Source organism: Iodidimonas nitroreducens, assembly GCA_000710935.1.
GTDB lineage: Bacteria > Pseudomonadota > Alphaproteobacteria > Sphingomonadales > Rhodothalassiaceae > Iodidimonas > Iodidimonas nitroreducens.
This window is the reverse complement of sequence record BAYV01000008.1, coordinates 1-102,496: the sequence shown is the minus strand read 5'-3', so window position 1 is coordinate 102,496 and position 102,496 is coordinate 1. Positions and strand designations below refer to the sequence as shown.

Genomic DNA, 102,496 nt, shown 5'->3' with positions numbered 1-102,496 from the left:
TGAAGACCCCCCATTAAAAATGGGGGGATTACCCGGGAGGTTCTGATCACAACTGAAGGGGAAAATGGTGCCGGCTGAGGGACTCGAACCCCCGACCTTCGGTTTACAAAACCACTGCTCTACCAACTGAGCTAAGCCGGCCAAAACATGATCAGCACATAATAGATCAGGCTGATCGCCCATAATGCGGCGGACCGTATGCGCGCTTGCCAACAGAATCAATTGAAAAACACAGCGCCAAAAAAATTTCGACGCAAATTTCAGCAAAAAATTTCAGCGAGTGGGATGATGCGTCTTGACATATGCGTATAGGTGTTTTACTAAGCTAGTACACCAAGGCGATATGGCACGAATCAATCGCCACGAACGACAGCAAAACGATGACAGCGCGGCTATCACCGGCGAAGCGACCCCGAAAAAGAGGAGAGGCCCGATGGTCATAACAGCGAGGAGCAACATCATGCAAAAACCCTTAGCCCTTCAATCACCCCTTTTGCCAATATCCCCCTTCGGAGCAGCCATGGGCCAGCGAACTTTGCCTTATGGCGGATCGGGGGGTGGGCGCATCCATCATCAAATGCAGCCCCCGGCGATCCGCTTTGGGAGCCTTGATCGATTGGGTAAGCGGTGCAGGGCCTGAGTGGGCACCCCCCTCATGGTTTGTTTGACGCTTTTGGTTTTGCCCGGGAAAGGACATTCATGATCACGTCGGATTGGACGGACGATCAGCCTATCTATCGGCAGCTCAGGGATAAGGTTGTGAACGCCATCATCGAGGGAGACCTCAAGGAAGGCGAAGCGCTGCCATCGGTCCGGGCTATTGCCGTGGATTTGCAAATCAATCCCATTACGGCATCCAAAGCCTATCAGGAACTGGTCGCAGAGGGGCTGGTGGAAAAACGCAGGGGTCTTGGCATGTTCATCATCGATGGGGCGCGCCATAGGGTTCTGGAAGATGAACGCAGACGATTTCTGCAAGAAGAATGGCCGCGCATCGTGGAGCGGGTCCTGTCACTGGGGCTTGATCGCGAACGACTGCTGGCGATTTTCGATGAACAGGAAGGAACGAAATGATGTCGCAAACTGATGCGGCGACCCTGCGGCCCGCCATTATCGAGGCGCAGGGCCTGCGTAAATCCTATGGCCGTTTCACGGCCTTGCAGCCCTGCTCCTTCACCATCCCCCTTGGCCGGGTTTATGGGGTGATCGGCGCCAATGGCGCAGGCAAAACCACATTATTGAATGCGGTTTTAGGGCTGATAAGGGCCGAGGGCGAGGTGCGGGTGCTGGGCCTTGATCCGGCGAAAAAGCGCGATGCCCTGATGCAGGATATCTGCTTCATCGCCGATGTGGCGACCTTGCCGCGTTTCATGAAGGTGCAGCAGCTTTTATCCTATGTGGAAGGCGTGCATCCGAAATTTTCCCGCGCCAAAACTCTTTCTTATCTGGAGCGCACGAAAATTCCCATGAACAAGCCGATCAAGGCTTTGTCGAAGGGCATGGTCACCCAGCTTCATCTGGCGATCGTGATGGGGATCGATGCCCGCCTTCTGGTTCTGGACGAGCCGACCCTGGGCCTTGATATTCTTTTTCGTAAAGCGTTTTACCGTGATCTTTTAGAAGATTATTTCGATGAAGAACGGACCATCATCATCACCACCCATCAGGTGGAAGAGATCGAAAATATCCTCACCGATGTGATCTTTATCAAAGACGGGGCGATCACCCTCGATGCCTCGATGGAATATCTCGAAAGTCGCTTTGCCGAGGTGACGACGGGCCCTGAAAAGCTGGCCGAAGCGCGCGCCCTTCACCCGCTTTATGAGCGCACGGCTTTGGGCCGTACCTCATTCTGCTTTGATGGGGCGGATCGCGCGGCCTTGAAAGCTCTGGGTCCGGTGAAGCGCATGTCGCTTGCCGATATCTTCATCGCCAAAATGTCGGGAGATGCCCAATGAGCAAGATCAAAGCCCTGCTTTGGCGGGAAACCATCGAACATAAATCCGGCATGATCATCGCCCCCATCATCATTCTGGCCCTGATGACCGCGATGACCGTGGGCACCTTTCTATTCGGCTTGGGGGATATCGATTTCCTCAATCGAGACCATGGTTCAAATTTCGGCGGCTTATTGAATAGTCTGGCGGAAATGGATGCGCCTTTGCGCGCCGGAGCCGTGATTTTGTTTCTGAGCACGATGACCATGCCTGCCCTGATGGCGCTGCCGATCATCATCTTTTTCATCCTTTTGGGGGCGCTTTATGAAGAGCGCCGGGATCGCAGCTTTCTGTTCTGGAAATCGATGCCGGTGTCCGATACCGCCGAAGTGATGACCAAACTGGCCGGGGCGCTGCTTTTGGCACCCGCCCTCTTCATTGCTATCAGCATTGTGTTTCAGCTTCTGCTTTTGCTGCTGGTCAGCCTGATCGGGGCGGTGGAAGGCGGCCCGGTGAGGGCGATCTGGCCGCTGGGGGCGATTGTGCTGAATTGGCTCTACACGCCCTTTTACATGCTGTTCTGGGCATTGTGGGCCTTGCCGATTTATGCCTGGGTGCTGCTTGCCGGCTCTTTTGCCCCGCGTGCGCCTTTCATGTTTGCGCTGGTGCCCCCGGTTGTTCTGGGGGTGATCGAAAAGGTTTTGTTCGATAGCTATTATCTGGCGCGATGGGTGGGCCAGCATTTCGCCGCATCGCCAATGATGGAGGCAATTGTGGGCAGTTCCTTTGCCAAAAAGGCAGGGGCGATGACCGATTCCGATATGCCCGCGTTCGTCCGTTTCCTGTCCGCCCCCGATTTTGCACCGCTTTTCAATAGCCTTGCGCAGGCCGATCTGTGGCTGGGGCTGGTGATTTCGGCGGCCTTCATTTACGGCGCCATCTGGTTCCGGCGCTATAGCATCTAAGCCAAAAAGCGGCGGGTGCGTGGCCCTGCGCTGCCGCCCGCCGCACCATAAAAATAAATATCAAGCAACAACAGCGAGAAGAAGGATATGTTCGATGATTGATCCCCGCATTCTGGCCCAAACCCTGACTGCAACCGATCTGCCACTGGCGTTGATCCGCCATGCCAATCGCCCTCATCAACAGCGGGCAGGTGCGCGAAAAGCGCTGAAAGACTGAACCCGACCATCAGATCGATCCGGCCCCTTCTTTCAGGGCTGGCTTTGGCTAAGGGCATAAAGGGCCACGGCTGCCGCATTGGATACATTAAGGCTGTCGATCAGGCCCCGGCTGGGGGCCAGCGCAATTTTGGCCAGAATATCGCAATGGCTGCGGGTCAGGGGGCGCAGGCCGCGCCCCTCAGCCCCCAGCACCAGCACCAGAGCCGGGCCTAAATCCACCTGTGCCAGATCGGTGTCGCCTTCACCGGCAAGGCCAATGCGCCAATAACCCATCTCTGCCAATTGATCGAGGGCGGCGGAAATATTGGTCACCCGCACCCAGGGCACGATATCCAGCGCGCCCGATGCCGCCTTGGCCAGAACCCCTGATTCGGGCGGCGCATGGCGATCTTGTGTGATCAGACACTGCGCCCCAAAAACCGCTGCACTGCGCAGGATCGCCCCCACATTATGGGGATCTTCCACCTGATCGAGCATGATGATCAGGGACCGGCCTTCCTTTTGGGGCGGAAAATCATGGAGGCTGCGCGGCGGCAAAGGATGGGCTTCCAGAACAAGGCCCTGGGTTGGGGTTTCGGCGGGCACCATGGCAGCCAGACTGCGCGGATCGGTCAGCCGGACGGCCAGACTTTGGGGGATGTCGATTTCGGCCCCCAAGGCTTTGTGGGCGGCTTCTGTGGCATGGAGGCGGATGGTGTGGCGGGCGGGATTGGCCAAAGCCGCGATCACCGCATGGCGGCCATGGATCAATAATCCGCCGGGCGGGGATGGCCGATGATAAGCCTTGGGTTTATGATCAGCCCCGGTTTTGTGATTGCCCCCGGTTTTTTGGTTGGGATCGGGCCTTGCCATGCGCTTTTGTCCGGGCGCAGATTTTGGCCGAGAGGGGTGATTTTTGCGCGGTTTTCCAGTCTGTGTCATGGCTGTGCTATAGGCAGTCGGGAAAAAAGGTGCAAGTCCCACGCAGTTTTCCATGACAGGAATGTTGACAACCCGTTCAATTTGCGGATAGTCCGGCCCCACGCGGATGGATGTTCGATCATCGCCGCATGGATATGGAGGGGTGGCCGAGTGGTTAAAGGCAGCAGACTGTAAATCTGCCGGGTTTCCCTACGCAGGTTCGAATCCTGCCCCCTCCACCATCCAGACTTGGCCACCATCCAGACTTGGCCACCATCCGAACTTGGCTACCATCCGAATTTGGCTACCATCCAAGTTCGGCCACCATCCGGGATCGGCCCGATGACAAGGCAAGGCCAGATCTGCGCGGGCGTTGTGTAATGGTAAGACCCTAGCCTTCCAAGCTAGAGATACGGGTTCGATTCCCGTCGCCCGCTCCACTGGTGTTTTCCACAGAAAAGCCTGAAAATGAAAAGCCTGCGCCCTTGGTGCAGACAATCCCTTGACCCGAAGAAAATCGGTGATTATGAGGACGCCCTGTAGGCTGTCGCGCGCGGGTTGATGCCCCGGCTCAGCCAGCCCGCCTCGTGTAGGCGCGCATAGATTTGACAGTCGAGCAAAGGACCAGGAAATGGCGAAGGCGAAATTTGAGCGGAACAAGCCGCATGTGAACATTGGGACGATTGGCCATGTTGACCATGGCAAGACGACCCTGACGGCGGCGATTACGAAGGTTTTGGCGCTGACGGGCGGCGCGACGTTCACGGATTATGCGAATATTGATAAGGCGCCAGAGGAGCGGGAGCGTGGGATCACGATTTCGACCTCGCATGTGGAATATGAGACGGAAAACCGTCACTATGCGCATGTGGATTGCCCGGGCCATGCGGATTATGTGAAGAACATGATCACGGGTGCGGCGCAGATGGATGGAGCGATTCTGGTTGTTTCGGCTGCGGATGGCCCGATGCCGCAAACGCGCGAGCATATTCTGCTGGCGCGTCAGGTTGGTGTTCCTTCGCTCGTTGTTTTCTTGAACAAGGTTGATCAGGTTGACGATGAAGAGCTTTTGGAGCTTGTTGAGCTTGAGATTCGTGAGCTTTTGAGCGCCTATGAATTTCCTGGTGATGATATTCCGATTGTTTCGGGCTCGGCGCTTGCGGCTTTGGAAGACAAGACGCCTGAGATTGGTGCGACGAAGATTCTGGAATTGATGGCGGAAGTTGATCGCTATATTCCGACGCCTGAGCGTCCGATTGACAAGCCGTTTTTGATGCCGATTGAAGATGTGTTTTCGATTTCGGGCCGTGGGACGGTTGTGACGGGCCGTGTTGAGACGGGCATTGTGAAGGTTGGCGAAGAAGTTGAGATTGTTGGGATCACGACGACCCGGAAGACGACGGTGACGGGTGTTGAGATGTTCCGCAAGCTGCTTGATCAGGGTCAGGCTGGTGACAATATCGGCGCGTTGCTGCGCGGGATTGGCCGGGATGATGTTGAGCGGGGTCAGGTTCTGGCGAAGCCGGGTTCGATCACGCCGCACACGAAGTTCAATGCGGAGACCTATATTCTGACGAAGGAAGAAGGGGGCCGCCACACGCCGTTTTTTGCCAATTATCGTCCGCAATTTTACTTCCGGACGACGGATGTGACGGGGACGGTGACCTTGCCTGAGGGCACGGAAATGGTGATGCCGGGTGATAATGTGACGATTGGTGTTGAATTGATTGCGCCGATTGCCATGGATGAAGGCCTGCGATTCGCGATCCGCGAAGGTGGTCGCACGGTGGGTGCCGGCGTTGTTGCGTCGATCGTTGCCTGATTGATCATCGCCTGAATTGAAGATAGATCCGCAGCAAATGCGGTTGGATAAGACAAAATAATGGAAAAAGCGGGCGTCCTGCCGTGGGTTTACGGTTGGAGATGCCCGCTTTCTCATCCCTCAGACGGATGCTTCCCCTTGATGGCTGGGCCGCTTGTGGCGCATGGATCACGGGAATTTCCGTCTCATTTGCCGTTTGATCAAGAATTAGGTTGAACGGTTGAGCCTGTCGCGCTAAGTCCCCTCCGTTGCGTCTTCTTCCAGAAGGGGTGACGGCGTGGAGGAGTGTAGCTCAATTGGTAGAGCACCGGTCTCCAAAACCGGGGGTTGTGAGTTCGAGTCTCGCCACTCCTGCCAGCGCCGAGAGGATATGTGCTGTAATGTGATCGATGGTCGCATTATGTATTCTGTAGCCACGGATAACGAAACGGACGAAGACATGGCCAAGACAAGCCCTGCACAATTTGTGCGGCAGGTGCGCCAAGAGCTCGATAAAGTGACGTGGCCCTCACGCCGCGAAACGTCGATCACGACTGTCATGGTGGGCATCATGGTGGCCTTGACCGCGATTTTCTTTGTCGTGGTTGATATGGGTCTGTCATGGGGTGTGTCGACGATTCTCGGTTTCGGAGGGTAAAAGAGTGGCAGATCCGCGCTGGTATATTATTCACGCTTATTCCGGTTTCGAGAAGAAGGTGGCCGATTCGATCAAGGAGCAGGCTGAATTGCAGGGCCTCGATCCATTGATCGAAGACGTGATCGTGCCCACTGAGGAAGTGGTTGAGATCAGAAAAGGCCAGAAACGCACGGCCGAACGAAAGTTTTTCCCCGGCTATCTGCTGGCAAAGATGGTGATGAACGAACAGACCTATCATCTGGTGAAAAACACCGGTAAAGTGACTGGCTTTCTGGGCCCGCAGGGCAAGCCGGTGCCGATCAGCGAGGCCGAAGCGGACCGCATTTTGCATCAGGTGAAGGAAGGCGTGGAGCGTCCGCGTCCGACCATTCAATTTGAAGTGGGTGAAGAAGTGCGAGTGAAAGATGGCCCCTTTGCCTCGTTCAATGGCATGGTCGAAGAAGTAGACGAAGAACGCTCGCGGCTCAAGGTTTCGGTTTCGATTTTTGGCCGGGCCACGCCTGTGGAGCTTGAATTCGCTCAGGTCGAAAAGTCCTGATTGAAATAAGGCCGGCGCGGATGCCTTAGGTGTCTGCGTGCGGCTTTCATCGCGCGGGAGGCCAGCCAGGGCCGTTACCGCGCCCCTTTCGAACTGGTGCCCGGCCGATCCGGGCAGAGAGGAACTGACATGGCAAAAAAGATTACCGGCTATATCAAGCTGCAAGTGCCAGCCGGTGCTGCCAATCCGTCGCCCCCCATCGGGCCGGCGCTTGGACAGCGCGGCGTAAATATTATGGAATTCTGCAAGGCGTTTAATGCGGCCACAGAAAAGCTGGAAAAAGGCATGCCGATTCCCACCGTCATCACGGTGTATCAGGATCGCTCCTTTACCTTTGTGACCAAAACCCCGCCTGCCAGCTATTATCTGAAGCGCGCCGCCAATATCAAAAAGGGCGGCGTGACGCCGGGTAAGGCATCGGTCGGCACGGTGACCGCGGATCAGATCCGCGAAATCGCCGAAGCCAAAATGCCGGATCTGAACGCCCATGATCTGGATCAGGCAATGAGCATCATTGCGGGTTCGGCGCGCTCGATCGGCCTGACCGTGGAGGGCATGTGAGATGGCACATCTGAGCAAAAGAATGAAGGCGCTGGCGGGCCAGGTGGATCGCGAAAAGGAATATACGATTCCCGAAGCCATCGGCATCCTGCAATCGGTGAAAGCCACGAAATTCGATGAAACCGTTGAAATCGCCATGAATCTGGGAGTTGATCCCCGCCATGCCGATCAGATGGTGCGGGGCGTTGTCTCGCTTCCCCATGGCACCGGTAAAACCATGCGCGTTGCGGTTTTTGCCAAAGGCCCGAAGGCGGATGAAGCTTTGGCCGCCGGAGCCGACAAGGTGGGCGCTGAAGATCTGGCCGAAGAATTTGCCAATGGCAATATCGATTTCGACCGGATCATCGCTACCCCCGATATGATGGCGGTGGTGGGCAAGCTGGGCCGGGTTCTGGGCCCCAAGGGTTTGATGCCCAATCCCAAGCTGGGCACCGTGACCATGGATGTGAAAAAAGCCGTGACGGATGCCAAAGCCGGTCAGGTGCAATATCGGGTTGAAAAAGCCGGTATCGTTCATGCGGGTATTGGCAAGCTGAGCTTTGATGCCGGGCAGATCGAGGCCAATGTGCAGGCCTTCATTGCCGCCATCATCAAGGCAAAGCCCGCAGGGGCCAAGGGTAACTATCTGAAAAAGGTGGCGATCACCTCATCAATGGGCCCGGGTTTGAAAATTTCGGTTGCCAGCTTCAGCTGAGGCGGCGATCTGAAAAGAGCGGTTTTGCCGGATGTTTTTGGCGAAACCGATCGGGGATCGGCCGTATATCGGCCGGTTCTTCTGTCCGAGATTGCAGGTGCCGGGCGTTTTCCGTGCGATTATTTGGCTTTGCCAGATAATGGAAAACAAGCGGCTTAATCGATCACAGATCGGGGCCTGCATGAGACGGGGTGACGATGGCCGGTTTGGCTTTGCAGGGGTTTTTGTGCTTTTGTGAAGCGGCTGGTTGAAACCGAGTTCCGATGGTTGGTCACAAGGCCGCCTTTCGGTGCCGGAATGCCCCCGGACAGTGCGTGGCGTGCCGTTTTCGACGGCACGTCTGGTGCAACCTGGAGAGACAATGATCGATTGTCTGTCCCAACAGGAGGCGAGAAGTGGATCGAGCCCAAAAGAAGGAGCTGGTCGCGTCCATGCAGGACGTCTTCTCCGCTGCCCCCGTTGTGGTGGTCACACACTATAAGGGGCTTTCGGTAGCGGAAATGTCTGATTTGCGCGTTCAAATGCGTGCAGTCGGGGCCGACTTCAAAGTGACGAAGAACCGGCTCACCAAAATCGCGCTTCAAGGCACCTCATCGGAATCGATTGCGGACCTGTTCACGGGTCCAACGGCAATCGGCTATTCCGATGATCCGGTGGCGGCACCCAAAGTGCTGGCCAGATTTGCCAAAAAGAATGACAAGCTGGTCATTCTGGGCGGCGTTCTGGATGGACAGGCGCTTGATGCGGATCGCGTCAAGGCCCTGGCCGAACTGCCTTCGCTCGACGAATTGCGTGGTACGCTGGTGGGTCTGTTGCAGGCCCCCGCAAGCCGCATCGCCAGAGTGTTGCAGGCCCCCGGTGGACAGGTCGCTCGTGTCCTGGCCGCTTATGCCGAGAAGCAAGACGCTGCGTGAGCTTGATACCCAATCATTGGAATGAGACCCGCTTGAGGGTCATATGGAGTTAAAAATGGCTGATCTTGAAAAGATTGTTGAAGACCTGTCGAACCTGACCGTTCTGGAAGCTGCTGAGCTGTCCAAACTGTTGGAAGAAAAATGGGGCGTTTCCGCCGCGGCTCCGGTTGCCGTTGCTGCGGCCGGTGCGGCCGGTGCTGGCGAAGCCGTTGAAGAAAAGACCGAATTTGACGTGATCCTGACCGCCGCCGGCGAGAAGAAAATCAATGTCATTAAGGAAGTGCGGGCCATTACCGGTCTTGGCCTCAAAGAAGCCAAAGATCTGGTTGAAGGTGCGCCCAAGCCGGTCAAGGAAGGTGTCAATAAAGAAGACGCCGCCAAATTGAAGGCTCAGCTTGAAGCCGCTGGTGCGTCTGTCGAGCTGAAATAACGTCACGCTTTAACGCGCGATGGTCGGGCTGGGGGCAAATCTGCGCCCCCGGCCCGCAGGTGTCTTTCCCGGTAAGGCTTATGTCTGCGGGGATTGGGCCGAGGCTCCCTGAAACGGGAGCAACAAGGGGTCCGGGCCGGGTTGGCTTGGGGCCTGATGGAATTTATGATGTCGGGGAGAGCGCATTGTCAGATGTCGCATCCCGGATGGCAGGCGGATGACACAGGGTCATTCGTTTATGAGCGCAAGCGAAGCGAGGGCGTAGCATGGCGACTTCTTTCACCGGTCGTAAGCGGGTTCGCAAGACCTTTGGCCGCATCCCCGAAGTAACGGAGATGCCGAATCTGATCGCGGTGCAGCGGGCATCCTATGATCAATTCTTCAAGGCTGGGGCGACCGAGGAGGAGCGGAAAGCCTCTGGTCTGGAGAGCGTTCTGCAATCGGTTTTTCCGATCACGGATTTTTCCAATACGGCATCCTTGGAATATGTCCGTTATGAACTGGAAGATCCAAAATATGATTTCGATGAATGTCGCGCTCGCGGGATGACGCTGGCCGCGCCCTTGCGCGTGACCTTGCGGCTGATCGTTTTCGAGGTTGATCCCGATACCGATGCGCGGTCTGTTCTCGATATCAAGGAACAAGACGTTTATATGGGCGATATGCCCCTGATGACCAAGAACGGGACCTTTGTGGTGAACGGCACCGAGCGGGTGATTGTTTCCCAGATGCACCGTAGTCCCGGCGTCTTTTTTGATCATGATAAGGGCAAAACCCATAGCTCGGGCAAGTTCCTGTTTGCAGCGCGGGTCATTCCTTATCGCGGCTCATGGCTTGATTTTGAATTTGACGGCAAGGACATTGTGAATGTGCGGATTGACCGCCGTCGCAAGCTCCCGGCCACCGTTCTGCTCTATGCCCTTGGCATGACATCCGAAGAGATCTTGCATTATTTCTACAAAACCATCAGCTATGAGCGCACCGAACAGGGCTGGAAAGTGCCGTTCCTTGCCGATAAATGGCGCGGCGCCAAGCCCGATTATGATGTGGTGGATGCGGCATCCGGCGAAGTGGTGATCGAGGCGGGCAAGAAAGTCACCCCGCGTCTTGCCAAAAAGCTCGAAAAGGATGGAATCCAGGCGCTTTTGGTTCCGGCGGAAGAAATCGTTGGCCGCTATGCTGCCGAGGATCTGGTTGATGATCAAACCGGGGCGATTTATATCGAAGCCGGTGAGGAAATCACCGATGCGCATCTGGAAAGCCTTTATGAAGCGGGCTTTGTGGAACTGCGCGTTCTCGATATCGATAATATGTCGATCGGCCCCTGGATCCGCAATACGCTTCAGGTGGATAAGGTCGAGGGCTATGAGCAGGCCCTGGCCGAGATTTACAAGGTGATGCGCCCCGGCGAGCCACCAACCAAGGAAACCGCCGAAGCCTTGTTCGATGGACTGTTTTTTGATCCCGAACGCTATGATCTTTCGGCAGTTGGCCGGGTGAAGATGAATATGCGGCTGGGTCTTGATGCCGAAGATACCGTGGGGGTTCTGCGTCAGGAAGATATTCTTTCGGTGCTGCGCCATCTTGTGGATCTGAAGGATGGCCGGGGCGAGGTGGATGATATCGATCATCTGGGCAATCGTCGTTTGCGTTCGGTTGGCGAATTGCTGGAAAATCAGTATCGCGTGGGCCTTTTGCGGATGGAACGAGCCATTCGTGAGCGGATGTCCTCGGTGGATATCGATACCGTGATGCCCCATGATCTGATCAATGCGAAGCCTGCAGTGGCTGCCGTGCGCGAATTCTTTGGCAGTTCGCAGCTTTCGCAATTCATGGATCAAACCAATCCACTGGGCGAAATCACCCACAAGCGTCGCGTGTCGGCGCTTGGACCGGGGGGTCTCACCCGTGAGCGGGCGGGCTTTGAGGTGCGCGATGTGCATCCCACTCATTATGGCCGCATCTGCCCCATCGAAACCCCTGAAGGCCCGAATATCGGCCTGATCAATTCCCTGGCCACTTATGCCCGGGTGAATAAATATGGCTTCATCGAAACCCCTTATCGCAAGGTGGTGGATGGTGTGGTCACCCGCGATGTCGTTTATCTTTCAGCCATGGAAGAAAGCCGCCATACCATCGCGCAGGCGAATGCCGAACTGGATGAAAACAACCGCTTCGTGGCGGATCTGGTCTCCACACGCTGTGCCAGCGAATTCATGCTGGCTCCGCCCGAACAGATCACCTTGATGGATGTCAGCCCCAAACAGCTTGTGTCCGTTGCGGCGGCGCTCATTCCGTTCCTTGAAAATGATGATGCCAATCGCGCTCTCATGGGCTCGAACATGCAGCGTCAGGCGGTGCCCTTGGTGAAGGCGGAAGCGCCGTTCGTGGGCACCGGCATGGAAAAGGTGGTGGCACAGGATTCCGGCGCATCCATCGCAGCCCGGCGTACGGGTGTGGTGGATCAGGTGGATGCCATGCGCATCGTGGTGCGAGCCACCGAAGATGTAGGCCCGGGGGATCCCGGCGTGGATATCTATCGCCTGTCGAAATTCCAGCGCTCCAACCAGAATACCGCCATCAATCAGCGGCCTTTGGTGCGCAAGGGTGATATCGTCTCGAAAGCCGATATCATCGCCGATGGACCCTCGACCGATCTGGGGGAACTGGCGCTGGGGCGGAATGTGCTGGTCGCCTTCATGCCTTGGAATGGCTATAATTTCGAGGATTCGATCCTTCTGTCTGAACGCATCGTGAAAGAAGATGTGTTCACCTCGATCCATATCGAGGAATTCGAGGTGATGGCCCGGGATACCAAGCTGGGGCCGGAAGAAATCACCCGCGATATTCCCAATGTGGGCGAAGAAGGTCTGCGCAATCTGGATGAGGCCGGCATCGTTTATATCGGCGCCGAAGTGCATCCGGGTGATATTCTGGTGGGCAAGATCACCCCCAAGGGCGAAAGCCCGATGACCCCGGAAGAAAAGCTTCTGCGCGCGATTTTCGGGGAAAAGGCATCGGATGTGCGCGATACATCCATGCGTTTGCCGCCGGGCGTTGCGGGCACCATCGTCGAAGTGCGGGTGTTTAATCGCCATGGTGTGGAAAAAGACGAACGGGCCCTGTCGATCGAGCGTCAGGAAATCGAACGTCTGCAAAAAGACCGTGATGACGAACGCGCCATTCTGGAACGTAATATCTTTGCCCGCCTGAATGATCTGATCCTTGGCCATGTGGTCAGCGCCGGGATCAAGGAAATGAAAAAGGGCACCGTGGTCACGGCCGAGGCTTTCGAGGCTCTGTCGCACAAGGATCGCTGGAATATCGCGGTTGATGATGATGCCGTGATGGCGGAAATCGAAGCCCTGAAAAAGCAGTATGATGAATCCCGCGCCAATCTGCAGCGCCGCTTTGAAGAAAAAGTGGATAAGCTGCAACGCGGGGATGAAATGCCGCCGGGCGTTTTGAAAATGGTCAAGGTTTTCGTGGCCGTGAAGCGCAAGATGCAGCCCGGCGACAAGATGGCCGGTCGGCATGGCAATAAGGGGGTCATCTCGCGGATTTTGCCGGACGAAGACATGCCCTTCCTTGAGGATGGATCGCCGGTGGATATCGTGCTCAATCCTTTGGGCGTGCCATCGCGGATGAATGTGGGCCAGATTCTTGAAACCCATCTGGGTTGGGCCAGCCGTGGTCTTGGTCGGCAGATCAATCGCATGGTCGAAGCCTGGCATGATAATGTCGAGGAAAAATCGGCGGTGCTTGGCGATATTCGAGGGCGCTTGTCATCGATCTATGGCAAGGAGCAATATGATGCCGATATTGCCACTTTAAATGATGGTGAGCTGATCGAGCTTGCCAGCAATATGTCTTATGGTGTGCCTTTCGCGACGCCGGTTTTTGATGGCGCGGTGGAAGCCGATATCTGTGAGATGCTCAAAAGCGCCGGGCTCGATGAATCCGGTCAGGTTGATCTTTATGATGGCCGCACCGGAGAACAATTCGACCGGAAGGTGACAGTCGGCTATATTTACATGCTGAAGCTGCACCATCTGGTGGATGACAAGATCCACGGACGGTCGATCGGCCCCTATAGCCTCGTGACCCAGCAGCCGCTGGGCGGTAAGGCGCAATTCGGTGGTCAGCGCTTCGGTGAAATGGAGGTCTGGGCCTTGCAGGCTTATGGTGCCGCTTATACCTTGCAGGAAATGCTGACGGTGAAATCGGATGATGTGGCCGGGCGCACCAAGGTCTATGAGGCTATTGTCAAGGGTGATGACACCTTTGAAGCGGGCATCCCCGAATCCTTCAATGTGCTCGTGAAGGAAATGCGGAGCCTTGGTCTCAATGTCGAGCTTTTGTCGAGCGAAACAGAGCAGAGCTAATCATCCCGGACGGCGATTGCGCCGTCCGTGGATCAACCCAATGTCGGGCAGCCTCAAGCTGGGAAGCGTTCTGAGATGAATCAGGAACTGATGAATTTCTTCAACCCGGGCCAAAAGCCGGAGAGCTTTGATCGTATCAAGATCTCGCTCGCCAGCCCCGAACGGATCCGGTCATGGTCTTTCGGTGAAATCAAAAAGCCCGAAACGATCAACTATCGTACCTTCAAGCCGGAACGGGATGGCCTGTTCTGTGCGCGCATCTTTGGTCCGATCAAGGACTATGAATGCCTGTGTGGCAAATACAAACGCATGAAATATCGCGGGATCATCTGCGAGAAATGCGGTGTTGAAGTCACCCTTTCAAAAGTGCGGCGTGAACGCATGGGCCATATCGAATTGGCGGCCCCGGTCGCGCATATCTGGTTCCTGAAATCGCTGCCATCGCGGATTGGTCTGCTCCTTGATATGATGCTCAAGGATCTTGAGCGGGTGCTTTATTTTGAAAGCTTCATCGTCACCGAGCCGGGGCTGACCCCACTGAAGAAATATCAGCTTCTCTCAGAAGAAGATTTCTATCGGGCGCAGGATGAATATGGCGAAGACAGCTTCACCGCCGGGATCGGTGCTGAAGCCATCCGCCATATGATGGAAACCCTTGATCTGGAAGCCGAGCGCGAAACCCTGCTGAAAGATCTGGCGGAAACCAAATCGGAACTGAAGCCCAAAAAGATCGTCAAGCGGCTGAAGGTGGTGGAAAGCTTCATCGAATCCGGCAATCGCCCGGAATGGATGATCATGACCATCATCCCGGTGATCCCGCCCGAATTGCGCCCGCTGGTGCCGCTCGATGGCGGTCGGTTCGCAACTTCCGATCTCAATGATCTCTATCGCCGGGTGATCAACCGCAATAACCGCCTGAAGCGGCTGATCGAATTGCGGGCGCCTGATATCATCATCCGAAATGAAAAGCGGATGCTGCAGGAAGCGGTGGATGCGCTGTTCGATAATGGTCGGCGGGGCCGCACCATTACCGGCAATAACAAACGCCCGCTGAAATCGCTGAGCGATATGCTGAAAGGCAAGCAGGGCCGTTTCCGCCAGAATCTGCTGGGCAAGCGCGTCGATTATTCCGGTCGTTCGGTGATCGTTGTGGGGCCGGAACTGAAGCTCCATCAATGTGGCCTGCCCAAGAAGATGGCGCTGGAACTGTTCAAGCCCTTCATCTATTCGCGGCTCGATAAAAAGGGCATCGCCACCACCATCAAGCAGGCGAAAAAGCTGGTTGAAAAAGAGCGGCGCGAGGTGTGGGACATTCTCGATGAGGTGATCCGCGAACATCCCGTGATGCTCAATCGCGCGCCAACGCTTCACCGTTTGGGCATTCAGGCGTTCGAGCCGGTGCTCATCGAAGGCAAGGCGATCCAGCTTCATCCGCTGGTGTGCGCCGCCTTCAATGCCGATTTCGATGGCGACCAGATGGCCGTGCATGTGCCCTTGTCTTTGGAAGCGCAGCTTGAAGCGCGGGTGCTGATGATGTCCACGAATAACATCCTCAGCCCGGCCAATGGTAAGCCGATCATCGTGCCCAGCCAGGATATCGTTCTGGGGCTTTATTATATTACGCTGGAGCGTGAAAACGAGCCGGGCGAAGGTATGATCTTTGGCTCGCTCGATGAAATCCAATATGCCCTCGATAATCATGTGGTGACCCTGCACAGCAAGATCATCGCGCGGGTTCATACGGTGGATGAAAATGGCGATCCCGTGACCCGGCGGGAAAATACGACGCCGGGCCGCATGTTGCTGTCGCAGCATTTCCCGAAAAATAAGAATATCCCCTTTTCCACCATCAATAAGTTGATGACCAAGCGGGAAATTTCCGAAGTCATCGATATCGTCTATCGCCATTGCGGTCAGAAGCAGACCGTGCTGTTTGCCGATGGCATCATGGCTTTGGGCTTTGCCCATGCCTGCCGCGCGGGCATTTCCTTTGGCAAGGATGACATGGTGATTCCTGATACCAAGGTGCGTTTGGTCGATGAAACCAAATCTTTGGTGAAGGAATATGAAGAACAATATCAGGATGGTTTCATCACGCAGGGTGAAAAATACAACAAGGTTGTTGATGCCTGGGCCCAATGCACCGACAAGGTGGCCGATGAAATGATGCAGGAAATCTCGGCGCGCCGCATGGATAAGGTGACGGGCCGGGAGATGGAGATCAATTCCATCTATATGATGTCCCATTCCGGGGCGCGTGGTTCACCCGCGCAGATGAAGCAGCTGGCCGGGATGCGGGGCTTGATGGCCAAGCCTTCGGGTGAAATCATCGAAACCCCGATCATCTCGAACTTTAAGGAAGGCCTGTCGGTTCTTGAATATTTCAATTCAAGCCATGGGGCCCGGAAGGGTCTGGCCGATACGGCTCTGAAAACCGCCAATTCCGGCTATCTCACCCGTCGTCTGGTGGATGTGAGCCAGGATTGCGTGATCGTCGAGCATGATTGTGGCACCGAAAAAGGCCTTGATCTCACTGAAGTCGTCGAATCCGGGGAAACCGTGGTCAGCTTGTCAGAGCGGATTCTGGGCCGCACGGCTGCCATTGATATCATGGACCCCGTTTCGGGTGATCTGTTGGTTGCGGCGGGCACGCCCCTCAATGAGATCGAGGCGGAAAGAGTGGAGCAGGCCGGAGTCACGTCGGTGCGTATTCGGTCGGTGCTTACCTGCGAAACCCGCGCGGGCACCTGCGCCCTTTGTTATGGGCGGGATCTGGCGCGCGGAACGCCGGTGAATATGGGCGAAGCCGTGGGTGTCATTGCAGCCCAGTCGATTGGCGAGCCGGGCACCCAGCTCACCATGCGCACCTTCCATATCGGCGGTACGGCGACAGTGTCTGAGCAATCGTCGCTGGAAGCCGGCTATGATGCCACCGTGCAATATGAACAGGCCCATGCGGTTCCTGATTCCAAGGGACGGCAGATCGTCATGAGCCGCAATCTGGAAATCGCCCTGATCGATGGCGAAGGTCGGGCCCGTTCAACCCATCGTGTGCCTTTCGGGGCGCGGCTGATGGTGAGCAATGGCCAGGAAGTGAAAAAAGGTGCAAAGCTCTGTGATTGGGATCCCTACACCATCCCGATCATCACCGAAAAATCCGGTATCGTGCGCATGATCGATCTGATCGATGGCGTATCGGTCAAGGACGTGGTCGATGAAACCACGGGCATCACCTCGAAGGTGGTGATGGATTGGCGGTCGTCTCCCAAAGGTGGCGAGTTGCGCCCGCGCCTGACCTTGCGCGATAAGAATGACGAAGTGGTTGAATTGGCCAATGGCACCGAAGCCCGCTATTTCATGTCGGTGGATGCCATTTTGTCGGTCGAGGATGGCCAGCGTGTCAGCGCTGGTGATGTGATCGCGCGTATTCCCCGGGAAGCTGCAAAAACCCGCGATATCACCGGGGGTCTGCCGCGCGTGGCGGAATTGTTTGAAGCCCGCCGTCCCAAGGAACACGCGATCATCGCCGAAAAAGATGGGACCGTGGAATTTGGCCGCGATTTTAAAAACAAGCGCCGCATCATCATTCGTCCGGATACCGATGGCGATGAGCCGGTCGAATATCTGGTCCCCAAAGGTAAGCATATCTCGGTGCGGGAAGGGGATCATATCCTGAAGGGGGAATATCTCCTCGATGGTAACCCAGCGCCCCATGATATTCTTGAAGTGATGGGCACGGCGGCTCTCGCTTCTTATCTCGTGCAGGAAGTGCAGGATGTCTATCGCTTGCAGGGCGTGAAGATCAACGACAAGCATATTGAAGTGATCGTTCGCCAGATGCTGCAAAAAGTAGAGATCACCCATCCCGGCGAATCGACCTTCCTGCTGGCCGAGCAAGTGGATCGCGAAGAGATGGAGATCGAAAACGAAAAGCTGGAAAAAGCCGGACGGATGCCTGCGCAAGGCAAGCCGGTGCTTTTGGGGATCACCAAGGCCAGTCTGCAAACGCGGTCGTTCATCTCTGCCGCATCCTTCCAGGAAACCACGCGCGTGCTCACCGAAGCCTCGGTTGCGGGCAAGGTGGATAATCTTGTGGGGCTGAAGGAAAATGTGATCGTGGGTCGCCTCATCCCGGCTGGGACGGGGGCGGTGATGCGCCGCTTGAAAGATGAAGCGGGCCGCCGGGATCAGGAATTCCAACTGCGCCAGCAGGCCGAAGCCGAAGCCTCGAAACTGGCGGCACAAGCGGCGGCAACACAGGCGGCCTCTGAGGCAGCCTCTGAAGCCGCGGCGCAGGATGCCGGGTCTGAAGGCTCATCAGAAGGCTGAGGTCATAAAAGGCCGAGGATCGGTATCAGCTTCCGGTTTTAGGCGACAGGCCTGAGTCTTGAATATCTTAAAAACGGGTGCCAGCTTCGGCTTGGTGCCCGTTTTGCTTGTATGGATAGCCAAGAGGCTCGACCGTTACTGATTTCTGGCACAAAAATCATTGTGCATCTGTCGGAAAAGCATTCGAGAACAGAAGAAAATTAGTCTGGTTATTTCGGTTGACGCCCATGAAGGCCGTGCATATAGTGCGCACCTCGCTCGGGCCCGGGTGGTGGCAGTTTTTCCTGCCAGACACCGGTGTCGTACGAGCTAAAACGGAATGACTTTACTGGATCACCTGGTTGCCGAACATCTCTGGCGGCAAAGTGCCGGAGACGATGCGGCTGCATTTTTATGCGGTACATGTTCGACAGTCAGGGCCATTCCAGCAGCCAAGTGGAAGAAGAGGACGCATGCCGACTATCAATCAGCTCGTGCGCAGGCCGCGCAAGGCGCCCGTAAAACGCAATAAGGTTCCTGCCCTTGATGCGTGCCCGCAAAAGCGTGGCGTTTGTACGCGCGTATATACGACCACTCCAAAGAAGCCGAATTCGGCCCTGCGTAAGGTGGCTCGTGTCCGTTTGACCAATTCGATCGAAGTGACCAGCTATATCCCCGGTGAGGGGCATAATCTGCAGGAACATTCGGTCGTTCTCATTCGTGGCGGTCGTGTAAAGGATCTGCCCGGTGTCCGTTACCACATTCTGCGTGGTGTTCTGGATACGCAGGGTGTGTCCAGCCGTCGTCAGTCCCGTTCGAAATATGGCGCCAAGCGTCCGAAATAAGAGGATAGAGCGATGTCACGTCGCCATCGTGCGGAAAAACGAGAAATCCTTCCTGATCCAAAATTCGGGGATGTTGTTCTCACTAAATTCGTCAATAGCCTGATGTATGACGGCAAAAAGTCGATTGCAGAAACAATCGTCTATGGTGCCTTCGATCAGGTTGAAGCACGTGCGAAAACCGATCCGCTGCCGGTTTTCCATGAAGCCCTTGATCATGTGAAGCCTGCCATCGAAGTGCGCTCGCGCCGGGTTGGTGGGGCCACTTATCAGGTCCCTGTGGAAGTGCGGTCTGATCGCGCCCAGGCTTTGGCGATTCGCTGGCTGATCGATGCGGCCAGAAAGCGCAGTGAAAAAACCATGGGTGAGCGTTTGGCAAATGAATTGCTGGATGCCTCCAATAATCGTGGTGCCGCCGTGAAGAAGCGTGAAGATACGCATCGCATGGCAGATGCCAATAAAGCCTTTTCGCATTATCGCTGGTAATTCAGCCGCCCCACCAGACAGAGAGCTTGTCAAGTCATGTCACGTCAGACGCCCCTTCTTCGGTATCGCAATATCGGCATCATGGCCCACATCGATGCCGGCAAGACCACGACGACCGAACGCATCCTTTATTACACGGGCCGTTCCCACAAGATCGGCGAAGTGCATGAAGGTTCGGCGACCATGGATTGGATGGAGCAGGAACAAGAGCGTGGCATCACGATCACCTCTGCTGCCACCACCTGTTTTTGGAAAGATCACCGGATCAATATCATCGACACCCCGGGCCACGTGGATTTCACCATTGAAGTCGAGCGGTCCTTGCGGGTTCTGGATGGTGCGGTTGCGGTGTTCGATTCGGTTGCCGGTGTTGAGCCACAGTCGGAAACCGTGTGGCGGCAGGCTGATAAATACAAAGTCCCGCGGATGTGTTTCGTCAATAAGATGGACCGCATGGGGGCGAATTTCTCGCGCTGCGTTGATATGATGAAAACCCGTTTGGGCGCCGTGCCTCTGGTCATTCACATGCCCATCGGTGCCGAATCGGAATTTGTCGGCCTCGTCGATCTTCTGACCATGAAAGCCTTTATCTGGCACGATGAATCTTTGGGTGCAGAATGGGATGTCGCCGATATTCCAGCTGACATGAAAGACGATTGCGAACTGGCGCGTCAGGAAATGATCGAAACCGCCGTTGAGGTTGATGAAGCCTTGATGGAAAAATACCTGGAAGGCGAAGAGCCCAGCGAAGCCGAATTGAAAGCGGCCATTCGCAAAGGCACCATCGGTCTCAATTTCGTTCCGGTTCTGTGTGGCTCGGCTTTCAAGAACAAGGGCGTGCAGGCGCTTTTGGATGCGGTGGTCGATTATCTTCCGGCTCCCACCGAAGTCCCCGCGATCAAGGGCGTTTCGGTTGATGATGCCGAAAAGCACATGGAGCGGAAATCCAGCGACGAAGAGCCCTTCTCGGCCCTTGCTTTCAAGATCATGAACGATCCTTTCGTGGGCACCCTCACCTTTGCCCGGATTTATTCCGGTAAGCTGAGCCGCGCTGATCAGGTCACCAATACGGTGAAGGGTAAGAAGGAAAAAATCGGCCGGATGCTGTTGATGCATGCCAATTCCCGTGAGGAACTGGAAGATGCCTATGCGGGCGATATCGTGGCTTTGGCTGGTTTGAAAGATACCACCACCGGCGATACGCTCTGTGCGGCCAATGCCCCGATCATTCTCGAGCGTATGGAATTCCCCGATCCGGTGATTTCCGTGGCCGTGGAGCCGAAATCAAAAGCCGATCAGGAAAAGATGGGGATCGCTCTCCATCGTCTGGCTGCCGAAGATCCCAGCTTCCGCGTTCGCTCCGATGAGGAATCGGGCCAGACCGTGATTGCGGGCATGGGCGAATTGCATCTCGATATTCTGGTCGATCGCATGAAGCGGGAATTCAAGGTTGAAGCCAATGTGGGCGCGCCCCAGGTGGCTTATCGTGAAACCTTTGCCCGTGAAATCGAGATTGACTATACGCACAAGAAGCAATCGGGTGGCTCGGGTCAGTTTGCCCGGATCAAGATTGTTGTTTCTCCCGGTGAGCGGGGCGATGGTCTTGAATTCTCTGATGAAATCAAGGGCGGCAATGTGCCTCGGGAATATATTCCCGGTGTTGAAAAAGGCATCAAGGATGTTGCCGAATCCGGGGCGCTGATCGGCTTCCCGATCATCGATTTCAAGGTGCGGCTCATTGATGGGGCATACCATGATGTCGATTCCAGCGTTCTCGCCTTTGAAATCGCCGGTCGTGCTGCTTTGCGCGAAGCGGCAGCGAAAGCCGGGATCAAGCTGCTTGAACCCATGATGAAGGTCGAGGTCGTTACGCCTGAAGAATATATGGGCGACGTGATCGGCGATCTGAATTCCCGTCGCGGTCAAATTCAGGGAACTGAAGCCCGTGGCGTGGCCCAGGTTGTGACAGCGGTTGTGCCGCTGGCCAATATGTTCGGCTATGTGAACCAGCTCCGCTCGTTCAGTCAGGGCCGGGCTCAATACACCATGCAGTTCAGCCATTATGATGATGTGCCGAATGCAGTGGCCGAAGAAGTGAAAGCCAAGCTTGCTGGCTGATTAGCAAGAAGACCTGTTCATGCGCCGGGGATTTGCTCCGGTGCCTCTGGCAAAATATAAAGGACCAGGAAATGGCGAAGGCGAAATTTGAGCGGAACAAGCCGCATGTGAACATTGGGACGATTGGCCATGTTGACCATGGCAAGACGACCCTGACGGCGGCGATTACGAAGGTTTTGGCGCTGACGGGCGGCGCGACGTTCACGGATTATGCGAATATTGATAAGGCGCCAGAGGAGCGGGAGCGTGGGATCACGATTTCGACCTCGCATGTGGAATATGAGACGGAAAACCGTCACTATGCGCATGTGGATTGCCCGGGCCATGCGGATTATGTGAAGAACATGATCACGGGTGCGGCGCAGATGGATGGAGCGATTCTGGTTGTTTCGGCTGCGGATGGCCCGATGCCGCAAACGCGCGAGCATATTCTGCTGGCGCGTCAGGTTGGTGTTCCTTCGCTCGTTGTTTTCTTGAACAAGGTTGATCAGGTTGACGATGAAGAGCTTTTGGAGCTTGTTGAGCTTGAGATTCGTGAGCTTTTGAGCGCCTATGAATTTCCTGGTGATGATATTCCGATTGTTTCGGGCTCGGCGCTTGCGGCTTTGGAAGACAAGACGCCTGAGATTGGTGCGACGAAGATTCTGGAATTGATGGCGGAAGTTGATCGCTATATTCCGACGCCTGAGCGTCCGATTGACAAGCCGTTTTTGATGCCGATTGAAGATGTGTTTTCGATTTCGGGCCGTGGGACGGTTGTGACGGGCCGTGTTGAGACGGGCATTGTGAAGGTTGGCGAAGAAGTTGAGATTGTTGGGATCACGACGACCCGGAAGACGACGGTGACGGGTGTTGAGATGTTCCGCAAGCTGCTTGATCAGGGTCAGGCTGGTGACAATATCGGCGCGTTGCTGCGCGGGATTGGCCGGGATGATGTTGAGCGGGGTCAGGTTCTGGCGAAGCCGGGTTCGATCACGCCGCACACGAAGTTCAATGCGGAGACCTATATTCTGACGAAGGAAGAAGGGGGCCGCCACACGCCGTTTTTTGCCAATTATCGTCCGCAGTTTTACTTCCGGACGACGGATGTGACGGGGACGGTGACCTTGCCTGAGGGCACGGAAATGGTGATGCCGGGTGATAATGTGACGATTGGTGTTGAATTGATTGCGCCGATTGCCATGGATGAAGGCCTGCGATTCGCGATCCGCGAAGGTGGTCGCACGGTGGGTGCCGGCGTTGTTGCGTCGATCGTTGCCTGATTGATCATCGCCTGAATTGAAGATAGATCCGCAGCAAATGCGGTTGAGAAAGACAAAATAATGGAAGCGCAAAATATACGCATCCGATTGAAGGCGTTCGATCACCGAATCCTGGATCAGGCTTCGGGGGAAATCGCGAACACCGCCAAGCGGACAGGCGCATTGGTTTTGGGGCCGATCCCCATGCCGACGCGAATCGAGAAGTTTACCGTTCTGCGCTCGCCGCACATCGATAAGAAGTCGCGCGAGCAGTTCGAGGTGCGGACCCACAAACGCCTCCTCGATATTATCGATCCCACGCCGCAGACGGTGGACGCACTCATGAAGCTGGATCTTTCGGCGGGTGTGGACGTCGAGATCAAGCTGCAGGGGTAAGCAGCAATGCGCACCGGATTGATAGCAAAAAAAATGGGCATGACCCGCATTTTCGATGACGCCGGACGGCACGTCCCCGTGACGGTTCTGCAGATCGAAGATTGCCAGGTTGTCTCGCAGCGCACCACCGATCGGGATGGCTACACAGCCGTTCAGCTTGGTGCGGGCAAAGCAAAAGTAAAGAATGTGTCTGCGCCGATGCGCGGGCACTTCGCCAAAGCCGAAGTCGAGCCTAAGATGCGTCTCGTCGAATTCCGCGTATCGGATGATAATCTGATCGATGTGGGAGCCACTCTTTCTGTTGAGCATTTTGTGCCCGGCCAGAAAGTGGATGTGAGCGGGAACAGCAAGGGCAAGGGATTTGCCGGTGCCATGAAACGGCACAATTTCGGCGGTCTTCGCGCTTCGCATGGTGTGTCTATCTCGCATCGTAGTCATGGCTCGATTGGCCAGTGCCAGGACCCTGGAAAGGTTTTCAAGGGTAAGAAGATGGCCGGTCATATGGGCGATGAGCGGGTGACCACGCAAAATCTCGAAGTGGTGGATGTGCGCGCCGAAGAGGGCCTGATCCTCGTTCGCGGTGCCGTACCGGGTGCCAAGGGCTCGTGGATTCTCGTTTCGGATGCGGAAAAATTCCCGCTGCCCGAGAATGCGCCGCGCCCTGCCGCCATCAAGGCCGTTGCCAATGCACAGGCCGCTCCAGCCACCGATGCGGCGCCGACGGTTGAGGCCGAACCGGTGTCTGCTGATCACGAGACGAAGGAATAGTGCAATGAAAGCCGACGTCTTGACTTTGGATGCCGAAAAGGCGGGCTCGATCGAGCTTGATGATGCGATTTTCGCATTGGAAGCCCGTGCCGACATCCTTCACCGTATCGTCAATTGGCAGCTTGCCAAGCGCCGGGCCGGCACCCATGCGGTTCAGTTCCGCTCGGATGTGACGGCCACCGGCAAGAAGGCCTATAATCAGAAAGGCTCCGGCAATGCCCGCCATGGCAATCGCCGCGCCAATCTGTTCCGTGGGGGTGGTCGCGCTTTCGGGCCGATTCCCCGGGATCACGGCTTTTCTTTGCCCAAAAAAGTGCGCAAGCTGGGTTTGAAAACCGCGCTCAGCGCCAAGCAGGCCGAGGGTCGTCTGGTGATCCTTGACACGCTGGCACTGGACGAGGCAAAGACCAAGAGCTTTCTGGAAAAGCTCAGCAAGCTTGGCCTTGCCAATGCGCTCTTCATTGACGGTTCCGAAATTGATGCGAATGTGCGGCGCGCTGCTGCCAACATTCCCAACATCGATGTGCTGCCCAGCCAGGGTGCCAATGTGTACGACATTCTTCGTCGCGACACGCTGGTCCTGACCAAAGCCGCCCTCGAAAAACTTGGCGAGAGGCTGAAATGACCGGCCACAAGCATTATGACGTGATCTTGCGTCCCGTGATCACCGAAAAGGCGACATTGGGTGCAGAATATAATCAGGTGACATTCATTGTTGCCCCCAGCGCCACCAAGCCCGAGATCAAGGCGGCCGTGGAAGCGCTGTTCGATGTCAAGGTGAAGAAGGTCAATACACTGGTTGCAAAGGGTAAAACCAAGCGCTTCCGGGGTATTCCCGGGCGTCGCCCTGATGTGAGAAAAGCGATGGTGACCCTTGTTGAGGGCCATAGCATCGATGTGACGACGGGGATCTGAACAAATGGCATTGAAACAATATAAGCCGGTGACCCCCAGCCAGCGCGGCCTCGTTCTGGTTGATCGCTCGCAGCTTCATAAAGGCGCGCCGGTCAAGAAATTGACCGAAGGTCTGAGCAAAAAGGGTGGCCGGAACAATAATGGCCGAATCACCGCGCGGCGTCGGGGTGGTGGTCATAAGCGGACCTATCGCATCATCGATTTCAAGCGTCGGAAATGGGATATGGAAGCCACTGTTGAGCGGTTGGAATATGATCCCAATCGGTCGGCTTTCATTGCCCTCATCACCTATGAGGATGGTGAACAGGCCTATATCATTGCGCCTCAGCGTTTGGCTGCGGGTGACAAGATCGTGGCCGGCAGCAAAACCGATGTAAAGCCCGGCAATGCCATGCCCTTGTCATCGGTTCCGGTTGGTACCATCGTTCATAATGTCGAGCTGAAAGCCGGTGCGGGTGGCAAGATCGCCCGAGCTGCCGGGACTTATGTGCAGCTCGTCGGTCGTGATCAGGGCTATGCCATTCTGCGCCTGACATCCGGTGAGCAGCGCAAGGTGCGGGCCGAATGCATGGCAACAGTGGGCGCGGTTTCCAATCCCGACAAGCAGAATGAGACCCTGGCGAAAGCCGGTCGCAATCGCTGGCTTGGCAAGCGTCCGTCCGTGCGTGGTGTTGTGATGAACCCGGTGGATCATCCTCATGGTGGTGGTGAAGGCCGCACATCGGGAGGCCGTCATCCGGTCACCCCGTGGGGCAAGCCGACCAAGGGTGCGAAAACACGGTCGAACAAGGCCACTGATAAGTACATCGTGCGGTCACGACATGACCGTAAGAAGAAACGGTAAGGGGGCCGATTGAAATGGCACGTTCTGTTTGGAAAGGCCCGTTTGTGGAACTTTCTCTGCTCAAAAAGGCAGAGGAAATGCAGGATGCCGGCAAGAAGCAGGTGATTAAAACCTGGTCGCGCCGGTCCACCATCATGCCGCAATTCGTTGGCCTCACCTTTAATGTTTATAACGGTCAGAAGTTCGTACCGGTTTACGTTACGGAAGAGATGGTTGGTCATAAGCTTGGTGAATTTGCGCCGACGCGGACCTATTATGGTCATGCGGCGGACAAGAAGGCGAAGAGGAAGTAATCGTGGGTAAGCAAGTCAATCCGCGCCGCGTTTCCGATAATGAGGCGCTGGCCGTGGGCAATATGCTCCGCGGTTCACCACAAAAGCTCAATCTGGTGGCGGAAACCATCCGAGGCTTACCGGTTGAAAAGGCGCTGGCATCCCTGCGCTTTAACCGCCGGGGTGCCGCCGAGCAGGTGCGCAAGGTTCTCGAATCGGCTGTGGCCAATGCCGAGAACAATCACAATCTCGATGTCGATCAGCTTGTGGTCGCCGAGGCAAGCGTGGGCAAATCGCTGGTCATGAAAAGATTTCGCGCCCGTGCCCGCGGTCGTGTCGGCAAGATTTTGAAGCCCTTCAGCCGGCTTCGGATCGTTGTCCGCGAAGTTGAGGAGAAATAAGGATGGGTCACAAGGTCAATCCGATCGGTCTGCGCCTTGGCGTCAACCGGACATGGGATTCGCGCTGGTATGCGGATCGCGGTGAATATGGCAAATTGCTGCATGAAGATCTGAAGATCCGTGAGTATATCAAGGATCGTCTGGCCCAGGCCGGGGTCAGCCGGGTGATTATCGAACGCCCTGCCAAAAAGCCCCGGGTCACGGTGTATTCCGCGCGTCCGGGTGTGATCATCGGCAAAAAGGGTGCAGATATCGATAAGCTCCGTCTTGAGCTTTGTGCGCTGACGGGTCAGGAAACGACGCTGAACATCGTTGAAATCCGTAAGCCGGAAATCGATGCCACCCTGATTGCTGAAGGCATAGCCCAACAGCTTGAACGGCGGGTGGCATTCCGTCGCGCCATGAAGCGGGCGGTGCAATCGGCGATGCGTTTGGGCGCTTTGGGTATTCGCGTTAATGCGGGCGGTCGTTTGGGCGGTGCTGAAATCGCGCGGACCGAATGGTATCGTGAAGGGCGCGTGCCGCTTCACACCTTGCGGGCCGATATCGATTATGGCACAGCCCGGGCCAAGACGGCCTATGGCATCTGCGGGATCAAGGTCTGGGTGTTTAAGGGAGAAATCATGGAACATGATCCCTATGCTCAGGAAAAGCGCCATCAGGACACACAGACAGCGAATGCCGGTGGGCGTCGCTGATAACGACCAAGAGTTTGAGGGTAAAGCATCATGCTGCAGCCGAAGAGAACAAAATTCCGCAAAGCGCATAAGGGCCGTATCAAAGGCCTGGCAAAAGGCGGATCAAATCTGGATTTCGGCTCTTATGGGTTGAAAGCGACGCAGCCGGGGCGTATTACAGCGCGTCAGATCGAAGCTGCACGTCGGGCGATGACCCGGCATATCAAGCGTGCAGGTAAGGTTTGGATTCGCGTTTTCCCGGATGTGCCGGTTTCCAAGAAGCCGACCGAAGTGCGTATGGGTAAAGGGAAGGGGGCTCCTGAATTCTGGGCCGCCCGGATCAAGCCCGGCCGTATCATGTTCGAGCTTGAAGGGGTGCCAGAAGATCTGGCCCGCGGCGCGTTTGAACGGGCGGCTTCCAAGCTGCCGATCGGCACTAAATTCGTTATGCGTCAGCTTTAAGCCGACCATTGAGGAGACGTGAGCTATGAAAGCTGCGGACTATAGAGCAAAAACGGCTGACGAACTCACCTCTGAGCTCGGCACGCTGAAGAAAGAACAGTTTAATCTGCGTTTCCAGGCGGCCGCGGGCCAGATGGAAAATACAGCGCGGATGCGCCAGGTGCGTCGCGATATCGCCAGAATCAAAACGATTCTCGGCGAAAGCAGCGCAGCCTGAGCCATTTAGGTAGGTTGAGAAGGATCGGTCATGCCGAAACGCATATTGCTGGGCACTGTTGTTAGCGACCTGACAAACAAAACCGTTGTGGTTTCTGTCGAAAGGCGCTTTAAGCATGCCCTCTTGGGTAAGATCGTGCGCCGCACGAAAAAATATCAGGCGCATGATGAAAAGAACGAATGGAAATCGGGTGACCGGGTACGCATTGAAGAATGCCGCCCGATCTCCAAAAACAAATGCTGGCGCGTCATTGGCGGCGAGCATGTTGAAACGGTCTGATCGCTTTGGGCGTGATGACATCACTTTTGAAGGTTTGAATCCATGATCCAGATGCAAACGAACCTCGATGTTGCCGATAATTCCGGCGCCAAGAGGGTGCAGTGCATCAAAGTGCTGGGCGGTTCCAAGAAAAAGACCGCCGGCGTTGGTGACGTGATTGTGGTTTCCATTAAGGAAGCCATTCCACGGGGGCGTGTGAAGAAGGGTGACGTGCATCGTGCCGTCGTCGTTCGCACTGCCAAGGAAGTCCGTCGCGCCGACGGCTCCGCCATCCGCTTTGATCGCAATGCCGCCGTCCTGATCAACAAGCAGGGCGAACCGATCGGGACCCGTATTTTCGGCCCGGTCGTGCGCGAGCTGCGTGCCAGCAAGCATATGAAAATCATATCGCTTGCTCCGGAGGTGTTGTGATGGCTGCGAAATTGAGAAAAGGCGACAAGGTCGTCGTTCTTGCCGGGCGCGATAAAGGCAAACGGGGCGAGATCACGCAAGTGATCCCCACGGAAGGCCGTGCGGTTGTCCAGGGCGTCAATATGGTCACCAAACATAAGAAACCCACCCAAACCGGGCCGGGCGGTATCGAGCAGATGGAAGCGCCGATTGCGCTTTCGAATCTGGCCATTGAAGATCCCAAGGATGGCAGCCCGACACGGGTTGGTTTCAAAATTCTCGACGGCGGCCGCAAGGTTCGTGTGGCGAAAAAGTCCGGGGAGACAATCGATGGCTGAGGCACAATCCTATACGCCACGCATGCGCGGTCGTTATGACGAGGTGCGCAAGCAGCTTCAGGAAAAATTCGGCTATAAAAATCCGCTTGAAGTTCCCCGGCTCGATAAGATCGTGATCAATGTGGGTGTTGGCGATGCGGTGGGTGATTCCAAGCGCATCAATAAGGTGGTTCAGGAAATCACCGCGATTTCCGGGCAAAAGCCGGTTGTCACCCACGCCAAGAAATCGATCGCCGGTTTCAAGCTGCGTGAAGGCATGCCGATTGGTGTGAAGGTGACTTTGCGTGCGCAACGCATGTATGAGTTTCTGGATCGTCTGGTAACAGTTGCCCTTCCGCGGGTGCGAGATTTCCGTGGGGTCAATCCCAAGAGCTTTGACGGCCGGGGCAATTTTGCCATGGGCCTGAAAGAGCAAATCGTGTTTCCCGAGATCAGCTATGACCAGGTTGATCACGTACGGGGAATGGACATTATCATCTGCACGACGGCCAAGACCGATGATGAAGCGCGTGAGCTTCTTCGTGGTTTTGACATGCCGTTCACGCAGATCTGAGCCGGGTGGGTAGAGCACATGGCTAAGAAGAGCGCCATTGAAAAGAACGAGCATCGCAAGACGCTTGTAAAGAAGTACGCTGCAAAGCGTGCACGGCTGAAGGCGATCTCCGAAGACCGGTCGCTGCCTGAGGAAGAGCGCTTTATCGCGCGTCTCCAACTGGCTGAGCTGCCGCGGAATTCGGCCCCAACGCGGGTGCGTAACCGCTGTGAGGTGACGGGTCGTCCCCGCGCCTATTATCGCAAGTTCAGAATTTCCCGCATCGCGCTTCGTGATCTGGCCTCAACCGGTCAGCTTCCCGGTGTCGTGAAGTCGAGTTGGTAAGGAGGGCACCCCATGTCTATGACAGATCCATTGGGTGATATGCTTACCCGCATCCGAAATGGGCTTCAGGCCCGCAAGGATGAGATTTTGGCCCCCGCTTCAAAGCAGCGTCAGCGCGTGCTGGATGTGCTGCAGCGCGAGGGCTTCATTCTCGGCTATGAACGGGCCGATCTGGACAATAACAAAGCCGAGTTGCGGATTCGCCTCAAATATCATGAAGGTGACCCGGTGATCCGGTCGATCCAGCGTGTGTCAAAGCCCGGGCGTCGGATTTATTCCGGTGTTACAGAGCTTCCCCGCGTTGCGAATGGCCTGGGCATCTCGATCGTCTCCACACCGAAGGGTGTTTTGTCTGATGCCGAAGCACGGGATCAGAATGTGGGCGGCGAAGTGATTTGCACGGTCTTCTAGGGCTGGCTCGAGGATAGGAAAGAAACATGTCGCGTATCGGAAAAAGACCGATCGAAGTTCCTTCCGGTGTCACGGTATCGCTTCAGGAAAGCGCCGTCTCCGTGAAGGGCCCGAAAGGTGAGCTGGCCGCCCCCCTCGTTTCCGAGGTGAGCGTCACGCTGGAAGACAATATGGTTTCAGTGAAGCCGAAGGATGACAGCAAGCGGGCTCGCTCCATGTGGGGGATGCAGCGCACTCTGGTCTCGAACCTGATTGAAGGGGTGAGCAAGGGCTTTGAGAAAAAGCTTGAAATCACCGGCGTGGGTTATCGTGCCCAGGTCAAGGGATCGGCGCTCAATCTTCAGCTTGGTTACAGCCATGATATCGATTTTCCCATCCCCGAGGGTGTGAATATCGTAACGCCGGATCAGACGACTGTCGTCATTTCCGGCACCGACAAGCAAAAGGTCGGTCAGGTGGCTGCTGTCATTCGTTCTTATCGCAAGCCGGAACCCTATAAGGGCAAGGGTGTGCGGTATTCGGGCGAGTATATCTTCCGCAAGGAAGGCAAGAAGAAGTAACAGGTGCTCAAGATGGCTCAGAACAAAGATTTGTTTAAGCGGCGGGGATTGCGGACACGCGCTCAGCTGCGTAAGAAAAGCGGTGGCCGTCCGCGCCTGTCGGTGCATCGGTCGTCAAAGAATATTTATGCCCAGATCATCGATGATGCGAAGGGTGAAACGCTTGCTGCGGCCTCCACATTGGATGCCAGCCTGAAAAGCACATCCGGGGGAAACCGGGATGCCGCTGAAAAGGTGGGCAAGCTGATTGCGGAACGGGCCGTGAAGGCTGGTGTGACGCAGGTTGTTTTCGATCGTGGTGGCTTTATTTATCATGGGCGTGTCAAAGCCCTTGCTGATGCGGCCCGCGAAGGCGGTTTGGATTTCTGATCCGCCGCTTTGATACTGGATTTGAGAGGAATAGGCGATGGCACGCCCTGATCGGTTTGAGCGCGAAGACAGCGAGTTCGTTGAGAAACTCGTTCATATCAACCGTGTCGCCAAGGTGGTGAAAGGCGGCCGACGTTTCGGTTTCGCAGCCCTGGTGGTGGTTGGTGACGGCAAAGGCCGCGTTGGCTTTGGCCAAGGCAAGGCCCGGGAAGTCCCGGAAGCGATCCGTAAAGCGACGGAATCCGCAAAGAAATCGATGGTCCGCGTTCCCCTGCGGGAAGGCCGGACCCTGCATCATGACAGCTTCGGTCATCATGGGGCGGGCAAGGTGCTGATCAGATCAGCAACCCAGGGGACCGGCATCATTGCCGGCGGCCCGATGCGCGCTGTTTTTGAAAGCTTAGGGGTTCAGGATATTGTGGCCAAATCTACGGGCACGTCCAATCCCTATAATATGGTGCGAGCCACCTTCGATGCCCTGAAAGAGCAGGTCAGCCCCCGGCAGATTGCGGCCAAGCGCGGCAAAAAGGTGGGTGAGATCGTCTCGCGGCGTGCGACTGTCGAACATAGCGGCGGGGGTGAGGTTTCGCTTTCTGCCGGTAGCGCGGAGTAAGAGCAGATGGCAAAGGCCAAAACGGTCACGGTCACCCAGACCGGCAGCCCCATTCGCCGTAAAGAAGATCAGCGCGCAACGCTGGTCGGCCTGGGGTTGAACAAGCTGAATCGCACCCGTGAGCTGGAAGATACACCAGCGGTACGGGGAATGATTGCAAAAGTGTCGCATCTGGTTCGTGTCGAGAATCAGTGAGGCTGTCACGAAAGCCGGGACAATACCGGTGATAAGGGTACGTCATGCGTTTGAATGATTTGAGAGATAATACCGGTGCCCGCAAGGAACGGATGCGGGTCGGCCGGGGTATTGGATCGGGCAAGGGTAAAACCGCCGGTCGGGGTGTGAAGGGTGCGAAATCGCGCTCGGGCTATTCCGTGAAGGGCTTTGAAGGCGGCCAGATGCCGATCCATATGCGCCTGCCAAAGCGTGGGTTTACCATGCTGTTTGGCAAGGAATATGGCGTGGTCAATCTGGGTCGTTTGCAAAAAGCCATCGATGCCGGCAAGCTCGACCCCAAAGGCGCGCTTGATGAGGATGCCCTGGTTGCCGCCGGTGTTGCCCGCAAGGAAAAAGACGGCCTGCGCCTGCTCGCCAAGGGCACACTGACCGCCAAGCTTACCCTCACGGTCGCCGGCGCTTCAAAAGCGGCGGTGGAAGCGGTGGAAAAAGCGGGCGGAACGGTGACCTTGACCGGACCTGCCAGCAAAGCCAGCGCTTAAGTCTGATCATGCCGACGCCTCTTGAAGGGGCGTCCGCTTTTTTTGAGTAGTCGGAGATCCTGATGGCATCGGCCGCTGAGCAACTTGCTGCCAATCTGAATTTCAAATCCTTTGCGAAGGCCGAGGAACTGAAAAAGCGCCTGTGGTTTACCTTGGGCGCGCTGATTGTTTATCGGCTTTTGACCTATGTGCCCCTGCCGGGGATCGATCCGATTTCGCTGTCGCAGTTCTTCCAGCGCACCCAGGGCGGCATGCTTGATATGTTCAACATGTTCTCCGGCGGTGCCTTGCAAAGAATGTCGATCGTTGCCCTGAATATCATGCCTTATATCTCGGCATCGATCATCATGCAGCTTCTGACCTCGATGTCGCCCTCGATGGCTGCCTTGAAAAAAGAAGGCGAAACCGGGCGCAAGAAGATCAATCAATATACCCGCTATGGAACCGTGGTCCTCACGGCGGTTCAGGGCTATGGCCTTGCCATGGCGCTGGAGGCCCAGAATGTGGTACTTGATCCCGGGATGTTTTTCCGCATCGCCACGGTGATCACGCTGGTGGGCGGCACCATGTTCCTGATGTGGCTCGGTGAGCAGATCACTGCGCGCGGTGTTGGTAACGGGATTTCCCTGATCATCTTTGCCGGGATTGTGGCTGAATTGCCCCGGGCGCTGGGTCAGGCTTTGTCCCTTGGGGAACAAGGGCTGTTGTCTCCCGCCGCCATCGTTTTGCTGCTTTTGGGGGTTGTGGGGCTGATTTATGGCATTGTTTTCATGGAACGCGCCCAACGCCGGGTGACGGTACAATATCCCAAGCGCCAGATGGGCAACCGGATGTTTCAGGGCGATACCTCGCATCTGCCGATGAAGCTCAATACGGCGGGCGTTATTCCGCCGATTTTTGCCAGTTCGCTGCTGCTTTTGCCGATGACCATCGCGGGCTTTTCAGCCGAAGGCGGGCCGGAATGGATGACCATGGTGACATCCCTTCTCGGCCATGGGCAGCCGCTTTATATCGCGCTTTATACGGCGGGGATCATTTTCTTTGCCTTCTTCTATACCGCGATCGTGTTCAATCCTGAGGAAACTGCGGATAATCTGAAAAAGCATGGCGGCTTTGTGCCCGGGATCCGGCCCGGCCAACGCACGGCGGAATATCTCGATCATGTCCTCACCCGTTTGACCGTGATCGGTTCGATCTATCTCGCCATCGTGTGTGTGATTCCGGAAATTCTGATATCGCAATATTCGATTCCCTTTTATCTGGGTGGAACCAGCCTTTTGATCGTGGTCAGCGTGACCATGGATACCGTGGGGCAGATTCATTCGCATCTGATGGCGCACCAGTATGAAGGTCTGATCAAGAAGTCGAGATTGAAGGGGGGGCGTCGATGATCGTCATTCTTCTTGGACCGCCGGGGGCGGGCAAGGGTACCCAGGCCCAGCGTTTGCAGGCGGATCATGGTTTAAAACAGCTCAGCACCGGCGATATGTTGCGGGCTGCGGTGAAAAATGAAACCAGAGTCGGGCGTTTGGCGAAAGAAGCCATGGATGCCGGCAAATTGGTGAGTGACGATCTCGTTGTGCAGATCATTGCTGATCGCATTCAGGAAGATGATTGCGCCACAGGCTTTTTGCTCGATGGGTTTCCTCGGACGGTGGCACAGGCCGAAGCTTTGGATGTGATGCTTTCAGACATCGGCCGTAAGCTTGATGCCGTGATCGAGGTGACAGTCCCGGATTCAATCCTTGTAGAGCGGGTCGCCGGGCGCTATGCCTGTGCGAAATGCGGTGCAGGCTATCATGATCGCTTTAAGAAACCGGCACAAGCTGGCGTGTGCGATCAATGCGGCTCCACCGATTTCATCCGCAGGGATGACGATAATGCTGAAACCGTGCGCACACGGCTCGATGCCTATAAGAAGCAAACGGAACCTCTTCTCCCTTATTATCAGGAGAAAGGCGTTCTTTTGCAGGTCGATGGCGAACAATCGATCGATGCGGTTGCGCGGACAATAGACGAGGCTTTGGGGGTTTGAGGCTTTAGGCCTTTGCCAATTTGGCAAGGGAAAAAAGCCATCCACCGGAGTTTGTGGCTTTCACAGAATCGGAATGGTTGACTATGGCCATTCGATTCATATAATCGCGCGCTTCGGCGGGCGGATGATTCGAGACAACAGACCGTTTGAAAACGGTGACGAGGAGTTAGGTCGTGGCGCGTATTGCAGGCGTTAACATTCCAACGAACAAGCGGGTCGAGATTGCCTTGACCTATATTCACGGCATTGGTCGGACCAAGGCGCGTGATATTTGTGGCAAGCTTGGCTTTCCAATAGAACGCCGGGTTCATCAGCTGACGGACGCGGAAGTCATTCAGATTCGTGAACTGATCGATAGTGAATTCGTCGTCGAAGGCGATCTGCGTCGTGAAGTGGCCATGAATATCAAGCGGTTGATGGATCTTGCCACCTATCGTGGCCTGCGTCATCGCCGTGGCTTGCCGGTGCGTGGTCAGCGGACCCACACCAATGCGCGGACGCGCAAGGGCAAAGCCAAGCCGATTGCTGGCAAGAAGAAATAATACGGTTCCTGATCTGGCATATCTGCCGGTCTTCAGGGGCTGCCCCGTATCGCTGAAGGACGAATTGAGACAATGGCGAAAGAACCAACACGGATTAAGCGTCGTGAGCGCAAGAACATCACCAGCGGTGTTGTTCATGTGAATGCGTCATTCAATAATACCATGATCAGCATCACGGATGCGCAGGGGAATGTTATTTCCTGGTCCAGTGCGGGCATGATGGGCTTTAAAGGGTCGCGGAAATCCACGCCCTATGCTGCCCAGGTTGCCGCTGAAGATGCCGGCAAGAAAGCCGCCGAGCATGGCATGAACATTGTTGAAGTGGAAGTGAAAGGCCCCGGTTCGGGTCGTGAATCGGCCCTGCGCGCCTTGCAGTCGATTGGTTTCACCATCACTGCGATCCGGGATGTAACCCCCATCCCACATAATGGATGCCGGCCACCGAAGCGTCGCCGCGTCTGAAGACTGATCATGCGGTTCGGCCTTGCCCTTCAGGGCGGATAAAGGGTGGAACCGCGACCGGCGCTTGGCGCCTTGTTATGGCCTTTTTGCAAGGGCGAGGATGTTAGCGTGATTCAGAAGAACTGGCATGAACTGATCAAGCCGAGTGCGCTCGAGATCACCCCCAGTGCGGACCCCAAACGCCGCGCCAAGGTTGTGGCCGAGCCGCTGGAACGTGGCTTTGGGATGACTTTGGGCAATGCCCTGCGCCGGGTGTTGCTGTCGTCCTTGCAGGGCGGCGCTGTTACCAGCATTCAGGTTGAGGGGATTTTGCACGAATTCTCATCGATCCCGGGTGTGCGTGAGGATGTCACCGACATTGTCCTGAACGTCAAGCAGATGGCCATTCGCATGCAGGCCGAACAGCCCAAGCGGCTGCATCTGACCGCCACCGGTCCCGGCGAAGTGCGCGCTGGCCAGATTTCCGAAGTGGCAGGCGTTGATATTCTCGACAAGGATCTGGTGATCTGCACCCTTGATGAAGGGGCGACGCTGAACATGGAATTCACGGTTGAATCCGGCAAAGGCTATGTGCCCGCCGATCGCAACCGCCCTGAAGATGCGCCCATTGGTCTTATCCCCATCGATGCCTTGTTCTCGCCGATCAAGCGCGTGGCTTATAAGGTTGAGAATACCCGTGAAGGGCAAATTCTTGATTATGATAAGCTGATCATGGAAATCGAAACCGATGGCACGGTCAGCCCCGAAGATGCGGTGGCCTTTGCCGCCCGCATCCTGCAAGATCAGTTGCAGCTTTTCATCAATTTTGAAGAGCCGCGTCAGGTTGAAGAGCGTCGTGAAGAAGAAGAGCCGCTGTTCAATCGCAATTATCTGCGCAAGGTGGATGAGCTTGAATTGTCGGTCCGGTCGGCGAATTGCCTGAAGAACGACAATATCGTCTATATCGGCGATCTGGTTCAGAAAACCGAAGCAGAAATGCTGAGAACCCCGAATTTTGGTCGCAAGTCCTTGAATGAAATCAAGGAAGTGTTGACACAGATGGGCCTGAAACTGGGCATGGAATTGCCCGGCTGGCCACCCGAAAATATTGAAGATCTGGCAAAAAAGCTGGAAAACGAATACTGATCTTGCCGCCATCGCGCCCGTGAGGGTCCGCCTGGCTGGTGTTCAAGGAGAGAGACAATGCGGCATCGTAACGCCGGACGTAAGCTTGGTCGGACCTCGTCCCACCGCCGTTCCCTGTTCATGAATATGTCACAAGCCCTTGTGAAGCATGAGCAGATCATCACCACCCTGCCCAAGGCGAAAGAGCTTCGCCCGGTGCTGGAAAAGCTGATCACCCTGGGTAAAAAGGGTGGCCTCGCCAATCGCCGTCGCGCCATTGCGCAATTGCAAAGCGAAGGTCTGGTCGAGAAAATCTTTTCCGAACTGGCCACCCGCTATGCGGATCGCCCCGGCGGTTATGTGCGCGTGCTGAAAGCAGGCTTCAGAAAAGGCGATAATGCCCCTTTGGCGATCATCGAATTGGTGGATCGCAATGAAGAGGCCAAGGGCAAGGACTCCGGGCCCGTTCATCTCGATGATGACATGGAAGATGCCGCCTGAGGGTGGCTGTCTCCCCGTCTTTTGATCGCGCTTTTGGTTGACGCCCTTTCCCGCATGGGAAGGGGCTTTTTCCTTTTTGCCGCCATGGTGATTGCTGCTAAAACCAATTGAGCCACATCCGCGAAGAAAGGCGTATTCATGATCGCACTCTCTCAACGCTTTGGGCGTAAACGCTTTTTGATAGCCGCTTGCGTTTTTGTGCTGGCTGCTTTGGCGGGGCAGAGCAGCCGGGCACAAATGCCTGATGGGCCTGATCGTCGGGTGCCTTCGGGGCAAGGCGAGGTGCTTTTATCCTATGCTCCGGTGGTGCGCGATGTTGCCCCTGCGGTGGTCAATATCTATACGGCGCGCAAGGTGGCGGCGCGGCGGTCGGTGTTCAGCGATCCCTTTTTTCGCCGGTTCATGGGCGATAATTTCAGCTTTGGTGCCCCGCGTGAGCGGATCGAACGGTCTTTGGGATCGGGGGTCATCGTGCGGGATAATGGGGTGATCGTTACCAATCATCATGTTATTGGCGATGCCGATGTGATCAAGGTGGTGCTGGCCGATCGCCGGGAATTCACGGCGGAGGTGATTTTATCGGATGCCCGCACCGATCTTGCCATTTTGCAGATCGATCCCGCCGGGGCGGCTTTGCCCTTTGCCCGCTTGGCCGAGGCCGATGATGCGGAGGTGGGCGATATCGTTCTGGCCATTGGCAATCCTTTCGGCATCGGCCAAACGGTGACGGCGGGGATCGTTTCGGCCAAGGCCCGCACCCAGATCGGCGTGAGCGATTATGGCTTTTTCATCCAAACCGATGCGGCGGTTAATCCTGGCAATTCCGGAGGGGCGCTGGTGGGTTTGAACGGGGATCTGGTGGGCATCAATACGGCAATTTTCTCGCGCACCGGCGATACCAGCGGAATCGGATTTGCGATCCCAGCCTCGATGGTGCGATCAGTGATCAAGGCCGCCCTTGATGGGGGGGAAATCATCCGCCCCTGGCTTGGCATTGCGGGTCAGCCGGTGACGGCTGATATGGCGTCGGCCGTGGGGCTTGATCGCCCCGGCGGGGTGATGATCAGCGAGCTTTATCCCGAAGGGCCTGCCGATCAAGCGGGGCTTTTGCCCGGCGATGTGATTTTGCAGATCGATGGCGAGGATGTGATCGATGAAAATGGTCTGCGCTTTCGCACCGCCACCCGTGGTGAGGGAGATGCGGTGGTGCTGGACATTTTGCGCGATGGCCAAAGGATCGAGGAGCGGGTGGTTCTGGCGCTTCTGCCTGAAACCCCGGAACGCAGCATCACCCGGCTGGATGGTCGCCATCCCTTTCAAGGGATAACGGTCGGCAATCTCTCGCCCCGCTATGCCGAAGAATTGGGCCTTGATCCCATGCGCAAAGGGGTGATCGTGCTGGAGATTGCCAATCGCAGCCCGGCGGCACGCTATGGCTATGTTCGCCCCGGCGACGAGATCATGAATCTGCAAAATGAGGCGATGACAACCGTTGCCGATCTGCTTGCGATCACCCAACAGCCATGGGAGGAATGGGTTTATCGGGTGCGCCGCAATGGGCGGCTTCTTGATTGTGCAGTTTTCAAAAACGGCTCTGCGGAGTGCCGCGTCGCGGGATGACAGGGTGAGTGATCTTTTTGCCAGAGCGGATCCGGCGACAGAGGCAGGCGCGAAACCTGCACCTTTGGCGGATCGCCTGCGTCCGCAGCAGTTAGGGGACGTGGTAGGCCAGGATCATCTTTTGGCAGATGATGCCCCCCTTGGTCGGATGATCGCCAGATCAACCATCAGCTCGGTCATTCTGTGGGGCCCGCCGGGGACGGGTAAGACCACCATCGCCCGGCTTTTGGCGGCGATGGGTGCGCTTCGGTTCGTGCAGATTTCTGCGATTTTATCGGGTGTTGCCGATCTCAAGAAAATTTTTGAAGCGGCCCGTCATCATCGCCAGATGGGACAGGCCACCTTGCTGTTTGTGGATGAAATTCATCGCTTCAACCGGTCTCAGCAGGATAGCTTCCTCCCTTATGTCGAGGATGGTACCCTGACCCTGATCGGCGCGACGACGGAAAATCCGTCCTTTGAAATCAATGGCGCTTTATTGTCGCGGATGCAGGTTTTGCAGCTAAAGCGCCTTGATGATGTGGCCCTGCAGGCCCTGCTGGCCCGCGCCGAAGCCCATCTGCCCCAGCCTTTGCAGCTCACGCCTGCCGCGCGCGATATGCTGATTGCCATGGCCGATGGCGATGGCCGGATGCTGCTCAATCAGGTGGAAGTCCTTCATGATCTGGGGGGCGATCAGCCATTGGACGGCGATGCGCTCACAAGCCTTTTGCAAAAGCGTGCCCCCAGCCATGATAAAGATCGCGATGGGCATTATAATCTGGCCTCTGCCCTTCATAAATCCTTGCGCAGTTCGGATGCGGATGCCGCCCTTTATTGGCTGGCCCGGGCACTGGACGCCGGGGAAAATCCCCTGTTCATCCTGCGCAGACTGGTGCGCTTTGCCAGCGAGGATGTGGGGCTGGCCGATCCGCAGGCGCTCAGGCAGGCCCTGGCGGCAAAAGAAGCCTATCAGTTTCTGGGCAGCCCTGAAGGGGAACTGGCGATTTTTGAAGCCGCGCTTTATCTGGCCACCGCGCCAAAATCCAATGCCGCCTATAAAGCCTCGAAGGCGGCGCTGCAGGCGGCCCGCGATCATGGCGGGCTGATGCCCCCGGCGCATCTTATGAATGCCCCCACCAAGATGATGAAGGATCTGGGCTATGGGGCGGGCTATCTTTATGATCATGATCATGAAGATGGCTTTTCCGGCCAGAATTGTTTTCCCGATGATCTGCCGCGCCAAAGTTTTTACCAGCCGCCCGAGCGCGGCTTTGAGCGGGATATCGCCAAAAGGCTGGCCTATTGGGACCGCCTGCGATCCCAGAAAAAGAATAAAGAATGAGGCGTGAATGATGCTTGCTGTTTTTGATTGTGATGGAACGCTGGTGGATAGCCAGCATGTAATCATCAGCGCCATGCGGATGGCTTTTGCCGCCAATGATCGGGCCGCCCCTTCGGATGCGCAGATCCGCCAGATCGTGGGTTTGTCCTTGCCCGAAGCGATGACCGCTCTTTTGCAGGGCGGTGCCAAAATCACGGCCGATCGCGATCCCGATCCGGCTTTGCCCGGGCTTTTGGCGGATGCCTATAAACAGGCTTTTGTGGATTTGCGGGCAAGAGATGGGCATCGGCAGGAACCGCTTTATCCCGGCATCAAAAGCACCCTCGATCATTTGCGGAATGAGGGTGTTTTATTGGCGGTGGCCACCGGAAAATCGATCCGGGGCCTCAATTCGATCCTCGCCCACCATAATCTGGCGGATTATTTCATCAGCCTGCAAACGGCGGATACCCATCCCTCGAAACCGCATCCCTCGATGCTTCTGGCGGCGATGGATGAAGCTGGTATGGCCCCTGAAAAAACCATCCTTATCGGTGATACAAGCTATGATATACTGATGGCCCGGGCCGCAGGGGCCTGGGGCTTGGGTGTTTCATGGGGCTATCATGCGACCGCCGATCTGCTGGCCGCAGGGGCCCATGCCATCAGCCGCAATGGGGATGAACTACCCCATGATATCAGCAATTTATTGGCAAAGGCCACAGCATGACACCGCCGGAACCACCAAAGCGCCGATTTTATTTTCTCCAGCTTGCGGGGTTGTTTCTGTTTTTTGCCCTGCTCGATTATGTGGTGCTGGATCAGATGGATTATGTGGGATCGAATGAAATCCTCACCGCCCTTTTTACGGTGCTGACATTGATCCTGATGCTGCTGGTGGCGGCAACCCTTTTGATGGTGATGTGCTTTTCCAATGCCCGTTTGGGGGCGGCGATCACCCGGCGGTTTCAATATCTGCGCGATGCCTGGGCGGTGCCTTTCCGGCATCTGGGCCTGTTTGGGGTGCATGTGGAAAGCGGAATGGATGAAAAAAAGCAGGCCACAAGGCGCAAGCAGCAAAGGCATCAGCGTCGCCGCTATCGGCAGCACCCTGAAAAAAACGGATCATAGACCCGATGGCGGCAATCAAGCGCTTTTACCGGCAGGCGGATAAAGTGGCCGCAGGATCGGGCTTTTGTATCGCCCTTGATGGTCGCCCGGTCAAAACCCCATTGAAAGCCGATCTGATCGCCCCCACCGCCGCCATGGCCGATGCCATTGTGGCGGAATGGCAAAGCGTGGGGGATCGCATCGATCCCGCGCAGATGCCCATCACCCGTTTTTTGAACAGCAGCCTTGATCGGGTCAAGGGCCGCCGCCCATCGGTGATCGATGAGATCGCCGCTTTTGGTGCCACCGATCTCACCTGCTATCGCGCCGAGGCTCCGGAGTCTTTGGTGGCTGCCCAGAAAGACCATTGGAACCCGCCGCTTTCCTGGCTCGAAAGCACCCATCATATCTCGCTGGCCGTTACCTGCGGGGTCAGCCCGGTGGCGCAGGATGAACAGGCGCTGGGGGCCTTGCGGGCGTTGATCGCCGGATTGGATGATCATCGGCTGATGGCCCTTCATAGCGCCACCACCCTGAGCGGATCGGTGGTTTTAGGGCTGGCCTATGTTTGTGGGCGGCTGGATCGCGATGGATTTTGGGCTGCGGCCATGGTGGATGAAGATCATCAGATGGCCCGCTGGGGCGAGGATGCAGAGGCGCTGGCCAAGCGCCAAAGTCTGCTCCGCGAATTTGACGATCTGGATTGCTGGCTATCGCTTTTATGAAGGATATGCCAAGCTGATTTTTTGAAAATCAACTGTGGAATGGTCTATGCCTCGCTTCAAAGCCTTGATCCCGGTGCTTTTTATGTTTGCCGCTTTTGGCTTGTCTTCTTGGGGGGGCGGGCCTGCGAAGGCCGGGCAAGCCGCCCCGAACCAGCCTTCCACGCCTGCGATGAAACCGGATGCGGCGGCCACAGCCCTGCATCAGCTTTTTGCCGATGAATGGCAGGCACGGCTACAAAGGCAGCCTTTCATGGCCAGCCAGCGCGGGGTGAGGGCTGCGGATTCAGAGGTTCCCGATCTATCAGAAGCGGCGCAGATGGCGGCTTTGGCCGAGGATCGCCAGTTTCTCGAACGGCTTGATGAGATTGCACGCAGCGATCTGGATGCCGAGGATCGCCTTAATGCCGATCTTTTTGCGCATCTGCTGCGGGGGCGCCTTGATCGGGGTGCCTATCGGCCCTGGCGGATTCCCTTTGTCTCGGATAGCGGCTTTCATACGGCGGCGGTGATGTCGGTGGAAGCCATACCGTTTCAAACTCTGGCGCAGTATGAAGCCTATCTTGCGCGGCTTTCAAAGCTTGCCCCCTATTTCGCCCAAGGCATGGGCAATATGCGGCAGGGCATGGCGGATGGCTTTACCATGCCCCGGGCCATTCTGCCCAATGTTGCCCCCGGCTTTGCGGCTTTGGCAGTGGAAAAGCCCGAAGACAGCGCCTTTTACAAACCCTTCGCGCAGATGCCCGGCAGCATCACGGCGGCGGATCAGAAAAGGCTGCGGGCCGAGGCCGAGGCCATTCTAAGGCAGGATCTTTTGCCCGTCTTGGGGGCGCTGCATCGCTTTTTCGTCGAAGATTACAGCCCCGCCGCCCGCGAAACATTGGGGGCCACAGCCCTGCCCGATGGCGAAGATTATTATGCCATGCTCATCCGATCCTATACCACATTGGATCTTTCAGCAGCCGAAATTCATCAGATCGGTTTGGATGAAGCGGCGCGTATTCGCGCCGAGATGCAGGTGATCATCGATGATCTGAGCTTTGAAGGCAGCTTTGCCGATTTTCTCGCTTTCCTGCGCACTGATCCGCAATTTTATGCCCAAACATCTCAGGAATTGCTGAACAGGGCCGCCTGGATCGCCAAACAGATCGATGAAAAGCTGCCCGCCTTTTTCAAGACCCTGCCGCGCATTCCTTATGGGGTGCGGGCGGTGCCCGATGCGATTGCCCCCAACTATACCACGGGCCGCTATTGGGGGCCGGTGGATGGCGTGCGCGGGGGGCTGTTCATGGTCAATACCTATGATCTGGGAAAGCGCCCCTTATATAATCTGCCCGCTTTGACCCTGCATGAAGGTGTGCCCGGCCATCATCTGCAAACGGCCCTCGCCCGGGAAAATCAGGATGTGCCGGAGTTTCGCAAGGCGATGTATGTGGTGGCCTTTGGCGAGGGTTGGGGGCTTTATAGCGAAAAGCTGGGTCAGGAGATGGGCATCTACCAAACACCCTATGAACATTTTGGCCGCCTGACCTATGAAATTTGGCGTGCCGGGCGGCTGGTGGTGGATACCGGCCTTCATGCCATGGGCTGGAGCCGGGCGCAGGCAGTGGCCTTTTTTCAGGAAAACTCCGCCCTGTCTCAGCATAATATCGAAACCGAAGTGGATCGCTATATCTCATGGCCGGGGCAGGCGCTGGGCTATAAGCTGGGCGAGATGAAAATTCTGGATTTACGGGCGCGGGCGGAAAAGGCTTTGGGGGATCGTTTTGATCTGCGCCTGTTCCATGATGCTCTTTTGGGGAATGGCTCTTTGCCTTTGCCGGTTCTGGATCAACAGATCGATGCCTTTATCGCGGCGTCCCTCGCCCCCTGACTACAGGCTCCCCGGATGCGACAGAATGACAAGTTGAGATCGCCATCCTGCCGATCCGGGGGTGCGCGATCAGATTTTTTCCAAAGCCTGTTTCAGATCGGCGATCAGATCATCGGCATCTTCAATACCCACCGAAACCCGGCATAAAGCCCCGGAAATCCCGGCCAGATCGCGCAGATCTTTCGGCACCCCGGAATGGGTGGTAGAGGCCGGGTGGCTGATCAGGGTTTCTGTGCCACCAAGGCTGACAGCCAGCTTTAAAACGGTGAGTGCATTGAGAAAGCGGAAAGCTTCCGCCTCGCCGCCCTTGACATCGAAGGCAAAGGTGGACCCCGGCGCAAGGCACTGTTTTTCATAAACCGCATGGGCCGGGCTGCCGGGCTTTAAAAAGCCCAGATAATGCACTTTTTCAACCTTTTCATGCCCATCAAGATATTCGGCAACGATGCGGGCATTTTCGGTGGCTTTTTCCATGCGGATTTTCAGCGTTTCAAGGCTGCGCAGAACCATCCAGCAGGTATGGGGATCGATCTGATTGCCAATGGCCCCGCGCAGGGCTTTCATTGGCTTGAGCCAACGGCTCGATCCCATGGCGGCACCGGCCACCAGATCGGAATGGCCACCGATATATTTGGTCATCGAATAGAGAACGATATCGGCCCCGTGCAACAGGGGCTTTTGCCAAACCGGGCCTAAAAAGGTGTTGTCCAGCGCCAAGGGCGGGCGTTCCCCGGCGGTATTGCGGGCGTCTTTCACCTTTTCGGCCAGATAATGGATATCCACCAGCCCATTGGTGGGATTGGCCGGCGTTTCAGCCAGAACCATGCCGATGGGGCCCAGCTTTTGGGCTTTGGCAAAGGCGTCATCCACGGCCTTGTGGCTGTCATTGGCAATGAAACCAACGGTTTTGATGCCCCATTTGGGCAGCAGATTGAGCAAAAGCGTTTCGGTGCCGCCATAAATGGGCTGGGAATAGATCAGCACTTCGCCGGGCTGCAAATGGGCCATGATGGCGGAATAAATGGCGGCCATGCCCGAGGAATAGACAATCGCCATTTCGGCATCTTCCCAAAGGGAAAGGCGATCTTCCAGCACTTCCATATCGGGATTATTGAAGCGCGAATAAATCAGCCCTGAAACTTCATCGGGTCGGGCTTCACGGCGACCGCTGACCACATCGAAAAAATCGCGGCCATGTTCGGCAGATTCAAAAACAAAGGTCGAGGTGAGGAAAACCGGTGGCTTGAGCGATCCTTCGGAAAGGCTGGGGTCAAAACCATAGCCCATCATCTGTGTTTCCGGCTTCAGCACATGATTGCCAATGGTGCGACGGCGGAAATTCTTGGTTTTATCGCTCATCTCTGATCCTTGATCGCTTGGGGTTTAAAAGCTGCATATTATGGCCATTCCTTGACAGGCTTTAGTCATAGCCCCAGATGAAAAGCCTTGCCATGCGTTTTGACAAGAACGACAAGATATTGCGATGAAAGACCCATCCGCTTTTTCCATCCTTCATAATGAGGGCCATTTGAGATGCTTGCTGTTTTGTCCCCTGCCAAAAAACTCGATGCCGACTCAGCACCGCCCAGTGCGGATTATAGCCAGCCGCGCTTTCTGGAAGACGCCACGGCGCTGGCGCAGGATGGGGCCCGCATGGGGGCGGCCCATTTGCAGGGGCTGATGCATTTGTCCGATGCTTTGGCCGAAAAAACCTATCAGGGGTTCAAGGCGTTTTCCCCGCCCTTTGATCCCACCAATGCCAAACCGGCGATTTTCACTTTCAAGGGCGATGTGTATCAGGGATTGGATGCCGATCATCTGGATGCGGATGGGCTGGCCCACGCCCAAAAGCATCTGCGCATTTTATCAGGGCTTTATGGGCTTTTGCGGCCCCTTGATCTGATGCAGCCCTATCGTCTTGAAATGGGCACCCGGTTCAAAACCACAAAAGCCGCCGATCTTTATGGATTTTGGGGCGACAAGATCACCAAAGCCCTCGCCCGGGATCTGCAAGAGGATGGCCATGATTGCCTGATCAATCTGGCAAGCCAGGAATATTTCAAGGCGGTGGACCCCAAAGCGCTGGGGGTGCCGGTTTATCAGATTGATTTTCGTGAAGATCGGGATGGCCAATTCAGGATGATCAGCTTTTTTGCCAAAAAAGCCCGGGGCCTGATGGCCCGCTATATTGCGGTGAATAAAATCGAGCGGGCCGAGGATCTGAAGGATTTCGATCTTGATGGTTATCGCTTCGCGCCCAAGGCATCCAAGCCCCATCATTGGACCTTTCTGCGCCCGGATAGCCGCTCATAAAAATGCGCCGCGCGAAAGATGCGATTATTCGATCGCGTCGATCCGATCCACAAGCGGGCTGACCTTCTGCCCGGCAATCATGCCACCGATGGTCCAGAACGCACCATTTGCAGGCAGCAAAGCGCGGTGATCCATGCTTGGGATCGGCTTATCGGCAAAGCCCATCCACAGATCATTGAAGGGATCATAGCCAAAAACCCGAGCCGATGGGGCCGCCGGGGTGCCATCATAGCCAATGCCATTATAATTATAGGCGGTGGCTGATCCGCCAGCGAACAGAACCATCCCGCGATCTTCCGATCCTGTGGCAGCGGCGCGGTAGAGGGGTGCGCCCCCATGATCGGGGGCTTTTTGCCATTGAATATCCGATGGATCATCGGGATTGATGTGCCCCACCCAGGCCTGTTTCACCAGCCCGAACTGCCGTTTGCCATCCTGTTCGCCTAAAACCGCAACCCCATCGATGATCAGGAAACGATCAGATACGATGCCGCCCGCATGGCCGAAAACCGGGATGCCGGGAAATTCGGTGGCATTGAACCACACCCCTTCCACGCTATCGAAAACCTGCACAGTGGCCACATTGCCATCCATATGCCAGCCGGAAACCAGATAGATATAGCGATCCGCATAGCCGAAAGCGACACTATCATCCACCGGCTTTGGAATATCAGCCAGCCGGTGATAGGTGCCCGTTTCGGGTTCGTAACGAAAAACATGGGGGGTTGAGATTTCATGGCCATCAGCCAGCACCCGATAGCCGCCAAAGAGATAGATGGCGCCATTCAAGGGCACCGCCACCGAGGCCAGGCGGCCTTCGGGCACCGGCACGGGATTGATCCGCTGCCACTGATCGGTGGTAAGATCATAGGCAAAGGCAGCGGTGGAAATGTCACTTTGGCTTTTGCCGGATTTCAGCCCCATGAAGCTGTAGAAAACCGGGCCCTGATCGCGGATCAGCACGGCTGTGGCATTATTGCTGTGGGCTTCGGGCATCGGGGAAAAGGGCGAAGGGGGCAGGGCTGTGGGTGCAGGCGTTTGGATACAGGCGGCGGTGAGGGCAGCCAGAAGGGGGATAAAACCCAGCCTGATTACCCGGCCAAAGGCGGCTTTTGGGCCGCGTGCCGATTTTTGCGCCGGTCCGCCGATCAGGGGCCTTCGATTTCTTCGCGCAGCATTTCCAGATGGAGCCATTCTTCTTCCTTTGAAGCCAGATCCTTGCGATATTGATCGCATGTTTTGCCCGCCAGCGCATATTTCGCCGGGTCTCGGCTATAGGCTTGCGGGTCTGCGAGCAGTTTTTCAAGCTTTGAAATCGCATCGAGCAGGGCGCTGATCTCGTTTGGCAGAGTTTTCAGGCGATGTTTCTGGTTAAAGCTCAGGCGATTGGCGCTGTCTGCCCGGGTTTTTGCGGGCTCGGGTTTTTCGGATTCGCTTTTTCGGCTGTCGGTTTTTTGTGGCACCTGATGCTTTTGGCTGCGGCTTTGTGCACGCTGGCGCATCATATCGCTATAGCCGCCCGCATAATCTTCGATCCGGCCTTCGCCTTCAAACATCAAAGTGCTAGTCACCAGCCGATCAAGGAAATCGCGATCATGGCTCACCAGCAAAATGGTGCCTTCATAATCGGCCAGCACATCCTGCAAAAGATCAAGGGTTTCCATGTCCAGATCATTGGTGGGCTCATCCAGCACCATCAGGTTCGATGGCTTGGTCAGCGCCCGGGCCAGCATCAGGCGGTTTTTCTCGCCCCCTGAAAGGGCATGAACCGGGCTTCTCGCCTGCGCCGGGCTGAACAGAAAATCTTTCAGATAGGCCACCACATGCTTGGGCGTGCCGCGCACCATCACCTGATCGGAACTGCCGCCGGTCAGCGTTTCCCACAAGGTGAGATTGGGATCGAGGCTGTCGCGCTTTTGATCGATGACCAGCATGTCAAGATTGGTGCCGCGCCGGATCACCCCGGCATCGGGTTCGATCTCGCCGATCAGCATTTTTAAAAGGGTGGATTTCCCGGCCCCATTCGGGCCAATGATCCCCACGCGATCGCCGCGCAGAATGCGGGTGGAAAAATCATCGGCAATCACATGGTCATCAAAAGCCTTGCACACATGTTCGGCTTCGATCACCAGCTTGCCCGATGTGCGGCCATCTGCGGCGACAAGGGCCGCCGTACCGCTGCGGGCGATGATCTCGCGGCGGCTTTGGCGCAAAGCATGAAGGCGGCGCAAACGCCCCTGATTGCGGGTGCGCCGGGCCGATATGCCCTCGCGTGACCAGCGGGTTTCCTCGGCGATCAGCTTGTCGAGCTTGGCGGTATTGGCGGCCTCGCGCTCGAATTCAAGCTCCACCCATTCTTCAAAAGCGGCAAAGCCTTTATCCAGCCGTTTCACCACGCCGCGATCCAGCCATAAACAGGCGCTGGTCAGCCGCGATAAAAAGGTTCGATCATGGCTGATGATGATGATCGCCCCGCGAAATTCGGCCAGGCGGTCTTCGAGCCATTCAATGCCGGGCAGATCCAGATGATTGGTTGGCTCATCGAGCAGGATTATATCCGGCTCCGCCAGAAAGGCGCGGATGATCGCCGCCTTGCGCTGCTCGCCGCCCGAAAGGGTAAGGGGGTCGCGCTCGCCCGAAAGCCCCACTTCATCAAGGGCGGCTTCCACCCGATAAAGATCATCGCGCATGGAAGGCGGCAGGCCGCTTTCCAGATAATCGAAAAGCCGGGAAAAGCCCGCCAGATCGGCTTCCTGACGCACGGTGGCGATCTCGGTTCCGGGGCGCACGAAACGCTCGCCGCCATCGGCTTCGGTGATGCCTTCGATGATTTTCAAAAGGGTTGATTTGCCCGCCCCATTGCGGCCCAAAAGGCACAGGCGATCACTCGGCCCCACGGCCATATCCACCCCGCTGAACAGGGTGGTGGCCCCCAATTCGAGGCGAATACCGGCAAGTGTGAGCAAAGGGGGTGCGGCCATGGGAGCAGCTAGTGCCAAGATGCCGTGCCACTTGTCAAGCGCTGCGATGGATCGTTCATTTGACAAGCCGAAACGCATGGGGCAAATGAAGGCAGATCATGATGCATCAGGGCGCCCGTAGCTCAGCAGGATAGAGCACCAGATTCCTAATCTGGGGGTCACAGGTTCAAATCCTGTCGGGCGCACCAGTTTTTGTTATGGTTATTATTTAATGTTTATAATTTAGTCTATTATCTAAATAATTTAGAAACCATTAATATTATTATTTTAATAATTTATCTAACCATGCTTTGACATAAGCAATGTATTACTTCTTTTCCTATGTTATATTGCTCTTTAATTTCATTATAGTTTGTCGTATTTGGCAGGGATCCTTCATGAGCAAATTGATTGCGCCACGTAATAACATTGTTATATGCTGATTTTGGACTTTTCCGATAAGATCTTAAGTGTTTATTTTCCATTTCATCTATTTTTTTCTTAAAGCGATTCAAGTATTTATCTCCAAACATCTTAACATGTTCTTTTTTTAAGTCATCTATTTTTATTTTTCCATTTAGTCGAGAAAATCTTGCACGTGTCACGTCTGCTAGAACAGAGTGCTTCTTATCTGCAAATGCGTAAAATATGTCTTTAATCGCCAATTCGTATGCTGTGACTGCTGATATGGTTATGAAGCCTATATAGCGAGTTTGTATAAATTCATCCTTTATTGAACTCATCATTGGATCTATATGTTTTAGGTAATCTTCAACAATTAAAAATCTATTATTATAGTTATTCATAAAATTAGATGCCTTTCAGCCAAATACAGTCTTTCCTTAACTGCTGATGCATCACTAGTATTAAAAAATATAAATTTACGATAATCATCATTTTCGGTAAGATTTTTAAATCGTATTGCTATATCTTTAGGTATTTTGCCCGAATTCTGAATTAGCACAGCCATTATCGAATCCATTGCAGCGAGGTTCAATGGTCCACGAATATGAAAAGGTTTTGGATTTAGTTCTTTTCTTATAACATCTGTTACCGTAGAAAAGCCCTTTACAAATTGCTCAACCTTAGGAGAAATTTTGCTGCCGTCGTGAATATGCATTTGCTGATTAAGAAATTCCTTCATAGGTTTTTCGTAGGCACTTCCACGCTCTGTCATCGCAAATATACGAAGAATCATTTCCACATCTCTTTGATGTTTATCGCGTGGCTTGCTGGCTAGTATCGTCCGCCAGTTGGCATCTTCATTGAGTTCTTGAAGCCTCTCAACTAACGGGCCATGAAAAATACAGTTCCGTATTTCTTGAGGCCGAAGCGGCGTGCCACCAGTGTTTAGTCGTTCGAAGATGTGGTACATGCTAGTGCTTTGATTTGCAGGTGCTAGTTGCTTAATGTTTACTGCGCGAAGGACTGCTCCCTTTATTCGTCGCTGGTCCTGTGAAGATAAATCAATAAATCTTTTTTTGGCATATGGACTTTTCTCAGACAGTCCAGTGAGACGGAATACTGCACGTCTACCTTGCATATTTTCAGTGCCAAAATAGCCCTCAAGAAAATAGATGACGCTCATTATACGTTGTTGTCCATCAATGACGAGATTTCTACTCTCATTGTCGATGTAAAAAAATACCTGGGGAACAGGTAATCCTAGAAGAAAACTTTCAATTAGAAGGCTAGACTGCTTAATTTTCCATACAAAGTTACGTTGAAAAGAAGGAATCGTGATGTCCTCATTTTTCCACATTTCATGGATAACTGCCAACGTTAGATCGGAGGGATAAGTCGCAATATCAAACTCTACGTGTGTTCCACACTCATCTTCTTCTGGCTCGTCTTCTACTAAGATCTCTTCGTTTTTATCTTTGGTCATAATCTCTCCTCTTATTCTCGTTAAGATAGCACAATTAAATTTTTTGTATACATTCAATTCAAGATATAAAAAAATAACTAAAAGTATATGTTTTGGGGCATTCGAAATCATGCCATGTGAGACCGGTACAGTCACGAAACGGACCAAACACCAGGCAAAAGATAGGCTCGTTCACCATGCCGCTTTCACCCGTTTGACCTTGATCTTATGTTTGGGATCGCTGGACTAGGAGAAGTCATAGGCAAGCAAATTCCGCAGCGGCGAATGTCTCGTCTGTGAGTGTCTTTTGCCCTTTCCCAAGCTTTTGCCTCGTCTGTGAACGGCCCCAGCCATTGCCCGCTAGATGTGGCTGACTTGCCGTGCATTCCACGGCCATCGTTGCAGAAAGAGCATGTCTCTCGATGCAAAGTCGCGCATTGGTTTGTCCAGTTTTCATAGACCCAAAATTGTTCATTGGCGGCTCTCACCGGAGCGCTGTGGCTTGGCTTATGTTGTTCCGCAGTCTCCCGGTGTTCGTTCTGGTCTGCTTCATCGCTCGCATGGATGAAAAGGTTTAGGGTTCTAAGCGTGTCGTCTGTGAAATATTCATGCGATCCCCTTATGGCTTCGGCTAATTCCCGAATGATATTTCGAAAATCCCATAGCTCGATTTTAGCGTCCATCGCCTCTTTCGCTGCGTCCTCCGTCCACCCCCATGTAACGATGATCCGCGTATACCCGTCAGGTTCGAACCCGAACTGTCGCAGGCGATCCACTACAGTTGGGGCATTGAATTTGCGTTCTGCAAAGAACCCCACTGTTCGACGTTGGGTCGGCTGTTGGCCACGATCCTTCATTTTTTCCGCATCAAAAGGCATCGCCGTCAAGTTTCGGAACCCTTGCGAAATCGAAATGCTGACCTCAATGTGATAACGACTGAGGGAAACTGCATCGATGGCCACTAAATCGATCTCATTTTGTTTTGCACAGCGAATGTTTGGGATCGTGGCCCAGCCTTTAACATGGCGGACATAGGCTTCTACGATGCGCTCGGTGGTTTCCATCACGCTGCCTTTATGCGGTTGATTTTGATCTTGTGTTTGAGGTCGCGGGAAGTGAGCGAAGTCATAAGCGAGTTTGGCCCCTTGGCCCTGTGGTGTCCATCTTTAAGGTGCATTTTTCGCGCAACAAGGGTCAATCATCAAGTCGCCCCTCCCTCTCTTTCCTTACCCCCCGGGCTTTGAGGGCGGCTTTGGATGATCCAGATTGAAAGCGTCATCCTGTTGCGGACAGGGCGGAAAAAAGGGGTTAGACTGCGCGCCCATCGAGGCCGCAAGGGCTTTGGCGGGCCTAACGAACCTAAAAAAACAGTACAGATTCCATGAGAAGCGGGGGCATTGCATGACACCATTTCTGGGCGAACTTATCGGCACGATGGTTCTTATCCTGTTCGGCGGCGGGGTTGTGGGCGGGGTTGTGCTCCGTCATTCCAAGGCCGAAGGGGCGGGGTGGATCGTTATCACGGCGGGTTGGGGCATGGGGGTGGCGGTTGCCGTTTATATGGTGGGCGGCATTTCCGGTGCGCATATCAATCCGGCGGTCACTTTGGGTCTGGCCATCTCCAATGCCTTTCCCTGGGCCGATGTGCCGCTTTATATCGCCGGGCAGCTTTTGGGGGCCTTCATCGGCGCGGTGCTGGTGTGGCTGCATTATTATCCCCATTGGGCGACAACGCCCGACCCCGAGGCCAAGCGCGCCGTTTTTGCCACCGCGCCCGCTATTGCCCATGGGCCCGCCAATCTGTTGAGCGAGGTGCTGGGCAGCTTCATTCTGGTGCTGGGTGTTCTGGCCATTGGTGCCAACACATTCACCGAAGGCATGTTGCCGCTGGTGGTGGGTTTGCTGGTGTTTGCCATTGGCCTGTCTTTGGGCGGCACCACCGGCTATGCGATCAATCCGGCGCGCGATCTGGGGCCGCGCATCGCCCATGCCCTGCTGCCCATTCCCGGAAAAGGGCCATCGGACTGGCGCTATGCCTGGGTGCCGGTGGTTGGCCCCTGTATCGGGGGGCTTTTGGGGGGCATTTTCTATCGAACGGTGTTCGTTGCCCCCAATCCTCTGGCCATTGGGGGCTTTTTGGCGCTGCTGATCGTGATCGCGGGGTTTTTCGCGCTGCAATCGCGCAAAGAACGCGCGCCCAAGCCGGAATAAGGCCTTGCGGCTTTTAAACATCATGCAACCAATATTGACTTGATGGGGCTTCGATGGTCATCTGCTTTGATGACCGGATTATCCACGAATTTCAGTTTTTTGCCCATGAGCGCTGATCCCCGGGCAGCAGCCGCATTGGGGGGCCGGGCCTGATGCTTGCCTATGCGATCCGCCGCTTATTGGCGACGATCCCGGTGATGGTGATCGTTGCCATCATCGTGTTTTCCCTGCTCTATCTCACCCCGGGGGATCCCGCAGCGGTTCTGGCCGGTGAACAGGCAACGGCGGACGATATCGCCCGCCTGCGGCTGGCTCTGGGCCTTGATGATCCTTTTCTCGTGCGCTTTGGTCATTGGGTGGCGGGCGTATTGCGCGGCGATCTGGGCACCTCTGTTTTTTCCAATCGGCCGGTGCTGGATCTGATCGTGCAAAGGCTGGAGCCGACCGTGGCCCTGACGGCGGCATCGCTGTTCATCGCTGTTTTGATCGCCGTGCCTTTGGGGGTGGTGGCTGCCTGGCAATCCGGGCGCATTATCGATCGTTTGGCGATGGGCTTTGCGGTGCTGGGCTTTTCGATGCCGGTGTTCGTTTTGTCTTATCTTTTGATCATGCTGTTGTCTGTGGAATGGAATGTGCTGCCGGTGCAGGGCTATGTGCCGATCGCTTATGGATTTTGGCCTTGGGCGACGCATCTTTTGCTGCCGGCTTTGTCTTTGGGGATCGTCAATGCGGCCCTGATCGCCCGGATCACCCGGGCCTCGATGCTGGAAATTCTGGGTCAGGATTATATTCGCACGGCGCGGGCCAAGGGGTTGTCGGCCCCGGCGATCCTGATCCGCCATGCCCTCAAAAATGCTGCGGTGCCGATCATCACGGTGATCGGTATCAGCTTTGCCCTGCTCATCAGCGGGGTTGTCGTCACCGAAACGGTGTTCAATATTCCGGGCATGGGGCGCTTGGTGGTGGATGCCATTTTGCGCCGCGATTATCCGGTGATCCAGGGGATCATCCTGATTTTTTCCATGGCCTATGTTCTGATCAATCTGCTGGTTGATCTCAGCTATGGCCTGTTTGATCCAAGGATCAGATATTGAGCCCGCGCCAATCCTTTGGGCGTTTGTGGCGCCGTCATCCCACCCTGATCATCGGGGGGCTTTTGCTGCTGCTGATGGGTTTGGCAGCGGTGGCCGCCCCTGTTCTGGGCACCATCGATCCCCAGACAATCGCGCCTTTCGATCGCCTGCGCCCCCCCGATGGGCAATTCTGGTTCGGCGGCGATCTGATCGGCCGGGATGTTTATAGCCGCACGGTTTATGGGGCGCGGATATCGCTGGCGGTGGGATTGGGGGTGGCGCTGTTCAGCATTATTTTGGGGCTGGCTGTTGGTTTGCTGAGCGGTTTTGTGCGGCTGATCGATCAGATCCTGATGCGGGTGATGGATGGGATCATGGCGATTCCATCGATTCTTCTGGCGGTGGCCCTGATCGCCCTGACCGGTGCCAGCCTCACCAATGTCATCATCGCCATCACGGTGGCCGAAGTGCCCCGGGTGGCCCGGCTGGCGCGCAGTGTTGTGCTGTCATTGAAAGAACAGCCGTTTCTGGAAGCCGCGGTCACCGCTGGCACGCCTTTTCTGGCGATCCTGTGGCGTCATGTGCTGCCCAATATGCTGGCCCCCCTTTTGGTGCAGGGTACCTATATTTTTGCTTCAGCCGTGCTGACCGAGGCGATCTTGAGCTTCATCGGGGCGGGCACGCCGCCCGCCATCCCAAGCTGGGGCAATATCATCGCGGAAGGCCGAACGGTTTTTCATATCGCGCCCCATCTGGTTTTGCTGCCGGGGCTGGCCCTGTCGATCACCGTGCTGGCGGTCAATCTTGTTGGGGATGGCCTGCGCGATCATCTCGATCCCCGATTTGTGAGCCGCCTATGAGCCCCGCTGTTCCTTTGCCCGCTGCCCCTTTGCTTGAATTGCGTGATCTGGATGTGTCCTTTCGCACTGAGGGCGGATGGCTGCGTGCGGTGCAGGGGCTATCATTTACCCTTGGGGCCGGTGAGACTTTGGCCATCGTTGGGGAATCGGGATCGGGCAAGAGCGTCAGCGCCCTATCGGTTATGCGCCTGATCCCCGATCCGCCGGGAAAAATCACCGGCGGCGATATTCTTTATCAGGGGCAATCCCTGCTTGGCTTTTCCGAACGGCAGATGCGGCAACTGCGCGGGAATGATATTTCGATGATCTTTCAAGAGCCGATGACCAGCCTTAATCCCGTGCTTAGCATCGGCCAGCAGATTGGCGAGGCCATCAGGCTGCATCAGGGGGCCGATCGGCCCGAAGCCCGGGCGCGGGCGCTGGATATGCTGCGGCTGGTGCAGATCCCCGAAGCCGAAAAGCGCCTTGATGCCTATCCCCATGCGCTGTCTGGGGGCATGCGCCAGCGGGTAATGATTGCCATGGCCCTGGCCTGTGGGCCCCGCATTCTGATCGCCGATGAGCCGACAACCGCGCTGGATGTGACCATTCAGGCGCAGGTGCTGGATCTGATGCGGGATCTGAAGGATCGCACCAAAGCCGCCATTTTGCTGATCACCCATGATCTGGGGGTGGTGGCTGAAATGGCGGAACGGGTGATTGTGATCTATGCCGGGCGCAAAGTGGAAGAAGGCCCGGTGCGCGATCTGCTGCGCTGTCCCCGGCATCCCTACACCCGTGGCTTATTGGGGGCGGTGCCCAGATTGGGGGCGAGCCTGAAAGCGGAAAAAGCCGGCCGATTGCTCGAAATTCCCGGCACCGTGCCGCGATTGGATCAGCCGATCATCGGCTGTGCCTTTGCCCCGCGCTGTGCATATGCCGTGGATCGCTGCCATCGGGAAAGGCCCCCTCTTGAAGCCCGCGATCCCGGCCATCTGGCGGCGTGCTGGCGTGCCCATGAAATGGAGCCGCTCTGATGTCTGATGATCCCCTTTTGCGTATCGATGGGCTGGTCAAGCATTATGATCTGGGCGGTGGCTTAATAAAACGCCTGCTGGGGGAGCCGCGGCAATGGGTGCGGGCCGTGGATGGCATCGATCTGACCATCAACCGAGGCGAGACTGTGGGGCTGGTGGGGGAAAGCGGCTGTGGCAAATCAACCGTGGGCCGCGCCATCCTGCGCCTGACCGAACCCACAGCGGGGGCTATCAGCCTTGCCGGACACTCCATGGGCGAGGCCAAACGCCGCCAGTTGCGGGCCATGCGGCGGGATTTGCAGGTCGTGTTCCAGGATCCTTTTGCCTCGCTCAATCCCCGCCGCACCATTGCCCAGGCGGTGGCCGAGCCGATCAGCAATTATGGTCTGGCCAAAGGCCCGGCACTCCGCGCAGAGGTGATCGGCCTGTTAGAGCGGGTGGGCCTGCGGGCCGATCAGGCGGATCGCTATCCCCATGAATTTTCGGGCGGCCAGCGCCAGCGGATCGGCATTGCCCGGGCGCTGGCCACACGCCCCAGACTGATCATTCTGGATGAGCCGGTTTCGGCCCTTGATGTTTCGGTACAGGCGCAGGTGATCAATCTGCTGATGGATCTGCAGGCGGAATTTGGCATGGCCTATCTGTTCATCGCCCATGATCTGGCAGTGGTCGAGCATATCAGCGATCGGGTGGCGGTGATGTATCTGGGGAGGATCGTTGAAATCGCCCCCAAGCGCCGCTTGTTTGCAGCGCCGCATCATCCCTATACCAAGGCCCTGCTTTCGGCGGTGCCATCGGCTGATCCCGATGCGGTTTCGCACAGGATCGTTTTAAAAGGCGATATCCCAAGCCCGGTGGCCCCGCCTTCGGGATGTCGGTTTCGGACCCGCTGCCCCATGGCCGAGGCCATTTGCGCTGCCGAAGACCCGCCTTTGCGGACGCATGGGGAAGACCATCAGGCCGCCTGTCATTTCGCGGCAGCCGGGCCCCTGCCGGCCTCTTGAGGCAACGGGCCTCGTTCAATAAACCCGTGGGCCTTTTTCGATATTCCAAAAAACCGTGGTGCCCGGCACGCTCAGCACCCCCGAAAGGCGGGGGCTATAGGCCACCGGCACATGCCATTGGCCGATGGGCACATAAGGAACCGATTGATAGGCGCGGATCTGGATCTGATCGGCCAGGCTTTGGCGCTGCTTTGGGCTTTGCACATAAGGAAAGCGATCGATCATCGCCTGCAGCACAGGATCATCGGGCCAGCCGGGCCAGGCCTGATCGCCATTGGCCTGCAAGGGGATATTGCCAACCGGATCGGCAATATCATTGCCCGGCCAATAGGTAAGGCCGATATGCCAGCCCCCATTCTCGGGGGCGGCGCGATTGGTGCGGCGGCTGCTCATGGCGCCAAAATCCATGGCCTGCAGATCCACCGTCATGCCGATGGATTTCAGCGCTTCGCCCAGCACCAAAGTGGCGATATTCATGAATTGGATATCCGTGGGGTGCAAAATCACGATGGGGCGGCCATCATAGCCCGCCGCAGCCATCAGGGCTTTGGCTTTTTCACGATCATGGCCGATGCCGGGCGGCACTCCCGCTTGGGTGGATAAAGGCGATCCGCAGCCAAAAAAGCTGTGGCAGATTTCGGTGATATCGGGATTGCCGAACATGGCCTGCAGAAAATCCGCCTGATTGACCAGATAAAACAGCGCCTGGCGGGCGCGCGGATCATCAAAGGGCGGATGCAGATGGTTCATCCGCAACATGCCCTGGGTGCCCAGGGGATCGGTGCGCTCGATCCGCAGCCCCTCGCGGGCGAGCATGGGCAGAAATTCAGGGGCCGGATTTTCCACGAAATCGATCTCGCCACTGGCCAAGGCCAGCACCGCCGATTGCGGATCACGGATATTGAGCCATTCGATGGTACCCACCCGCGCGATTTTGCCCCCGGCCATGCCATTGGGGGATTCGGCGCGCGGGATATAGGCATCATTGCGGCGATAAACGACCTTGCTGCCGGGGATCCATTCTTCGGCGACGAACCGGTAAGGGCCTGATCCCATCACCTCATGCAAGGGTGTTGTGGCCGGGGTTTGCGCCAATCGGGCAGGCATGATCGCCGGGACCGGCCCGCCGGTTTTCGACAAGGCATGCAGCATCAACCCATAAGGCCGATCCAGCTGCCATAAAACCGTGCGCGCATCGATGGCCTCGAACGTTCGGGTGATGGCAAAGATCTGCCGCCCATAGGCATCGCGCGCCCCCCAACGCTTGAGGGACGCCACCACATCGCCCGCCGTAACGGGGCTGCCATCATGAAAGGCAAGGCCATCGCGCAGATGAAAGCGCCATAAAAGCCCATCATCGCTGACCGACCATGTATCGACCATTTGCGGCTGCGGGTTTTGATCCCGATCCCGGCCAAAAAGAAAATCATGGGTGAGAATACTGTGTCTTTGCACGATCCCGATGGTGGTGACCACCGGATCAATGGATTGCAGATCGGCATAGGGCACGACCCGCAGGACATCGCTGTCATCAATGGGGGTGCAGCCCCCCAGCATCAGGCTGCCGGCCCAGACCCCTGTCAGGCCGAAGCCTGACAGGATGGTGCGCCGGTTGGGATGGAAATCCATCTTAGAAGGCAACCGATGCGCCCAGAAAGAACTGGGTGCCAAAAGCATCGAAGGTGTCGGGGAAGGTATTGGCCCGGCGCTGATTGGCCCCCAAAAGCGGCGGACCATTATCCAGCACATTATTCGCCCCACCCCAAAGATTGATCCGCTCGCTCAGATCATAGGTGAATGACAGATCGAGATAATGTTCCGAGCCAAAGCGGGTGACGGCAGGGAGGACCGCCGGGGCCGCTTCACCCCGACGCAGGGGCAGATTGACGACATCGAGACCGGTGCCATCGATCCAGCGATGACGGGCCGAAAGACCGATCTTGCCGCTGGTCCATGTCACCCGCGAGGTGGTGCGGAATTCAGCCTTGGGCTCGCCGCAGGTGGGGCCGAAAAGGCCCAGGCAATCATCGACATTGTCTGGCAGATCGGCAATCGGGGTTTGTTTGAAACTGTCGGTCCAGGTGCCATTCAGCGAGACATCAAAGCTGCTGTCATGGCCAAACAGGCCCCAGTTTGCGGCAAGGCTGTAGGTGACCTGAAGATCCACCCCCGATGTTTCAAGACGGCCGATATTGGCATTGGCGGCATTCACCAGAAACGGGCTTTGGATGATGCCATTCTCGGGATTGCGGGCGATGGCCTGACAGGCCGGGCTGTTGATATCGCGGATCTGATTGAAGCACAGATCAAGGATATTGTTCACCCCACCGGCAAAGGGCGAAATGGCATCTTTCACCTCGATATCGAAATAATCGAGGCTGATGCGCAGGCCGGGGGCGAAATCGGGGGTGAGGATCGCCCCGAAGGTGATGGTATCGGACCGTTCTTCCTCCAGATCGGGATTGCCCCCAAACAGGCCCGGGATTTCAGGATTGGGCCGCACCGCTGCATTGCCCACCAGATTGGCGGGAACCCCGCTCGCAATGCACAGATCGCGCAAAGCGGCATCAGTGGCAGCGGCGGCGGTGGCGCAGGGATCAGTGGCATTGACCGGGAATTGCCGCTGACCGCCAAAGGCTTCCCCCACATTGGGGGCGCGGATGGCGCGCTGGAACTGGCCGCCAAAAGCGATCTGGCCATTCACCCGCCAATCCACCCCGCCCAGATAGGTCCAGACCGCGCCGACATTATCCAGATCATAATCGGAATAGCGAACGGCGCTGTTCAAATCGAGGGATTCAATAAGGGGGGCATCGCGCAGAATGGGGATACGGGCTTCGGCAAACAGCTCCCAGACCTCGATGGAGCCGGCGGTGGCGGTGATGGGGTTGAAGCCCGCGACATCGCCGATTTCCAGCAATCGATCGGGATTGAAATTGACCGAGCTCGACCGCCATTCCGCGCCGAATGAGGTGCGGACCACCCCGGCGGGCAGTTCAAAAAGATCGGCTGTGAGGTTGGCCGAGGCGACCTGCAATTCGGTGACATCGATATTCACCGAATCAACGGCAATGAAATCGATCCCCGCCTGGTTGATATTGGGGCCAAAAGGATTGACGATGGGCGCCCCATCCGGTCCGCCCGAGCCCGACAGCACGCCTTCGCGGAAGGCAGACAGCGAGACATTCCCGATTTGGGTCTGGGTGTTTTCCGTTCGTGCGAAGGAATAATAGAGGTCATAATCGATATTTTTCAGAACGCTGTCGCCGAGATCGGGAAGATCACCCCTCAATCCCACCACAACCCGCCACGCATCACGATTATCCTCATTGCGGCGCGGCCCCACTTCTGAAAGCCGCCGATTGGGGTTCAAAGCCACCAGACCATCATTGGCCGCTGCCCCGGCTTCAAAGGAATCAACGATCGACAAAACATTTCGCAGTTCAGGGCTCAGGAAGGGATTATCCACCTCGAAGGGCATGGACGCATTGATGAAGCTGGAAGCAAAGCCCACAGTGGTGCGATTATTGCTGAAATGGCCTTCCAGATAGCCGGTGGCATGATCGTTGAGATCATAATGGGCCATGCTGTTGATCGACCAGCGTTCCTGCGGCACTTGCAGGAAATTGTCGGCGGAATAATCAAACAGATCATCGGGTCTTGCGAAGGGGCGCACGGATTGGCCCTGATTGCCGGGAATGAAGCCATCGGCCCCCAGGCCCGATAGATTGGCAGCGGCCAGAGCCTCGGCCAATCCCGGCCTTGCCGCCAGCGCCGCATCCGTGAACGGAAGCCCCGAAAACCGGCCATTGGGAACGAAGGAACTGCCGCCCACGCCCAATTCCCGCTGGGCCTGTCCGGGGATGGTGACATCGCCCAGAACCCCATCGGAAAAGCTGCGTTCATCGGTCAGGATGGGGTCACGTTTGAAATAATTGACCGAAATCACCGCATTGCCCCGGCCATCGGCAAAATTGCCCCCGGCCGTAAGGGTGATGTCATTGGTGAAGCCATCGCCCCGGCTGTTGAGATTGCCCTGAGCGCGGGCTTCGATCCCCTCGAAATCATCCCGCAGGATGAAATTGACGACCCCGGCGATGGCATCCGAGCCATAAACCGCAGAAGAACCGCCCGTCACCACTTCGGTGCGTTCGATGAGGGCCGTGGGGATGGCGTTGATATTGGTGACCTGACTGCCATCGAAAAAGACGAACCGCCGACCATTGACCAGAACCAGATTGCGGGTGGCCCCAAGGCCCCGCAGATCAAGAGTTGCCGCCCCGGTGCCGGTGGCGCTGGCCAGCGAATTCGATGCGGCCGTGGTCGCGGGCACGAATTGCGGCATGGTATTGAGCAGATCTTCGGCATTGAGCGCGCCGGCGAGCTTGTAATTCTGCTCGGTCACGGCGGCAATGGGGACCGATGCGGAGCGCGCGGATCGTGCCAATCGCGAGCCGGTGACGACGATTTCCTCGATCACGGTTTCTTCGCCGGTTGTTTCATTGGCTTGGGTCTGGGCATAAACCGTGCCAGAGCCTGTGGCGCTTACAATTGCAATTGCAAGCGCTGATGCGGATGTTTTCAGCATGTCATCATGTCCCCTTGTGCTGGATGGCTGCTTTTTCCAGCCAATGCGCTGTTCTCACCTGATTAACTTTTCTGCTCCCCGCAGATCCGTTCCGGCAGGCTCATTATCCTGAGCCGGTCATTTGGTTAATTGTTATAGACATCTAACTGAGTTAACTCAATATCAGATCATATGAAAAAAACAACAATTCATGGGAAAATTAAAAATCATGGGATCATTTAAAATCGGGCGGTGGTTTAATGTCATAGGGAAATCACAGATCCATGCGTTATATGGGTGCTTTGGGCCTGCATTTCAGCCTGCCTTTGCTATAAATACAATATTATTAGTGAAACAGACGCAATAAAGATACTCAAGGCAAGGCACAATGGATCAGATCGAAGCATATTTATGGGCCACACCCAATTCCCGCCGGGTGACGATCCTGTTTGAGGAACTGGGTCTTTCCTATCATATCCATGCGGTGAATATTCGGACGGGCGCGCAGTTTGCTCCTGAAATTCTGGCGCTCAACCCTTATGGCAAGCTGCCGATCGTCACCTGGATAGAGCCGGAACAAAAAGCCGGACATGAAGCTGGCCAGCGCCATGTTTTATGGGAATCCGGGGCGATCCTGATCCGCTTTGCTGAACGGTTCGGGCGCTTTTTGCCAGATGATGCGATGGCGCGCGATGCGGTCATGCAATGGCTGATGGTCGCCCTCACATCGGTGGGGCCGATGTCGGGTCAAGCCCATCACTGGACAGAACTGGCCGATGAAAAGCCTTTGGCTGCGCTCCGGCATCATCAGGGCCTTGTGGCTCGGGTCTATCGGATGCTTGATGCTCATCTGGCGGATCGGCCCTATCTGGCAGCGGATTATTCGCTGGCGGATATCGCGGCTTATCCATGGATCGATGAAAGCGCATGGACGGGTTTGCGGCTCGCTGATTTTCCCCATCTTTTTGCCTGGCATCAGCGGATCGGCGCTCGTCCGGCAGTGCAACGGGCCATGCGCCTGCCCAAAGGGGCGCGCCTTGACTGATCCGGGATGGGGGCGCGGCTTTTTTTGCTGCTTCCGCTCGCCTTGCGGCTCACATGAAGCGTGCTCAGGGCTTTATCGTCTGCTGCTTCCGCTCGCCTTGCGGCTCACATGAAGCGTGCTCAGGGCTTTATTGTCTGCTGCTTCCGCTCGCCTTGCGGCTCACATGAAGCGTGCTCAAGGCTGTTTTGCGTCTTGCGTCCCGCGCCATAGCCCCTTATTCGCTATAAGGTGCTGTTTTTACCAAGCTGTCGAGAGGTGACATGACCATTTATCTGCATCATGGCGATGTGCCAGACGATATTGATTTCGGATCGTCCGTTGCCATCGATACCGAAACCATGGGGCTGAAGCCGCATCGGGATCGTTTGTGTTTGGTGCAGCTTTCGGCCGGTGATGGAACCGCGCATCTGGTGAAATTCGATGGTCGGGGCTATGATGCACCGCGGTTGAGCGCCCTTTTGGCGGATCAGGCGGTCACCAAGCTGTTTCATTTTGGCCGCTTTGATCTGGCGGTTTTATATCATGCCTTAGGGGTGATGGCGGGCCCGGTTTATTGCACGAAAATCGCATCAAGATTGATCCGCACCTATACGGATCGCCATGGGCTGAAAGACCTGTGCCGCGAGCTTTTGGGGGTCGAGATTTCAAAAATTCAGCAAAGCTCGGATTGGGGGGCGGCAGAATTGAACGAGGCGCAGCAGGCCTATGCGGCTTCGGATGTTTTGCATCTTCATGCCTTGCGCGCGGCGCTCGATCCCCTGTTGGAACGCGAAGGGCGGATGGAGATTGCCCGCGCCGCATTCACTTTTCTGCCTACCCGCGCCCGGATCGATCTTTTGGCCGGAGAGGATTATGATCTCTTTGCCCATTCATGATCAGTCTGGCCATGATCAGTCTGGCCATGATCAATCCGGCCATGATCAAGCTGGCCCAAAATCTGATGATCAGGCGGCTGATGGCCGACGGTCGCGGGGGCGGGGCGGTCGGCGCTTAAAGCCGGATGGGGTGCGCCCCTATCGCCCGATCACCGCCTATGATCGCTATGTGCGGCTGATGAAGCCGCTGCTGATCTTTGTGGCCGTGCTGAGCGCGGGATTAAGCTTTTTATGGCCGCTGTTTGTGGATGAAAAATCCTCCTTCGTGTTCAATCGCGAAACCATGCCGCGCGGGGATCAGGAAGTGCGGGTGGTGGGGGCCACCTATCGCGGGACCGATGAACAAAACCGCCTGTTTTTCATCAGCGCCCGGGAAGCTGTACAATCCAGCCCCGATGCACCCCGGGTCGCATTACAGGAATTGCGGGCCCAGATGACTTTGGAAGAAGGCCGCACTGCTGAAGTGGTGGCAGAAAGCGGGATCTATGATACCGCCTCCCAAAGCATCGAAGTGCCGGGCCTGATGCATCTGGAAACCAGCGATGGCTATCGTCTCGATAGTTTTGGGGCGCGTCTCGATCTGGAAAAAAAGATCATCAGCAGTGATCGCCCGGTCGAGGGCACAGGGCCCCTTGGCAGCTTGCGGGCGGATAGCTTCACCCTCGATATCGACAAGCGGATCATGAAATTGGATGGCAATATGCGCATGCGCACGGTGCCTGCGGCGCGCTCTGGTCAAAGTGCGACTGATGCGCCATCCTCAGCAGATCCATCATCGCCAGCCCCATCGTCACCAAATAGGAAGGATAACAGATGAACCATTGGCCTTCTTTGGCGCTTTGGGCGCCTATCGGGCGTGGCATGCGGGCCCCGGCTTTGCGTTTGGCCCCGGCTTTGAGTCTGGTTCTGTGTTTCACTCTGTTTTTCACTCTGGCCTCTGGGGCTGGCTCGGCAGCCATGGCGCAGGGCCTTTCGGCTTTGAAGGATCATGATATCGATCAGCCGATCGAATGGTCGGCGGATCGCTCGGAAATTCTCGGGCGCGAGGATGTCGCCCTTTTGATCGGCAATGTGAAGGTGGATCAGGGCTCCTTGAATCTGACATCTGATCGGATGCATGTGTTTTTCAAAAGCATCGATGGGCAAAATACCCCTGAAATGGAGCGGTTGGATGTAACCGGGAATGTTAAAATCACCAGCCCAAGCGAGGTGGCAACTGCGGAATGGGGGGTTTATGATATCCCCAATCGCACCATCACTTTGGGCGGTGGCGTGGTTTTGCTGCGGGGGGAAACCCGGCTGGCGGGCGAGCGGCTTCTGATCGATCTGGTATCGGGGGTGACCAAGCTTGATGGCGAAAATCAGCCGGGCGATGATTCCGGTGCCCGGGTGCGCGGGCGTTTTGTTTTACCGGAAAGGGGAAGTGAACGCGGGAATGAGGGGGAAAACAAGCCCGGGCCAGAGCCGCAAAAAGATGGGGCCAGTCGGTGAAATCTGGTGCTGAAATCTGGCGATAGCTGATCGAGCGCGCATTTTGGGCCCGTCTATGCAAGACATGCCTATGCAGGAAATGCGCCAGTTTTTACAGTTAAGCCTTTTTTCCGGGGTGCGGCTCATCATTTATTAAGCATATCCCAGACATGATCGTGATCTTATGACCTTGCAAGAGATGGATAAACTTTCACCTGAACACGCCAAAGACGCGGGTTCCGCCCTGCCGGAAAGTGGGCTGGTGGCGCGTGGGATTGGCAAAAGCTTTGGCGGTCGGCTGATTTTGCGGGATTTATCCCTGCATGTGCAGCGTGGCGAGGTGGTGGGCCTGCTTGGGCCCAATGGTGCCGGGAAAACCACCTGTTTTTATACGCTCGTGGGCCTTGTGGCCGGGGATCATGGTTCGATCATGCTGGATGGTCGCGATATTTCAAAGCTGCCGATGTATCGCCGCGCCCGCCTTGGGATCGGCTACCTGCCACAGGAAGCCTCGATTTTTCGGGGGATGACGGTCGAAGAAAATATCCTTGCGGTGCTGGAAGTGAACGAGCCTTCGCGCAAACGACGCGATCAAAAGCTTGAAGAATTGCTCGATGAATTTTCCATCGCTCATTTGCGGCATTCCCCTTCGCTCGCTCTTTCCGGGGGGGAGCGGCGGCGCTGTGAAATTGCCCGCGCTTTGGCGTCTGAGCCATCATTCGTTTTGCTTGATGAGCCTTTCGCCGGGATCGATCCTATTGCCATTGCCGATATTCGCTCGCTCACCGCGCATCTGAAGGATCGCGGGATCGGGGTTTTGATCACCGATCATAATGTGCGTGAAACTCTTGATATCATTGATCGCGCTTATATTATTCATGATGGCCGGGTGCTGATGGAAGGCAATGCCGAGGAAATATTGGCCAGCCCTGATGTGCGGCGTATTTATCTGGGGGAGGCTTTCAGTCTGTAGCTCATGGCCCTGACCCCGCGTCTCGATCTGCGACAAAGCCAGCAACTGGTGCTGACGCCTCAGCTTCAGCAGGCGATCAAGCTTTTGCAGATGGCCAATCTGGAATTATCCGGCTTTATCGAGCAGGAAATGGAACGCAATCCCCTGCTGGAACTGGCCACCCCCGAAATAAGTGGCGCGGGCGCGGGCAATGAGGGGGCGGACGCTGCGGACGGAGACACCCGGGCCGATTTGTCGGGCTATGATCGTGATGATGGGGTTTATGGTGCCGATGCGGGCTTGGCCGGAGATGGCGTGGTGGGGGCCAATGATGCGCCCCTTGATGCCGATTTTTCGCTCAATGTTTTTGATGATGCCCCCCATGATGCGGCCCTTCATGATGCCCCCCATGATGCGGCTGGCGGTTCGGGCCAGCTTGGGCTTTCGGGTGGCGGCCAGACGGGTTCGGGCGGCTCTATCGGCCATGATGATGGCTTTGAACAACGGACCAGCGCCGGGATCGATCTCAAAACCCATCTCACCGGCCAGATGCAGTTGCTTTTATCCGATCCAGCTGACCGGCTGATCGCTGCCGAATTGATCGATATGCTTGATGATGCGGGCTATCTGGTGGGGGATATCAGCGATCTTCCTGAAAGATTGGGTAGCAGCCCGGATGCGGTGGCGGATATTCTTGATCGTCTCAAAAGCCTTGAGCCCACAGGTGTTTTTTCCGGTGATCTGGCGGAATGCCTGCGCCTGCAATTGATCGAACGGGATCGCTATGATCCTGCCATGGCCGCTTTGCTCCAAAATCTGCCGCTTCTGGCGCGGCACGATCTGGCGGCTTTGAAACGCCTGTGCGCTGTGGATGATGAAGATCTGGCCGACATGATCGCCGAGATCAGGGAACTGGACCCCAAGCCGGGCCTGGCTTTTGGGAGTGAAGAGGCACAGCCGGTGGTGCCCGATGTGTTCATCAGGCGGACCCATGATGGCCAATGGACTGTGGAGCTTAATAGCGACACCTTGCCCCGGGTTCTGGTCAATCAGCATTATTTCACCCAGTTGAGCAGCCGAAAAGGCAGCAAGGATGATAAGCAGTTTCTTTCGGATTGTTTATCCAGCGCTCATTGGCTTGTGAAGGCGCTGGATCAGCGGGCGCGGACGATCCTCAAGGTTTCCACCGAGATTTTGCGGCAGCAGGAAGGCTTTTTCACCCATGGTGTCCGGCATCTGAAGCCGCTCACCCTGCGGGATATTGCCGAAATCATTGATATGCACGAAAGCACCGTGAGCCGGGTGACCTCTGGCAAATATATGGCGACGAATCGCGGGGTGTTTGAATTAAAATATTTTTTCACCTCGGCGATCCAGTCTTCGGAAGGTGGCGATGCCTATTCCTCGGAATCGGTGCGTGATCGCATCCGCCAATTGATCGATGCCGAAGATGCCAAAAAGATTTTATCCGATGATCGGCTGGTCGAAATCCTAAAGGCCGAAGGCATCGATATCGCCCGGCGAACGGTGGCAAAATACCGGGAATCCCTGCGTATTCCCTCCAGTGTGCAGCGTCGCCGGGAAAAGCGGATGAGCGCCTGATCCCGGCTTTTTTGATAAGCCATCGCCGCATTGTTTACAGAATTGATCGCGGATGTGATTGCAGCCCCCATGGGGGTTTGTGCTAATATGATCGGGTCGTCGCATTCTATGTCTCAACCACCAGCGACAGATGTTTCTTTGGTTCAATCAAACGGATGGAAAGGCTGACAGGATGCAGATCAATGTTTCCGGGCGGAAAATTAATGTTGGTGATGCACTGAAAACCTATATCGATGATCGCCTTGAGGCGATGGTCGAGAAATATTTCAGTCGCTCGATCGAAGCCCATGTCACCCTTTCGAAAACCGGGCCTTTTTTCCATGTCGATTGTTCCTTGCATGTGCGCCAGGGCATTCATATGCAAAGCAGCGCTGAAGCCGATGATGCCCATGCGGCTTTTGATCTGGCACTGGATAAACTGGAAAAGCAGTTGCGTCGGCATAAACGACGCCTTAAAGATCGCCATACATCCGGTCGCGCCGGGATGGAAGAAGAAGTGGCGCTGATCGCTCAGGCTTATGTTTTGCAGCCTGATGAAGAAGATGCCGATGATGCGGCAGATTTGAATGGCGCCCATGGTGATGGCGATGTGGCAGATGATCAGCCGGTGATCGTGGCGGAAACGCGCACCGAAATTCCCCATGTCTCGGTTGGGGATGCGGTGATGCTGATGGATTTGTCCGATCAGCCGGCTTTGATGTTTCGCAATCGCAAAAATGGCCAGTTCAATGTTGTGTATCGCAGGCCGGATGGCAATATCGGTTGGGTTGATCCCGCTGAAACGAAGATTTAAGGATGCGCAGGCCCTTTTTAGGGCTGCACTCAGTGTTCAGACACAGGTTGGAGCGGGATGGAAATCGACGATCTGATCGGGCCCGCAAGCATTTTGCCGGGGCTCAAATCCAGAAGCAAAAGGCAGGTTCTGCAAGATCTGTCTGCACATGCGGCCGAGCTTATCGGAATGCCGGAGCGAACTCTCTTCGACATTCTGACCGAGCGCGAGCGTTTGGGCACCACCGGTGTGGGCCAGGGCGTGGCGATTCCCCATGGGAAAGTGCCGAGTCTTGATAAGGTTTTTGGGCTGTTTGCGCGCACCAACGAGCCTATCGATTTTGAATCCATGGATGATCGGCCGGTCGATCTGTATTTTCTGCTGCTTGCCCCCGAAGGGGCAGGGGCCGATCATCTCAAGGCTTTGGCGCGGGTTTCGCGTTTGTTTCGGGATAAGGCCCTGTGTGAAAAATTGCGTGGGGCTGAGGGCGGCGATGCCCTTCATGCCCTGCTTTTGCGCAAGGCGGCGGCGGCCTGATCATCGGCTGTCCGATTTTTGGGCTGATGCGGGCTGATTAATTCTCGGCCGTTGATGGTTGGATCAAGGCCTGCCGTTCTTCCTTGAGATAGCTATTAAGCCCGGCCACGGCCTGTTCCAGCCTTTGCAGGCTGCTCTCGAGATTTTGGCTTGGCACATCATCGCTATTATTTTGGCCGGCATAAAGGGTGACGCGGGCCGTATCGGTGGTGCGCCACAGGGCGGAAAGCCGGCTTTCCACTTGGCTCAAGCGTGAAAGCGCAAGTTGGGCCGTGCGATAGCTCATGCCTTGTAATTGTGTATTCTCTTCAATCGTTAACGCTTGTTTGGCCTCTTCATATTGGCGGCGATTTTTGGCAGCGTCCTCGAGCAGGGCCTCAAGGCGGGTCGGCAGTTCAGCAAGCACGGCCTTGGCTTCAAGGGGGCTTTGGTTTTGGCTGAAAGGCGAAGGCGGTGGCATCGCAACGGCGGGCAGCAGGGTCACCTCGCTGGCGGGGGGATCCCCTGCTAGCGGTGGCCATGATCCCTCATTGGCAGAGCAGCCAGCCACAAAGAGCATGGCCATGAACGGGATGCTGCTTTTCGTGGTGCTTATATGTTTGAAGCTTTTGGCGATGGTTATGATGCGCATGCGGATATCCCCTGATGAAAAGCGGCCATATCCTTATCGTGCCACAGAACTGTGATTTCTGTGAATAAAGGGCTTGCCAGCCTTCATGGATGTTTATATGGTCCGCCACCTCACCGCAATGCTGTGCGGCTGAAAATTGATGATGATCACGCGCTCGTAGCTCAGCTGGATAGAGCACCAGACTACGAATCTGGGGGTCGGGAGTTCGAATCTCTCCGAGCGCGCCATTTTCCCCCTCCTATAAAATAATTCCCTTGGCGCTTGTCAGCAGCTTTTGTTGGCATCGGCTTTTCATCCGCGCTTGCGGATAAAGTCATTTTATCATCGAACGCGGATATTGCCTTTTTATCCGCGATCGCGTATATTCAACGGTGGAGGAACACCATGCCAATACGCGATCCCCAACAGCTCGGCGCAGCGCTTCAACGGGAGCGAAAGCGTCAGGGCCTGACCCAGACACAGCTCGCCGAAAAAGCCGGACTGCGCCAGCAGACGATTTCAGCCGTTGAGGGTGGCAAGCCGCGCTCCGAGCTTCAGGTTATCTTCGAGATCATGGCCGCCCTTGGCCTTGAGGTGGCGCTCAGTCCGCGCGACGGCAAAACCACGCCGAGCCTTGAGGACTTGTTCTGATGGGCCGGAGGCGCAAATCCGGCGTGCTCACTGTCGCGCTGAACGGGCGCGTTGTAGGCAGGCTTGCGCGCGCCGCCGATGGTGCGACGCGCTTCGGCTACGTCCAGGACTGGCTCGATTGGGAGTATGCGATCCCGGTCTCCCGCTCCATGCCGCTGGTGGACCGCCCCTTTACCGGCCTCGCCGTTAGGGCGGTCTTCGACAATCTGCTTCCAGACGATGATCGCATCCGGGCACGGATCGCGGCAAGAGTGGGCGCGGACGGGACAGATGCCTTCTCAATGCTCGCCGCGCTTGGCCGCGATTGCGTCGGCGCGCTTCAATTCCTGCCCGAAGACATGCCGCCTGCGCGGCCCGGCCCGCCGGAAGGCGAGCCCATAACCGCAGAGGCAATCGCCGAGCGCATTCGCTTGCTCAGCGTCGCGCCTCTTGGCATGCGTGGCGGCGATGATAGCTTTCGGGTTTCGCTGGCGGGCGCACAGGACAAAACCGCCCTTCTTTATCATGGGGGCAAGTGGATGGTGCCGACCGGCACCACCCCGACCACCCATATCCTGAAGCCCCAGATCGGGAGGGTCCAAACCCCCGATGGTGAGGTGGACCTCTCCGAAAGCGTGCAGAACGAGCATGTCTCTATGGCGCTTTGCCGTGCCCTTGGGCTGGCCGTGGCCCCGACTGAAATCCTTCAGCTTGACGATGATCTTCTTGTTCTCAGCATTGAGCGCTTTGATCGCCGCCTTGACGGCAAAGGGCGTCTCCTGCGGCTTCCTCAGGAAGATCTATGTCAGGCGCTCGGCATCCTGCCGACCGGCAAATATGAAAGCGACGGCGGCCCCGGCATCGAAAACTGCATCGCCCTCCTGAAATCGAGCGATCACCCGGACGCCGACCGGCGCGCGTTCATGAAGGCGCAGATCATCTTTTGGCTGATCGGTGCGACCGACGGCCACGCGAAGAATTTTTCCCTGTTTCTGGGACCGCAGGGGCGCTTCAGGCTGACACCGCTCTACGACATTCTGTCCACCCAGTGGCAGCATGATCGCCGCCAGATACCCCGCAAGGCATTCCGGCTTGCCATGGCGATCGGCAACAAGCGCAGATACAAGGTGACGGAAATTGCACCACGCCATTTTGCGCAGACCGCAAAGCGCGCAGGCTTCCCGCTCGACGTGTTGCATGAGGTGATGGGCGAGATCGTGAGCGCGCTGCCACGCGCCTCAGAAGCCCTGACAGCTCAACTGGACGCCCGCGTGCCAGCCGCCATGGCAGAGGCTATCATGACTGGCGCAAGCACGAGAGCGAAGCAGATCGAAGCGTATTTGAATGGCTGATACCAGCCATGCTCGTTGTATGAGGTTGGTGTGATGCCTGAACAAAGCGGCGGTGATACCGTTTCCATGGCAGTGGCTTTTACGCATGGCTCATAAGCTCTCCGCCATGTGAACGCTAGGGCTGCGACCCAAGGAGAGTATGGAGCGATTGCCGTTCATCGGTCGTCAACTGCTCATTCCGTTCGAGATACCAGAGCACCGAATTTCCCATGCTATCCACCGCCCCGCTATCGGCACCCGCTTCCAACAACAATTCGTTCATATTTTCTAGCCGTTTGTCTTCAGTGTGTCGGAACCCGCCCTGTGGATCGCATGCTCCAACCGTAACCAGAGCTGGCACACCCGCCCCCGGAGAAAGAGGCATTTTGATCTCGCGCTCATCCTTGCTTATATTGCGCGGGGGTAAGGCCATTTTGCGCCTTGAAAGCACGTGTGAAGCTGCGAAAATCTGCGTAATCCAGTAAGTCTGCGATCTCGGCAAGATCATAACCCTGCCGCAGCAGGATTTTTGCCCTGTCATTGAGCGCCCGCTGTTTCAGGCCGCGAAAATCCACACCCTCATCCGCAAGTCTGCGGCGCAGGGTTGCAACGCTCATTCCCAGCGCACGCGCGATCAGGGATTGCTCGCTGATGCCATGTTCAAATTGTGCGCAAACCCGGTCGGCTATCGACATCCGCGTCGGCTGTTTCGGGCCACGCGCTTCGATCAGATCGACGATCTTGCGATAGACGGCATTTTCCGCAGGCAATCCGGTCGGACTGCCCGTCACAGATAGGCTGGCAGCAGAAACATCATAGCTCAGGGCATAGGTGCGCGCGTTCCATCGGATCGGAACACCAAGAAATTCCAGATGCGCTCGGTGCCCCTCGGGGCGTGGACGCCGCGTCCAGACCTTGCGCAGCTTGCCGTCCAACGCGTCGCCAGCGAGCAGCATGAGCGTGCAGTGCAGGAAAACCAGCACGCATTCCAGAAAGATATGGATATAGCCCTGTTCATCCTGCCGCATATAGGGAAAGCCGCGATCATCGATCAGATAGGTGATGCTGTCGGCATCTTCGCGCACGCCATTATAATGGCCGCCATGCAGCATGTTATAGGCCTGTGCCACTCGCTTCATCGCGGCGCGCAGTTCACCTTCGCCTGCCGCGCCCGACCAGACGAAATGCGTTGATCCCGGCATCAGCGAGCGCTGCGACAGCCTGCAGGTTTCGTCCCCGATTTCCAGCGATACCTGTTCCAGAACACGGAAATAATCAGCCAGATTGATCTCGTCTTCTGGCCCGGCATGCTCCAGATTTTGGGGCAGGCCCAGATCACGCATGATCCGCGCGACAATATCGCCCGATGCCGCTGTCATGATAGAGAGCGATTTCAGCGTCATGATCGGCACGGCATAACCACCGTCGAAGCCTAAGGTTCGGGCCATCTGATCCTCCCTTGCTGACGTAGTTTCGACGACATGAGCGAAATTGTACACCCTGTTTGATCCGGGCTGTCCTCGTCGCCGCCATATCCACCGGTTTATGATGTGTTTAATCACAGACGACCCTTCCGAGGGTCGCGCACATGAATGAGGGGAGGATGATATGAGATGCAGCCCGGCGCAAGGCCATCTGGGCCACTGTGTTTTATCCGTGACGGGGTTGGCCTGCGCTGCCATTGCGCTTTTCCCGGTGATGGCTCAGGCGCAGGAGCAGGCGCAGGCGCAGGCGCAGGCGGATTTTTCTGCGCGGCAGCCGGTTCTTGAGGAAATCATTGTCACAGCACGGCGGCGGTCGGAAACGCTGCAGGAAGTGCCCGGGGCGGTTTCTGCTTTTTCGGAAAATCTGATCGGAAATTTGCAGGCTGATGATCTTAGCGGTCTGCAATATGCCGTGCCCAATCTGTATCTGGAAGAAGGCGATGCATCGAATGCCGTTATCTTTCTGCGCGGTGTGGGGCAGAATGATTCCCTTGCCTTCGTCGAATCGGGTGTCGCCGTTTATGTGGATGATGTGTTCATTTCCCGAACGCAGGCCGCTTTCCTGGATTTGTTCGATGTGGAACGGGTGGAGGTTTTGCGTGGCCCCCAGGGCACGCTTTATGGCCGCAATTCGCCCGGTGGCGCCATCAAGTTCATCTCTAGCGCCCCGCCAGATGCTTTTGAGGCGGATTTCGAGATTGGCGGCGGCCGTTTCGAATTTCTGACCCTGAAGGGACGGGTTGGCGGCCCTATCATCAAGGACAAGCTGCATGCCAAGCTGGCGGTTGCACTGACCAATCATGATGGCATCAACCGCAACAGTTTTACCGGAAAACGTGATGGTGATACCGAATCCCTTGCCTGGCGCGGGGCGCTGACCTTCACGCCTAATGATGACCTGACCGTGACCCTGACGGCCGATGGCAAGCTGGATCGCCCCGATACATCGAAAAGCCCCATCCGCGAAACGCCGTTGCTGGCCTTTCCAGATGCCTTCAATGCACCGAGCGAAGGGGTGATTCTGCCGCCGAATGATGATCCCTTCGTGGTTGAGACCAATGCCAATGGGTTGAATGATCTGACCAGCTTTGGCTTTACCTTGAAAGCCGACTGGCAGATTTCCGAAAGCTGGTCTTTAGAATCGATTTCGGCTTATCGGGACATGGATTTCGATCTGGTGCTGGATACCGATGGCTCGCCCCTGCCGGTGCTGGATGTGTCATTGTTTCAAGATCAGTGGCAGGTCAGTCAGGAGTTTCGGGCCAGCTATGATAATGGCAGGGGCTTTACCTTCACCGGCGGCGTTTTTTACTTCCATGATTCTGATCTCACCTTGTCGGGCTTTGATGCGCAGGCAGGGGCGCTGCCGGCTTTCGGATTGCCGCTGGCCCTGTTTGCCCCCAATAGCCAGCTCGCCGATACCGATCAGCGGACCGATTCCATCGCCGTATTTGGCCATTCCACCATCGATCTGAGCGACAGCCTCAGTTTGGAACTGGGATTGCGCTATACCTATGATGAAAAAAGCTCCCGCAGACGGTTCGAGCTGTTTGCGCCCGATATTCGGGTGGCGCAGGATTTTCCGCCTTTCCTTGCAGGCGTTGGTACGCCGCTCAACACCATTTCGGGCAAGGAGGATTGGGATGCGCTGACACCGAAGATCGCCTTGTCCTATGCGCCAAGGGATGGGCTGCTTACTTACGCTTCAGTTTCACGCGGCTTCAAAAGCGGTGGATTTGACGGGCGGGGTTCCACGGAATTTGAATTTCAGCCTTTCTCCCCGGAAAAGGTTTGGACCTTCGAGGGGGGTGTGAAATCAAGCTGGCTGGAAAATCGGCTGGCTATGAACGCCACCTATTTTTACAGCCGTTATCGCGATTTGCAGGTCACGTCTTTCGGGCGGGATGCCGAGACCGGCTTTTTCCAGAGTCTGTTCAGCAACGCAGCCGCAGCTCGTATTCAGGGCGTGGAGTTTGAGCTTGCAGCTCGGCCCTTGGATCGGCTTTCCATCAATGCCACGGTTGGCTTTCTGGATGCCGAATATAAAGAGTTCATCACATTGGTGAATGGTGTGCCGGAAGATGTCAGTGATCGTGACCTGATCAACTCACCGAAATGGAATGCCAGTTTGGGGGCAACATGGGAACAGCCGGTTGGCAATGGCCTGCTCGGCGTTTTTCATCTGGATGCCGCCTATCGCGGTGATGTGGCTAATGAAATCACCGATTCACCGACGCTGCGTCAGGACGAATATATTCTGCTCAATGCCTTTATTTCGGTGAAAACCGATGACGACAGATGGGAACTGCGCGCGGGCGGCAAGAATATCACCGGTCGGGAAATCCGCGTGCAGGGCTTTAATCTGGCGGAATTTCCGGGCGTGGAAACAGCATTTTTCAGCAATCGCCGGAGCTGGGATCTGCGGCTGTTTTATCACTTTTAGGGGCCAATAGATGACTTTGGATGATGATGCCGCGGCTTTTTTGCGGGAAATGAACGCGGCAGCGGCGGATGGGCCGAGCTTTGCCGAGCTTGGTATCGTGGCCGCGCGCGAGATGAGCCATGCTTTGTTTACCGGTTTGGTGTCGTCCAGGGTGCCAGCCTGTCAGAGTGAGGATCTGTCCCTGATGGGGCGCGATGGGCCGATCGGCGCCCGCTTTTATCGGCCTGCCGGTCCTGTGGCAACCGAGCGGGCGATTCCACTCGTCGTGTTTTTTCATGGTGGCGGCTGGGCGATGGGTGATCTTGACAGCTATCATGAACTGGCTGGTGATCTGTGCGACCGCAGCGGCGTTGCGCTGCTTTCGGTGGATTATCGCCTTGCGCCGGAGCACCCTTTTCCCGCCGGGCTTCATGATTGTATCGATAGCCTGCGTTGGGTGGTGCGCCATGCATCAATGCTTGGTATCGACCCGGCCCGGCTTGGGGTGATGGGCGATAGCGCCGGTGGCAATCTTGCCGCTGTGGTGGCGCATCGGCTGCATGGCGGTGGCGAATTGGCGCTCAGGGCGCAATATCTGATCTATCCAATGCTGGATATCAGCCGCCCGCATGAGGCCTATCCATCGCGCATGGATTGGGGCGGCGGCGGCTATCTTCTGGATCGGGATGCCATCGATACCACAGCGGATTGGTATGTGCCCGATGCCACCATCAACCGCGCCGATCCGGCTCTTTCTCCCCTTTTTATCGAGGATGTTTCTGTTCTTCCGCCCACTTTTCTGATCGCTGCCGGGCATGATCCTTTGCGTTCCGAGAATGAAATTTTCGTCGCGCGCCTCAAACATGCCGGGGTGAAGACCCATGATCGCTGCTTTGAGGGGGCGATCCATGCCTTCCTGTCCTTCCATCAATTCAGGGCGGCCCAAGCTGCCCGTAACTGGCTGGGAGCGGCGATGGCGCACTTGATCGATGATGAATTTTAGGTTCAGCCGGTTGCGCCTGTCAGCCCGCGGGCATTGTGGATCAGGTGATCATCGATGAAGCTGGCGATGAAATAATAGCTGTGATCATAGCCATCCAGCCGGCGCAAGGTCAGCGCCTGGCCTGCCTCGGCACAGGCCTGCTCGAACAGATGAGGCTGTAACTGGCTGTCGAGAAAATCATCGGCCAGCCCTTGATCGATCAGAATATGGGCCGTGCTTTTATAGGTGCCCACAAGGGCGCAGGCATCATAAGCGCGCCATTTCTCGCGATCCGCCCCCAGATAGGCGGTGAACGCCTTTTCCCCCCATGGCACCATGGTGGGAGCGACGATGGGGGCAAAGGCAGAGACGGTTTTGAACAGATCAGGATGCCGGAAATGCAGCACCAGCGCCCCATGCCCGCCCATGGAATGCCCCGCAATGCCCATTTTTCCGCTGCCTTCCTGCGCTGAACCCAGCCCCAGTTCTTGCGCCAGCAAAGCCGGTAATTCCCGGGCGATATAGTGCTCCATCCGATAATGCTGGTCCCACGGCTTTTGGGTGGCATCCACATAAAAGCCCGCGCCCAAGCCCAGATCATAAGCGGCATCGGGCGCATCGGGCACAGCATCGCCGCGCGGGCTGGTATCGGGGGCCACAAGGATCATGCCCAATTCGGCCGCCTTGCGCTGCGCCCCGGCTTTGGTGATGAAATTCTGCTCAGTGCAGGTCAGCCCCGAAAGCCAGATCAGGATCGGGGCGGTGGCGGCATCCACATCGGGCGGCACATAAAGGCCAAAGCGCATCTCGGTCCGGCAGGCCTCGCTTTCATGGAGATAAATGCGCTGATGGCCTTCAAACATCTTGTGATCGGAGAGAATCTGCATGTCAGCCTTACCCTTTGGCATCAATAAACAATGACGGAACGGATACTGTCACCGCTGCGCATCAGATCGAAGGCGGTATTGATCTCATCGAGGGGCATTTTATGGGTCACCAGATCATCGAGATTGATCCGCCCATCCAGATACATATCGACGATTTTCGGCACATCGGTGCGGCCCCGCGCCCCGCCGAAAGCCGAGCCGCGCCACACCCGCCCGGTGACAAGCTGGAAGGGCCGGGTGGAAATTTCCTCGCCCGCCCCGGCCACGCCGATGATCACGCTTTCGCCCCAGCCCTTGTGGCAGCATTCAAGGGCGGCGCGCATGGTGGCGGGCTTGCCGATACATTCAAAGCTGTAATCCGCCCCGCCGCCGGTCAATTCCACCAGATGGCCCACCAGATCGCCTTTCACCTCTTTGGGATTGACGAATTCGGTCATGCCGAAGTGCTGCGCCAGCGCCTTTTTGGCGGGGTTGATATCCACCCCGATGATGCGTTTCGCCCCCACCATTTTCAGCCCCTGAATAACATTCAAGCCAATGCCCCCAAGGCCGAAAACGACGGCGGTGCTATCGGGCTCGACCTTGGCGGTATAGATCACCGCGCCAATGCCGGTGGTAACCCCACAGCCGATGGTGCAGACCTTATCAAAGGGCGCATCTTTGGAGATTTTGGCTAGGGCGATTTCCGGCAGCACGGTATAGTTGGCAAAGGTGGATGTGCCCATATAATGCAGGATCGGCTTGCCTTTATAGGAAAAGCGCGAGGTGCCATCGGGCATCAGCCCTTGGCCTTGGGTGTTGCGAATGGCCTGGCACAGATTGGTTTTGGGATTGAGGCAATAATCGCATTCCCGGCATTCCGGGGTATAAAGCGGGATGACATGATCGCCGGGCTTGAGACTCGTGACCCCGGGGCCGGTTTCCACCACCACGCCTGCGCCTTCATGGCCCAGAATGGCCGGAAAGGCCCCTTCCGGGTCGGCCCCCGACAGGGTGAACTGATCGGTATGGCACACCCCGGTGGCTTTGATTTCCACCAGCACCTCGCCCCGTTTCGGGCCATCGAGTTGAACGGTTTCGATCTCCAAAGGCTTGCCGGCTTCAAAGGCGATTGCGGCTTTTACGTCCATGGTTGTTCTCTCCGTTTTTCATGCGGTTGATGGCGGCTAAAATCAGAATTTGCTGAAATCAGAATTGACTGAAATCTGGGCGCCGCTTCTGCGCAAAGGCCATAAAAGCTTCCCGCGCTTCGGGGGAGACGAGACGTTCGGCAAACAAGGCTCCCTCGCGGTCCATCTGCGCGGCGATCAACGCCCCATCGCGCATCAGCCTTTTGGTCAAAGCCAAAGCGCCGGGGGCTTTCTGGCTTAGCATATGGGCCTTTTCCCGCGCCGTGACAAGCACATGCGCCGCATCAAGGGCTTCATTGGCCAGCCCCAGTTCGGCGGCCTCGGCCCCCTCCATCACGGCACCACAGGCAAACATGGCATAGGCCCGGCGGGGGCCGATGATCTGGGGCAGCAAAAGGCTCGATGCGGCTTCCGGCACCAGCGCCAGATCCACAAAAGGCACCGAAAGCCGCGCATCTTTGGCCACATAAACAAGATCGCAATGTAAAAGCAAGGTGAGGCCGATGCCCACGGCCAACCCCTCGACAGCCGCAATCACAGGCTTTTCATAATGCGCCAAAATCCGCAAAAGCCGCATCACCTGCATATCCTTGGCATCCCGCTGGCCGGTGGCGATCAGGCTGAAATCATGAATATCATTGCCCGATGTGAAAACCCCGCCTTCGCCGCGAAAAAGCACGGCCCTGATCCCCTCATCATCGGCGGCGGCTTCAAGCTGATCGGCAATCTGGCGATACATGGCATCGGTCAGGGCGTTTTTCTTGGGCACGCGGTTGAAGGCGATTTCGAGGATGGTGGCATTTCGGGTGATAAGAATGTCTTCCGGGCTATCGGGCATCGGCTCTGGTCCCTTGATCAATTGGGCTTGAAGATCGCCATATGTGGGCGGATTTTTGTGCTAAAGTGCTTGGCGTCCAACTATAACCTATGAACGAAGCAGAAAGGAATGTCGCTATGCCCGTCAAGAGAAGGAACGGCAAATCTCGCTTATCCTGCCTGATTGCGGGGGCTTTTGTCGTGGTCTCGGCTTTCCCTGCCATAGCACAAAAGGGCCAATCCAACGAAGCCCAACAAGAGATGCGCTCCCAACCCGAAAAGATGAAGGCCAATATGGCGGACATGCGCAAGGCGATGAATGCCCGCCACAAGGAAGAGCGTAAAATCATGAAGGGCGCATCGACAGATGAGCGCAAGGCGATGGAAGAACGGCATCAGCGCGAACGGGCGGAGATGATGGACAAGGCCGATCTCTCGGGCAAGGCGGATAAGGCGGAAAAAGTCGGCAAGGCCAAAATATCCAAAATTGAAAAAGAGAAGGCTGAAAAAGACATGCCTAAAAAAGCGAGGGGCGCTAAAAAAATTGAACCACCCAAATTCAGGAATTAGGCTATCAAAGCGTTGGTCCCCTGGCCCGGGCCATAGTGAATGACAAAGACCTTATCTGGGGGATAGTGATGAGCAGGAAAACGACGGCATTGATGGCGCTCGATCAGGGGACAACCTCGAGCCGGGCCATGATCTTTGATAAGGCGGGGCAGGTGGTGGCCGCCGATCAGATGGAGTTTGAACAGCATTATCCGGCCCAGGGCTGGGTGGAGCATGATCCCGACGATCTGTGGTCAAGCAGCCTGAAGGTGGCACGCCGGGCCTATGAACAGGCGCAGGCGCGGGGCTATGAGGTGGCGGCCATCGGGATCACCAATCAGCGGGAAACCACGATCATCTGGGATCGCCAAAGCGGCAAGCCGATCCATAAGGCCATCGTGTGGCAGGATCGCCGCACCGCCCAAAGATGCCGCGATCTGAAGGCCGATGGGGTGGAAGAGATGTTCCGGGCCCGCACGGGGCTGTTGCTCGATCCCTATTTTTCGGTCAGCAAAATCGCCTGGTTGCTCGATCATGTGGATGGGGCGCGCAGGGCGGCAGAAAATGGCGATCTGGCCTTCGGCACGGTGGATAGCTTTTTGCTGTGGAATCTGACCGGCGGCAGGGAACATGCCACCGATGTGACCAATGCCGCCCGCACCGGGCTTTTGAATCTGGAAACCCTGGAATGGGATGACGAGCTGCTGCGGCTGTTTCGGATTCCAGCTGCGATCCTGCCCCAAATCAAGGATTGCGCCGATGATTTCGGGGCCAGCGATCCCGCCCTTTTTGGTGCATCCATCCCCATCTGCGGCATGGCTGGGGATCAGCAGGCGGCCAGCATTGGCCAGTGTTGTTTCGCCCCCGGATCGATCAAAAGCACCTATGGCACCGGCTGTTTCGTTCTGATGAATGCGGGCAGCCGTCCGCCGGTATCGCAAAACCGGTTGCTTTCGACTGTTGCCTATCGCTTGAAAGGGCAAACCGCCTATGCCCTTGAAGGCTCGATCTTCATTGCCGGGGCGGCGGTGCAATGGCTGCGTGATGGCCTGAAGATTATCGACAGTGCTGCGGAAAGCGAAGCTTTGGCTTCAGGCCTTGCGGATAATTCCGGGGTGTATCTGGTGCCCGCCTTCACCGGCCTTGGGGCGCCGCATTGGGATCCCGATGCCCGGGGCGCGCTTTTGGGGCTGACCCGGGCCACCGGTCCGGCGCAGATCGCCCGGGCCGCATTGGAAGCGGTGTGCTATCAAACCCATGATCTGTTGGCGGCCATGGAAAGCGATGGCCTTGCCCCGCAATCCCTGCGGGTGGATGGGGGCATGGTGGGCAATGATTGGGCCATGCAGTTTCTGGCCGATATTTTAAATATCACCGTCGAGCGGCCTGCCGTGCGGGAAACCACGGCTTTGGGGGCGGCCTATCTGGCTGGCCTGCAATGCGGGATTTATGAAAATCTGGCCGACATCGAACAGAATTGGGCTTTGGAACATCGCTTTACCCCAAAGATGGAGCCCGAGGCCCGCAAGGGGCTGATCCATGGCTGGCAAAATGCGGTGGACCGGGTAAAAACCTGCTGAGCGCGGCATTTTGGGGCCATGGCGGCTTTCTTTTGCGCCTGCCTCTTGCCCGATCCGCTTAAATCTATAGAAAGCAGGGAAACGGGCAGCATCCGATGCCGCCCATGATGGTGAGCCAAATCGCAAGAGGATATCATGGCAGGGCATTCCAAATTTAAAAATATCATGCATCGCAAAGGCGCCCAGGATGCAAAGCGGGCCAAAATCTTTGCCAAGCTGGGGCGGGAAATCACCGTGGCGGCCAAGATGGGCCTGCCCGATCCTGATATGAACCCGCGTTTGCGCACGGCCATTCTGGCCGCCAAAACCCAATCCATGCCGAAAGATCGGATCGAGCGGGCCATTGCCTCATCCCAGGGCGGCGATGCGGAAAATTATGATGAATTGCGCTATGAAGGCTTTGGCCCCGGCGGCATCGCTTTGATCGTTGATGTGCTCACGGATAATAAAAATCGTTCGGCATCCGATGTGCGCACTATTTTTTCCAAGAATGGCGGCAATCTGGGGGAAACCGGTTCGGCGAATTTCATGTTCGATCGGGTGGGCGCGATCAGCTTCAAGGCTGAAGTGGGATCGCCCGATGATCTGTTTGAAGCGGCGGTGGAAGCCGGTGCCGACAATGTGGAGAGCGATGACGACATCCATGAGGTGCTGACATCCTCCGAAGAGCTGCACGCCGTGGCCAAACAGCTTGAGGATCGTTTCGGCGCGCCGGAAAGCGCCAAGCTCATCTGGAAAGCAAAAGATCTGATCCCGGTATCGCAAGAGGATGCGGAAAAGCTTTTGAAGCTCCTTGATGCCCTTGATGATAATGATGATGTGCAGGAAGTGTTCGGCAATTACGAGATTTCTGATGAGATCATGGCCAAGCTGGATGCGGCCTGATGCTCTGGCCATTGGCTTTGGGGTTTTCAGGGATGCGCCGGGATTGACCTGCAGAATGGGAGCATGATGCGGCTTTTAGGACTGGACCCGGGCCTTCGCCTCACCGGCTGGGGGATCATCGAAAGCGAGGGCACGGCCTTGCGCCATGTGGCCAATGGCGTGGTGCGCACCGATGCGGCCCGATCTTTGGCCGAACGATTGGTGGAATTGCATGATGGTTTGATGGCGGTGCTGGAAACATGGTCCCCCCATGAAGCGGCGGTTGAGGAAACTTTTGTCAATAAAAACCCGCTTTCGACCCTGAAGCTGGGGCAGGCGCGCGGCGTGGCTTTGCTGGTGCCCGCCCTGAAGGGGCTGAGGGTGGCGGAATATGCCCCCAATCATATCAAGAAATCGGTGGTGGGCGCGGGCCATGCCGCCAAAGAACAGATCCATGCCATGGTCACCGTGCTCTTGCCGGGCGTTGCCATCTCAGGCGCCGATGCCGCTGATGCCTTGGCGGTCGCCATCTGCCATGCCCATCAGCGGGGCGGTGTGGCCTTGCGCGCGGCGGAATGTGCGGCAGCGGCAGGGGAGCCGGGCGCGCTTCAAGGCGGGGCAGCCAGCCATAGCCGCATCGGGAGACGGCGATGATCGCGAAACTGAAAGGCCTTCTCGATCAAACGGGCAGCGATTGGCTGGTGATCGATGTGGGGGGTGTGGGCTATCTGGTTTTTGCCTCGGGCCGCACCCTTTCGGCCTTGCCCCGCTTAGGCGAGCCTTTGGTGCTGGTGGTGGAAACCCATGTGCGCGAAGATCATATTCATCTTTATGGTTTTTCCGATAGCCATGAACGGGATATGTTTCGCCTGCTGATTTCGGTTTCCGGGGTGGGGGCGAAGGTGGCTTTGGCCATTTTATCGGTGATGGAGCCTCACGCGCTGGCCCATGCCATTGCCGCTCAGGATAAAGTGGCGGTGGCCCGGGCGCAGGGTGTGGGGCCGCGCCTTGCCCAAAGGGTGGTCACGGAATTAAAAGATAAAGTGGCGGGCGTGGCCTTTGCTGCGGTTCCCGGGCTTTCGCCTGCCGATGGTGCGCAGGGTGGCTCGGCACCGATGGCTGGCGGTTCGGATGGTGGTTCGGGTGGAAGCGGGCCCGGGCGCGCCCCGGATGAGCGGGCTGCGCTGCTTGAAGATGCGATCAGTGCGCTGGTTAATCTGGGCTATGGGCGATCCGATGCCTTTGCCGCCCTTTCGGTGGTGGCGCAGCAACAGAGCGATGAAACCCTTAGTTTACAAGGGCTGATCCGCGCCGGGTTGAAGGAACTGGCCCGATGACGGATCGGATCGTGACCCCCCTGGAAAATGAGGCGGATGCCGGCAGCGGCGATCTGCGGCCCCAAAGGCTTGATGATTTCATCGGCCAGCGGCAGGCGCGGGATAATTTGCGGGTGTTTATCGAAGCCGCCCGCACCCGGGCCGATGCCCTTGATCATGTGTTGCTTTATGGCCCCCCCGGCCTTGGCAAAACCACTTTGGCGCAGATCGTGGCACGGGAATTGGGGGTGGGCTTTCGTGCCACATCCGGCCCGGTGATTGCCCGCGCCGGTGATCTGGCGGCGCTACTCACCAATCTGGAAGTGCGCGATGTTTTGTTCATCGATGAAATCCACCGCCTTAATCCTGCCGTGGAAGAGATTTTATATCCTGCCATGGAAGATTTTCAGCTTGATCTGATCATTGGCGAAGGTCCGGCGGCGCGATCGGTAAAGATCGATCTGCCGCCCTTTACCCTTGTGGGGGCCACCACCCGCATGGGCCTTTTGACCAATCCTTTGCGCGATCGCTTTGGCATTCCCACGCGCCTTGATTTTTATGATGTGGATGATCTGATCAAGGTGGTGCGGCGTGGGGCCCGTATCCTCGATCTGGCGCTGGATGAGGATGGTGCCCGGGAAATTGCCGCCCGATCACGGGGCACCCCCCGGATCGCCGGGCGGCTTTTGCGCCGGGTGCGCGATTTTGCTTTGGTGGCGGGCCATGAACGGGTGGGGCGATTGGCGGCGGATGCGGCCCTCACCCGGCTCGAGGTGGATTCCTTTGGTCTTGATGCCATGGATCATCGCTATCTGCGTTTGATCGGGGTGTCTTATGGTGGCGGCCCGGTGGGGGTGGAAACACTGGCGGCGGCGCTGTCGGAGCCGCGCGATGCCATCGAGGATATAATCGAGCCCTATCTGATCCAGCGTGGGCTGGTGCAGCGCACCCCACGCGGGCGGATGCTGATGCCTGCGGCTTATGGCCATCTGGGGCTGGCCCCACCCAGAAGCGGCCCGGCTGCCGGGATGGACCTTTTTTCAACCGATGAGCCAGACGCATGAACGCCCCCGGCCCCGAAAGCGGATATCTGGATGCGGGCGCGCATTATCTGCCGCTCAGGGTTTATTATGAGGATACCGATGCCGGGGGGATCGTGTATCACGCCAATTATCTGCGCTATTTTGAACGGGCGCGCGGAGAAATGTTGCGCCTGCTGGGGATTGATCATATTGCCGCATGGCTAGGGTCAAGGGATGGGCCCGGTTCAGAACCGGCGGATGGGCCGCGCATGGGCTTTGCAGTGCGCCATGTTTCCGTGGATTATCTGCGCCCGGCCCGGCTCGATGATGCCTTGATGGTGCGCAGCACGGTGTTGCATGTGGGGGCGGCCTATGTTGATGCTGGGCAAAGCATCTGGCGTGCGGATGATCATTTGGTTTCGGCGCGCCTGCGGGTGGCTTTGGTCAATGATCAGGGTTTGCCCTGCCGCTTACCGAAAGCGTGGCGGCGGATATTGAAAACTTTGGAAGGCGTGAGCCCATCCGAAGAGGCTTCAGGCTTTTAAAAGGAGTGGATATGGACGGACAGGTTGAAGAAGTGATGCTGGCGGGAAGTCGCGCCGACTTCTCTGTCTGGGGGATGTTTTCACAGGCCGATATCGTTGTGCAATCGGTGATGCTGGCGCTTATTTTGGCATCGCTTTGGAGCTGGACGGTTATATTTTCCACATGGCTGCGGCTGCGCAAGGTTAATCGGGCGGCCGATGCCTTCGAGGATCGCTTCTGGTCGGGGGCTTCGCCCGAAGATCTTTATGAAGACCTGAAAAACCGGATCAGCCACCCTTTGGCGATGGTTTTTGTGGCGGCGATGCGCGAATGGCAGCGCTCCACCAAAAGTCCGGGCCGTGGCTTTGTGGAGCGGATGAGCGTGGAAGATCGGGTGGGGAAAGTGATCCGGGTCTCGATCTCCAGAGAGATGGAGCGACTGGAAGGCCAGGTGGGATTTCTGGCGACTTTGGGATCAGCCGCGCCCTTTATCGGATTGTTTGGAACCGTGTGGGGGATCATGAACAGCTTTCAATCCATCGCGCTCACCTCCAATACCAGTTTGGCGGTGGTGGCGCCGGGCATTGCCGAAGCTTTGCTGGCCACGGCCCTTGGCCTTGTGGCGGCCATCCCTGCGGTGATTGCCTATAATAAACACGCCACCGATCTTTCGCGGTTTGCCGGGCGGCTTGAAGGCTTTTCCGATGAGTTTTCAGCCATTTTATCCCGCCAGCTTGATGAACGGAGCGCCTGATGGCCGGAATGCAATTTCAGATGCGGGGCAAAGACCCGCGCGGGGTGACCCGCTATCGCCCCATGGCGGAAATCAATGTCACCCCCTTTGTGGATGTGATGCTGGTTTTGCTGATCGTGTTCATGGTCACCGCCCCCCTGTTGCAAACCGGGGTACCGGTGGATCTGCCCAAAGCCGAAGCCCCGCAGCTTCAGCATGACAGCACACCGCTGACGATTTCACTGGATCAAACTGGCGCCATATTTATCGAGGATACTGAAATCGCCCTTAATGAATTGGTGCCTCGCCTTACGGCCATTGCCGAAACGCGGGACCTTCTGGAAACGCGGATCTATGTGCGGGGCGCCCGGCAATTGAACTATGGCCGGGTGATGGAGGTCATGTCGGCGGTGAATGGTGCGGGATTCACCAAGGTTGCGCTGGTCGCCGATCGTCCGGAATAGTCCGAGAATAGCTCAGGAACAGGCACAGCCATGCAAAAGATCTGTTTATATCAGGCCAGCCAGCATCAAATCATGCTTGATTGCGGGCGTTTGACCGGCCGGGCCGCAAGCGGATCAGGGGGGGCATATGCAATCTTATGCCTGAGGGCGGCGTGAAAAAATTCTATGGTGAAGGCTTGGCGCTTTCGGCGCTGGTGCATCTGGGTTTGCTGGCGGTGATCGTTTTTGGGCTGCCGCGCTTTTCCCGTCCGCCGCCCGATATGGCTGAAATCGTGCCGGTGAGTTTTGTGGAGATTGCGGATGTCACCCGCACCGATGCGCCCCAGCCCGAACCCGAGCCTGAACCCGAACCCGCGCCCGAGCCGGAACCCGAGCAGGCTTATGCTGCCAATGAGCCTGCTCCGGCCCCGGCCCCGGCGGATGCCGTGCCCTTGCCGCAGGAAAAACCCGCGCCAGAGCAGGAACCAAAGCCCGAGATCAAGCCTGCGCCCGAGCCGAAACCAACCCCGCCCCGGGCCCGGATCGATGTGGCCCCAAGGGCAAAACCGCGCCCGCCCTCCCGCTTTGATGCGTCAAAGGTAGCGGCTCTGATTGATCGCTCGATCAAGGAAGAAGCGCCGCCGCCCCAGCCGCAAAAAGACGATGCGGAAACGCAAAAAGAGGCGGAGCGGCAAAAAAGCATCACGGCCCTGTCGGATCGGGTGGCCACCGCAACCTTGCAAGCCGCGATCAGGCAAAGGGTGCAGGAATGCTGGTATCTGCCCAGCGGCGGCAAGGATGTGGCCGATATGCAGGTGCGTATCCGGATTTATCTGCGTCAGGATGGCCAATTGCTGCGGCCGCCGCAATTCATCGATGCCGGGGATATGAGCGGACCGGGCCGGGAATTTTACCGGATTTTCGCGGAAAGCGCCCGCCGGGCCGTGCAGAATTGCGAGCCTTATGAAAATCTGCCGCTGGCGCAATATGATCTATGGCGTCAGATCGATTTCACCTTTGATGCCGCCGATATGCTGGGGGGCTGAGATGGGATGGCTTTTGACGATGGCTTTAAAGGAGACGGTGGCGTGAGGTTGATGATGAAGCACGGGCTTGTGGCGATGTTCAGGGGGCTTTTGGGCCTTGTCGTCTTTTTGGGTTTGATCGGCCCGGCGCTGGCGAACCTGAAGGTGGATGTCAATCGCGGAACGGTTGATCCTTTGCCCATTGCCGTGCCTGATTTCATTCCCCGGCGGGCGCTTGCCACCCCGGCCGGTTCGATGCAGGAGATCGGTGCCAATGTGGCGGCGGTGATCGCCGCCGATCTGCGCCGGTCGGGATTGTTTCGTCCCCTTGATCCGGCGGCTTTCATTTCAGAGCCGCAATCGGCCGATGTGCGGCCACGCTTTGCCAATTGGCGGGCGATTGCCAGCCAGGCTTTGGTCACCGGGCAGGTGGATCAGCGCAGCGATGGGCTTTTGGTGGCGGAATTTCGGCTGTGGGATGTGTTGGCCGAAGCCCAGCTCACGGGCCTGCGCTATACCGCCCAGCCCGGCGATTGGCGGCGAATCGCTCACAAGATCGCCGATGCCATCTATGAACGGCTGACCGGCGAGGCCGGTTATTTCGATAGCCGGGTGGTTTATATCGCCGAAAGCGGGAACAAGCTTAATCGCCGCAAGCGTTTGGCGATCATGGATCAGGATGGCCATAATCATATGTTCCTGACCAATGGGGATGATCTGGTACTCACCCCGCGCTTTTCCCCCAATCGGCAGGAAATCACCTATCTTGCCTATTATAATAATCAGCCAAGGGTGTATCTTTATAATCTTGATACCGGCAAGCATGAGGTGCTGGGCGATTTCCCGAATATGACCTTTGCGCCCCGCTTTTCTCCTGATGGCAATCGGGTGATCCTGTCGCTGGCGGAAAATGGCAATTCCGATATTTATGAAATGGATCTGCGCACGCGGGGCGTGCGGCGGCTGACCACCCATCCCGGGATCGATACCTCGCCATCCTATTCCCCCGATGGAAGCCATATCGTCTTTAATTCCAGCCGGGGCGGCAGCCAGCAGATTTATGTGATGCGCAGCGATGGGTCGCAGGTCGAGCGGATTTCATTCGGCAATGGCCGCTATGCCACGCCGGTCTGGTCGCCGCGCGGCGATCTGATCGCTTTCACCAAAATCGGTGATTCGAAATTCCGCATCGGGGTGATGCGCCCGGATGGCAGTGGCGAGCGGGTGCTCACCAACAGCTATCAGGATGAAGGGCCCACATGGTCGCCCAATGGCCGGGTTCTGATGTTTTTCAGATTATCACAGGAATCCGGTGAAACCACCTTATGGTCGGTGGATTTGACCGGCTATAATGAACGCCAGGTTCCCACGCCTTTGGAGGCATCCGACCCCGCCTGGTCGCCCATTCTCGACAAATAAGCGCAAACTGGGAAAAATTGCTTTTATTTTTGAGCGATTAGGCCCCTTGAATGTCGCTCTTGCGGGGGATATAACGGTTCAGTATGAGATCGCCGTTCTGTTATGCGCGGGTTGGTGGGCTGCCCCGTGCCATAGTGATCTTTAGTAGCTCGGGCCTCAGCTTAGATATGACGGAGACCACGTAAAATGATCGCCAAAACTTTTGGTCTGCAGGCGCTGACGGTTGCCTCGGCCGCGCTTTTTCTTGCTGCATGTGCCAGCACCAATCCGGCCGATGATGAAGCAACGGCAAGAGCCGCTGCTGATGCGGCAGAGCAAGCTACCCAGCCGCAGGCGGTTCCCGCCCCCGTGGTGGAAGAAGAGCAGATCACTGATCCCTTTGGTGATGCCACGCAATCTTCTTTGGAAAATTATGCGGGCGACCGGGTCTTTTTTGCTTTCGATAGCTCGGAACTGAGCCCCACCGCCCGCCAAACGCTGCAGCGTCAGGCGGAATGGCTGCAAAAGCACCGTTCGGTTAAAGCCACGGTCGAAGGCCACGCCGATGAGCGCGGCACCCGGGAATATAACCTTGCCCTTGGTGAACGCCGGGCGGCAGCGGCTAAAAATTATCTCGTTGCCTTAGGGATCGCGCCTGATCGTTTGGATACCATCAGCTATGGCAAGGAACGCCCGGCTGTTTTGGGTAGCGGCGAAAATGTATGGCGGCAAAATCGGCGCGCTGTGCTGACAGTCGGACGCTCTGGCGCCTGATCTTTTGCGTCATCGGCATTGTGCGCATGGCAGGGATTGATCCCTGGATGAATGCCGATGTGCTGTCGATCTTGCTGGCCTGATCATGAAGGAAGCGCCCTGTGCCTCGCTTTTGCCAAACAAATATGGTTTGGCTGTGGGGTGCGGGGCGCTTTTATCGTTTTTCATGATGCGGTTTTTGGGCGCTGTTTTTTGCTTCGCCTGTACTGAATATCGGAGTTTTGATTGTGCCTCAGGCCTTTGTTAGGAAGCTGGTTATGAACGTTTTCAATGACCGGTCGATGACCCCCTTGGCCATGGGGTTGTTGATGCTGTTGATGGTTCCTTTGGTAACCCCTTTGATCGTTCCTGGGGCCGCGCAGGCGCAATCGCGGGCCGAGATCAATCAGAAAATCGAAAATCTTGAAAAGCAGCTTCAGGCGGTGCAGCGCCGGGTTTTCAATGGCGATGGCACCTATTTCCCGCAGAATGAAAACGCCCCGGCAGCGGTGGCAACCGAGTCGTTGGATAGTGGGTCGCCTGCTGGCGGCGCGCAGGGATCGCCTTTATTGGCGTCGATGTCGGTACAGATCAATGAACTGGAGCGGCAATTATTGGCCTTAACCGGACAGATCGAGGCCTTGCAATTTGAAAACCGTCGCCTCACCGACCGGCTTGATCGCTTTGAAAAAGATACCGCCCTGCGGCTTCAGATGCTGGAAGGAACGACGGGTGCGGGCTCGCCCGCCAATGCCGGGGCGGCAATGGGCTCGGCAGCATCGGCGAATGGGCCAAGGGGTTTGATCGCAACCCCCACCCCGGAAGATGCACAGGCGCTTTTGAATCAACCGGCAGGAACGGCGGCGGATTTGCAGGCCCAGAATACCCAATCACCTCCATCTCAATCTCCTCAGGCGCGCTATGATGCGGCTTATGATCTGTTGCGGCGGGGTCAGTTCGAGCCAGCGGAAAAGGCGTTTCAGGGCTTTCTTGGGGCGCATCGCGATCATGCGCTGGCAGGCAATGCCCAATATTGGCTGGGTGAAAGCTATTATGTGCGCGGGGATTATGGCCGCGCGGCTCAGGCTTTTCTCACCGGCTATCAGGATTATGGCACCAGTTCCAAAGCCCCCGATAGCCTTTTGAAGCTGGGGATGACCTTGGCAGCCCTGGGTCAGACAGCGGATGCCTGCGCGGCTTTTGATGAACTGGATCAGCGCTATCCCGATGCGGAAAAGCGGATCAAAAATCTGATGGCCAGCGAGCGTAGCCGTTTATCCTGTTCCTGATCGGGGGATGTGATGGCCCTTGATCCGCCTCTTCTCGATGCCGAATTTGCGGGCCTGATGGCGGATTTCGAGGCTGATCCCGCCTTAGCCCAGCCCCTGCGGCAGGGTGTGGCTGTGGGGCTTTCGGGCGGGGCGGATAGCATGGCCCTGCTGGCCCTGTTGGCGCGCTGGGGGGCGGCGCGCGCGATCCCGGTGCGGGCCATGAGCGTGGATCATGGCTTGCGGTACGATTCTGCAGCCGAGCTTGAAGCGGTGGCCGAACAGATGGCGGCGCTTGGCATTCCCCATGATATTTTGCCATGGCGTTGCGAAAAGCCCACCCGTGCTGTGCAGGCAACCGCCCGGGATGCGCGCTATCGGCTTTTGGAGGAACACTGCCGCCGGTTGGGCATCGGGGCGCTTTTTCTGGCCCATCATCAAGATGATCAGGCAGAAACATTTCTGCTGCGGCTGGCGCGGGGCTCGGGGGTGCGGGGATTGGCGGCGATGGCTCCGGTGGCCCCGCCCCTCAGCCCCCCGCATGAAGATGTCACTCAGGCAAATAGCCCTTTGCGCTATCGTCCTTTGTTGGCGATCCCCAAAGCCCGATTGGTTGCCACCTGTGTTGATCGCGGGTTGGCGTGGATCGAGGATCTGAGCAATCATAATCCGGCTTTTGATCGCACGGCGGCGCGATCTTTGCTGGCCAGCCATCCGTTGCCGGGGTTGAACGCCGCCCGGTTGGCCGATACGGCGCTTCATCTGCGCCGGGCCGATGCGGCACTGGCTTTTTACACGGCGCGGCTCGCCCAAACCTGCGTGAAGCCTGCGGCGGCGGGCTATGTGATTCTGGCAACAAAGCGGCTTGATGAGGCTCCGGACGAGATTATTCTGCGGCTGTTATCTGATCTGCTGGTTCATGTGGGGGGATTGGGCCATCCCCCACGCTTGCGGCCTCTTGAAAGCCTGTGGGCGCAGATCAGGGCGGGCAAATTTGCGGGCCAAACCCTTGCGGGCTGCCTTTTGGCGCCCATCAAAGGGGGATCGCCTGAAACTGCGGGTGATGTGCTGATCTGTCGCGAGCCTGCGGCCTGTGCCCCGGCTCTTGATTTGCAGCCGGGCGAGCAGGCTTTATGGGATGGTCGGTTTCAGGTGGTTTTGGCGCAAAATGCGGCCCGGGGTCGGGTGATGGCCATCGGCGCGCGGGGTTGGCAGCAGATCAGGCCTTTTGTGATGGATGAAGGGGGGGATCGCCTGCCCCATCCGGTGCGCCTTGGTCTGCCGGGGCTGTGGCGCGAAGATCGGTTGGTGGCGGCGCCTTTTCTTGATTTCCCGGATGCGCAAGGGGGGGGCGCGCAAGGGGGGTTTGAGGCGCGCTTATCACGACCTTTCCGGGTGCTTTCACTTTAAACGGGGCCTCTCTGTGGCCACAAAGCCGTGCTCAATTGGTGGGGATCAGCATGCCTTGGGGCCTTGTGCACCCTTGCAGATGGCCCGGAAGCGCTTATCTGTTGGAATCTGGCGTCAAAGAATGTTTATATAGGCTGTTTAAATCAGGCGGCGTGTCAAAGCTGATGGCCATAGTCTGGCATGGGCCGCCGCGACAAGGAAGGAACTGGCGTGAGCAATTTTGCCCGCAATGCGCTTTTGTGGCTCGTGATCATCATTGTGCTGGTGGCGGTTTTCAATTTGTTTCAGGGCCCAACAGGAACCGGCGCGCCGCAATTGGCTTATTCCGATTTCCTGTCACGGGTGGAACAGGGGCAGGTGCAATCTGTTACCATTCAGGGCAATAATATCAGCGGTCAATCGCGGGATGGCGGGCAATTTACCAGCTATATGCCCGAAGATGCCTCGCTGATCCCCACATTGAAGCAAAATGGGGTGCGCTTCACCGCCAAGGAAGAAGAAACAAACGCCGTTCTAGGCACCTTGCTGGCGTGGTTCCCGATGCTTTTGCTGATCGCCGTGTGGATCTTTTTCATGCGCCAGATGCAATCGGGGGGCCGTGGCGGGGCTATGGGCTTCGGGAAATCCCGGGCGCGCCTGCTCACCGAGAAAACCGGCCGTGTCACTTTTGATGATGTGGCGGGCATCGATGAAGCCAAAGAAGAACTGGAAGAAATCGTCGAATTTTTGCGCGATCCCCAGAAATTTCAGCGTCTGGGCGGACGCATCCCCAAAGGGGCGCTTCTGGTCGGCCCACCGGGAACCGGGAAAACCCTGCTTGCCCGCGCCATCGCTGGCGAGGCCAATGTCCCCTTCTTCACCATTTCCGGCTCTGATTTTGTGGAAATGTTCGTGGGCGTGGGCGCCAGCCGCGTGCGCGATATGTTTGAACAGGCAAAGAAAAATGCCCCGTGCATCATCTTCATCGATGAAATCGATGCGGTGGGGCGGCATCGCGGGGCCGGCCTTGGGGGCGGCAATGACGAACGCGAGCAAACCCTCAATCAGCTTCTGGTGGAAATGGATGGCTTTGAAGCCAATGAAGGCATCATTCTGGTCGCCGCCACCAATCGCCCCGATGTGCTTGATCCGGCCTTGCTCCGCCCCGGTCGCTTTGATCGGCAGGTGGTGGTGCCCAATCCCGATGTGATTGGCCGGGAAAAAATCCTGTCGGTGCATCTGAAAAAAGTGCCAATGGCACCGGATGTGAAGGCGCGGATCATCGCCCGGGGCACGCCCGGTTTTTCAGGGGCGGATCTGGCCAATCTGGTGAATGAAGCCGCCCTTTTGGCTGCCCGCAAAGGCAAGCGGCTGGTTTCCATGCAGGAACTGGAAGAAGCCAAAGACAAAGTGATGATGGGGGCCGAGCGGCGCTCCATGGTGATGACCGATGATGAAAAGAAGCTGACCGCCTATCATGAAGGGGGCCATGCTTTGGTGGCTTTGCACTGCCCGGTATCCGATCCCGTGCACAAAGCCACGATCATTCCGCGCGGGCGGGCTTTGGGCATGGTGATGCGCCTGCCCGAACGCGATGAATACAGCCAATCACGCCAGAAAATGCATGAAAATCTTGCCATTGCCATGGGCGGGCGGGTCGCTGAAGAATTGATCTTTGGCCATGATGCGGTCACCTCGGGGGCATCGGGGGATATTCAGATGGCCACCCGGTTGGCCCGGGCGATGGTCACCAAATACGGCTTTTCCGAAAAGCTGGGGCCGCTTTTATATTCTGAAAATGAAGAAGAAGTGTTCCTTGGCCATTCCGTAGCCCGGCAGCAGAATATTTCTGAATCCACGGCGCAGGAAATCGATAAGGAAGTGCGGCGCTTTGTTGAAGAAGCCCATGAACGGGCGCGCAGTATCCTGACCGATCATCTGGATGATTTGCATAAGGTTGCCAATGCCTTGCTGGAATATGAAACCCTTTCCGGCGATGAAATCAAGGCGCTTTTGCGGGGCGAATCCATTGATCGGCCTTCGATGGATGAAGAACCGCCAGCACCCACCGCTCCGGCGGGCGGGGGCACCGTGCCAAAGGCCGGGCGTCCGGGCTTTGGGCCGGGGGCGGAACCCCAGCCACAGGGGTGATTCTGGCGCAACAGGCTGTGCTGAAGTTTTCAGGGGGTGAGGTTCGCAAAGCGCCGCACCCCTTGATCTTATCAAGTGGCCGGGGCCACGCCTGTTCATGCGGGGGTCTCAAAAGGCGTGGCATGATAAAAGCGCGGGCGATGGGAATACACTATGACGGGGCGTGAAGACCCAAAGCAGGTCAGGCCTGATTTTTTGTTGAACCCCCTTGCTCCGGCCCTCGATGCGGGGTCGCCGTCTCTGGCTTTGGCGGGGGGGCCTTTGCGCTTCACCCATCTTTCCATCACCCTCTTTTCCGCCCATGCAGCCCCATCCATGGTGGTATCAGCAGCCGAACTTGGCGCTTATCGTGAAGGGCTCGATGGGCCTCAGCGTGCATCCTTTGATCATCGGCTGGATTTGCTGACAACGGCCCGGCCCCCCATGCCTTTGGCGGGGCGGTCCTTTCCTTTGGCTTTTCATCGCCCCTTGATCATGGGAATTGTCAATGTCACCCCCGACAGCTTTTCGGATGGGGGGAAATTCTATCATGTGGATCAGGCCATCGCGCAGGCCCATGCCCTGATGGCAGCGGGGGCCGATCTTGTTGATATCGGGGGGGAAAGCACCCGCCCCGGGGCAAAACCGGTGTGGCCCGAAGAAGAGCGCAGGCGGATCATCCCGGTGATCGAGGGGCTGGCAGGCAGCGGCGCGGTCATTTCCGTGGATACGCGGCGCGCCGAAGTGATGGCGGCGGCTTTGCAGGCAGGGGCGCAGATCATCAATGATGTTTCGGCCCTGAGTTATGATGATCAAAGCCTTGATCTGGTGCGGGAAGCCGATGTGCCGGTGATCTTGATGCACGCTTTGGGCGAACCCGCAACGATGCAGGATGATCCCCGCTATGGCGATGTGCTGTTTGATGTCTATCGCTGGCTGGATGCGCGCATCAGGCTGTGTATCGATCATGGGATCAATGCCGGTCGGTTGCTGATCGATCCCGGGATCGGCTTTGGCAAATCACTGCGGCATAATCTTGATCTGATCAATGGATTGGCGGCTTTTCATGCTTTGGGGGTGCCGCTTTTGCTCGGCGTTTCAAGAAAACGGTTCATCGGGGCTCTATCGCGCGAAGAACCGGCGGATCAGCGCCTGCCCGGCTCCCTTGCGGCAGGGCTTATGGGCTGGAGCCGGGGTGTTCATATCCTGCGGGTGCATGATGTGGGTGAAACCGCACAAGCCCTGCGGGTCTATCAAGGGCTTTCCGATAGCGCCTTGCTTGGGCTTGCGATGCAATCCGGGATAAAGGATCAACAGGGTCGGGAAAGTGATAGCTTTCAAGGAAACGGAACAGGCACGCGATGAGCAGAACATATTTCGGAACGGATGGGATCAGGGGCACGGTCAATATCGTGCCGATGACCGCAGATATCGCCATGCGGGTGGGGATCGCGGCCGGGCGCATCTTTCGCCGTGGGGATCATCGGCATCGGGTGGTGATTGGCAAGGATACCCGGCTTTCGGGCTATATGTTCGAGCCTGCCTTGACAGCGGGCTTCGTTGCCACCGGCATGGATGTGATTTTGGTGGGGCCCATGCCCACGCCTGCGGTGGCCATGCTCACCCGATCCCTGCGGGCCGATCTGGGGGTGATGATTTCGGCATCGCATAATCCGCATCAGGATAATGGGATCAAGCTGTTTGGACCCGATGGGTTCAAGCTGTCTGATCACATGGAACAGGATATCGAACGCCTGATGGCCAATGGGCTGGATGAAGGATTGGTGGCCCCGGAAAAGCTGGGCCGGGCCAGCCGTTTGGCCGATGCGGAAGGGCGCTATATCGAATTTGCCAAAGCAACCCTGCCTGCGGGCCTTACCCTGGATGGGATGAAGGTGGTGATCGATTGCGCCCATGGGGCGGCCTATAAGGTAGCCCCCACGGTTTTATGGGAATTGGGGGCCGAGGTGATCCCCATCGGGGTGAAGCCCAATGGCTTCAACATCAATGATAGCTGTGGTTCCACTGCCCCCGAACGCATGGCAAAATCGGTGGTCGAGGAAGGGGCTGATCTGGGCATTGCCCTTGATGGTGATGCGGATCGGCTGATTCTGGCCGATGAAACGGGCCGGATCGTGGATGGTGATCAGTTGATGGCTCTGATCGCCACAAGCTGGCAGGAACGCAATCTGCTCAAGGGGGGCGGATTGGTGGCCACCAGCATGTCGAATCTGGGGCTGGAACGCTATCTGGCTGAAAAGGGGCTGAGCCTTGCGCGCACCGATGTGGGGGATCGCTATGTGGTGGCCCATATGCGCCGCCATGGCTTTAATCTGGGGGGTGAACAATCGGGCCATATCGTGATGTCGGATTATACCACCACCGGGGATGGCCTGATTGCCGGATTGCAGATTTTATCCAATCTGGTTTCAACGGGGCGAAAAGCCAGCGAAGCCACGACCTGCTTTGAAACCGTGCCCCAATGCCTCAAAAGCGTGCGCTTTCAAGTGCCCCATCCTTTGGATCATGAAGATATCCGGGCCGCCATCGATCAGGGGCGGCTGCGGCTGGGCAATGCCGGGCGGCTGGTGATCCGAAAATCGGGCACCGAACCTTTGGTGCGGGTGATGGCCGAAGGCGATGATCCGGTTTTGGTGCATCGCGTGGTGGATGATATCTGCCATTCGGTGGAAAGCGCGGTTTGATATGCGGGGCCGGGTTCTGGTGATTGCCGGATCGGATAGTGGCGGCGGGGCCGGGATTCAGGCGGATATCAAAACGATCACTATGCTGGGGGGCTATGCGGCCACCGCGATCACCGCCATCACCGTGCAAAATACCCTGGGCGTCAGCGCCATTCATCCGGTGCCCCTTGCGATCATACCCCAGCAGATTTGTGCTGTTTTGGATGATATCGGGGCCGATTGCATCAAAATCGGGATGCTGGGGGATGAACAAACCATCCATGCCGTGGCCGATTGCTTAAAGCATAAAGCGCCGGGCATCCCCATCGTGCTCGATCCGGTGATGATCGCCAAAGGCGGGGCGGCGCTTTTGCCCCCGGCGGCTCTTGATGCCCTGATCGGGGCTATGGTGCCCATAGCCCATCTGATCACCCCCAATGCGCCGGAATTGGCGGCGCTGACGGGGCAAGAAATTGAAAACGCAGACCATATGGAAGCCGCCGCCCGGAGCTTTGCCCGGCAGGCGGGCTGCGCGGTGCTGGCAAAAGGCGGCCATCTGCCCGGTGATGAGCTGGTCGATCTGTTGGTGGATGGGGATAAAGCCCGCTTTTACAAGGCCAAAAGGATTAAAAGCCGCCACACCCATGGCACCGGCTGCACCCTGGCATCGGCCATTGCCACGGGCCTTGCCCAAGGGATGGCTTTAGACGATGCCATCAGCCGCGCCCATGGCTATGTGCAGGGGGCCATCCTGAAGGCGCCGGGCTATGGGGCAGGGCATGGCCCGCTTAATCATAGCTATCGGCTGGACTGATCTTCGCCAGACGCGGCAGCCTCCACGGCACGCAGTTTCTTGCGCCGATTGCTGGCGACAAGATTGAAAACCTCGACCGTGAGCGAGAAGAAGATCGCGAAATAAAGATAACCGCGCGGAATATGGAAATGCAGGCCATCGGCAACCAAGGCCACCCCCACCAGCAATAAAAAGCTTAAAGCCAGCATTTTGGTGGTGGGATGCTTGTGGATGAAGGCGGCCACCGGCTCGGCGGCAAACAGCATCACCAATATGGCAAACACAACCGCCGCCACCATCACCGGCAGATCGCTGGTCATACCCACGGCGGTGATCACGCTATCCAATGAAAAAACGGCATCCAAAATCATGATCTGGGTGATGGCGGCGGCCATACCCAAAGCCACTTTGGCCTCGCCATGGTCATCGCGCCCCTCGACCTCGGCATGGATTTCCCGCGTTCCCTTATACAGCAGGAACAAGCCGCCCGCGCCCAGAATGACATCGCGCCATGACAGGGTAAAATCGGCAATAGTCAAAAGCGGCGCGGTGAGCCCGATAATCCATGACAGCATGAATAAAAGGGCAATGCGCATCAGCAAAGCCCCGGCAAGGCCGATCCGGCGGGCCTTTTTTGCCTGTTCGGGCGGCAGCTTTTCCGTAACGACCGATAAAAAGACCAGATTATCGATGCCTAAAACGATTTCCAGCAAAGAGAGTGTGAGAAAGCTGGCCCAGATTTCGGGCGATGTGAGATATTCCAAAATCATGAAAATCTTTCTTCAAAAGGAAAACTCTGCCATTCAACCTACATTCCTATAAGGGATATAGTGGCTGTTAGGAAGGTGGAATGATGGCGGATGCGCAAGACGGTTTGATCTGTGCCTATGATCTTGATGGGGCGGGCGGCGCTCGTCCTTTGAGCTGGGCCGGGATCGATCAGCCGCTGCCGGATGCGCCGCAGGCCCTGCGCTGGGTGCATCTGGAGCGCACCCATCCCACAGCGCAGATATGGCTTCATGAAAAAAGCGGCCTCGATGAAACCGCCATCCGGGCCTTGCTGGCGGAAGAAACGCGGCCGCGCTGCACCCGGTTCGATGATGGGGTTTTGCTCAATCTGCGCGGCGTCAATCTCGATCCCGATGCTGAAGCGGATAATATGGTCGCCATTCGCCTGTGGATCACACCGGAGCGGATCATTTCCGCACGGCTTTACAAAATCGCGGCCATTGCCGATATTCGCCAAAGCCTTGATGCGGGGCAGGGTCCGAAAACGGTGGGGCAGTTCATCGCCCGCCTTGCCGCCCGGCTCACCGAACGCATGGAGCCAACGCTCGAGCAGTTGCAGGATGAACTGAGCGTGCTGGAAGAGCGGATGCTGGAGCAGGCGGCCAGCCCCATGCGCAAGGAACTGGGGGCCTTGCGCCGCCGGGCCATTGGCTTGCGCCGCTATATCGGTTCTCAGCGCGAAGCCCTGGCGGAATTGGGCGCGGCGCGGCCGGCTTGGCTCGATGAAGATGATCGCGTGCGATTGAATGAACAGGTGGACCGGGTGACCCGCTATATGGAAGATCTGGATATGATCCGCGAGCGGGCTTTTGTGTTGCAGGATGAGCTTTATTCGCAATTATCGGATCGGATGAACCGCATCGTTTATATGCTCACCGTGATCACCGGGATTTTTCTGCCGATCAGCTTTCTCACCGGGCTTTTTGGGGTTAATATCGGCGGGATGCCGGGCGTTGAAAGCCCGGGTGCCTTTTTCTTCTTCGTTTTTGGCATGGCGGGGCTGGTGATCGTCGAGCTTTTGATTTTCCGGTTTTTGAAATGGATCTGAACGCTTTGGATTGGCAGATCAGGCGGGCCTTCGGGCCAAGCGATATGGCCATGGCGCGCAGGCTTTTCGCCGCTTATCTGCGGGAGCTTGATCTTGATCTGTCGTTTCAGGATATTGATCGCGAATTGGAAACACTCCCCGGCCCCTATGCCGAGCCCCAAGGCACGATCCTGCTGGCCGAATTTGAAACACAGGCGGTGGGGATCGTGGCCCTGAAAGCCCTGCCCGCTTTGGGCGATGGGGTGTGCGAGATGAAACGCCTGTTCATCGGGCCATCCCGGCGCGGTCTTGGGTTATCGGCGGCTTTATGCCGGGCGCTGGAAGATGAGGCGCGGGCGCGGGGCTATCGGCTGATGAAGCTGGATACGCTGGCCCGGCTGGATGCTGCCAACAGGCTTTATCGAAAATTGGGCTATCAGCCCTGCGCGCCCTATAATCACAATCCGTTCGATGATGTGCGCTATTTTGAAAAAATCCTGTGATCCGATGGGCTTTATTGGGGGTCCTCAAAGGGCATCAATTCATTGATCATATGGGCCACCAGCGGCATTGCATCATGGCGGCTCATGCCATGCTGCAAGCGGGCATCATAAAGCAAAGACAGCAGGATTTTATCGGCATCGGTCATTTCGCTCACATGATCGGCCTCGCAAAATAGCGATGGCTGATAATTGCAGGCATCATTGGGCAGGCCCATCATCTGCACCAGTTCTTCGATCAGGCAATGGCCTTGCAGGGGGGCGGAAATATCGGTGCCGATCATGATCACGCCGCCTTCCACTTTCTGTTCGCTGGCCTGTAAAACCCCAAGACAGGCGCTTTTATTGATGAAATTCTGATAGCGTTCATCCTCGCGATCCCGGGCGGGAAGGGCCGCAAAATCCCGGCGGGGGAAATAACCCAGTCGCAGATTGGCATTGGCGGGTTCGGGGCTGCGTTTGATCTCAACCCCGGTGATGGTACTGATTTCGCCCAAAATCTGTTCGATCTGATCAACAGGGGGGATCATATCGGTTTCATCGGACGCAAAAATTGCGAAATCGAGTGATTGGCCCCAGCGTTTTACCGTGGGATTTTCATATCCGTTTTCAGCCCCAAAGACCACATCATCAAATTGTCGTAAAAGCTGCGATGGGGAAACGCCATCCATCGCCGCCTTGGCCGGTAAGGCGGAAAAAGCGAGCCCAAGAGATAAGATGATCAGCGGGAAAAAACGGGAAGGCATTGTTTTTCCTTGTTTATGGGACCAAGGACATCAGTATATCGATACAAGATTAACATCCGCTGACCGGAAATGCTGTGATCCTGCTTTGCCCTCGTTCCCTATTTCTCTGTCCCTGAGCTGAGCTGTGCTTGGGCCCATTAATGAGACCTGAAGGCGCGAACCCCTTGCGCTTCAGATTTTTAGCAGATCAAGCAGCGGATCGAAGGCGTACATGGCGGCGCGACGACCCGAGGCTGCCCTGATCGTGCGGAGCAGGCCCGCGTCGACAAGGCGCCGCGACAGGGCGCGCGCCGAGGATTCCGGGATTCCGGAGCGATCCACAAACCGGTCGTTGCGGAAGATCGGACTGGCGAACACAAAGTCCAATGCCTGATCGTGGAACTGCGAATTCAGCACTTCACGGAACCGCTCTCGCATCTCGCCATGAAGGCCGAAGATTGCGTCTGCCGTCTCAATGTTGACGGTCGCCTGGGCGTGCATCGCCTCCAAGAAGAACGCGACCCAGCCGGTCCAGTCGCCGCTGGCGGAGACCGCGCGCATCCGCTCGATATAGATGTCTTTATGGGCTTCGAAATAACCAGAGACGAAAAAGTTCGGCTGATGCAGGACGCCGAGCTTCCAAAGCATCAGGGTGATCAGCATGCGACCAATTCGCCCATTGCCGTCTTCAAAGGGGTGCAGGGCCTCGAATTCGACATGCGCGATGGCCGTCCGGATCAGCGGCCGCATCGTGCTTTCATTGATGTAGCGCACAAGCTCAACCATCGCAGGGCCAAGCTGCTCGGGCGCGATCGGCACATAGTGGATTTTCCCGCGGCGCTCGTCCCCGATATAGTTCTGCTCCACCTTATAGCTTCCAGGTCGTTTGCGAGCACCGCGACCGAAGAACAGCAACTGCTGGTGCGCTGTCCGGATCAGGTGTTCGCCAAGCGGTGCGCCTTCGGCGAGGGCCTGCTGGGCATTTCTAAGCGCGCGCGAATAGAGAAAGGTCTCCACATCGTCGTTGCGCGCTTCGCGATAGGGATCGGTACTGCCTGCATCCTCTTCGGCCTCGAGCCGATAGAGTTCCTCGATGGTCGAGATTGTTCCTTCCATGCGCGAAGATGCGACCGCATCCTGGCGGCGCAGGGGTGCAAGGAACAAAGCGCTATTCACCATGCCCGACATCTTGGCATCGTACCGCGCGAGGGAGGTGGCCGCCTCCTCGAGTGGCCCGAGCAGAACCTCGTAGTCGAGGGTCAATGGGGGGAAGGCGCCAAGATGGTAGGTGACGGCTTCTGTCAGATCATAGGATTTGGCGATCATATTTGCGTCGATTCTGTCATCAACGGGATTTGTTGCCAAGCTAGTCGCGGCAAGATCGCTTGGCAACAAAATTAATGGTTACTCTGTCACCAAGGCGTGTTGCTGTTAGCCGATATGCATCAAATGGATTTGGCGTCAGAAATGTCCATGGGCCCTCTCATCAAGGGGCGTTTCCTTCTCATAGAGCCGGTGCCTGACGATCGGATGATGCCCTAAAGGTTCAAAAACAGGCTCAGCGAGATATTGTGATTGGTTTGATCATCCCCCGCTTGCCCAAGGCGGTTATTGAGATATCCCATTTCCAGACGCAGCTTGTTTTTGATATGCCACGCACCACCCGCAAACAGACGGTTTTGGTCGAATCCGTCACGCTGTCCCCAATCGGTGGCGTTCAGTCCTAGGCCGTAGACTCATAAAATCTAAGCCAAATACGGATTGAAGCGAGTTTGATTGCGGCCAGGAAG

The 102,496-nt window shown here is 56.8% G+C and carries 107 protein-coding genes and 6 tRNA genes; 93 read left to right on the top strand and 20 right to left on the bottom strand.

Features of this window, described 5'->3' with window-relative positions:
* Positions 1–65: 65 nt before the first annotated feature.
* Positions 66–141: transfer RNA gene (locus AQ1_RS03295), tRNA-Thr, on the bottom strand.
* A gap of 561 nt (positions 142–702) precedes the next feature.
* Between AQ1_RS03295 and AQ1_RS03285 the strand changes: the two genes are divergently transcribed.
* From AQ1_RS03285 to AQ1_RS15400, 4 genes are all read left to right on the top strand, one after another.
* Positions 703–1,074, top strand: a complete 372-nt coding sequence (locus AQ1_RS03285; protein WP_390624420.1) for a GntR family transcriptional regulator — start codon at positions 703–705, stop codon at positions 1,072–1,074.
* Positions 1,071–1,958 carry an ABC transporter ATP-binding protein gene (locus AQ1_RS03280; protein ID WP_462686943.1) on the top strand — a complete coding sequence of 296 codons (888 nt, stop codon included), beginning with the start codon at positions 1,071–1,073 and terminating at the stop codon, positions 1,956–1,958. The genes AQ1_RS03285 and AQ1_RS03280 overlap by 4 nt, the downstream gene beginning before the upstream one ends.
* Entirely contained in the window at positions 1,955–2,902 is a 948-nt protein-coding gene (locus AQ1_RS03275) for a hypothetical protein (RefSeq protein WP_042084147.1), read from the top strand. Before AQ1_RS03280 ends, AQ1_RS03275 begins: the two co-directional genes overlap by 4 nt.
* A 94-nt stretch (positions 2,903–2,996) precedes the next feature.
* Positions 2,997–3,119 carry a hypothetical protein gene (locus AQ1_RS15400; protein WP_313982513.1) on the top strand — a complete coding sequence of 41 codons (123 nt, stop codon included), beginning with the start codon at positions 2,997–2,999 and terminating at the stop codon, positions 3,117–3,119.
* Positions 3,120–3,151: 32 nt separating this feature from the next.
* On the opposite strand, the gene AQ1_RS03265 is transcribed toward AQ1_RS15400, so the two are convergent.
* A complete protein-coding gene (locus tag AQ1_RS03265) occupies positions 3,152–3,973 on the bottom strand; it encodes a TrmH family RNA methyltransferase (protein WP_081837041.1) in 822 nt (273 codons plus the stop codon).
* Between the two features lie 205 nt (positions 3,974–4,178).
* Here AQ1_RS03265 and AQ1_RS03260 point away from each other — a divergent pair.
* The 49 genes from AQ1_RS03260 (at position 4,179) to AQ1_RS03020 (ending at position 43,777) form a co-directional block, all read left to right on the top strand.
* Positions 4,179–4,263, top strand: a tRNA-Tyr gene (locus tag AQ1_RS03260).
* 124 nt (positions 4,264–4,387) lie between these two features.
* Positions 4,388–4,461: transfer RNA gene (locus AQ1_RS03255), tRNA-Gly, on the top strand.
* A 191-nt stretch (positions 4,462–4,652) separates the two neighbouring features.
* Complete coding sequence (tuf, locus tag AQ1_RS03250) at positions 4,653–5,843, top strand: elongation factor Tu (protein ID WP_042084119.1); 1,191 nt, start codon at positions 4,653–4,655, stop codon at positions 5,841–5,843.
* A gap of 281 nt (positions 5,844–6,124) precedes the next feature.
* Positions 6,125–6,200: transfer RNA gene (locus tag AQ1_RS03245), tRNA-Trp, on the top strand.
* 25 nt (positions 6,201–6,225) lie between these two features.
* Positions 6,226–6,480, top strand: a complete 255-nt coding sequence (gene secE, locus AQ1_RS03240) for a preprotein translocase subunit SecE (RefSeq protein WP_161760395.1) — start codon at positions 6,226–6,228, stop codon at positions 6,478–6,480.
* Positions 6,481–6,484: 4 nt separating this feature from the next.
* The gene (gene nusG / locus AQ1_RS03235) at positions 6,485–7,018 is read left to right on the top strand and encodes a transcription termination/antitermination protein NusG (protein ID WP_042084144.1); all 534 of its coding nucleotides are present in this window, start codon (positions 6,485–6,487) and stop codon (positions 7,016–7,018) included.
* Positions 7,019–7,147: 129 nt separating this feature from the next.
* The gene (rplK, locus tag AQ1_RS03230; protein ID WP_042084142.1) at positions 7,148–7,579 is read left to right on the top strand and encodes a 50S ribosomal protein L11; all 432 of its coding nucleotides are present in this window, start codon (positions 7,148–7,150) and stop codon (positions 7,577–7,579) included.
* A gap of 1 nt (position 7,580) precedes the next feature.
* The gene (gene rplA / locus AQ1_RS03225; protein ID WP_042084141.1) at positions 7,581–8,273 is read left to right on the top strand and encodes a 50S ribosomal protein L1; all 693 of its coding nucleotides are present in this window, start codon (positions 7,581–7,583) and stop codon (positions 8,271–8,273) included.
* A gap of 395 nt (positions 8,274–8,668) precedes the next feature.
* Positions 8,669–9,187 carry a 50S ribosomal protein L10 gene (gene rplJ, locus AQ1_RS03220; RefSeq protein WP_042084138.1) on the top strand — a complete coding sequence of 173 codons (519 nt, stop codon included), beginning with the start codon at positions 8,669–8,671 and terminating at the stop codon, positions 9,185–9,187.
* A gap of 55 nt (positions 9,188–9,242) precedes the next feature.
* Positions 9,243–9,617 carry a 50S ribosomal protein L7/L12 gene (gene rplL / locus AQ1_RS03215; RefSeq protein WP_042084135.1) on the top strand — a complete coding sequence of 125 codons (375 nt, stop codon included), beginning with the start codon at positions 9,243–9,245 and terminating at the stop codon, positions 9,615–9,617.
* Between the two features lie 266 nt (positions 9,618–9,883).
* A complete protein-coding gene (gene rpoB / locus AQ1_RS03210; RefSeq protein WP_042084132.1) occupies positions 9,884–14,002 on the top strand; it encodes a DNA-directed RNA polymerase subunit beta in 4,119 nt (1,372 codons plus the stop codon).
* Positions 14,003–14,077: 75 nt separating this feature from the next.
* Positions 14,078–18,331 carry a DNA-directed RNA polymerase subunit beta' gene (gene rpoC, locus AQ1_RS03205; protein WP_042084129.1) on the top strand — a complete coding sequence of 1,418 codons (4,254 nt, stop codon included), beginning with the start codon at positions 14,078–14,080 and terminating at the stop codon, positions 18,329–18,331.
* A gap of 452 nt (positions 18,332–18,783) precedes the next feature.
* Positions 18,784–19,155 (top strand): 30S ribosomal protein S12, encoded by a 372-nt coding sequence (gene rpsL / locus AQ1_RS03200; RefSeq protein ID WP_042084127.1) that lies wholly within the window; start codon positions 18,784–18,786, stop codon positions 19,153–19,155.
* A 12-nt stretch (positions 19,156–19,167) separates the two neighbouring features.
* Entirely contained in the window at positions 19,168–19,638 is a 471-nt protein-coding gene (rpsG, locus tag AQ1_RS03195) for a 30S ribosomal protein S7 (protein ID WP_042084124.1), read from the top strand.
* 36 nt (positions 19,639–19,674) lie between these two features.
* Positions 19,675–21,756: an elongation factor G gene (fusA, locus tag AQ1_RS03190; protein ID WP_042084122.1), complete on the top strand. Its 2,082-nt coding sequence runs from the start codon at positions 19,675–19,677 to the stop codon at positions 21,754–21,756.
* A 71-nt stretch (positions 21,757–21,827) separates the two neighbouring features.
* Positions 21,828–23,018, top strand: coding sequence for an elongation factor Tu (tuf, locus tag AQ1_RS03185; RefSeq protein ID WP_042084119.1), 1,191 nt, complete (start codon positions 21,828–21,830; stop codon positions 23,016–23,018).
* A gap of 60 nt (positions 23,019–23,078) precedes the next feature.
* Positions 23,079–23,393 (top strand): 30S ribosomal protein S10, encoded by a 315-nt coding sequence (gene rpsJ / locus AQ1_RS03180; protein ID WP_042084117.1) that lies wholly within the window; start codon positions 23,079–23,081, stop codon positions 23,391–23,393.
* Between the two features lie 6 nt (positions 23,394–23,399).
* On the top strand, positions 23,400–24,161 hold the full coding sequence (gene rplC, locus AQ1_RS03175) for a 50S ribosomal protein L3 (protein ID WP_042084115.1): 762 nt from the start codon (positions 23,400–23,402) through the stop codon (positions 24,159–24,161).
* A gap of 4 nt (positions 24,162–24,165) precedes the next feature.
* A complete protein-coding gene (gene rplD / locus AQ1_RS03170) occupies positions 24,166–24,786 on the top strand; it encodes a 50S ribosomal protein L4 (protein WP_042084112.1) in 621 nt (206 codons plus the stop codon).
* The gene (locus tag AQ1_RS03165; protein ID WP_042084110.1) at positions 24,783–25,076 is read left to right on the top strand and encodes a 50S ribosomal protein L23; all 294 of its coding nucleotides are present in this window, start codon (positions 24,783–24,785) and stop codon (positions 25,074–25,076) included. The genes rplD and AQ1_RS03165 overlap by 4 nt, the downstream gene beginning before the upstream one ends.
* Before the next feature lie 4 nt (positions 25,077–25,080).
* Positions 25,081–25,920: a 50S ribosomal protein L2 gene (rplB, locus tag AQ1_RS03160; RefSeq protein ID WP_042084108.1), complete on the top strand. Its 840-nt coding sequence runs from the start codon at positions 25,081–25,083 to the stop codon at positions 25,918–25,920.
* 14 nt (positions 25,921–25,934) lie between these two features.
* The gene (rpsS, locus tag AQ1_RS03155) at positions 25,935–26,213 is read left to right on the top strand and encodes a 30S ribosomal protein S19 (RefSeq protein ID WP_042084105.1); all 279 of its coding nucleotides are present in this window, start codon (positions 25,935–25,937) and stop codon (positions 26,211–26,213) included.
* A gap of 2 nt (positions 26,214–26,215) precedes the next feature.
* Positions 26,216–26,593, top strand: coding sequence for a 50S ribosomal protein L22 (gene rplV / locus AQ1_RS03150; protein WP_042084103.1), 378 nt, complete (start codon positions 26,216–26,218; stop codon positions 26,591–26,593).
* 2 nt (positions 26,594–26,595) lie between these two features.
* The gene (gene rpsC, locus AQ1_RS03145) at positions 26,596–27,291 is read left to right on the top strand and encodes a 30S ribosomal protein S3 (RefSeq protein ID WP_042084101.1); all 696 of its coding nucleotides are present in this window, start codon (positions 26,596–26,598) and stop codon (positions 27,289–27,291) included.
* Between the two features lie 30 nt (positions 27,292–27,321).
* Positions 27,322–27,732 carry a 50S ribosomal protein L16 gene (gene rplP, locus AQ1_RS03140; RefSeq protein ID WP_042084099.1) on the top strand — a complete coding sequence of 137 codons (411 nt, stop codon included), beginning with the start codon at positions 27,322–27,324 and terminating at the stop codon, positions 27,730–27,732.
* Positions 27,733–27,757: 25 nt separating this feature from the next.
* Positions 27,758–27,949, top strand: coding sequence for a 50S ribosomal protein L29 (gene rpmC, locus AQ1_RS03135; RefSeq protein ID WP_042084096.1), 192 nt, complete (start codon positions 27,758–27,760; stop codon positions 27,947–27,949).
* Between the two features lie 30 nt (positions 27,950–27,979).
* On the top strand, positions 27,980–28,228 hold the full coding sequence (gene rpsQ, locus AQ1_RS03130; RefSeq protein WP_042084094.1) for a 30S ribosomal protein S17: 249 nt from the start codon (positions 27,980–27,982) through the stop codon (positions 28,226–28,228).
* Positions 28,229–28,270: 42 nt separating this feature from the next.
* Entirely contained in the window at positions 28,271–28,639 is a 369-nt protein-coding gene (gene rplN, locus AQ1_RS03125) for a 50S ribosomal protein L14 (RefSeq protein WP_042084092.1), read from the top strand.
* Positions 28,636–28,956: a 50S ribosomal protein L24 gene (gene rplX / locus AQ1_RS03120; RefSeq protein WP_390624402.1), complete on the top strand. Its 321-nt coding sequence runs from the start codon at positions 28,636–28,638 to the stop codon at positions 28,954–28,956. Before rplN ends, rplX begins: the two co-directional genes overlap by 4 nt.
* Positions 28,949–29,509, top strand: coding sequence for a 50S ribosomal protein L5 (gene rplE / locus AQ1_RS03115; protein ID WP_042084088.1), 561 nt, complete (start codon positions 28,949–28,951; stop codon positions 29,507–29,509). The genes rplX and rplE overlap by 8 nt, the downstream gene beginning before the upstream one ends.
* A gap of 18 nt (positions 29,510–29,527) precedes the next feature.
* Positions 29,528–29,833, top strand: coding sequence for a 30S ribosomal protein S14 (rpsN, locus tag AQ1_RS03110; RefSeq protein WP_042084085.1), 306 nt, complete (start codon positions 29,528–29,530; stop codon positions 29,831–29,833).
* A gap of 12 nt (positions 29,834–29,845) precedes the next feature.
* Positions 29,846–30,244: a 30S ribosomal protein S8 gene (gene rpsH, locus AQ1_RS03105; protein ID WP_042084082.1), complete on the top strand. Its 399-nt coding sequence runs from the start codon at positions 29,846–29,848 to the stop codon at positions 30,242–30,244.
* Between the two features lie 26 nt (positions 30,245–30,270).
* Entirely contained in the window at positions 30,271–30,804 is a 534-nt protein-coding gene (gene rplF, locus AQ1_RS03100; RefSeq protein WP_042084081.1) for a 50S ribosomal protein L6, read from the top strand.
* A 12-nt stretch (positions 30,805–30,816) separates the two neighbouring features.
* Positions 30,817–31,173 (top strand): 50S ribosomal protein L18, encoded by a 357-nt coding sequence (rplR, locus tag AQ1_RS03095; RefSeq protein WP_042084078.1) that lies wholly within the window; start codon positions 30,817–30,819, stop codon positions 31,171–31,173.
* Positions 31,174–31,210: 37 nt separating this feature from the next.
* On the top strand, positions 31,211–31,786 hold the full coding sequence (gene rpsE, locus AQ1_RS03090; RefSeq protein ID WP_042084076.1) for a 30S ribosomal protein S5: 576 nt from the start codon (positions 31,211–31,213) through the stop codon (positions 31,784–31,786).
* A gap of 6 nt (positions 31,787–31,792) precedes the next feature.
* The gene (gene rpmD / locus AQ1_RS03085) at positions 31,793–31,981 is read left to right on the top strand and encodes a 50S ribosomal protein L30 (RefSeq protein WP_042084074.1); all 189 of its coding nucleotides are present in this window, start codon (positions 31,793–31,795) and stop codon (positions 31,979–31,981) included.
* 44 nt (positions 31,982–32,025) lie between these two features.
* Entirely contained in the window at positions 32,026–32,505 is a 480-nt protein-coding gene (gene rplO, locus AQ1_RS03080) for a 50S ribosomal protein L15 (protein ID WP_042084071.1), read from the top strand.
* Between the two features lie 62 nt (positions 32,506–32,567).
* Positions 32,568–33,896, top strand: coding sequence for a preprotein translocase subunit SecY (secY, locus tag AQ1_RS03075; protein WP_042084069.1), 1,329 nt, complete (start codon positions 32,568–32,570; stop codon positions 33,894–33,896).
* Positions 33,893–34,540 (top strand): adenylate kinase, encoded by a 648-nt coding sequence (locus tag AQ1_RS03070; protein ID WP_042084066.1) that lies wholly within the window; start codon positions 33,893–33,895, stop codon positions 34,538–34,540. The genes secY and AQ1_RS03070 overlap by 4 nt, the downstream gene beginning before the upstream one ends.
* Before the next feature lie 173 nt (positions 34,541–34,713).
* Complete coding sequence (gene rpsM, locus AQ1_RS03065; protein ID WP_042084064.1) at positions 34,714–35,082, top strand: 30S ribosomal protein S13; 369 nt, start codon at positions 34,714–34,716, stop codon at positions 35,080–35,082.
* 72 nt (positions 35,083–35,154) lie between these two features.
* Positions 35,155–35,544 (top strand): 30S ribosomal protein S11, encoded by a 390-nt coding sequence (gene rpsK / locus AQ1_RS03060; protein ID WP_042084060.1) that lies wholly within the window; start codon positions 35,155–35,157, stop codon positions 35,542–35,544.
* A gap of 108 nt (positions 35,545–35,652) precedes the next feature.
* The gene (locus tag AQ1_RS03055) at positions 35,653–36,669 is read left to right on the top strand and encodes a DNA-directed RNA polymerase subunit alpha (RefSeq protein WP_042084199.1); all 1,017 of its coding nucleotides are present in this window, start codon (positions 35,653–35,655) and stop codon (positions 36,667–36,669) included.
* Between the two features lie 57 nt (positions 36,670–36,726).
* Positions 36,727–37,149, top strand: a complete 423-nt coding sequence (gene rplQ, locus AQ1_RS03050) for a 50S ribosomal protein L17 (protein WP_042084057.1) — start codon at positions 36,727–36,729, stop codon at positions 37,147–37,149.
* Positions 37,150–37,287: 138 nt separating this feature from the next.
* On the top strand, positions 37,288–38,769 hold the full coding sequence (locus tag AQ1_RS03045) for a Do family serine endopeptidase (protein ID WP_052370856.1): 1,482 nt from the start codon (positions 37,288–37,290) through the stop codon (positions 38,767–38,769).
* Positions 38,770–38,773: 4 nt separating this feature from the next.
* A complete protein-coding gene (locus tag AQ1_RS03040) occupies positions 38,774–40,093 on the top strand; it encodes a replication-associated recombination protein A (RefSeq protein WP_042084054.1) in 1,320 nt (439 codons plus the stop codon).
* A 7-nt stretch (positions 40,094–40,100) separates the two neighbouring features.
* Positions 40,101–40,802, top strand: coding sequence for an HAD-IA family hydrolase (locus AQ1_RS03035; RefSeq protein WP_042084051.1), 702 nt, complete (start codon positions 40,101–40,103; stop codon positions 40,800–40,802).
* Positions 40,799–41,203 (top strand): hypothetical protein, encoded by a 405-nt coding sequence (locus AQ1_RS03030; RefSeq protein ID WP_042084047.1) that lies wholly within the window; start codon positions 40,799–40,801, stop codon positions 41,201–41,203. The genes AQ1_RS03035 and AQ1_RS03030 overlap by 4 nt, the downstream gene beginning before the upstream one ends.
* Before the next feature lie 5 nt (positions 41,204–41,208).
* A complete protein-coding gene (locus tag AQ1_RS03025) occupies positions 41,209–41,907 on the top strand; it encodes an ATP12 family chaperone protein (protein WP_042084044.1) in 699 nt (232 codons plus the stop codon).
* Between the two features lie 46 nt (positions 41,908–41,953).
* The gene (locus tag AQ1_RS03020; protein ID WP_462686934.1) at positions 41,954–43,777 is read left to right on the top strand and encodes a DUF885 domain-containing protein; all 1,824 of its coding nucleotides are present in this window, start codon (positions 41,954–41,956) and stop codon (positions 43,775–43,777) included.
* Between the two features lie 69 nt (positions 43,778–43,846).
* Here the strand turns inward: AQ1_RS03020 and AQ1_RS03015 are convergent, their stop codons facing one another.
* The gene (locus AQ1_RS03015; RefSeq protein ID WP_042084041.1) at positions 43,847–45,136 is read right to left on the bottom strand and encodes a cystathionine gamma-synthase family protein; all 1,290 of its coding nucleotides are present in this window, start codon (positions 45,134–45,136) and stop codon (positions 43,847–43,849) included.
* Between the two features lie 174 nt (positions 45,137–45,310).
* Here AQ1_RS03015 and yaaA point away from each other — a divergent pair, with 174 nt between their 5' ends.
* Positions 45,311–46,090 carry a peroxide stress protein YaaA gene (gene yaaA / locus AQ1_RS03010; RefSeq protein WP_042084039.1) on the top strand — a complete coding sequence of 260 codons (780 nt, stop codon included), beginning with the start codon at positions 45,311–45,313 and terminating at the stop codon, positions 46,088–46,090.
* A 24-nt stretch (positions 46,091–46,114) separates the two neighbouring features.
* Here the strand turns inward: yaaA and AQ1_RS03005 are convergent, their stop codons facing one another.
* Positions 46,115–47,284, bottom strand: coding sequence for a Kelch repeat-containing protein (locus tag AQ1_RS03005; RefSeq protein ID WP_081837039.1), 1,170 nt, complete (start codon positions 47,282–47,284; stop codon positions 46,115–46,117).
* Positions 47,239–49,089, bottom strand: a complete 1,851-nt coding sequence (locus tag AQ1_RS03000; protein WP_462686933.1) for an ABC-F family ATP-binding cassette domain-containing protein — start codon at positions 49,087–49,089, stop codon at positions 47,239–47,241. The genes AQ1_RS03005 and AQ1_RS03000 overlap by 46 nt, the downstream gene beginning before the upstream one ends.
* A 93-nt stretch (positions 49,090–49,182) precedes the next feature.
* Here AQ1_RS03000 and AQ1_RS02995 point away from each other — a divergent pair.
* Positions 49,183–49,259, top strand: a tRNA-Arg gene (locus AQ1_RS02995).
* A gap of 87 nt (positions 49,260–49,346) precedes the next feature.
* Here AQ1_RS02995 and AQ1_RS02990 read toward each other — a convergent pair.
* From AQ1_RS02990 to AQ1_RS02980, 3 genes are all read right to left on the bottom strand, one after another.
* Positions 49,347–49,856, bottom strand: a complete 510-nt coding sequence (locus AQ1_RS02990; protein WP_042084038.1) for a HEPN domain-containing protein — start codon at positions 49,854–49,856, stop codon at positions 49,347–49,349.
* Positions 49,853–50,938 (bottom strand): DUF262 domain-containing protein, encoded by a 1,086-nt coding sequence (locus AQ1_RS02985; RefSeq protein WP_042084034.1) that lies wholly within the window; start codon positions 50,936–50,938, stop codon positions 49,853–49,855. The genes AQ1_RS02990 and AQ1_RS02985 overlap by 4 nt, the downstream gene beginning before the upstream one ends.
* Before the next feature lie 185 nt (positions 50,939–51,123).
* Positions 51,124–51,981 (bottom strand): hypothetical protein, encoded by an 858-nt coding sequence (locus AQ1_RS02980; RefSeq protein ID WP_042084032.1) that lies wholly within the window; start codon positions 51,979–51,981, stop codon positions 51,124–51,126.
* A 337-nt stretch (positions 51,982–52,318) separates the two neighbouring features.
* On the opposite strand from AQ1_RS02980, the gene AQ1_RS02975 reads away from it, so the two are divergent.
* The 5 genes from AQ1_RS02975 (at position 52,319) to AQ1_RS02955 (ending at position 57,081) form a co-directional block, all read left to right on the top strand.
* The gene (locus AQ1_RS02975) at positions 52,319–53,128 is read left to right on the top strand and encodes an MIP/aquaporin family protein (protein ID WP_042084031.1); all 810 of its coding nucleotides are present in this window, start codon (positions 52,319–52,321) and stop codon (positions 53,126–53,128) included.
* A 152-nt stretch (positions 53,129–53,280) separates the two neighbouring features.
* Entirely contained in the window at positions 53,281–54,222 is a 942-nt protein-coding gene (locus tag AQ1_RS02970; protein WP_042084028.1) for an ABC transporter permease, read from the top strand.
* Positions 54,216–55,061, top strand: coding sequence for an ABC transporter permease (locus tag AQ1_RS02965; RefSeq protein ID WP_390624403.1), 846 nt, complete (start codon positions 54,216–54,218; stop codon positions 55,059–55,061). Before AQ1_RS02970 ends, AQ1_RS02965 begins: the two co-directional genes overlap by 7 nt.
* Entirely contained in the window at positions 55,058–56,077 is a 1,020-nt protein-coding gene (locus AQ1_RS02960) for an ABC transporter ATP-binding protein (RefSeq protein WP_042084024.1), read from the top strand. Before AQ1_RS02965 ends, AQ1_RS02960 begins: the two co-directional genes overlap by 4 nt.
* Positions 56,077–57,081, top strand: coding sequence for an ABC transporter ATP-binding protein (locus tag AQ1_RS02955; protein WP_042084021.1), 1,005 nt, complete (start codon positions 56,077–56,079; stop codon positions 57,079–57,081). Before AQ1_RS02960 ends, AQ1_RS02955 begins: the two co-directional genes overlap by 1 nt.
* A 15-nt stretch (positions 57,082–57,096) precedes the next feature.
* Here AQ1_RS02955 and AQ1_RS02950 read toward each other — a convergent pair whose 3' ends face one another.
* Together AQ1_RS02950 and AQ1_RS02945 are read right to left on the bottom strand one after the other, a co-directional pair.
* Complete coding sequence (locus tag AQ1_RS02950; protein ID WP_052370854.1) at positions 57,097–58,710, bottom strand: ABC transporter substrate-binding protein; 1,614 nt, start codon at positions 58,708–58,710, stop codon at positions 57,097–57,099.
* Between the two features lies 1 nt (position 58,711).
* Entirely contained in the window at positions 58,712–61,669 is a 2,958-nt protein-coding gene (locus AQ1_RS02945; RefSeq protein ID WP_052370852.1) for a TonB-dependent receptor domain-containing protein, read from the bottom strand.
* Between the two features lie 367 nt (positions 61,670–62,036).
* Here AQ1_RS02945 and AQ1_RS02940 point away from each other — a divergent pair, with 367 nt between their 5' ends.
* The 8 genes from AQ1_RS02940 to AQ1_RS02905 all read left to right on the top strand — a co-directional run bounded on the left by AQ1_RS02940 (position 62,037) and on the right by AQ1_RS02905 (position 68,901).
* On the top strand, positions 62,037–62,693 hold the full coding sequence (locus AQ1_RS02940; protein WP_042084019.1) for a glutathione S-transferase family protein: 657 nt from the start codon (positions 62,037–62,039) through the stop codon (positions 62,691–62,693).
* Positions 62,694–62,953: 260 nt separating this feature from the next.
* A complete protein-coding gene (locus tag AQ1_RS02935) occupies positions 62,954–63,568 on the top strand; it encodes a ribonuclease D (protein ID WP_042084017.1) in 615 nt (204 codons plus the stop codon).
* Complete coding sequence (gene lptC, locus AQ1_RS02930) at positions 63,546–64,385, top strand: LPS export ABC transporter periplasmic protein LptC (protein ID WP_150007267.1); 840 nt, start codon at positions 63,546–63,548, stop codon at positions 64,383–64,385. The genes AQ1_RS02935 and lptC overlap by 23 nt, the downstream gene beginning before the upstream one ends.
* Positions 64,382–65,059: an LptA/OstA family protein gene (locus AQ1_RS02925; RefSeq protein WP_052370849.1), complete on the top strand. Its 678-nt coding sequence runs from the start codon at positions 64,382–64,384 to the stop codon at positions 65,057–65,059. The genes lptC and AQ1_RS02925 overlap by 4 nt, the downstream gene beginning before the upstream one ends.
* Positions 65,060–65,237: 178 nt before the next feature.
* The gene (lptB, locus tag AQ1_RS02920; RefSeq protein WP_042084181.1) at positions 65,238–66,011 is read left to right on the top strand and encodes an LPS export ABC transporter ATP-binding protein; all 774 of its coding nucleotides are present in this window, start codon (positions 65,238–65,240) and stop codon (positions 66,009–66,011) included.
* Positions 66,012–66,014: 3 nt separating this feature from the next.
* A complete protein-coding gene (rpoN, locus tag AQ1_RS02915; RefSeq protein ID WP_042084011.1) occupies positions 66,015–67,592 on the top strand; it encodes an RNA polymerase factor sigma-54 in 1,578 nt (525 codons plus the stop codon).
* Positions 67,593–67,764: 172 nt separating this feature from the next.
* The gene (hpf, locus tag AQ1_RS02910; RefSeq protein ID WP_042084180.1) at positions 67,765–68,385 is read left to right on the top strand and encodes a ribosome hibernation-promoting factor, HPF/YfiA family; all 621 of its coding nucleotides are present in this window, start codon (positions 67,765–67,767) and stop codon (positions 68,383–68,385) included.
* A 57-nt stretch (positions 68,386–68,442) separates the two neighbouring features.
* Positions 68,443–68,901: a PTS sugar transporter subunit IIA gene (locus tag AQ1_RS02905; protein ID WP_042084008.1), complete on the top strand. Its 459-nt coding sequence runs from the start codon at positions 68,443–68,445 to the stop codon at positions 68,899–68,901.
* Between the two features lie 37 nt (positions 68,902–68,938).
* Here the strand turns inward: AQ1_RS02905 and AQ1_RS02900 are convergent, their stop codons facing one another.
* A complete protein-coding gene (locus AQ1_RS02900) occupies positions 68,939–69,532 on the bottom strand; it encodes a hypothetical protein (RefSeq protein ID WP_150007269.1) in 594 nt (197 codons plus the stop codon).
* A gap of 150 nt (positions 69,533–69,682) precedes the next feature.
* On the opposite strand from AQ1_RS02900, the gene AQ1_RS02895 reads away from it, so the two are divergent.
* From AQ1_RS02895 to AQ1_RS02885, 3 genes are all read left to right on the top strand, one after another.
* A tRNA-Arg gene (locus AQ1_RS02895) sits at positions 69,683–69,759 on the top strand.
* A 34-nt stretch (positions 69,760–69,793) separates the two neighbouring features.
* Positions 69,794–70,162: a helix-turn-helix domain-containing protein gene (locus AQ1_RS02890; RefSeq protein WP_052370846.1), complete on the top strand. Its 369-nt coding sequence runs from the start codon at positions 69,794–69,796 to the stop codon at positions 70,160–70,162.
* Positions 70,162–71,493, top strand: a complete 1,332-nt coding sequence (locus AQ1_RS02885) for a type II toxin-antitoxin system HipA family toxin (protein ID WP_042084004.1) — start codon at positions 70,162–70,164, stop codon at positions 71,491–71,493. Before AQ1_RS02890 ends, AQ1_RS02885 begins: the two co-directional genes overlap by 1 nt.
* Before the next feature lie 115 nt (positions 71,494–71,608).
* Here AQ1_RS02885 and AQ1_RS15260 read toward each other — a convergent pair whose 3' ends face one another.
* The gene (locus AQ1_RS15260; protein WP_161760392.1) at positions 71,609–71,755 is read right to left on the bottom strand and encodes a hypothetical protein; all 147 of its coding nucleotides are present in this window, start codon (positions 71,753–71,755) and stop codon (positions 71,609–71,611) included.
* 115 nt (positions 71,756–71,870) lie between these two features.
* Entirely contained in the window at positions 71,871–72,920 is a 1,050-nt protein-coding gene (locus AQ1_RS14820) for an AraC family transcriptional regulator (RefSeq protein ID WP_042083999.1), read from the bottom strand.
* A gap of 160 nt (positions 72,921–73,080) precedes the next feature.
* On the opposite strand from AQ1_RS14820, the gene AQ1_RS02870 reads away from it, so the two are divergent.
* Both AQ1_RS02870 and AQ1_RS02865 read left to right on the top strand, forming a co-directional pair.
* Positions 73,081–75,399, top strand: coding sequence for a TonB-dependent receptor (locus tag AQ1_RS02870; RefSeq protein ID WP_052370844.1), 2,319 nt, complete (start codon positions 73,081–73,083; stop codon positions 75,397–75,399).
* Positions 75,400–75,409: 10 nt separating this feature from the next.
* Complete coding sequence (locus tag AQ1_RS02865; protein WP_042083995.1) at positions 75,410–76,381, top strand: alpha/beta hydrolase; 972 nt, start codon at positions 75,410–75,412, stop codon at positions 76,379–76,381.
* Positions 76,382–76,383: 2 nt separating this feature from the next.
* Here the strand turns inward: AQ1_RS02865 and fghA are convergent, their stop codons facing one another.
* From fghA to AQ1_RS02850, 3 genes are read right to left on the bottom strand one after another with little or no spacing between them, the layout of a single operon-like run.
* Entirely contained in the window at positions 76,384–77,247 is an 864-nt protein-coding gene (gene fghA / locus AQ1_RS02860; protein ID WP_042083993.1) for an S-formylglutathione hydrolase, read from the bottom strand.
* Between the two features lie 20 nt (positions 77,248–77,267).
* Positions 77,268–78,377, bottom strand: coding sequence for an S-(hydroxymethyl)glutathione dehydrogenase/class III alcohol dehydrogenase (locus tag AQ1_RS02855; RefSeq protein ID WP_042083991.1), 1,110 nt, complete (start codon positions 78,375–78,377; stop codon positions 77,268–77,270).
* Positions 78,378–78,435: 58 nt separating this feature from the next.
* Entirely contained in the window at positions 78,436–79,215 is a 780-nt protein-coding gene (locus tag AQ1_RS02850) for an enoyl-CoA hydratase-related protein (RefSeq protein WP_042083988.1), read from the bottom strand.
* Between the two features lie 89 nt (positions 79,216–79,304).
* On the opposite strand from AQ1_RS02850, the gene AQ1_RS02845 reads away from it, so the two are divergent.
* The 18 genes from AQ1_RS02845 (at position 79,305) to thiD (ending at position 97,686) form a co-directional block, all read left to right on the top strand.
* Complete coding sequence (locus tag AQ1_RS02845) at positions 79,305–79,763, top strand: hypothetical protein (protein ID WP_150007271.1); 459 nt, start codon at positions 79,305–79,307, stop codon at positions 79,761–79,763.
* 68 nt (positions 79,764–79,831) lie between these two features.
* On the top strand, positions 79,832–81,322 hold the full coding sequence (gene glpK, locus AQ1_RS02840; RefSeq protein ID WP_042083981.1) for a glycerol kinase GlpK: 1,491 nt from the start codon (positions 79,832–79,834) through the stop codon (positions 81,320–81,322).
* Between the two features lie 135 nt (positions 81,323–81,457).
* Positions 81,458–82,207: a YebC/PmpR family DNA-binding transcriptional regulator gene (locus tag AQ1_RS02835; RefSeq protein WP_042083979.1), complete on the top strand. Its 750-nt coding sequence runs from the start codon at positions 81,458–81,460 to the stop codon at positions 82,205–82,207.
* 66 nt (positions 82,208–82,273) lie between these two features.
* Complete coding sequence (gene ruvC / locus AQ1_RS02830) at positions 82,274–82,840, top strand: crossover junction endodeoxyribonuclease RuvC (RefSeq protein ID WP_042084175.1); 567 nt, start codon at positions 82,274–82,276, stop codon at positions 82,838–82,840.
* Complete coding sequence (ruvA, locus tag AQ1_RS02825; protein WP_042083977.1) at positions 82,837–83,523, top strand: Holliday junction branch migration protein RuvA; 687 nt, start codon at positions 82,837–82,839, stop codon at positions 83,521–83,523. The genes ruvC and ruvA overlap by 4 nt, the downstream gene beginning before the upstream one ends.
* Positions 83,520–84,566, top strand: coding sequence for a Holliday junction branch migration DNA helicase RuvB (gene ruvB / locus AQ1_RS02820; RefSeq protein WP_042083974.1), 1,047 nt, complete (start codon positions 83,520–83,522; stop codon positions 84,564–84,566). Before ruvA ends, ruvB begins: the two co-directional genes overlap by 4 nt.
* Entirely contained in the window at positions 84,563–85,069 is a 507-nt protein-coding gene (locus AQ1_RS02815) for a hotdog domain-containing protein (RefSeq protein ID WP_042083972.1), read from the top strand. The genes ruvB and AQ1_RS02815 overlap by 4 nt, the downstream gene beginning before the upstream one ends.
* 11 nt (positions 85,070–85,080) lie before the next feature.
* Positions 85,081–85,803 carry a protein TolQ gene (gene tolQ / locus AQ1_RS02810; protein ID WP_042083970.1) on the top strand — a complete coding sequence of 241 codons (723 nt, stop codon included), beginning with the start codon at positions 85,081–85,083 and terminating at the stop codon, positions 85,801–85,803.
* Entirely contained in the window at positions 85,803–86,246 is a 444-nt protein-coding gene (gene tolR, locus AQ1_RS02805) for a protein TolR (protein WP_313981835.1), read from the top strand. The genes tolQ and tolR overlap by 1 nt, the downstream gene beginning before the upstream one ends.
* 152 nt (positions 86,247–86,398) lie before the next feature.
* Positions 86,399–87,271 carry a cell envelope integrity protein TolA gene (locus AQ1_RS02800; protein ID WP_150007272.1) on the top strand — a complete coding sequence of 291 codons (873 nt, stop codon included), beginning with the start codon at positions 86,399–86,401 and terminating at the stop codon, positions 87,269–87,271.
* Between the two features lie 51 nt (positions 87,272–87,322).
* Positions 87,323–88,669 (top strand): Tol-Pal system beta propeller repeat protein TolB, encoded by a 1,347-nt coding sequence (gene tolB / locus AQ1_RS02795; RefSeq protein ID WP_042084170.1) that lies wholly within the window; start codon positions 87,323–87,325, stop codon positions 88,667–88,669.
* A 186-nt stretch (positions 88,670–88,855) separates the two neighbouring features.
* A complete protein-coding gene (gene pal / locus AQ1_RS02790; protein WP_042083964.1) occupies positions 88,856–89,422 on the top strand; it encodes a peptidoglycan-associated lipoprotein Pal in 567 nt (188 codons plus the stop codon).
* Between the two features lie 257 nt (positions 89,423–89,679).
* Positions 89,680–90,690, top strand: coding sequence for a tol-pal system protein YbgF (gene ybgF, locus AQ1_RS02785; protein ID WP_081837036.1), 1,011 nt, complete (start codon positions 89,680–89,682; stop codon positions 90,688–90,690).
* Positions 90,691–90,702: 12 nt separating this feature from the next.
* A complete protein-coding gene (gene tilS / locus AQ1_RS02780; RefSeq protein ID WP_052370839.1) occupies positions 90,703–92,079 on the top strand; it encodes a tRNA lysidine(34) synthetase TilS in 1,377 nt (458 codons plus the stop codon).
* A 210-nt stretch (positions 92,080–92,289) separates the two neighbouring features.
* Positions 92,290–94,209 carry an ATP-dependent zinc metalloprotease FtsH gene (gene ftsH / locus AQ1_RS02775; RefSeq protein ID WP_042084163.1) on the top strand — a complete coding sequence of 640 codons (1,920 nt, stop codon included), beginning with the start codon at positions 92,290–92,292 and terminating at the stop codon, positions 94,207–94,209.
* A gap of 153 nt (positions 94,210–94,362) precedes the next feature.
* Entirely contained in the window at positions 94,363–95,553 is a 1,191-nt protein-coding gene (gene folP, locus AQ1_RS02770) for a dihydropteroate synthase (protein WP_081837035.1), read from the top strand.
* Complete coding sequence (gene glmM, locus AQ1_RS02765) at positions 95,550–96,893, top strand: phosphoglucosamine mutase (protein ID WP_042083960.1); 1,344 nt, start codon at positions 95,550–95,552, stop codon at positions 96,891–96,893. Before folP ends, glmM begins: the two co-directional genes overlap by 4 nt.
* A gap of 1 nt (position 96,894) precedes the next feature.
* On the top strand, positions 96,895–97,686 hold the full coding sequence (thiD, locus tag AQ1_RS02760; RefSeq protein ID WP_042083957.1) for a bifunctional hydroxymethylpyrimidine kinase/phosphomethylpyrimidine kinase: 792 nt from the start codon (positions 96,895–96,897) through the stop codon (positions 97,684–97,686).
* On the opposite strand, the gene AQ1_RS02755 is transcribed toward thiD, so the two are convergent.
* Positions 97,671–98,432 carry a TerC family protein gene (locus AQ1_RS02755; RefSeq protein WP_042084157.1) on the bottom strand — a complete coding sequence of 254 codons (762 nt, stop codon included), beginning with the start codon at positions 98,430–98,432 and terminating at the stop codon, positions 97,671–97,673. The genes thiD and AQ1_RS02755 overlap by 16 nt on opposite strands.
* An 83-nt stretch (positions 98,433–98,515) precedes the next feature.
* On the opposite strand from AQ1_RS02755, the gene AQ1_RS02750 reads away from it, so the two are divergent.
* Both AQ1_RS02750 and AQ1_RS02745 read left to right on the top strand, forming a co-directional pair.
* Positions 98,516–99,502, top strand: coding sequence for a zinc transporter ZntB (locus AQ1_RS02750; protein ID WP_042083954.1), 987 nt, complete (start codon positions 98,516–98,518; stop codon positions 99,500–99,502).
* Positions 99,493–99,984 (top strand): GNAT family N-acetyltransferase, encoded by a 492-nt coding sequence (locus AQ1_RS02745; RefSeq protein ID WP_042083953.1) that lies wholly within the window; start codon positions 99,493–99,495, stop codon positions 99,982–99,984. Before AQ1_RS02750 ends, AQ1_RS02745 begins: the two co-directional genes overlap by 10 nt.
* 11 nt (positions 99,985–99,995) lie before the next feature.
* Here AQ1_RS02745 and AQ1_RS02740 read toward each other — a convergent pair whose 3' ends face one another.
* From AQ1_RS02740 to AQ1_RS14815, 3 genes are all read right to left on the bottom strand, one after another.
* Positions 99,996–100,727: a DUF2927 domain-containing protein gene (locus tag AQ1_RS02740; RefSeq protein ID WP_042083950.1), complete on the bottom strand. Its 732-nt coding sequence runs from the start codon at positions 100,725–100,727 to the stop codon at positions 99,996–99,998.
* Positions 100,728–100,898: 171 nt separating this feature from the next.
* On the bottom strand, positions 100,899–102,032 hold the full coding sequence (locus AQ1_RS02735; RefSeq protein ID WP_042083947.1) for a Fic family protein: 1,134 nt from the start codon (positions 102,030–102,032) through the stop codon (positions 100,899–100,901).
* Between the two features lie 212 nt (positions 102,033–102,244).
* Positions 102,245–102,427, bottom strand: coding sequence for a DUF2490 domain-containing protein (locus AQ1_RS14815; protein WP_081837034.1), 183 nt, complete (start codon positions 102,425–102,427; stop codon positions 102,245–102,247).
* Positions 102,428–102,496: the final 69 nt, after the last annotated feature.

What these genes read in the sequence shown, in the direction of transcription:
- AQ1_RS03280 (WP_462686943.1), top strand. Translation starts at nt 1,071, where the DNA reads ATGATGTCGCAAACTGATGCGGCGACCCTGCGGCCCGCCATTATCGAG.
- AQ1_RS03275 (WP_042084147.1), top strand. Translation starts at nt 1,955, where the DNA reads ATGAGCAAGATCAAAGCCCTGCTTTGGCGGGAAACCATCGAACATAAA.
- AQ1_RS15400 (WP_313982513.1), top strand. Translation starts at nt 2,997, where the DNA reads ATGATTGATCCCCGCATTCTGGCCCAAACCCTGACTGCAACCGATCTG.
- AQ1_RS03265 (WP_081837041.1), bottom strand. Translation starts at nt 3,973, where the DNA reads ATGGCAAGGCCCGATCCCAACCAAAAAACCGGGGGCAATCACAAAACC.
- tuf (WP_042084119.1), top strand. Translation starts at nt 4,653, where the DNA reads ATGGCGAAGGCGAAATTTGAGCGGAACAAGCCGCATGTGAACATTGGG.
- rplK (WP_042084142.1), top strand. Translation starts at nt 7,148, where the DNA reads ATGGCAAAAAAGATTACCGGCTATATCAAGCTGCAAGTGCCAGCCGGT.
- rplA (WP_042084141.1), top strand. Translation starts at nt 7,581, where the DNA reads ATGGCACATCTGAGCAAAAGAATGAAGGCGCTGGCGGGCCAGGTGGAT.
- rplL (WP_042084135.1), top strand. Translation starts at nt 9,243, where the DNA reads ATGGCTGATCTTGAAAAGATTGTTGAAGACCTGTCGAACCTGACCGTT.
- rpoB (WP_042084132.1), top strand. Translation starts at nt 9,884, where the DNA reads ATGGCGACTTCTTTCACCGGTCGTAAGCGGGTTCGCAAGACCTTTGGC.
- rpoC (WP_042084129.1), top strand. Translation starts at nt 14,078, where the DNA reads ATGAATCAGGAACTGATGAATTTCTTCAACCCGGGCCAAAAGCCGGAG.
- rpsL (WP_042084127.1), top strand. Translation starts at nt 18,784, where the DNA reads ATGCCGACTATCAATCAGCTCGTGCGCAGGCCGCGCAAGGCGCCCGTA.
- rpsG (WP_042084124.1), top strand. Translation starts at nt 19,168, where the DNA reads ATGTCACGTCGCCATCGTGCGGAAAAACGAGAAATCCTTCCTGATCCA.
- fusA (WP_042084122.1), top strand. Translation starts at nt 19,675, where the DNA reads ATGTCACGTCAGACGCCCCTTCTTCGGTATCGCAATATCGGCATCATG.
- tuf (WP_042084119.1), top strand. Translation starts at nt 21,828, where the DNA reads ATGGCGAAGGCGAAATTTGAGCGGAACAAGCCGCATGTGAACATTGGG.
- rpsJ (WP_042084117.1), top strand. Translation starts at nt 23,079, where the DNA reads ATGGAAGCGCAAAATATACGCATCCGATTGAAGGCGTTCGATCACCGA.
- rplC (WP_042084115.1), top strand. Translation starts at nt 23,400, where the DNA reads ATGCGCACCGGATTGATAGCAAAAAAAATGGGCATGACCCGCATTTTC.
- rplD (WP_042084112.1), top strand. Translation starts at nt 24,166, where the DNA reads ATGAAAGCCGACGTCTTGACTTTGGATGCCGAAAAGGCGGGCTCGATC.
- AQ1_RS03165 (WP_042084110.1), top strand. Translation starts at nt 24,783, where the DNA reads ATGACCGGCCACAAGCATTATGACGTGATCTTGCGTCCCGTGATCACC.
- rplB (WP_042084108.1), top strand. Translation starts at nt 25,081, where the DNA reads ATGGCATTGAAACAATATAAGCCGGTGACCCCCAGCCAGCGCGGCCTC.
- rpsS (WP_042084105.1), top strand. Translation starts at nt 25,935, where the DNA reads ATGGCACGTTCTGTTTGGAAAGGCCCGTTTGTGGAACTTTCTCTGCTC.
- rpsC (WP_042084101.1), top strand. Translation starts at nt 26,596, where the DNA reads ATGGGTCACAAGGTCAATCCGATCGGTCTGCGCCTTGGCGTCAACCGG.
- rplP (WP_042084099.1), top strand. Translation starts at nt 27,322, where the DNA reads ATGCTGCAGCCGAAGAGAACAAAATTCCGCAAAGCGCATAAGGGCCGT.
- rpmC (WP_042084096.1), top strand. Translation starts at nt 27,758, where the DNA reads ATGAAAGCTGCGGACTATAGAGCAAAAACGGCTGACGAACTCACCTCT.
- rpsQ (WP_042084094.1), top strand. Translation starts at nt 27,980, where the DNA reads ATGCCGAAACGCATATTGCTGGGCACTGTTGTTAGCGACCTGACAAAC.
- rplN (WP_042084092.1), top strand. Translation starts at nt 28,271, where the DNA reads ATGATCCAGATGCAAACGAACCTCGATGTTGCCGATAATTCCGGCGCC.
- rplE (WP_042084088.1), top strand. Translation starts at nt 28,949, where the DNA reads ATGGCTGAGGCACAATCCTATACGCCACGCATGCGCGGTCGTTATGAC.
- rpsN (WP_042084085.1), top strand. Translation starts at nt 29,528, where the DNA reads ATGGCTAAGAAGAGCGCCATTGAAAAGAACGAGCATCGCAAGACGCTT.
- rpsH (WP_042084082.1), top strand. Translation starts at nt 29,846, where the DNA reads ATGTCTATGACAGATCCATTGGGTGATATGCTTACCCGCATCCGAAAT.
- rplF (WP_042084081.1), top strand. Translation starts at nt 30,271, where the DNA reads ATGTCGCGTATCGGAAAAAGACCGATCGAAGTTCCTTCCGGTGTCACG.
- rplR (WP_042084078.1), top strand. Translation starts at nt 30,817, where the DNA reads ATGGCTCAGAACAAAGATTTGTTTAAGCGGCGGGGATTGCGGACACGC.
- rpsE (WP_042084076.1), top strand. Translation starts at nt 31,211, where the DNA reads ATGGCACGCCCTGATCGGTTTGAGCGCGAAGACAGCGAGTTCGTTGAG.
- rpmD (WP_042084074.1), top strand. Translation starts at nt 31,793, where the DNA reads ATGGCAAAGGCCAAAACGGTCACGGTCACCCAGACCGGCAGCCCCATT.
- rplO (WP_042084071.1), top strand. Translation starts at nt 32,026, where the DNA reads ATGCGTTTGAATGATTTGAGAGATAATACCGGTGCCCGCAAGGAACGG.
- secY (WP_042084069.1), top strand. Translation starts at nt 32,568, where the DNA reads ATGGCATCGGCCGCTGAGCAACTTGCTGCCAATCTGAATTTCAAATCC.
- AQ1_RS03070 (WP_042084066.1), top strand. Translation starts at nt 33,893, where the DNA reads ATGATCGTCATTCTTCTTGGACCGCCGGGGGCGGGCAAGGGTACCCAG.
- rpsK (WP_042084060.1), top strand. Translation starts at nt 35,155, where the DNA reads ATGGCGAAAGAACCAACACGGATTAAGCGTCGTGAGCGCAAGAACATC.
- rplQ (WP_042084057.1), top strand. Translation starts at nt 36,727, where the DNA reads ATGCGGCATCGTAACGCCGGACGTAAGCTTGGTCGGACCTCGTCCCAC.
- AQ1_RS03045 (WP_052370856.1), top strand. Translation starts at nt 37,288, where the DNA reads ATGATCGCACTCTCTCAACGCTTTGGGCGTAAACGCTTTTTGATAGCC.
- AQ1_RS03035 (WP_042084051.1), top strand. Translation starts at nt 40,101, where the DNA reads ATGATGCTTGCTGTTTTTGATTGTGATGGAACGCTGGTGGATAGCCAG.
- AQ1_RS03030 (WP_042084047.1), top strand. Translation starts at nt 40,799, where the DNA reads ATGACACCGCCGGAACCACCAAAGCGCCGATTTTATTTTCTCCAGCTT.
- AQ1_RS03025 (WP_042084044.1), top strand. Translation starts at nt 41,209, where the DNA reads ATGGCGGCAATCAAGCGCTTTTACCGGCAGGCGGATAAAGTGGCCGCA.
- AQ1_RS03020 (WP_462686934.1), top strand. Translation starts at nt 41,954, where the DNA reads ATGCCTCGCTTCAAAGCCTTGATCCCGGTGCTTTTTATGTTTGCCGCT.
- AQ1_RS03015 (WP_042084041.1), bottom strand. Translation starts at nt 45,136, where the DNA reads ATGAGCGATAAAACCAAGAATTTCCGCCGTCGCACCATTGGCAATCAT.
- yaaA (WP_042084039.1), top strand. Translation starts at nt 45,311, where the DNA reads ATGCTTGCTGTTTTGTCCCCTGCCAAAAAACTCGATGCCGACTCAGCA.
- AQ1_RS03005 (WP_081837039.1), bottom strand. Translation starts at nt 47,284, where the DNA reads ATGGCTCCATCTGGAAATGCTGCGCGAAGAAATCGAAGGCCCCTGATC.
- AQ1_RS02990 (WP_042084038.1), bottom strand. Translation starts at nt 49,856, where the DNA reads ATGAATAACTATAATAATAGATTTTTAATTGTTGAAGATTACCTAAAA.
- AQ1_RS02985 (WP_042084034.1), bottom strand. Translation starts at nt 50,938, where the DNA reads ATGACCAAAGATAAAAACGAAGAGATCTTAGTAGAAGACGAGCCAGAA.
- AQ1_RS02980 (WP_042084032.1), bottom strand. Translation starts at nt 51,981, where the DNA reads ATGGAAACCACCGAGCGCATCGTAGAAGCCTATGTCCGCCATGTTAAA.
- AQ1_RS02975 (WP_042084031.1), top strand. Translation starts at nt 52,319, where the DNA reads ATGACACCATTTCTGGGCGAACTTATCGGCACGATGGTTCTTATCCTG.
- AQ1_RS02970 (WP_042084028.1), top strand. Translation starts at nt 53,281, where the DNA reads ATGCTTGCCTATGCGATCCGCCGCTTATTGGCGACGATCCCGGTGATG.
- AQ1_RS02960 (WP_042084024.1), top strand. Translation starts at nt 55,058, where the DNA reads ATGAGCCCCGCTGTTCCTTTGCCCGCTGCCCCTTTGCTTGAATTGCGT.
- AQ1_RS02955 (WP_042084021.1), top strand. Translation starts at nt 56,077, where the DNA reads ATGTCTGATGATCCCCTTTTGCGTATCGATGGGCTGGTCAAGCATTAT.
- AQ1_RS02950 (WP_052370854.1), bottom strand. Translation starts at nt 58,710, where the DNA reads ATGGATTTCCATCCCAACCGGCGCACCATCCTGTCAGGCTTCGGCCTG.
- AQ1_RS02945 (WP_052370852.1), bottom strand. Translation starts at nt 61,669, where the DNA reads ATGCTGAAAACATCCGCATCAGCGCTTGCAATTGCAATTGTAAGCGCC.
- AQ1_RS02940 (WP_042084019.1), top strand. Translation starts at nt 62,037, where the DNA reads ATGGATCAGATCGAAGCATATTTATGGGCCACACCCAATTCCCGCCGG.
- AQ1_RS02935 (WP_042084017.1), top strand. Translation starts at nt 62,954, where the DNA reads ATGACCATTTATCTGCATCATGGCGATGTGCCAGACGATATTGATTTC.
- lptC (WP_150007267.1), top strand. Translation starts at nt 63,546, where the DNA reads ATGATCTCTTTGCCCATTCATGATCAGTCTGGCCATGATCAGTCTGGC.
- AQ1_RS02925 (WP_052370849.1), top strand. Translation starts at nt 64,382, where the DNA reads ATGAACCATTGGCCTTCTTTGGCGCTTTGGGCGCCTATCGGGCGTGGC.
- lptB (WP_042084181.1), top strand. Translation starts at nt 65,238, where the DNA reads ATGGATAAACTTTCACCTGAACACGCCAAAGACGCGGGTTCCGCCCTG.
- rpoN (WP_042084011.1), top strand. Translation starts at nt 66,015, where the DNA reads ATGGCCCTGACCCCGCGTCTCGATCTGCGACAAAGCCAGCAACTGGTG.
- hpf (WP_042084180.1), top strand. Translation starts at nt 67,765, where the DNA reads ATGCAGATCAATGTTTCCGGGCGGAAAATTAATGTTGGTGATGCACTG.
- AQ1_RS02905 (WP_042084008.1), top strand. Translation starts at nt 68,443, where the DNA reads ATGGAAATCGACGATCTGATCGGGCCCGCAAGCATTTTGCCGGGGCTC.
- AQ1_RS02900 (WP_150007269.1), bottom strand. Translation starts at nt 69,532, where the DNA reads ATGCGCATCATAACCATCGCCAAAAGCTTCAAACATATAAGCACCACG.
- AQ1_RS02885 (WP_042084004.1), top strand. Translation starts at nt 70,162, where the DNA reads ATGGGCCGGAGGCGCAAATCCGGCGTGCTCACTGTCGCGCTGAACGGG.
- AQ1_RS15260 (WP_161760392.1), bottom strand. Translation starts at nt 71,755, where the DNA reads ATGAACGAATTGTTGTTGGAAGCGGGTGCCGATAGCGGGGCGGTGGAT.
- AQ1_RS14820 (WP_042083999.1), bottom strand. Translation starts at nt 72,920, where the DNA reads ATGGCCCGAACCTTAGGCTTCGACGGTGGTTATGCCGTGCCGATCATG.
- AQ1_RS02870 (WP_052370844.1), top strand. Translation starts at nt 73,081, where the DNA reads ATGAGATGCAGCCCGGCGCAAGGCCATCTGGGCCACTGTGTTTTATCC.
- AQ1_RS02865 (WP_042083995.1), top strand. Translation starts at nt 75,410, where the DNA reads ATGACTTTGGATGATGATGCCGCGGCTTTTTTGCGGGAAATGAACGCG.
- fghA (WP_042083993.1), bottom strand. Translation starts at nt 77,247, where the DNA reads ATGCAGATTCTCTCCGATCACAAGATGTTTGAAGGCCATCAGCGCATT.
- AQ1_RS02855 (WP_042083991.1), bottom strand. Translation starts at nt 78,377, where the DNA reads ATGGACGTAAAAGCCGCAATCGCCTTTGAAGCCGGCAAGCCTTTGGAG.
- AQ1_RS02850 (WP_042083988.1), bottom strand. Translation starts at nt 79,215, where the DNA reads ATGCCCGATAGCCCGGAAGACATTCTTATCACCCGAAATGCCACCATC.
- AQ1_RS02845 (WP_150007271.1), top strand. Translation starts at nt 79,305, where the DNA reads ATGAACGAAGCAGAAAGGAATGTCGCTATGCCCGTCAAGAGAAGGAAC.
- glpK (WP_042083981.1), top strand. Translation starts at nt 79,832, where the DNA reads ATGAGCAGGAAAACGACGGCATTGATGGCGCTCGATCAGGGGACAACC.
- AQ1_RS02835 (WP_042083979.1), top strand. Translation starts at nt 81,458, where the DNA reads ATGGCAGGGCATTCCAAATTTAAAAATATCATGCATCGCAAAGGCGCC.
- ruvC (WP_042084175.1), top strand. Translation starts at nt 82,274, where the DNA reads ATGCGGCTTTTAGGACTGGACCCGGGCCTTCGCCTCACCGGCTGGGGG.
- ruvA (WP_042083977.1), top strand. Translation starts at nt 82,837, where the DNA reads ATGATCGCGAAACTGAAAGGCCTTCTCGATCAAACGGGCAGCGATTGG.
- ruvB (WP_042083974.1), top strand. Translation starts at nt 83,520, where the DNA reads ATGACGGATCGGATCGTGACCCCCCTGGAAAATGAGGCGGATGCCGGC.
- AQ1_RS02815 (WP_042083972.1), top strand. Translation starts at nt 84,563, where the DNA reads ATGAACGCCCCCGGCCCCGAAAGCGGATATCTGGATGCGGGCGCGCAT.
- tolQ (WP_042083970.1), top strand. Translation starts at nt 85,081, where the DNA reads ATGGACGGACAGGTTGAAGAAGTGATGCTGGCGGGAAGTCGCGCCGAC.
- tolR (WP_313981835.1), top strand. Translation starts at nt 85,803, where the DNA reads ATGGCCGGAATGCAATTTCAGATGCGGGGCAAAGACCCGCGCGGGGTG.
- tolB (WP_042084170.1), top strand. Translation starts at nt 87,323, where the DNA reads ATGATGAAGCACGGGCTTGTGGCGATGTTCAGGGGGCTTTTGGGCCTT.
- pal (WP_042083964.1), top strand. Translation starts at nt 88,856, where the DNA reads ATGATCGCCAAAACTTTTGGTCTGCAGGCGCTGACGGTTGCCTCGGCC.
- ybgF (WP_081837036.1), top strand. Translation starts at nt 89,680, where the DNA reads ATGAACGTTTTCAATGACCGGTCGATGACCCCCTTGGCCATGGGGTTG.
- tilS (WP_052370839.1), top strand. Translation starts at nt 90,703, where the DNA reads ATGGCCCTTGATCCGCCTCTTCTCGATGCCGAATTTGCGGGCCTGATG.
- folP (WP_081837035.1), top strand. Translation starts at nt 94,363, where the DNA reads ATGACGGGGCGTGAAGACCCAAAGCAGGTCAGGCCTGATTTTTTGTTG.
- glmM (WP_042083960.1), top strand. Translation starts at nt 95,550, where the DNA reads ATGAGCAGAACATATTTCGGAACGGATGGGATCAGGGGCACGGTCAAT.
- thiD (WP_042083957.1), top strand. Translation starts at nt 96,895, where the DNA reads ATGCGGGGCCGGGTTCTGGTGATTGCCGGATCGGATAGTGGCGGCGGG.
- AQ1_RS02750 (WP_042083954.1), top strand. Translation starts at nt 98,516, where the DNA reads ATGATGGCGGATGCGCAAGACGGTTTGATCTGTGCCTATGATCTTGAT.
- AQ1_RS02745 (WP_042083953.1), top strand. Translation starts at nt 99,493, where the DNA reads ATGGATCTGAACGCTTTGGATTGGCAGATCAGGCGGGCCTTCGGGCCA.
- AQ1_RS02740 (WP_042083950.1), bottom strand. Translation starts at nt 100,727, where the DNA reads ATGCCTTCCCGTTTTTTCCCGCTGATCATCTTATCTCTTGGGCTCGCT.
- AQ1_RS02735 (WP_042083947.1), bottom strand. Translation starts at nt 102,032, where the DNA reads ATGATCGCCAAATCCTATGATCTGACAGAAGCCGTCACCTACCATCTT.